114 protein-coding genes and 3 tRNA genes (2 of these 117 cut by a window edge) are annotated in these 112,278 nt (G+C 66.4%); 58 read left to right on the top strand and 59 right to left on the bottom strand.

Going from position 1 to position 112,278, the window contains the following annotated elements:
* Positions 1-396: the 5' portion of an alpha/beta fold hydrolase gene (locus V7Z82_RS03295; RefSeq protein WP_334147941.1), read on the bottom strand. The gene continues 504 nt to the left of window position 1, outside the view; only the first 396 of its 900 coding nucleotides appear in the window; its start codon is at positions 394-396; the stop codon falls past the left edge of the window.
* Between the two features lie 67 nt (positions 397-463).
* Between V7Z82_RS03295 and V7Z82_RS03290 the strand changes: the two genes are divergently transcribed.
* The gene (locus V7Z82_RS03290) at positions 464-1,192 is read left to right on the top strand and encodes an exonuclease domain-containing protein (RefSeq protein WP_334147939.1); all 729 of its coding nucleotides are present in this window, start codon (positions 464-466) and stop codon (positions 1,190-1,192) included.
* A gap of 22 nt (positions 1,193-1,214) precedes the next feature.
* Here the strand turns inward: V7Z82_RS03290 and V7Z82_RS03285 are convergent, their stop codons facing one another.
* Entirely contained in the window at positions 1,215-2,207 is a 993-nt protein-coding gene (locus V7Z82_RS03285) for a YihY/virulence factor BrkB family protein (protein ID WP_334147937.1), read from the bottom strand.
* A 164-nt stretch (positions 2,208-2,371) separates the two neighbouring features.
* On the opposite strand from V7Z82_RS03285, the gene V7Z82_RS03280 reads away from it, so the two are divergent.
* Positions 2,372-3,301 (top strand): AraC family transcriptional regulator, encoded by a 930-nt coding sequence (locus V7Z82_RS03280; protein ID WP_334147935.1) that lies wholly within the window; start codon positions 2,372-2,374, stop codon positions 3,299-3,301.
* A gap of 84 nt (positions 3,302-3,385) precedes the next feature.
* Positions 3,386-3,700, top strand: coding sequence for a DUF7882 family protein (locus tag V7Z82_RS03275; RefSeq protein ID WP_334147931.1), 315 nt, complete (start codon positions 3,386-3,388; stop codon positions 3,698-3,700).
* 10 nt (positions 3,701-3,710) lie between these two features.
* Here V7Z82_RS03275 and V7Z82_RS03270 read toward each other — a convergent pair whose 3' ends face one another.
* The 3 genes from V7Z82_RS03270 to V7Z82_RS03260 all read right to left on the bottom strand — a co-directional run bounded on the left by V7Z82_RS03270 (position 3,711) and on the right by V7Z82_RS03260 (position 5,886).
* Positions 3,711-5,057 (bottom strand): M23 family metallopeptidase, encoded by a 1,347-nt coding sequence (locus V7Z82_RS03270; protein ID WP_334147929.1) that lies wholly within the window; start codon positions 5,055-5,057, stop codon positions 3,711-3,713.
* 185 nt (positions 5,058-5,242) lie between these two features.
* Positions 5,243-5,319 (bottom strand) — tRNA-Ile (locus V7Z82_RS03265).
* A 30-nt stretch (positions 5,320-5,349) separates the two neighbouring features.
* The gene (locus V7Z82_RS03260; protein ID WP_334147927.1) at positions 5,350-5,886 is read right to left on the bottom strand and encodes a gamma carbonic anhydrase family protein; all 537 of its coding nucleotides are present in this window, start codon (positions 5,884-5,886) and stop codon (positions 5,350-5,352) included.
* A gap of 140 nt (positions 5,887-6,026) precedes the next feature.
* On the opposite strand from V7Z82_RS03260, the gene V7Z82_RS03255 reads away from it, so the two are divergent.
* Positions 6,027-6,512: a Dps family protein gene (locus tag V7Z82_RS03255; RefSeq protein ID WP_334147925.1), complete on the top strand. Its 486-nt coding sequence runs from the start codon at positions 6,027-6,029 to the stop codon at positions 6,510-6,512.
* 68 nt (positions 6,513-6,580) lie between these two features.
* On the opposite strand, the gene V7Z82_RS03250 is transcribed toward V7Z82_RS03255, so the two are convergent.
* From V7Z82_RS03250 to V7Z82_RS03230, 5 genes are read right to left on the bottom strand one after another with little or no spacing between them, the layout of a single operon-like run.
* Positions 6,581-8,050 carry an amidohydrolase gene (locus tag V7Z82_RS03250; RefSeq protein ID WP_334148329.1) on the bottom strand — a complete coding sequence of 490 codons (1,470 nt, stop codon included), beginning with the start codon at positions 8,048-8,050 and terminating at the stop codon, positions 6,581-6,583.
* Between the two features lie 23 nt (positions 8,051-8,073).
* Entirely contained in the window at positions 8,074-8,730 is a 657-nt protein-coding gene (locus tag V7Z82_RS03245) for an FMN-binding negative transcriptional regulator (protein WP_334147923.1), read from the bottom strand.
* Between the two features lie 47 nt (positions 8,731-8,777).
* Positions 8,778-9,779, bottom strand: a complete 1,002-nt coding sequence (locus V7Z82_RS03240) for an Fpg/Nei family DNA glycosylase (protein WP_334147921.1) — start codon at positions 9,777-9,779, stop codon at positions 8,778-8,780.
* A gap of 1 nt (position 9,780) precedes the next feature.
* Positions 9,781-10,266: a ribose-5-phosphate isomerase gene (locus tag V7Z82_RS03235; RefSeq protein ID WP_334147919.1), complete on the bottom strand. Its 486-nt coding sequence runs from the start codon at positions 10,264-10,266 to the stop codon at positions 9,781-9,783.
* A 37-nt stretch (positions 10,267-10,303) separates the two neighbouring features.
* A complete protein-coding gene (locus tag V7Z82_RS03230; protein ID WP_334147917.1) occupies positions 10,304-11,488 on the bottom strand; it encodes a ferrochelatase in 1,185 nt (394 codons plus the stop codon).
* Between the two features lie 124 nt (positions 11,489-11,612).
* Between V7Z82_RS03230 and pepN the strand changes: the two genes are divergently transcribed.
* The 4 genes from pepN to V7Z82_RS03210 all read left to right on the top strand — a co-directional run bounded on the left by pepN (position 11,613) and on the right by V7Z82_RS03210 (position 17,456).
* Entirely contained in the window at positions 11,613-14,165 is a 2,553-nt protein-coding gene (gene pepN / locus V7Z82_RS03225; RefSeq protein WP_334147915.1) for an aminopeptidase N, read from the top strand.
* A gap of 110 nt (positions 14,166-14,275) precedes the next feature.
* Positions 14,276-15,352: a mechanosensitive ion channel family protein gene (locus tag V7Z82_RS03220; RefSeq protein ID WP_334147913.1), complete on the top strand. Its 1,077-nt coding sequence runs from the start codon at positions 14,276-14,278 to the stop codon at positions 15,350-15,352.
* A complete protein-coding gene (locus V7Z82_RS03215) occupies positions 15,349-15,798 on the top strand; it encodes a globin (protein ID WP_334147911.1) in 450 nt (149 codons plus the stop codon). The genes V7Z82_RS03220 and V7Z82_RS03215 overlap by 4 nt, the downstream gene beginning before the upstream one ends.
* Positions 15,795-17,456, top strand: a complete 1,662-nt coding sequence (locus V7Z82_RS03210) for an FAD-binding dehydrogenase (RefSeq protein ID WP_334147909.1) — start codon at positions 15,795-15,797, stop codon at positions 17,454-17,456. The genes V7Z82_RS03215 and V7Z82_RS03210 overlap by 4 nt, the downstream gene beginning before the upstream one ends.
* A gap of 4 nt (positions 17,457-17,460) precedes the next feature.
* Here V7Z82_RS03210 and V7Z82_RS03205 read toward each other — a convergent pair whose 3' ends face one another.
* Complete coding sequence (locus tag V7Z82_RS03205) at positions 17,461-18,126, bottom strand: hypothetical protein (RefSeq protein WP_334147907.1); 666 nt, start codon at positions 18,124-18,126, stop codon at positions 17,461-17,463.
* Positions 18,127-18,176: 50 nt separating this feature from the next.
* Here V7Z82_RS03205 and V7Z82_RS03200 point away from each other — a divergent pair, with 50 nt between their 5' ends.
* The gene (locus tag V7Z82_RS03200) at positions 18,177-19,064 is read left to right on the top strand and encodes an acyl-CoA thioesterase (protein ID WP_334147905.1); all 888 of its coding nucleotides are present in this window, start codon (positions 18,177-18,179) and stop codon (positions 19,062-19,064) included.
* A 38-nt stretch (positions 19,065-19,102) separates the two neighbouring features.
* Here the strand turns inward: V7Z82_RS03200 and V7Z82_RS03195 are convergent, their stop codons facing one another.
* From V7Z82_RS03195 to V7Z82_RS03180, 4 genes are all read right to left on the bottom strand, one after another.
* Positions 19,103-19,591: an acyl-CoA thioesterase gene (locus tag V7Z82_RS03195; protein WP_334147903.1), complete on the bottom strand. Its 489-nt coding sequence runs from the start codon at positions 19,589-19,591 to the stop codon at positions 19,103-19,105.
* A 28-nt stretch (positions 19,592-19,619) separates the two neighbouring features.
* Positions 19,620-21,299: an energy-dependent translational throttle protein EttA gene (ettA, locus tag V7Z82_RS03190; protein ID WP_334147901.1), complete on the bottom strand. Its 1,680-nt coding sequence runs from the start codon at positions 21,297-21,299 to the stop codon at positions 19,620-19,622.
* A gap of 154 nt (positions 21,300-21,453) precedes the next feature.
* A complete protein-coding gene (locus V7Z82_RS03185; protein ID WP_334147899.1) occupies positions 21,454-21,948 on the bottom strand; it encodes a DUF6993 domain-containing protein in 495 nt (164 codons plus the stop codon).
* Positions 21,949-22,023: 75 nt separating this feature from the next.
* Positions 22,024-22,572: a single-stranded DNA-binding protein gene (locus V7Z82_RS03180; protein ID WP_334147897.1), complete on the bottom strand. Its 549-nt coding sequence runs from the start codon at positions 22,570-22,572 to the stop codon at positions 22,024-22,026.
* Between the two features lie 216 nt (positions 22,573-22,788).
* Between V7Z82_RS03180 and V7Z82_RS03175 the strand changes: the two genes are divergently transcribed.
* From V7Z82_RS03175 to V7Z82_RS03130, 10 genes are all read left to right on the top strand, one after another.
* Complete coding sequence (locus tag V7Z82_RS03175) at positions 22,789-23,058, top strand: hypothetical protein (protein ID WP_334147894.1); 270 nt, start codon at positions 22,789-22,791, stop codon at positions 23,056-23,058.
* Between the two features lie 103 nt (positions 23,059-23,161).
* Positions 23,162-23,237 (top strand) — tRNA-Arg (locus V7Z82_RS03170).
* A gap of 162 nt (positions 23,238-23,399) precedes the next feature.
* Complete coding sequence (locus V7Z82_RS03165) at positions 23,400-23,570, top strand: hypothetical protein (RefSeq protein ID WP_334147891.1); 171 nt, start codon at positions 23,400-23,402, stop codon at positions 23,568-23,570.
* 84 nt (positions 23,571-23,654) lie between these two features.
* Complete coding sequence (orn, locus tag V7Z82_RS03160; protein WP_334147889.1) at positions 23,655-24,281, top strand: oligoribonuclease; 627 nt, start codon at positions 23,655-23,657, stop codon at positions 24,279-24,281.
* A 36-nt stretch (positions 24,282-24,317) separates the two neighbouring features.
* Positions 24,318-24,393: transfer RNA gene (locus tag V7Z82_RS03155), tRNA-His, on the top strand.
* A 129-nt stretch (positions 24,394-24,522) separates the two neighbouring features.
* Positions 24,523-26,682, top strand: coding sequence for a heavy metal translocating P-type ATPase (locus V7Z82_RS03150; RefSeq protein ID WP_334147887.1), 2,160 nt, complete (start codon positions 24,523-24,525; stop codon positions 26,680-26,682).
* A gap of 36 nt (positions 26,683-26,718) precedes the next feature.
* Positions 26,719-27,348, top strand: a complete 630-nt coding sequence (locus V7Z82_RS03145) for a LysE family transporter (RefSeq protein WP_334147885.1) — start codon at positions 26,719-26,721, stop codon at positions 27,346-27,348.
* 36 nt (positions 27,349-27,384) lie between these two features.
* Positions 27,385-27,732, top strand: a complete 348-nt coding sequence (locus V7Z82_RS03140; RefSeq protein ID WP_334147883.1) for a metallopeptidase family protein — start codon at positions 27,385-27,387, stop codon at positions 27,730-27,732.
* Complete coding sequence (gene clpS, locus V7Z82_RS03135; protein WP_442927571.1) at positions 27,729-28,025, top strand: ATP-dependent Clp protease adapter ClpS; 297 nt, start codon at positions 27,729-27,731, stop codon at positions 28,023-28,025. The genes V7Z82_RS03140 and clpS overlap by 4 nt, the downstream gene beginning before the upstream one ends.
* The gene (locus V7Z82_RS03130) at positions 28,022-28,516 is read left to right on the top strand and encodes a DUF2017 family protein (protein WP_334147879.1); all 495 of its coding nucleotides are present in this window, start codon (positions 28,022-28,024) and stop codon (positions 28,514-28,516) included. Before clpS ends, V7Z82_RS03130 begins: the two co-directional genes overlap by 4 nt.
* A 55-nt stretch (positions 28,517-28,571) precedes the next feature.
* On the opposite strand, the gene V7Z82_RS03125 is transcribed toward V7Z82_RS03130, so the two are convergent.
* The 6 genes from V7Z82_RS03125 to gatC form a co-directional block, all read right to left on the bottom strand.
* The gene (locus V7Z82_RS03125; protein ID WP_334147877.1) at positions 28,572-29,153 is read right to left on the bottom strand and encodes a hypothetical protein; all 582 of its coding nucleotides are present in this window, start codon (positions 29,151-29,153) and stop codon (positions 28,572-28,574) included.
* Positions 29,137-29,454, bottom strand: a complete 318-nt coding sequence (locus V7Z82_RS03120) for a hypothetical protein (protein WP_334147875.1) — start codon at positions 29,452-29,454, stop codon at positions 29,137-29,139. Before V7Z82_RS03120 ends, V7Z82_RS03125 begins: the two co-directional genes overlap by 17 nt.
* 69 nt (positions 29,455-29,523) lie before the next feature.
* Positions 29,524-30,780: a DNA polymerase IV gene (dinB, locus tag V7Z82_RS03115; RefSeq protein ID WP_334147873.1), complete on the bottom strand. Its 1,257-nt coding sequence runs from the start codon at positions 30,778-30,780 to the stop codon at positions 29,524-29,526.
* Between the two features lie 76 nt (positions 30,781-30,856).
* Positions 30,857-32,371, bottom strand: a complete 1,515-nt coding sequence (gatB, locus tag V7Z82_RS03110; RefSeq protein WP_334147871.1) for an Asp-tRNA(Asn)/Glu-tRNA(Gln) amidotransferase subunit GatB — start codon at positions 32,369-32,371, stop codon at positions 30,857-30,859.
* Entirely contained in the window at positions 32,371-33,888 is a 1,518-nt protein-coding gene (gene gatA / locus V7Z82_RS03105) for an Asp-tRNA(Asn)/Glu-tRNA(Gln) amidotransferase subunit GatA (RefSeq protein ID WP_334147869.1), read from the bottom strand. Before gatA ends, gatB begins: the two co-directional genes overlap by 1 nt.
* Entirely contained in the window at positions 33,885-34,184 is a 300-nt protein-coding gene (gene gatC / locus V7Z82_RS03100; RefSeq protein ID WP_334147867.1) for an Asp-tRNA(Asn)/Glu-tRNA(Gln) amidotransferase subunit GatC, read from the bottom strand. The genes gatA and gatC overlap by 4 nt, the downstream gene beginning before the upstream one ends.
* A gap of 72 nt (positions 34,185-34,256) precedes the next feature.
* Here gatC and V7Z82_RS03095 point away from each other — a divergent pair, with 72 nt between their 5' ends.
* Together V7Z82_RS03095 and V7Z82_RS03090 are read left to right on the top strand one after the other, a co-directional pair.
* Entirely contained in the window at positions 34,257-35,957 is a 1,701-nt protein-coding gene (locus tag V7Z82_RS03095) for a long-chain-fatty-acid--CoA ligase (RefSeq protein WP_334147865.1), read from the top strand.
* A gap of 47 nt (positions 35,958-36,004) precedes the next feature.
* Positions 36,005-37,828, top strand: a complete 1,824-nt coding sequence (locus tag V7Z82_RS03090; RefSeq protein WP_442927570.1) for a DEAD/DEAH box helicase — start codon at positions 36,005-36,007, stop codon at positions 37,826-37,828.
* Between the two features lie 104 nt (positions 37,829-37,932).
* Here V7Z82_RS03090 and V7Z82_RS03085 read toward each other — a convergent pair whose 3' ends face one another.
* From V7Z82_RS03085 to V7Z82_RS03070, 4 genes are all read right to left on the bottom strand, one after another.
* The gene (locus V7Z82_RS03085; protein WP_334147863.1) at positions 37,933-38,400 is read right to left on the bottom strand and encodes a hypothetical protein; all 468 of its coding nucleotides are present in this window, start codon (positions 38,398-38,400) and stop codon (positions 37,933-37,935) included.
* Positions 38,397-40,733, bottom strand: coding sequence for an NAD-dependent DNA ligase LigA (gene ligA / locus V7Z82_RS03080; RefSeq protein ID WP_334147860.1), 2,337 nt, complete (start codon positions 40,731-40,733; stop codon positions 38,397-38,399). The genes V7Z82_RS03085 and ligA overlap by 4 nt, the downstream gene beginning before the upstream one ends.
* A 77-nt stretch (positions 40,734-40,810) precedes the next feature.
* Positions 40,811-41,908, bottom strand: coding sequence for a tRNA 2-thiouridine(34) synthase MnmA (gene mnmA, locus V7Z82_RS03075; protein ID WP_334147858.1), 1,098 nt, complete (start codon positions 41,906-41,908; stop codon positions 40,811-40,813).
* A gap of 9 nt (positions 41,909-41,917) precedes the next feature.
* Positions 41,918-43,093: a cysteine desulfurase family protein gene (locus V7Z82_RS03070; protein WP_334147856.1), complete on the bottom strand. Its 1,176-nt coding sequence runs from the start codon at positions 43,091-43,093 to the stop codon at positions 41,918-41,920.
* A gap of 92 nt (positions 43,094-43,185) precedes the next feature.
* On the opposite strand from V7Z82_RS03070, the gene glgX reads away from it, so the two are divergent.
* From glgX to glgB, 3 genes are all read left to right on the top strand, one after another.
* The gene (gene glgX, locus V7Z82_RS03065; protein WP_334147854.1) at positions 43,186-45,258 is read left to right on the top strand and encodes a glycogen debranching protein GlgX; all 2,073 of its coding nucleotides are present in this window, start codon (positions 43,186-43,188) and stop codon (positions 45,256-45,258) included.
* Between the two features lie 87 nt (positions 45,259-45,345).
* Positions 45,346-47,430: an alpha-1,4-glucan--maltose-1-phosphate maltosyltransferase gene (locus V7Z82_RS03060; protein ID WP_334147852.1), complete on the top strand. Its 2,085-nt coding sequence runs from the start codon at positions 45,346-45,348 to the stop codon at positions 47,428-47,430.
* On the top strand, positions 47,427-49,628 hold the full coding sequence (gene glgB / locus V7Z82_RS03055; protein WP_334147850.1) for a 1,4-alpha-glucan branching protein GlgB: 2,202 nt from the start codon (positions 47,427-47,429) through the stop codon (positions 49,626-49,628). The genes V7Z82_RS03060 and glgB overlap by 4 nt, the downstream gene beginning before the upstream one ends.
* 11 nt (positions 49,629-49,639) lie before the next feature.
* Here the strand turns inward: glgB and V7Z82_RS03050 are convergent, their stop codons facing one another.
* On the bottom strand, positions 49,640-50,578 hold the full coding sequence (locus V7Z82_RS03050; RefSeq protein WP_334147848.1) for a tetratricopeptide repeat protein: 939 nt from the start codon (positions 50,576-50,578) through the stop codon (positions 49,640-49,642).
* Positions 50,575-52,506, bottom strand: a complete 1,932-nt coding sequence (locus V7Z82_RS03045; protein WP_334147846.1) for a glycosyl transferase — start codon at positions 52,504-52,506, stop codon at positions 50,575-50,577. The genes V7Z82_RS03050 and V7Z82_RS03045 overlap by 4 nt, the downstream gene beginning before the upstream one ends.
* Before the next feature lie 178 nt (positions 52,507-52,684).
* On the opposite strand from V7Z82_RS03045, the gene V7Z82_RS03040 reads away from it, so the two are divergent.
* Complete coding sequence (locus V7Z82_RS03040; protein ID WP_334147843.1) at positions 52,685-53,746, top strand: AI-2E family transporter; 1,062 nt, start codon at positions 52,685-52,687, stop codon at positions 53,744-53,746.
* 9 nt (positions 53,747-53,755) lie between these two features.
* Here the strand turns inward: V7Z82_RS03040 and V7Z82_RS03035 are convergent, their stop codons facing one another.
* The 9 genes from V7Z82_RS03035 to rpsB all read right to left on the bottom strand — a co-directional run bounded on the left by V7Z82_RS03035 (position 53,756) and on the right by rpsB (position 60,501).
* The gene (locus V7Z82_RS03035) at positions 53,756-54,472 is read right to left on the bottom strand and encodes an alpha/beta hydrolase (RefSeq protein WP_334148325.1); all 717 of its coding nucleotides are present in this window, start codon (positions 54,470-54,472) and stop codon (positions 53,756-53,758) included.
* Positions 54,473-54,474: 2 nt separating this feature from the next.
* On the bottom strand, positions 54,475-54,762 hold the full coding sequence (locus V7Z82_RS03030) for a hypothetical protein (protein ID WP_334147841.1): 288 nt from the start codon (positions 54,760-54,762) through the stop codon (positions 54,475-54,477).
* A gap of 9 nt (positions 54,763-54,771) precedes the next feature.
* Positions 54,772-55,449: a transglycosylase SLT domain-containing protein gene (locus V7Z82_RS03025; RefSeq protein WP_334147839.1), complete on the bottom strand. Its 678-nt coding sequence runs from the start codon at positions 55,447-55,449 to the stop codon at positions 54,772-54,774.
* A gap of 66 nt (positions 55,450-55,515) precedes the next feature.
* Complete coding sequence (locus tag V7Z82_RS03020) at positions 55,516-56,094, bottom strand: DivIVA domain-containing protein (protein ID WP_334147835.1); 579 nt, start codon at positions 56,092-56,094, stop codon at positions 55,516-55,518.
* Positions 56,094-57,248, bottom strand: coding sequence for a phosphatidate cytidylyltransferase (locus tag V7Z82_RS03015; RefSeq protein WP_334147833.1), 1,155 nt, complete (start codon positions 57,246-57,248; stop codon positions 56,094-56,096). Before V7Z82_RS03015 ends, V7Z82_RS03020 begins: the two co-directional genes overlap by 1 nt.
* 5 nt (positions 57,249-57,253) lie before the next feature.
* The gene (gene frr / locus V7Z82_RS03010) at positions 57,254-57,808 is read right to left on the bottom strand and encodes a ribosome recycling factor (RefSeq protein WP_045280371.1); all 555 of its coding nucleotides are present in this window, start codon (positions 57,806-57,808) and stop codon (positions 57,254-57,256) included.
* Between the two features lie 68 nt (positions 57,809-57,876).
* Entirely contained in the window at positions 57,877-58,593 is a 717-nt protein-coding gene (pyrH, locus tag V7Z82_RS03005) for a UMP kinase (protein WP_017830711.1), read from the bottom strand.
* Between the two features lie 94 nt (positions 58,594-58,687).
* Complete coding sequence (tsf, locus tag V7Z82_RS03000; protein ID WP_045280372.1) at positions 58,688-59,515, bottom strand: translation elongation factor Ts; 828 nt, start codon at positions 59,513-59,515, stop codon at positions 58,688-58,690.
* A 44-nt stretch (positions 59,516-59,559) separates the two neighbouring features.
* Positions 59,560-60,501: a 30S ribosomal protein S2 gene (rpsB, locus tag V7Z82_RS02995; RefSeq protein WP_334147823.1), complete on the bottom strand. Its 942-nt coding sequence runs from the start codon at positions 60,499-60,501 to the stop codon at positions 59,560-59,562.
* A 323-nt stretch (positions 60,502-60,824) separates the two neighbouring features.
* Between rpsB and V7Z82_RS02990 the strand changes: the two genes are divergently transcribed.
* Positions 60,825-61,400, top strand: coding sequence for a murein hydrolase activator EnvC family protein (locus V7Z82_RS02990; RefSeq protein ID WP_334147821.1), 576 nt, complete (start codon positions 60,825-60,827; stop codon positions 61,398-61,400).
* Positions 61,401-61,415: 15 nt separating this feature from the next.
* Here the strand turns inward: V7Z82_RS02990 and V7Z82_RS02985 are convergent, their stop codons facing one another.
* From V7Z82_RS02985 to V7Z82_RS02975, 3 genes are all read right to left on the bottom strand, one after another.
* Positions 61,416-62,318 (bottom strand): tyrosine recombinase XerC, encoded by a 903-nt coding sequence (locus V7Z82_RS02985; RefSeq protein ID WP_334147819.1) that lies wholly within the window; start codon positions 62,316-62,318, stop codon positions 61,416-61,418.
* Positions 62,319-62,427: 109 nt separating this feature from the next.
* Positions 62,428-63,630 (bottom strand): DNA-processing protein DprA, encoded by a 1,203-nt coding sequence (dprA, locus tag V7Z82_RS02980; protein WP_334147817.1) that lies wholly within the window; start codon positions 63,628-63,630, stop codon positions 62,428-62,430.
* Positions 63,627-64,184, bottom strand: coding sequence for an ATP-binding protein (locus V7Z82_RS02975; RefSeq protein WP_334147815.1), 558 nt, complete (start codon positions 64,182-64,184; stop codon positions 63,627-63,629). Before V7Z82_RS02975 ends, dprA begins: the two co-directional genes overlap by 4 nt.
* Between V7Z82_RS02975 and V7Z82_RS02970 the strand changes: the two genes are divergently transcribed.
* From V7Z82_RS02970 to V7Z82_RS02960, 3 genes are all read left to right on the top strand, one after another.
* A complete protein-coding gene (locus V7Z82_RS02970) occupies positions 64,183-65,658 on the top strand; it encodes a tyrosine-type recombinase/integrase (RefSeq protein ID WP_136053610.1) in 1,476 nt (491 codons plus the stop codon). The two genes, V7Z82_RS02975 and V7Z82_RS02970, sit on opposite strands and share 2 nt — an antisense overlap.
* A gap of 389 nt (positions 65,659-66,047) precedes the next feature.
* Positions 66,048-67,493 carry a hypothetical protein gene (locus tag V7Z82_RS02965; RefSeq protein ID WP_136031800.1) on the top strand — a complete coding sequence of 482 codons (1,446 nt, stop codon included), beginning with the start codon at positions 66,048-66,050 and terminating at the stop codon, positions 67,491-67,493.
* Entirely contained in the window at positions 67,493-69,586 is a 2,094-nt protein-coding gene (locus tag V7Z82_RS02960) for a hypothetical protein (RefSeq protein ID WP_136037401.1), read from the top strand. Before V7Z82_RS02965 ends, V7Z82_RS02960 begins: the two co-directional genes overlap by 1 nt.
* A gap of 841 nt (positions 69,587-70,427) precedes the next feature.
* Here the strand turns inward: V7Z82_RS02960 and V7Z82_RS02955 are convergent.
* Positions 70,428-70,793, bottom strand: a complete 366-nt coding sequence (locus V7Z82_RS02955) for a hypothetical protein (RefSeq protein ID WP_029259156.1) — start codon at positions 70,791-70,793, stop codon at positions 70,428-70,430.
* A gap of 600 nt (positions 70,794-71,393) precedes the next feature.
* On the opposite strand from V7Z82_RS02955, the gene V7Z82_RS02950 reads away from it, so the two are divergent.
* Positions 71,394-71,678 (top strand): helix-turn-helix transcriptional regulator, encoded by a 285-nt coding sequence (locus V7Z82_RS02950; protein WP_081860109.1) that lies wholly within the window; start codon positions 71,394-71,396, stop codon positions 71,676-71,678.
* Between the two features lie 84 nt (positions 71,679-71,762).
* Here V7Z82_RS02950 and V7Z82_RS18100 read toward each other — a convergent pair whose 3' ends face one another.
* The 3 genes from V7Z82_RS18100 to V7Z82_RS02940 all read right to left on the bottom strand — a co-directional run bounded on the left by V7Z82_RS18100 (position 71,763) and on the right by V7Z82_RS02940 (position 74,963).
* A complete protein-coding gene (locus V7Z82_RS18100) occupies positions 71,763-72,233 on the bottom strand; it encodes a Mov34/MPN/PAD-1 family protein (protein ID WP_081860108.1) in 471 nt (156 codons plus the stop codon).
* Complete coding sequence (locus V7Z82_RS02945; protein WP_136053609.1) at positions 72,218-73,507, bottom strand: HesA/MoeB/ThiF family protein; 1,290 nt, start codon at positions 73,505-73,507, stop codon at positions 72,218-72,220. The genes V7Z82_RS18100 and V7Z82_RS02945 overlap by 16 nt, the downstream gene beginning before the upstream one ends.
* 502 nt (positions 73,508-74,009) lie before the next feature.
* Positions 74,010-74,963 carry an SMODS domain-containing nucleotidyltransferase gene (locus tag V7Z82_RS02940; protein ID WP_334147804.1) on the bottom strand — a complete coding sequence of 318 codons (954 nt, stop codon included), beginning with the start codon at positions 74,961-74,963 and terminating at the stop codon, positions 74,010-74,012.
* 171 nt (positions 74,964-75,134) lie between these two features.
* Here V7Z82_RS02940 and V7Z82_RS02935 point away from each other — a divergent pair, with 171 nt between their 5' ends.
* Positions 75,135-76,433 carry an SAVED domain-containing protein gene (locus tag V7Z82_RS02935; RefSeq protein ID WP_029259151.1) on the top strand — a complete coding sequence of 433 codons (1,299 nt, stop codon included), beginning with the start codon at positions 75,135-75,137 and terminating at the stop codon, positions 76,431-76,433.
* A gap of 484 nt (positions 76,434-76,917) precedes the next feature.
* Here V7Z82_RS02935 and V7Z82_RS02930 read toward each other — a convergent pair whose 3' ends face one another.
* Both V7Z82_RS02930 and V7Z82_RS02925 read right to left on the bottom strand, forming a co-directional pair.
* Positions 76,918-77,376, bottom strand: coding sequence for a uracil-DNA glycosylase family protein (locus V7Z82_RS02930; RefSeq protein ID WP_334147801.1), 459 nt, complete (start codon positions 77,374-77,376; stop codon positions 76,918-76,920).
* A 145-nt stretch (positions 77,377-77,521) separates the two neighbouring features.
* On the bottom strand, positions 77,522-78,442 hold the full coding sequence (locus V7Z82_RS02925; protein ID WP_055944839.1) for a LysR family transcriptional regulator: 921 nt from the start codon (positions 78,440-78,442) through the stop codon (positions 77,522-77,524).
* A gap of 86 nt (positions 78,443-78,528) precedes the next feature.
* Here V7Z82_RS02925 and V7Z82_RS02920 point away from each other — a divergent pair, with 86 nt between their 5' ends.
* The 6 genes from V7Z82_RS02920 (at position 78,529) to V7Z82_RS02895 (ending at position 83,678) form a co-directional block, all read left to right on the top strand.
* A complete protein-coding gene (locus V7Z82_RS02920) occupies positions 78,529-79,677 on the top strand; it encodes a TDT family transporter (protein WP_055944841.1) in 1,149 nt (382 codons plus the stop codon).
* A 45-nt stretch (positions 79,678-79,722) separates the two neighbouring features.
* Positions 79,723-80,229 (top strand): COG4315 family predicted lipoprotein, encoded by a 507-nt coding sequence (locus V7Z82_RS02915; RefSeq protein ID WP_055944843.1) that lies wholly within the window; start codon positions 79,723-79,725, stop codon positions 80,227-80,229.
* Between the two features lie 178 nt (positions 80,230-80,407).
* On the top strand, positions 80,408-81,004 hold the full coding sequence (locus V7Z82_RS02910) for a recombinase family protein (protein ID WP_085483873.1): 597 nt from the start codon (positions 80,408-80,410) through the stop codon (positions 81,002-81,004).
* Between the two features lie 7 nt (positions 81,005-81,011).
* A complete protein-coding gene (locus V7Z82_RS02905) occupies positions 81,012-82,397 on the top strand; it encodes a Mu transposase C-terminal domain-containing protein (RefSeq protein ID WP_085483875.1) in 1,386 nt (461 codons plus the stop codon).
* Complete coding sequence (locus tag V7Z82_RS02900; RefSeq protein WP_085483877.1) at positions 82,397-83,209, top strand: AAA family ATPase; 813 nt, start codon at positions 82,397-82,399, stop codon at positions 83,207-83,209. The genes V7Z82_RS02905 and V7Z82_RS02900 overlap by 1 nt, the downstream gene beginning before the upstream one ends.
* 157 nt (positions 83,210-83,366) lie before the next feature.
* Positions 83,367-83,678 (top strand): thioredoxin family protein, encoded by a 312-nt coding sequence (locus V7Z82_RS02895; RefSeq protein ID WP_081860107.1) that lies wholly within the window; start codon positions 83,367-83,369, stop codon positions 83,676-83,678.
* A gap of 175 nt (positions 83,679-83,853) precedes the next feature.
* On the opposite strand, the gene V7Z82_RS02890 is transcribed toward V7Z82_RS02895, so the two are convergent.
* Genes V7Z82_RS02890 through cmtR form a run of 5 tightly spaced genes read right to left on the bottom strand, consistent with a single transcriptional unit; the run spans position 83,854 to position 87,528 of the window.
* Complete coding sequence (locus V7Z82_RS02890) at positions 83,854-84,063, bottom strand: hypothetical protein (protein ID WP_029259149.1); 210 nt, start codon at positions 84,061-84,063, stop codon at positions 83,854-83,856.
* Between the two features lie 54 nt (positions 84,064-84,117).
* Positions 84,118-84,651 carry a signal peptidase II gene (locus V7Z82_RS02885; protein ID WP_231494440.1) on the bottom strand — a complete coding sequence of 178 codons (534 nt, stop codon included), beginning with the start codon at positions 84,649-84,651 and terminating at the stop codon, positions 84,118-84,120.
* Positions 84,648-85,256 (bottom strand): cadmium resistance transporter, encoded by a 609-nt coding sequence (locus V7Z82_RS02880; RefSeq protein ID WP_029259147.1) that lies wholly within the window; start codon positions 85,254-85,256, stop codon positions 84,648-84,650. The genes V7Z82_RS02885 and V7Z82_RS02880 overlap by 4 nt, the downstream gene beginning before the upstream one ends.
* Positions 85,256-87,172 carry a heavy metal translocating P-type ATPase gene (locus V7Z82_RS02875; RefSeq protein ID WP_036271584.1) on the bottom strand — a complete coding sequence of 639 codons (1,917 nt, stop codon included), beginning with the start codon at positions 87,170-87,172 and terminating at the stop codon, positions 85,256-85,258. Before V7Z82_RS02875 ends, V7Z82_RS02880 begins: the two co-directional genes overlap by 1 nt.
* On the bottom strand, positions 87,169-87,528 hold the full coding sequence (gene cmtR, locus V7Z82_RS02870; protein ID WP_029259145.1) for a Cd(II)/Pb(II)-sensing metalloregulatory transcriptional regulator CmtR: 360 nt from the start codon (positions 87,526-87,528) through the stop codon (positions 87,169-87,171). Before cmtR ends, V7Z82_RS02875 begins: the two co-directional genes overlap by 4 nt.
* Positions 87,529-87,762: 234 nt before the next feature.
* Here cmtR and V7Z82_RS02865 point away from each other — a divergent pair, with 234 nt between their 5' ends.
* The 20 genes from V7Z82_RS02865 (at position 87,763) to V7Z82_RS02765 (ending at position 105,135) form a co-directional block, all read left to right on the top strand.
* The gene (locus V7Z82_RS02865) at positions 87,763-88,044 is read left to right on the top strand and encodes a metal-sensitive transcriptional regulator (RefSeq protein ID WP_029259144.1); all 282 of its coding nucleotides are present in this window, start codon (positions 87,763-87,765) and stop codon (positions 88,042-88,044) included.
* 31 nt (positions 88,045-88,075) lie between these two features.
* The gene (locus V7Z82_RS02860; protein ID WP_029259143.1) at positions 88,076-88,399 is read left to right on the top strand and encodes a heavy-metal-associated domain-containing protein; all 324 of its coding nucleotides are present in this window, start codon (positions 88,076-88,078) and stop codon (positions 88,397-88,399) included.
* Positions 88,400-88,455: 56 nt separating this feature from the next.
* Positions 88,456-90,567 (top strand): heavy metal translocating P-type ATPase, encoded by a 2,112-nt coding sequence (locus tag V7Z82_RS02855; protein WP_200935185.1) that lies wholly within the window; start codon positions 88,456-88,458, stop codon positions 90,565-90,567.
* Between the two features lie 51 nt (positions 90,568-90,618).
* Entirely contained in the window at positions 90,619-91,080 is a 462-nt protein-coding gene (locus V7Z82_RS02850; protein ID WP_051671013.1) for a DUF6153 family protein, read from the top strand.
* A gap of 85 nt (positions 91,081-91,165) precedes the next feature.
* Positions 91,166-91,765 carry a DUF305 domain-containing protein gene (locus V7Z82_RS02845; RefSeq protein ID WP_029259139.1) on the top strand — a complete coding sequence of 200 codons (600 nt, stop codon included), beginning with the start codon at positions 91,166-91,168 and terminating at the stop codon, positions 91,763-91,765.
* A 60-nt stretch (positions 91,766-91,825) separates the two neighbouring features.
* Entirely contained in the window at positions 91,826-92,692 is an 867-nt protein-coding gene (locus V7Z82_RS02840) for a F510_1955 family glycosylhydrolase (protein ID WP_045278977.1), read from the top strand.
* A 210-nt stretch (positions 92,693-92,902) separates the two neighbouring features.
* Positions 92,903-93,238 carry a hypothetical protein gene (locus V7Z82_RS02830; RefSeq protein WP_168442832.1) on the top strand — a complete coding sequence of 112 codons (336 nt, stop codon included), beginning with the start codon at positions 92,903-92,905 and terminating at the stop codon, positions 93,236-93,238.
* A gap of 66 nt (positions 93,239-93,304) precedes the next feature.
* Complete coding sequence (locus V7Z82_RS02825) at positions 93,305-93,778, top strand: hypothetical protein (RefSeq protein ID WP_029259136.1); 474 nt, start codon at positions 93,305-93,307, stop codon at positions 93,776-93,778.
* 71 nt (positions 93,779-93,849) lie between these two features.
* Positions 93,850-94,515: a DsbA family protein gene (locus V7Z82_RS02820; protein WP_134352971.1), complete on the top strand. Its 666-nt coding sequence runs from the start codon at positions 93,850-93,852 to the stop codon at positions 94,513-94,515.
* Positions 94,512-95,501, top strand: a complete 990-nt coding sequence (locus V7Z82_RS02815; protein ID WP_331280342.1) for a flavin-containing monooxygenase — start codon at positions 94,512-94,514, stop codon at positions 95,499-95,501. The genes V7Z82_RS02820 and V7Z82_RS02815 overlap by 4 nt, the downstream gene beginning before the upstream one ends.
* A 9-nt stretch (positions 95,502-95,510) precedes the next feature.
* Positions 95,511-96,425: a cation diffusion facilitator family transporter gene (locus tag V7Z82_RS02810; RefSeq protein WP_029259133.1), complete on the top strand. Its 915-nt coding sequence runs from the start codon at positions 95,511-95,513 to the stop codon at positions 96,423-96,425.
* Positions 96,418-97,086: a copper resistance CopC family protein gene (locus tag V7Z82_RS02805; RefSeq protein WP_051671011.1), complete on the top strand. Its 669-nt coding sequence runs from the start codon at positions 96,418-96,420 to the stop codon at positions 97,084-97,086. Before V7Z82_RS02810 ends, V7Z82_RS02805 begins: the two co-directional genes overlap by 8 nt.
* Positions 97,079-97,612, top strand: coding sequence for a signal peptidase II (gene lspA / locus V7Z82_RS02800; RefSeq protein ID WP_029259131.1), 534 nt, complete (start codon positions 97,079-97,081; stop codon positions 97,610-97,612). Before V7Z82_RS02805 ends, lspA begins: the two co-directional genes overlap by 8 nt.
* A complete protein-coding gene (locus tag V7Z82_RS02795) occupies positions 97,609-97,944 on the top strand; it encodes a DUF6804 family protein (RefSeq protein ID WP_029259130.1) in 336 nt (111 codons plus the stop codon). Before lspA ends, V7Z82_RS02795 begins: the two co-directional genes overlap by 4 nt.
* 25 nt (positions 97,945-97,969) lie before the next feature.
* Entirely contained in the window at positions 97,970-98,920 is a 951-nt protein-coding gene (locus V7Z82_RS02790; RefSeq protein WP_029259129.1) for a cytochrome c oxidase assembly protein, read from the top strand.
* Positions 98,904-100,508: an apolipoprotein N-acyltransferase gene (lnt, locus tag V7Z82_RS02785; RefSeq protein WP_081860106.1), complete on the top strand. Its 1,605-nt coding sequence runs from the start codon at positions 98,904-98,906 to the stop codon at positions 100,506-100,508. The genes V7Z82_RS02790 and lnt overlap by 17 nt, the downstream gene beginning before the upstream one ends.
* Complete coding sequence (locus tag V7Z82_RS02780) at positions 100,493-101,008, top strand: DUF3515 family protein (protein ID WP_055876958.1); 516 nt, start codon at positions 100,493-100,495, stop codon at positions 101,006-101,008. Before lnt ends, V7Z82_RS02780 begins: the two co-directional genes overlap by 16 nt.
* Entirely contained in the window at positions 101,005-102,903 is a 1,899-nt protein-coding gene (locus V7Z82_RS02775) for a cytochrome c oxidase assembly protein (protein ID WP_334147766.1), read from the top strand. Before V7Z82_RS02780 ends, V7Z82_RS02775 begins: the two co-directional genes overlap by 4 nt.
* On the top strand, positions 102,900-103,583 hold the full coding sequence (locus V7Z82_RS02770) for a copper resistance CopC family protein (protein WP_051671007.1): 684 nt from the start codon (positions 102,900-102,902) through the stop codon (positions 103,581-103,583). Before V7Z82_RS02775 ends, V7Z82_RS02770 begins: the two co-directional genes overlap by 4 nt.
* 292 nt (positions 103,584-103,875) lie before the next feature.
* Positions 103,876-105,135 (top strand): M23 family metallopeptidase, encoded by a 1,260-nt coding sequence (locus V7Z82_RS02765; protein WP_442927569.1) that lies wholly within the window; start codon positions 103,876-103,878, stop codon positions 105,133-105,135.
* 97 nt (positions 105,136-105,232) lie between these two features.
* Here the strand turns inward: V7Z82_RS02765 and V7Z82_RS02760 are convergent, their stop codons facing one another.
* From V7Z82_RS02760 to trxB, 8 genes are all read right to left on the bottom strand, one after another.
* Complete coding sequence (locus tag V7Z82_RS02760) at positions 105,233-105,994, bottom strand: cytochrome c biogenesis CcdA family protein (RefSeq protein ID WP_029259124.1); 762 nt, start codon at positions 105,992-105,994, stop codon at positions 105,233-105,235.
* Positions 105,991-106,560: a TlpA family protein disulfide reductase gene (locus V7Z82_RS02755; RefSeq protein ID WP_036271563.1), complete on the bottom strand. Its 570-nt coding sequence runs from the start codon at positions 106,558-106,560 to the stop codon at positions 105,991-105,993. Before V7Z82_RS02755 ends, V7Z82_RS02760 begins: the two co-directional genes overlap by 4 nt.
* A 129-nt stretch (positions 106,561-106,689) precedes the next feature.
* On the bottom strand, positions 106,690-108,081 hold the full coding sequence (locus tag V7Z82_RS02750) for an FAD-dependent oxidoreductase (RefSeq protein ID WP_029259122.1): 1,392 nt from the start codon (positions 108,079-108,081) through the stop codon (positions 106,690-106,692).
* A gap of 29 nt (positions 108,082-108,110) precedes the next feature.
* Positions 108,111-108,515: an arsenate reductase ArsC gene (locus V7Z82_RS02745; RefSeq protein WP_029259121.1), complete on the bottom strand. Its 405-nt coding sequence runs from the start codon at positions 108,513-108,515 to the stop codon at positions 108,111-108,113.
* Between the two features lie 25 nt (positions 108,516-108,540).
* Positions 108,541-109,533: a metalloregulator ArsR/SmtB family transcription factor gene (locus V7Z82_RS02740; RefSeq protein WP_029259120.1), complete on the bottom strand. Its 993-nt coding sequence runs from the start codon at positions 109,531-109,533 to the stop codon at positions 108,541-108,543.
* Positions 109,534-109,535: 2 nt separating this feature from the next.
* Entirely contained in the window at positions 109,536-110,627 is a 1,092-nt protein-coding gene (gene arsB / locus V7Z82_RS02735) for an ACR3 family arsenite efflux transporter (RefSeq protein WP_029259119.1), read from the bottom strand.
* Positions 110,624-110,950 carry a thioredoxin gene (gene trxA, locus V7Z82_RS02730; protein WP_029259118.1) on the bottom strand — a complete coding sequence of 109 codons (327 nt, stop codon included), beginning with the start codon at positions 110,948-110,950 and terminating at the stop codon, positions 110,624-110,626. Before trxA ends, arsB begins: the two co-directional genes overlap by 4 nt.
* Positions 110,947-111,924 (bottom strand): thioredoxin-disulfide reductase, encoded by a 978-nt coding sequence (trxB, locus tag V7Z82_RS02725; protein WP_334147753.1) that lies wholly within the window; start codon positions 111,922-111,924, stop codon positions 110,947-110,949. The genes trxA and trxB overlap by 4 nt, the downstream gene beginning before the upstream one ends.
* Positions 111,925-112,049: 125 nt before the next feature.
* Between trxB and V7Z82_RS02720 the strand changes: the two genes are divergently transcribed.
* On the top strand, positions 112,050-112,235 hold the full coding sequence (locus V7Z82_RS02720; protein ID WP_051671005.1) for an arsenate-mycothiol transferase ArsC: 186 nt from the start codon (positions 112,050-112,052) through the stop codon (positions 112,233-112,235).
* 35 nt (positions 112,236-112,270) lie between these two features.
* Here V7Z82_RS02720 and V7Z82_RS02715 read toward each other — a convergent pair whose 3' ends face one another.
* Positions 112,271-112,278, bottom strand: partial view of a YifB family Mg chelatase-like AAA ATPase gene (locus V7Z82_RS02715; protein WP_334147748.1) — the final stretch only. It continues 1,210 nt past the right edge of the window; only the last 8 of its 1,218 coding nucleotides appear in the window; its start codon lies beyond the right edge, outside the window; the stop codon is at positions 112,271-112,273.

Here is a 112,278-nt window from a genome sequence, read left to right as displayed (position 1 = left end):
GATCAGCCTCGGCGTCTCCAGTCCACCGGCGACGGCGGCAGAGGTCACGATCGAGCCGAAGGAGTGGCCGAGGATGACCGCGCCTGGCGCGACGGCACCGGCGAACTCCGTGAGCCAGTCCGCATAGGCAGCCAGGTCGTGTGCACGGCCGGGCAGCGGCTCGGTCTCGCCGAACCCCGGAAGATCGGGCGCGATCACGCGTGCCTCCGGCAGGAACGCGAGCACCGGTTCGAGGCCGTGGTGGTCGCCGCGGAAGCCGTGCACCGCGATGACCGTGGTCTCGGCATCCTCCGGTCCGTACACCCAGTAGGCCGTGGTTCCGCCGCCGACCTCGACGTCGTCGCGCCTGACCGGCAGTCGACTCAGGCGTTCGGCATAGGGAGAGGGAACCGTCATGCTCCGAGTCTACGGAGTCGCCGTGCGCCTTCCTGGGGATGTCGGGGGTCCGACCTAGCGTGAGGGCATGCCACCAGCACCTGCACTCCCCGACTGGCTGACCCGCGTCGGAGTCTTCGACCTCGAGACGACCGGGGTCGATGTGACGATCGATCGAATCGTCACCGCCCATGTCGGGGTGCTGGACGCATCAGGTCGGCAGATCGCCGCCCGTTCCTGGATGGCGGATCCCGGCGTGCCGATCCCGGAGGGCGCGACGGCCGTGCATGGAATCACGACATCGTATGCGCGAGCGCACGGCAGGCCGGCGAGGGAAGTCGTGGCCGATGTGACCGGCGCACTCCGCTCGCTGCTCTCACAGGGCGTTCCGATCGTCGCGTACAACGCCGCCTACGACTTCTCGCTGCTCACGCATGAGGCCCACCGACACGGCATCGCGCCGCTGGTCGACCCCTCCCCGATCATCGACCCGCTCGTGATCGACAAGGCGTACGACCGGTACCGGCGCGGCAAGCGCACACTGGAGGTCGTGGCTGCGCACTACGCGGTGCCGCTCGAAGGAGCGCATGAGGCGGCCGCAGATGCGATCGCAGCCGGCCGCGTCGCCCAGGCACTCGCTCGACAGTTCGAGCTGCCGGCGTCGCTGGTCGAACTGCACACGCGACAGATCGGCTGGGCGCGGTCGCAGGCCGAGAGCCTCACCGAGTACTTCGTGAGCGTGGGACGACTCGACCCAGATGACACTCTCGACGGCACCTGGCCGGTACGGATCCCGCAGACCGGTCGCGGGGCCTGACACCGGGAACCCGCACGTCGAGTCAGTCGTCGGCATCCGGTCGCAGATTCCTCGCAGCCGCGACCTCGTGGCGCTCGCGCTTCGCCTTCTGCGGCAGCGTCACGGTATCGCGCAACGCGAGACGTGGCTTGTGCTCAGCGGGTTCGTCGCCCTTCAGCTCCCGCGCGCGCTCGACAGCGGCGTCGAACTCGACCCCGCCCAGCAGCGCCATGTTCGCGATCCACAGCCAGAGCAGGAAGACGATGACGCCCGCGAGCGAGCCGTAGATCCGCTCGTAGTTCGCGACGTTCGAGGTGTAGAGGCTGAACAGGAGACTGGCGATCAGGAGCGCAGCGAGCGTGGAGGTTGCGCCGAACGTCATCCATCGGAATCGCGGATGCCGCACGTTCGACGAGAAGTACGACAGGCAGGCCAGCGCGAGCACGACCGCGAACACGAGCAGGGGCCAGCGCACGATGCGCCAGGTGATGAGCACCGCATCTCCCCACCCGAGCTGGTCGTCGATCGCCTGCAGCACCCGGTCGGAGACGCCGACCACGACCACGGCGATGATCGCCGCGACGAGCAGCGCGAGTGCGATGGCCAGATGCGTCACCCGCATCTTCCAGAGCCGTCGCCCCTCGTCGGCGCGGTAGACGAGGTTCATCGCACGGCTGAACGCTGCCACGTATCGACTGCCGCTCCAGAGGGTGAGGGCGATGCCGCCGAGCAGGGCGATCCAGGCGATCGATGACGATGCCAGCTCGTCGATGACGTCCATCACGACGTCGGCGGCTCGTTCCGACGCGAGCGTCGACACGAGTCCGACGACGAGACGCAGCAGCTCGGAGTCGGTGCCGAGCAGGCTCACGAGCGAGACCACGACCATGACCGCAGGGATCAGTGTGAGGATCGCATAGAACGTGAGCCCGGCGGCCTTGTCAGGGCATTGGTCCGTGACGAAGCGACGGACGACGGACCGAGCGACGAACCTCCACGACTCGGCGTCGAGGTCGGTGACCGTCTTCCGTGCCATGTCAGCACCCTGCCTTCTGTTCGTGGACCCCGCAGATCATCCTCCCCTGTTTCGAGCCGCGCGCTCGACACGGAGCGGTCGACGCGCCTTCGGATGCGGAATGTCCGCGGCTACCGGTATCCTGCTGCGGCGCCCGTCAGCTGGGCAGTGGGAAAGGACCGCCAGTGCGTTTCAGTTCACGCGACGTCACCCGGGTCGAGACGACGTGGAAGGACTATGTGCCGTCCGCCGTGCTTCGACGGGTCGATCCGAGTCGGTTCCGGTTCGACTGGCACTCCGAGACGCTGGCAGGAGCGAGCCTGGTGCACTACGGACTCGCGGCGGAGATCCGATCCTCCGCCGAGCCGGAGGATCAGCTGCTCGCCTGTCGTGTCGAGGCTCCAGACGCCAGCGTGTGGTCAGGGCGCGATGACCTCGACCCGAGCGAGCCGTGGTTCACCGATGGCGCGCAGGTGAACGCTCGGTGGGATCACGACGCCGATGTTCGGGCTCTCGTGTTCGATCGTGCGGCAGTCCAGGCCTTCGCGCGACAGGTCACCGGAGACGATCGGATGGTCATGCGCGTGCAGAGCCTGCGTCCTCGCAGCGCAGCGGCAGCGGCCCAGTGGGAGCGTTCGTTCGGCTACCTGGAGCAGAGCGCCGCCGACCTGGGGGACGCGGATGCGCTGCTGCGGGCAGAGCTCGGTCGTCATGCGCTGGCGATGACGCTCAGCACGTTCGCCACCACACTGCACAGTGACGTCGAGCGGCCGGTGCAGACCGGACCGGCACCCGCCGCGGTCAGACGAGCGCTCGCCTACATCAGCGAGAACGCACATCGCGCGATCACGGTCGACGATGTCGCGGCAGCCGTGCACATGTCCACCCGGGGGCTGCAATATGCGTTCCGCCGCTCATTGGACGCGACACCGGCCGAGTCGCTTCGACGTGCGCGTCTGGAGGGGGCGCACCAAGAGCTCCGCGTCGACGTCCAGGACTCGGTCGCCACGATCGCCCGCCGCTGGGGCTTCGCGCATCCCTCCCGGTTCGCGGCCGCCTATCGCGCGGCCTACGGCGAGCACCCCTCACAGGCCCGCCGCCGCACGCGGTCATGACAGAACGCGCAATCTCTGTGCGCAGCGGCCGCGCGTCGCCCTCCGTGGTGCAGCACCCGCTCGCCGCGACCCTAGAGTGAGCCTGTGGGCAGTCTCTATTACGGCAACGACGATGAACCGATCCAGGTCGAGGATCGCGCTCTCGCGCACCTCAAGGTCGTGATCGCCACCAAACTTCGCCGGAACGAGAGCTTCACCCTCTCCTGGCGACACCTCGACGCCGACGCAGCAGGGCGGTCGACCATCTGGCTGCATCCGTCGATTCCGCTGCGATTCGTGTTCCAGGAATCCGAGACTCCCGAGCTCAGCCGTTCGTGGATCGAGGCGCTCGCGCACTCCGCCAACTCCAGTGGCGGAATCACCCTGATCGAGGAGCACCTCGAGGTCTCCCCCGAGTGATCCCACTCACTCAGACGTAGATGCCCCGGTCTTCCATGAAGCTCACCGGGTTCGTGTAGCGGCCGTTGATGTAGACCTCGAAGTGCAGATGGCAGCCGAACGAACGCCCGGTGTCACCTGCGTAGGCGATGACCTGGCCGGAGCTGACCCACTGGCCGTTGCGCACCGCGATGCCGCCGGGTTTGATGTGCGCGTATCCCGTGCTGACTCCGCCGCCGTGCTGGATGCGGATGTAATTGCCGTAGTTCCCGTTCCCGCCGGCGTAGTCGACCGTGCCGGAGTTCGCTGCATAGATCGGCGAACCGCACCCGTTGGCGAGATCCGCCCCGTAGTGGAAGCTCGACGAGCAGCCCTGTGAACCGCAGATCGGCGTGCGGGGACCGTAGCTCGAGCTGCGCGCGCCGCCGTGCGGGCGCACCCAGCCGCCGGTTCCGGGGTTCCCGCCCCCGCCGCCGCCTGCCGCGGCCGCCGCCGCCTCGGCGTCGCGTCGAGCCTTCTCCTCCGCGGCGCGCGCCGCGACACCTGCCTCGTAGCCGGCGACGGTCTGAGTGGTGGTGTCCTTCAGCGCCGCGAGCTGCGCCTGCATGGTCTCGAGATTCGCGGCCTGCTCATCGAGCGCGGCCTGCGCCGCATCGGCCGCCTGCTGCGCCACGACCATCTTCTGCTCCGCCACCTGCTGCAGGCGGTCACGCTCATCCCGCGCGACCGCGGCTTGATCCGTGAGCGACTGCGCGGTGTTGCGCGCCGCGACCGCCGTGTCGTAGACGGACTGGTTGTATTCGAGGAACTTGTCCATCGTCCCCAGGCGCGACAGGAGGTCGTCCGCGTTGTCCGCGGAGCCCGCGAACAGCAGCTTGAGCGACGTGTCGTCACCCCCGTTGCGATAGATCTGAGAGGCGACCTGGCCGGCCTTGCGGGCCGAAGCGTCGGCGATCCCGGTCTGCTCATCGGCCCGCGCCTGGAGCTCATCGGCCTTGGTGATCGCGGCGAAGAAGGCCTGCTGCGCGACGTAGAACTCGTTCGATGCCACTTCGGCCGCGGCCTGGGTCTCTGCGACCTTCTGCGTCAGGGACTGGATGAGCCCCTCGATACGAGTGACCTCGGCGGCCTTGGCCGCTTCATTGTTCTTGGCGCGCTGCACGTCGTCCCAGCTGGGGTACGAGGCGGCGTAGGCGACGGAGACACCGGAGCCGACACCGAAGGCGGCGAGAGCGGCGACACCGATGACGCCCAGCCCGAACGCACCGCGACGACTGACCTTCAGCTTCCAGAACGAGTCGCGCTCGTCCTGAGTCGGAGCGCACCCGCAGTCCTCGGATGCCGCAACCGCTGCATCCTTCGCGATCTGATCGTTCACACGGCCCCTTCGATGGTTCTGCGGATGCCGCGGCTCGACGCCCCAACATTCCTGCGGGAGCTGTCATCGCCAGCGGACACTTGCGGACCCATCGTCCCCCGGAACCGCAGCTGAATCGCCGCGGCTCGCCCTCGACCCTCGAAATCCGGCGAGCTCACGGCGATCGAGGACGGACGGAGAACGAATGGTAGGGCGGGTGGGACTTGAACCCACGATCGTCGGGTTATGAGCCCGCTGCCTTGACCAGCTTGGCCACCGCCCCCTGTGCTCCCAGCCTAGCGGGGAGAGGGCGTCAGACCGATGTCGCAGCGGAGTGCGTCCGCTGGTGTCCGAGGTAGATGTCGGCGTTGGCGATGAGTCCGGCTCGCTCCGAGTCATCGAGCGATCGGCGCACCTTCGCCGGCACCCCGGCCACGAGCGAGCCGTCCGGGATCAGGGTGCCGCCGAGCACGACCGCTCCCCCGGCGATCAGGCACCCAGCGCCGATCTCGGCGCCGCTCAGGATGACGGCGCCCATGCCGATCAATGAGCCGTCCCCGATCGTGCAGCCGTGCACGACGGCATTGTGCCCGATCGACACCTTCGAACCGATCACGACGGGGTGGCCGTCGTCGACGTGGACCGAGACGTTGTCCTGCACGTTGCTGTCGGCGCCGATCGTGATCGTGGCGGAATCCGCACGCAGCACGGCGTTGTACCAGACGCTGGATCCGGGTTCGAGGACCACCCCGCCGATCAGTCTGGCGCCGTCTGCGACGAACGATTCGTCGGCGATGCTCGGGGTCGCGTGCGGCAGGGCGAGGACGGATGCTCCCGGTGCGATGCTCATACGGCGAGCCTACCCTCAGAACCCCGAGATTCCGCGGAAAAACGGGGCGGTAAGTGGAGCCTCAGCTTGCTTGCGGAATGTCTGAAGCTGAGTAGCGTTGTGTTCAAGACATACGAATTGGCACCCTGGAGGAGCACATCATGAGCAAGGTACAGACCGTTTCCACCACCGCCAGCGACCCGACCGTGGCCGCGGCCGCAGCGCAGTTCCTCTCGCCCGTCGTCCTCGGGCTCGAGGCCCTCACGGTCAACGGCAAGCAGGCCCACTGGCACGTCCGCGGCGCCAACTTCATCGGCGTCCACGAGCTCCTCGACACCATCGTCGCCCACGCGGGTGACTTCGCAGACACCGCTGCAGAGCGCATCGTCGCTCTCGGCCTCCCGATCGACGCTCGCCTGAGCACGGTCGCCGCGAAGGCCGGCACCAGCGCCGTGCCCGCCGGCTTCACGCAGTCGGATGAGCTCGTCCGCGCCGTCATCTCCGACATCGACGCGATCCTGGTCGACGTGAAGGCAGCGATCGACGGACTCGACGAGGTCGATCTGACCAGCCAGGACGTCGCGATCGAGATCATGCGCGGACTCGAGAAGGACCGCTGGTTCCTCGTCGCGCACATCGCCGCATAACGACGCACCGCAGCAGAAGGGCCCCGGGATTCGTCCCGGGGCCCTTCGTCGTGTTCGGCAGTTCGCGGTCAGGAGGTGTGCGTGATCCGTCCGGCCAGCACCGTGGCCTCGACCGGCATCGCCCGCAGCTGCTCCCCCGTCGCGGTCTGCGGATCCGCTCCGCACACCACGATGTCCGCGACCTCGCCAGGTCGCAGCGACGACCGGATGCTCGCTGCCAACGCGTCATCGATGCGCAGCCGCTCTTCGGGATGCCATGGCTCTCGTTCGTCGTCGGTCCGTGAGACGGCCGCGGCGATCGCCTGCCACGGATCGAGAGGCGCGACCGGGGCATCAGAGCCGAACCGGATCTCCACGCCGGCGTCGCGCAGCGAGGCGAGCGGGTACCCGATCGACGTCTGGTCGCCCCAGAGCCTGCTCACCAGGTCTCGGTCGTCGAGCGCGTGCTGCGGCTGCACGCTGGCGATCGCGCCGAGGCGCGCGAACCGGGCGAGATCCGCGTGCCGTACGAGCTGGGCATGCTCGATCGTGCCGGTGGCTCCCGTGAGGGTGATCGCGTCGAGCGCAGCGGTCGTGGCGCGGTCGCCGATCGCGTGCAGCGCGACGCCGAGGCCGGCGCCGGTCGCAGTGAGCAGCAGGTCGAAGAGCTCGTCCGGTTGCACGTTGAGGAGGCCGTGGTTGTGCGGATCATCCGGGTAGGCGTGGGAGCACGCTGCGGTTCGGGTCCCGAGCGAGCCGTCGGTGATCACCTTGAGCGGGCCGACGCGGATGAGCCCCAGGGCGGTATCGGGTGCATCGGGGACCTCGCAGAGTTCCCCGGTGCGCAGCCCTGCGGCGATCGCCCGCTGCAGGTCGGCGGGATAGACCGCGAACTCCACTCGGTGCGCCGCGAAGCCATCCGCGACGCGGCGCGGCCAGGCGTCCGCGTTCCACGCCATGTCGAAATCGACGAGCCCCGTCACACCCCGCGTCGCGGCACGCTCCCCCGCCGTTCGGACAGCGCGGTCCCCGTGCTCCGGGTCCACCGCGTTGAGACGACGCGAGATCTCGAATGCGTCCTCTTCGCGGAGCATGCCGTCCACGCTGGCGAATCCCTCCCGACGCAGCGCCGCGCTGTTCAGCCAGACGCTGTGCACGTCGGCGTTGATCAGGTAGGTCGGGATGCTCCCGGTCGCCCGATCGAGCACCTCGAGCGACGGCGAATCCAGCCACAGCGCGTCCCGGAAACCGCTCCCGATCCGCCGGCCGTCCGGCAGGGGGGCGACTCGCGCCATGTGCGCCGCAGCCTCGGCGGCGGACGTCATGGCGTCCAGCGGCTCGCGCTCGGACGACAGCGCCCACTGCACGGTGTGCACGTGGTTGTCCCACAGCCCCGGGATCGCCCAGGCGCCCTCGGCATCCACCACCTCGCCGACCGCGCGGAGCGCTCCGGTCGGGGCGATGTCGACGATGATCCCGTCTGCGATCTGGATGTCGACCGGCTCGTCGTCGATCAGGAACTCCCGGCCGGGTCCCGCGATGCGCACGGCCCTGACCATCGACACCGAGCCACCGCTCGCGGTCACGAGGCGCCCTTCGTGCCGGCCGCGCTCGTGCGGGCATCCTGGGCGCGGCGCATCTCCGATGCGAGAGCCGGATTGGCGTAGGGGCCGTCGCCGTCGAGTTCGCCGATCACGGTCTCGATCGTCTCCGCCGGCTTGTTCTGACTGAGCTTCCGCTTCGCGACGACCCGGGTCGGCGTCAGCCGGAAGCCCACGGTGCCCGCCGCAAGCCGTTGCACGAAGGCCGGATCGTTCGGGCGCTCCCACATGCCCCGCGGATCCGGCATCCGTCCCTCGAAACGGTCGACCAGTCGGTCGAGCACCTGGAGGTTCTCCTCGGCGCTCAGGATCTCCGGCACACCCGCGAGATGCACCGCGGTGTAGTTCCAGGTGGGGACAGCCTGCACGTCGCCGTACCAGCCTGGCGAGATGTAGCCGTGCGGGCCCTGGAAGGCGACGAGCAGCTCACGCTCTCCCAACCCGTGGATCAGGTCGTCCGGCCGTCCGACATGCGCGACGATGGTGAGGTCGTCGCGGTCATCGTCGAGCAGCACCGCGTAGTGCGAGGCGACGAGTCCTTCGGTGCCGTCACTCACGATCGTGGCCCACGGATTCGCCTCGATCACGCGGCGGATCTCCGCGATGTCGGCGAGCGTGAAACTGGGGTTCTGGCGCATCCTCCCAGCCTAGAACGCGTGCACCCCGACCGGCGTGCACTGACCGCTCACGCCTGGCAGCGAGGGCACCAGTAGAGCTTGCGGGCGCCGATCTCCTCGAGGGCGATCTCCGTGCCGCAGACACGGCACGGCAGCCCTGCGCGGTGGTACACCCAGTGGCGATCGTCACGGCTGGCCATGGCTGCGCGGTACTGCTCCGACGACAGATCGTCCATGGTCATCATCTGCCCGGTCTCGACGCCGATCGCGAGGAGCCGCACCCAGTCCCGCCAGAGCTCGCGGACGATCTCCTCCGGCACATCGCGTCCTGGCGTGTGCGGGTTCAGGCGCTGGCGGAACAGCATCTCGGCCCGGTAGACGTTCCCGATCCCGCTGACGACAGCCTGGTCCATCAGCAGGAGCGCGATCACGGTCGGCTTCTTGCGCACGGCGCTGACGAAGCGCTCCTCGTTCTCGACCGGATCGCCGACCAGCGGGTCGGGCCCGAGACGCGCGACGGTCGCGAGCATCTCCTCCGGCGTCTGCAGCACGCAGGCGGTGGGGCCGCGGAGGTCAGCGGCGGTGATGTCCGTGAGGAGTCGGAGGCGCACCTGGCCGACGATCGGCGGCGGCCACTCGTCATCCTCCGGCGCGAGTCCTCTGGTCTGCTCGGACATGCGCACGTGCACACGCGTACGACGCGGCGCTCCGATGGAGGCGAGGGAGTTCTCGCCCGCGTCGTCGAGGATCGCGTCATCGACCAGATCGGTGCCGCGCTGATTCGTCTGGCCCATCCGGCCGTTCGCCGAGGCGATCGTGGGGTCGACGAGGATCTCGCCGGCGAAGTCCCATGCCCCGTAGAGACCGAGGTGCACGCGGAGCCACAGGTCGCCCTCGGTCTCGAGGAACATCTGCTTGCCGACGGCCTGCACGCTGACTGCCGTGCGGCCGTCGAGCTCGCCCGCTCCCTCGGCGAAACGTCCCTGGGGACTCGACGCACTGAGCGTCTTGCCGACGAAGTTGCGATCGAACTGTCGGGCGATGCGATGGACGGAGTGGCCCTCTGGCATCTCAGGCCCTCGGATCCGGGAGCAGCGAGCCGTCGCGCTCGAAGTCGGCGATCTGGGCGATCCGGCGCGCATGACGCTCTTCACCGGAGAACGGCGTGGCGATGAAGCGATCGATCAGTGCCGTGACCTCGTCGAAGGTGTGCTGGCGGGCGCCGATGGCGATGACGTTGGCGTCGTTGTGCTCTCGGGCGAGTTCGGCGGTCGACAGGTTCCAGACCAGAGCGGCACGGATCCCCTCGACTTTGTTGGCCGCGATCTGTTCGCCGTTGCCCGAGCCTCCGAACACGATGCCGAGGGTCTCGACGCCGGCCGCCTGATCGCGAACGACCGCTTGCGCTGCACGGATGCAGAACGCGGGATAGTCGTCCACCGCGTCGTACACGATCGGTCCGTGGTCGACGACCTCGTGCCCTGCGGCGCGGAGGTGATCCTGCAGCTGGGTGGAGAAGTCGAGACCGGCGTGATCGGTGGCGATGTGGATGCGCATGGCATCCATCCTAGAAGCGGCGGACCTCAGCGCGACGTCAGGGCGCGATGCCGGACGCTGCGGGCTTGAACCCTGCGCGGACGTTCTCGCAGCAGCCGGGGCGGCAGACGTCGAAGGCTCCGGGAAGATCGGTGACGTGCGGACGCTCGGAGTTCGGACGACCCTGCAGGCGCTCCTCGATCAGGTCGACGATGCCGGCGACGAAGGTCGGGGAGACTCCGGGGGTCGGTGTGCGGGTGAAGGCCAGTCCGGCCTCCTCCGCGGCTTCGGCCGCCTCGGTGTCGAGGTCCCAGAGCACTTCCATGTGGTCGCTCATGAACCCGACGGGGACGACAGCCACTGCCTTGCGTCCCTTGGCCGGGAGCTCGCCGATGACGTCGCAGACATCCGGTTCCAGCCACGGCTGCGAGGCGGGGCCGGAGCGCGACTGGTAGACCAGCTGCCACGCGACGTCCTCGGTTCCCGGCACCGTCTGACGAACGCGGTCCATGACCCAGGCGGCCACGGCCAGGTGCTGGGCAGCGTACGCGCCGCCCTCGCCCCAGTCGATGTCGCGGGCGCCGGAGCGCTCGGCGTCGGCGGTCGGGATGCTGTGGGTCGAGAAGAGGATCTCGATGTCGGCCGCTGCGATGCCGGCTGCGAGGAATGCCTCCACCGCCTCGCGCACGCCGGTCTCGAAGGCGTCGACGAAGCCGGGGTGGTCGTAGAACGGGCGGATCTTGTCGATCGTGACGGTGTCGCCGAGCTTCGTGTCCTCGAGCACGCGAGCGAAGTCCTCGCGGTACTGCCGGCAGCTGGAGAAGGAGCTGTAGGCGCTCGTCGCGAAGGCGAGCAGCGTGGTGTTGCCGTCGTCGGCGGCGGTCGTGACGACCTCCTCCAGGTACGGACTCCAGTTGCGATTGCCCCAGTAGACGGGGAGATCGATGCCACGACGGCGCAGTTCGTCCTCCAGCGCCGTCTTGAGGACGCGGTTCTGGCCGTTGATCGGGCTCACGCCGCCGAAGTGACGGTAGTGGTGCGCGACCTCCTCCAGACGTTCGTCCGGGATGCCGCGACCCCGCGTCACATTGCGGAGGAACGGGATGACGTCCTCCTGGCCCTCCGGTCCGCCGAATCCGGCGAGCAGGATGCCGTCGTAGGCGACCGGGGTCGTCACGTAGGGCTCGCCGCTCGCGGCGGCTGCAGAGGCGAAGGGGACGATGTTCGGGTCGATCGCGGTCACCTCCCTATCCTTTCACCTCCAGGAAGTGAAGGGGCACGTCCGGCTGGCGTAGGCTGTCATGGTTGCCGTCGGCGCCAACTGCGCCAACCCCCGGCGACATCCCCTCACCCCTGGGAGTACCGCTGTGCCTGGAGAGAACCTCACCCGTATCGAAGCGCAGGAGCGCCGCGACGTCGTCGACACGCAGTCGTACGAGGTCGCACTCGATCTGACGAAGGGTTCGGAAGTCTTCGGATCGCGGAGCGTCGTCCGCTTCACCGCGACCCCCGAGAGCTTCACGTTCATCGACCTCATCGCCCGCGACGTGCGCGAGATCTCGCTCAACGGAGAGCAGCTCGACCCGAGCGAGGTGTTCGCCGACTCGCGGATCGCGCTCACCGGCCTGCAGGCCGAGAACGTGCTCGTCGTCGACGCCGACTGCGAGTACACGAACACGGGCGAGGGCCTGCACCGCTTCGTCGACCCGGTCGACGACGAGGTCTACCTCTACTCGCAGTTCGAGGTGCCCGACTCCCGCCGCGTGTTCGCGGTGTTCGAGCAGCCCGATCTGAAGGCGACGTTCCAGTTCACGATCACGGCGCCGGCCGCGTGGAAGGTCGTCTCCAACTCCCCCACGCCCGAGCCGATCGTGCACGATGACGATTCGATCGCGACGTGGGGCTTCGAGCCGACGCCGCGCATCTCCTCGTACATCACCGCGCTCGTCGCCGGACCGTACGAGTCCACGTTCTCCGAGCTGACCAGCGCCTCCGGCGACGTCATCCCGCTCGGCGTCTACGGCCGCAAGAGCCTGTGGCAGCACCTCGACGCCGACTACATCTTCGACAAGACCCGTGAGGGCTTCGCCTACTACGAGTCGAAGTTCGGCGTGCCGTACCCGTTCGCGAAGTACGACCAGCTCTTCGTGCCGGAGTTCAACGCCGGTGCGATGGAGAACGCCGGCGCGGTGACCTTCACCGAGACCTACGTGTTCCGCAGCAAGGTGACGGATGCCGTCAAGGAGCGCCGCGTCGTCACGATCCTGCACGAGCTCGCCCACATGTGGTTCGGCGACCTCGTCACCATGAAGTGGTGGAACGATCTCTGGCTGAACGAGTCGTTCGCCGAGTGGGCGTCGACCATCGCCACCGCAGAGGCCACCGAGTGGACCGAGGCATGGACCACGTTCAACGCCATGGAGAAGACCTGGGCGTACCGCCAGGACCAGCTCCCGTCGACGCACCCGATCGTCGCCGAGATCAACGACCTCGAAGACGTGCAGGTGAACTTCGACGGCATCACCTACGCCAAGGGCGGATCGGTGCTGAAGCAGCTCGCCGCCTGGGTCGGCATCGAGGCGTTCTTCGGCGGCGTCTCGCAGTACTTCCAGAAGCACTCCTGGGGCAACACCGAGCTCAGCGACCTGCTCGTCGAGCTCGAGGCCACGAGCGGCCGCGACCTCAGCACCTGGTCGAAGAAGTGGCTCGAGACCGCCGGTGTGAACACGTTGGAGCCGGTCATCGCCGACGACGCGAACGGCGTCATCTCGCGCTTCGCCGTCACGCAGACGGCTCCGGCCGATTACCCGACGATCCGCCCGCACCGCCTCGGCATCGGCTTCTACACGCTTCGCGACGGAGCACTCACCCGCACGCACTATGTCGAGGTCGACGTCGACGGCGACCGCACGGAGGTGCCGGAGCTGCAGGGTATCCAGCGTCCCGACCTGGTGCTCCTGAACGACAACGATCTCGCGTACGCCAAGATCCGTCTCGACGAGCAGTCGCTCGCCACCGCGATCGCGCACCTCGCGGACATCAGCGACCCGCTGGCCCGCTCCCTCGTCTGGGGCGCGGCCTGGGACCAGACGCGCGACGCCGAGACGCCGGCATCCGACTACATCGACCTCGTGCTCGGGAACATCGGCCGCGAGACCGAGTCCACCACGGTTCGCACCACGCTCGCGCAGCTGCGCACCGCAGCGACCCTGTACGTCGACCCGGCGAACCGGCACGATGCACGCCTCAAGGTCGCCGACGGCCTCTGGTCGCTGGCGGAGTCCGCCGAGGCTGGTAGCGACAGCCAGCTGCAGTTCGTCACGGCGTTCGCGAACGCGCTGGTCACCCCGGAGCACGCCGGCGTCATCGGGCGTCTGCGCTCCGGCGAGGAGACCCTGCCCGGCCTCGAGATCGACGCGGACCTGAGCTGGCAGCTGCTGGTCGGCCTCGCCACGATCGGTGCGACGGATGCCTCGAAGATCGACGCGGCTCTCGCCGCTGACAACACCGCCAAGGGCGGCGAGTTCGCAGCCCAGGCGCGTGCGGCGCTTCCCGACTCGGCGTCGAAGCAGGCTGCGTGGGCCTCGCTGATCGAGCGCGACGATGCTCCGAACACGATCGTGCGTTCGGCTGCGCTCGGCTTCGTGCACCCCGCCGGTGTCGAGGTGCTCGCCGAGTTCGTGCCGGCGTACTTCGACATGCTGCTCCCGATCTGGGAGTCCCGCAGCTACCAGATCGCGCAGTACCTGGTGGTCGGCCTGTTCCCGACGGCGCTCGCGAACCTCGAGCTCCGCGACGCGACGCGCGCGTGGCTCTCCGCGAACCAGGATGCAGCGCCTGCACTCCGCCGCCTGGTGCTCGAGAACCTGGCAGACGTCGAGCGCTCGCTCGCAGCCCAGTCCCGCGACACCGAGGACTGATCCCTTCGGCGAGATGTCCTCCTGACGGGCTCGGCGACCCACCTCTGGGTTGCCGGGCCCGTCGAGGCATCCAGCCCGCGCAGAGGCCCGATCGCTAGGATCTGGTGGTGATGATGATCCCATTCGAAGTCGACCCAGAGGCCCCTGCGACAACCCTGCCGATCTGGTGGGAGAACACGCTCGGCGTCCTCGCGCAGGTCGGCGGTCGGGCGCTGACCATCGCGATCATCATCGTCAGCTGCTTCCTCATCGCGCTGGTGCTGCGGGTCGTCATCCGTCGCGTCGTGCACCGCATCGTCGACAGTGCGAAGAACAAGGCAGCGGTCGACGACACCCAGGCGCTCGAACGCTCGCCGCTCGCCGACATGCGCCTCGTGCAGCGCACGCGCACACTCGGCTCGATCCTGCAGAACATCGTGAACGTGATGCTCGTCGTCATCGCGCTCGTGCTGATCGTGAATGCGATCGACAACGCGCTGCTCGGGTCGCTGACGCTGCTCACCGCGGCGGTGGGCGCTGGCCTCGGTTTCGGTGCCCAGAACATCGTCAAGGACGTGCTGAACGGCATCTTCCTGGTGGCCGAGGATCAGATCGGCATCGGTGATGTCGTCGATCTCGGACTCGCGAGCGGCGTCGTGGAGTACGTGAGCGTCCGCATCACCCAGGTTCGCGATGTGAACGGCACCCTCTGGTACGTCCGCAACGGCGAGGTCACCCGCATCGGGAACATGTCGCAAGGCTGGGCGAGGGCGATCATCGACATCGGCGTGCCGCCGGACTCCGACCTCGAACAGGTCGAGGCCATCATGCTCGAGACCGCGATCGCGCTCTCGAAGGACCCGAAGTGGCGTACCCGCATCGTCGAGAAGCCCGAGCTCTGGGGACTGGAGTCCGTCGACGGCGACGCCCTCGTGGTGCGCATCGTGATCAAGGCACGAGCCAACGCGAAGGACGACGTCGCTCAGGAGCTGCGCAAGCGCCTGCGTGCAGCGCTGCTCGAGAAGGAGATCGGCCTGCCCAGCATGTCCACGGTCGTGCCGACGGGCCTCGAGGGCGCCCGACGCGTGCGCGGAGCGAACCCTCCGAAGACGCGGCCCAACGCCGTGACCGGCGTGCCGGTGATCCCCGACCGCGGGATCTGGCGCCGCAAGAAGCAGCAGACCGATGACGGGAGCACCCCCACGTGACGTTCTACGACGAGGTCGGCGGACGCGAGACGTTCTCCAGGATCGTCTCCGTGTTCTACCGCGAGGTCGCCCTCGACCCGGTCCTCAAGCCGATGTACCCGGAAGAGGATCTCGGACCGGCCGAAGAGCGTCTCCTGCTCTTCCTGGAGCAGTACTGGGGTGGCCCGACGACGTACGGCGAGACCCGTGGACACCCGAGGCTGCGGATGCGGCACATGCCGTTCCGCGTCGACCCCGACGCCCGCGATCGTTGGTTGCGACACATGCGCACCGCGATCGACGAGGCGCAGTTGTCGCCCTTGCACGAAGCCACGCTCTGGGACTACCTGGAGCGCGCGGCATATGCCATGGTGAACACACTCGAGGCTTCAGGCATCGGTGCCGCCGCAGACGGCCGTCCGACGCTCGAGGCCCGCTCACGTCAGGGATCAACGGAGAACACATGACGAACGCGCCCCTGTCCACGGATGTCCTGGTCATCGGATGGGGGCTGGCCGGCCTCGTCGCGGCCGTCGAAGCACTGGATGCCGGGAAACGCGTCGTCCTGATCGACCAGGAGCCGCGGACCAACCTCGGGGGCCAGGCGTGGTGGTCGTTCGGCGGGCTGTTCTTCGTCGACTCCCCCGAGCAGCGGCGCATGGGCATTCGCGACTCGCTCGAGCTCGCGACCGAGGACTGGTTCGGCAACGCAGGCTTCGACCGGCCGGAGGACGAGTGGCCGCGTCGTTGGGCTGAGGCGTATCTGCAGTTCGCCGCCGGCGAGAAGCGCGCCTGGCTGCGCGAGCGCGGTGTCGGGTTCTTCCCGGTCGTCGGCTGGGCGGAGCGCGGCGGCTACGGTGCGATCGGTCCTGGCAACTCCGTGCCACGCTTCCACATCACGTGGGGCACGGGGCCAGGCATCGTCGCGCCGTTCGCTGCGGCGCTGGAGCAGGCCGAGCGGGAGGGACGGGCGACCGTTCTCCCTCGGCATCGCGTCGCGGAGCTGATCACGACCGACGGTGTCGTCGGCGGTGCACGGGGCCGAGTGCTCGCATCGAGTGGTGCTCCGCGCGGCGTAGAATCGTCGCGCGAGGTCGTCGGCGAGTTCGAGATCAGGGCCGCCGCCACCGTCGTCGCGTCCGGGGGGATCGGCGGAAACCACGAACTCGTTCGAGCATCCTGGCCCGAGCGCCTCGGGACGCCTCCGGAGCACATGCTGACCGGTGTCCCTGCATACGTGGACGGCTCGATGCAGTCGGTCAGCGCGGATGCCGGTGCTCGACTGATCAACGGCGACCGCATGTGGCATTACGTCGAGGGCATCACCAATTGGAATCCGGTCTGGCCATCGCACGGCATCCGAATCCTGCCCGGCCCGTCGTCGCTGTGGCTCGATGCGACCGGCAGGCGACTCCCCGGACCGCTGTTCCCCGGTTTCGACACGCTCGGCACCCTCGCGCACCTTCGAGCCACGGGTCACGACCACTCCTGGTTCGTCACCTCGCGGCAGATCGTCGAGAAGGAGTTCGCGCTCTCCGGCAGCGAGCAGAACCCCGATCTGACCGGGAAGAACGTGGCGCTGCTGCTGAAGTCTCGTCTCGCGAAAGGGCCGACCGGACCCGTGCAGTCGTTCCTCGACGAGGGCGAGGACTTCATCGTCGAGAACGACCTCGAATCGCTGCTCGAGCAGATGCAGCGGCATCCGGGCGGGGACCTCCTCGACATCGACAACGTGCGCCGCGAGGTCGTGGCCCGCGATCGTGAGATGGACAACGAGTTCACGAAGGATGCCCAGATCGGCATGCTCCGCTCCATGCGCAGCTATCGCGGAGACAAGCTGATCCGCACCGCTCCCCCGCATCGGCTGCAGGACACCTCGGCCGGTCCGCTCGTCGCCGTGAAGCTGCATGTGCTGACCCGCAAGTCACTCGGCGGCATCAACACGGATCTCGATGGGCGCGCGCTGGCCGCGGACGGCACGCCGATCCCGGGGCTGTATGCGGCGGGCGAGGCGAGCGGTTTCGGCGGCGGCGGCGTGCACGGCTATCGCGCACTGGAGGGCACCTTCCTCGGCGGCTGCCTGTTCTCCGGGCGGCAGGCCGGCCGAGCCGCGGCGGCGGGCTGATCCGCTAGTCAGCGGACCCGGTTCCGCGCACCGCGGTGAGCCCGGAGGCGACGGGACCGCGCGACAGCACATGGCCTCGTCGGAACGCCAGACGCGTCCATCGGCCTGACTGCGTCACCGGCACCTGCTCTTCGCCCGAGATGAACCCGAGCGCGTCGGCGGCGAAGGCGACACCACGCGGAAGCCCGGCGAGATCCTCGTCCGGCTCTCCCCAGATCGCGGCGCGGAGTGCACGGACGGCTTCCTCCCCTGCCCCGGGCGTCGCTCCGCGTGCGACGGCAGAGATGCCCCACTGTGCGCGCTGGGCGATCATCGACGCCGGCAGGGTGGTGATCTGCGCCCAGTCGGCACGCGGCGGCGCGATGCCGGCCCAGGAGGGTGACAGGCCGGTGTCTGGCAGGGCGAGACTGCGCTCATCCTCGCCTGCCCCGAGCTCGGCGACGACGATGTCGCACTGGAGTTCCGGATCGGCGTGCACGATCCGCATCGCGAGGATGGTCGGCGTCTGGTCGAACAGCCCGTGCGGAGCGAGGGCCGCGGTGCTGAGCGCGAGCACCCCGTTGGCGGCCTGCAACCGCACGCCCTCATCGCCGATCCGCGATGCCCTCCCGACGAAGGTCAGGACGTCCTTGGACGTCTCGGCATCGGCGAGCAGAAGCTGGTGGGGCACGCGTTCTAAACTAGCAAGCGTGCCGTACCTGCGGTCGCGGAAGGGATGACATGAGCGCCGAGAACCACGCGGCCCGGACCGTCGAGCAGCTGCTGGACGTTCTCGATCTGGACACGACGCAGGCTCGGACGACGGAGGACATCTTCACCGGGGCCTCCCATCCGATGCCGAGTGGGCGCATCTACGGCGGCCAGGTGCTCGCGCAGAGCCTGATCGCGGCGGAACGGACGCTGCCCGAGGATCGGCCGGTGCACTCCATGCACGGGTACTTCCTCCGTGCTGGAGACGCCACGCAGGGCATCACGATCGCGGTCGACCGCATCCACGACGGCCGTTCGTTCTCGACACGGCGTTCGCAGGCCTATCAGAACGGTGTGCCGATCTTCTCGATGATCGCCTCGTTCCAGGATGAGGACCCTGGCGTCGAGCACGCGGAGGCGATGCCGAGCGGGATCCCCGACCCTGAGACCCTCATCCCCGACGAGGATCGCGTGGACGGGCTGCCCGAGGGGACGACCCGGATGCTGAGCGAGCGCGCCGCCGACATCCGGCACATCGATCATCCGCTGTATCTGCCGAGCTCCGACGAGAAGGTGCCGCGACAAGGCGTGTGGATGCGGATGCGCGCACCGATGCCGGATGATCCTCGGCTGCACCGCGCGGCGCTCGCCTACCTGAGCGACATGACGATCCAGGAGTCGATCCTGCGCGCGCACGGCGTGTTCTGGGCTCTACCGGGGCTGAAGGTCGCCAGCCTGGACCACGCGATGTGGTGGCACCGGCCGGTGCGGGTCGACGAGTGGCTGCTGTACATGCAGGAGTCCCCGAACGCCCGCGGCGGGCGCGGACTCGCCACCGGACGCATCTACTCGCGCGATGGCGCCCTGGTGGCGAGCGTCGCCCAGGAGATCATGATCCGGGTTCCGGACCGCGACTGACCTGCGCGTGCAGCGATCGCGCAACGGCTGCTGCGTGCTCAGCGGTGGGCGTACTCGATCGAGGCGCCGACGAAGGGCTCCCAGGCGTCGCGCATCTCCTGAGTCAACCGTGTCGGGCGGCCAGACGCGGCATCGACCAGGACGATCACAGCTGTCGACCGTGCGTAGATCTGGCGCGGTTCGGCGGTGGGATCGTTGTGCACCTCGTAGCAGACCTCGACGCTGGAGCCGCCGAGCTTGCCGAACCACATCTGCACCTCCAGCGGGCGCCGCTGATACGGCACCGGTGCGAGATACTCGATCTCCTGTCTGGCGATGAGGGTCAGGATGCCCTCGTCGAGCCCTGAGTCGAGCACTGCGGTCGACGGCGCGACCTCACCGGGACCGGCCCGCCAGAACGCTCGCACACGTGCTTCCTCGAGCAGCTTGAGCATCGAGGTGTTGTTGACGTGATTGAACGCATCCAGATCGCCCCAACGGAGCTGGATCGGGATGTGCAGGCGCGGCCCTGGTGTCGCTTCGGTCATCGTGGTGGTTCCGGAACCCGTCGAAGGATCAGTCGCGCGTGAGCTTGCGGTGCGTCGAACGGTGCGGCTTCGCGGCATCCGCTCCGAGGCGCTCGATCTTGTTCTCCTCGTAGGCCTCGAAGTTGCCCTCGAACCAGTACCACTGGCCGGGCTTCTCGTCGGTGCCCTCGTACGAGAGGATGTGCGTCGCGATACGGTCGAGGAACCACCGGTCGTGAGTGATGACCACGGCGCAGCCGGGGAACTCGAGCAGCGCGTTCTCGAGCGAGCTCAGGGTCTCGACGTCCAGGTCGTTCGTCGGCTCGTCGAGCAGCAGCAGGTTGCCGCCTTCCTTCAGCGTCAGAGCGAGGTTGAGACGGTTGCGCTCACCACCGGAGAGCACGCCCGCCTTCTTCTGCTGGTCGGGTCCCTTGAAGCCGAACTTCGAGACGTAGGCACGCGAGGGGATCTCGGTCTTGCCGACCGTGATGTAGTCGAGTCCGTCGGAGACGACCTCCCACAGCGTCTTGTTCGGGTCGATGTTCGAGCGCGACTGGTCGACGTAGCTGATCTTGACCGTCTCACCGATCTTCAGGTCTCCCCCGTCGAGCGGCTCGAGGCCGACGATCGTCTTGAACAGCGTGGTCTTTCCCACACCGTTCGGTCCGATCACGCCGACGATGCCGTTCGGCGGCAGGTTGAAGCTGAGTCCGTCGATCAGCACGCGGCCGTCGAAGCCCTTCTGGAGCTTCTTCGCGTCGATGACGATGCCACCGAGACGCGGACCTGCGGGGATCTGGATCTCGTCGAAGTCGAGCTTCCTGGTCCGCTCGGCCTCCGATGCCATCTCCTCGTAGCGGGCGAGACGAGCCTTGGACTTGGTCTGACGGCCCTTGGCGCTGGAGCGCACCCACTCCAGCTCCTCCTTGAGGCGCTTCGCGAGCTTGGCGTCCTTCTTGCCCTGGACCTCGAGGCGCTCGCCCTTCTTCTCCAGGTAGGTCGAGTAGTTGCCCTCGTAGCCGATGAGACGACCGCGGTCGACCTCGGCGATCCACTCGGCCACGTGATCGAGGAAGTACCGGTCGTGGGTGATCGCGATCACCGCACCCTTGTACGCCTGCAGATGCTGCTCGAGCCACAGCACGCTCTCGGCGTCGAGGTGGTTGGTGGGCTCATCGAGGAGCAGCAGGTCGGGCTTCTGCAGGAGCAGCTTCGCGAGCGCGACGCGACGCTTCTCACCACCGGAGAGCGGGGCGATGGCTGCGTCAGCCGGCGGCGTCCGCAGTGCGTCCATCGCCTGGTCGAGCTGCGAGTCGAGGTCCCAGCCGTCTGCGGCGTCGATCTCCTCCTGCAGCGTGCCCATCTCGGCGAGCAGCGCGTCGAAGTCGGCGTCCGGCTCGGCCATCAGCAGCGAGATCTCGTTGAAGCGGTCGACCTTCGGCTTGATCGCGATGCCGTCCTGGATGTTCTCGATCACGGTCTTCGACTCGTCGAGCTCCGGCTCCTGCATGAGGATGCCGACGCTGAATCCGGGCGAGAGCTTCGCCTCGCCGTTGGACGGCGTGTCGAGGCCGGCCATGATCTTGAGGATCGTCGACTTACCGGCACCGTTCGGGCCGACCATGCCGATCTTGGCTCCCGGGAGGAACGCCATGGTGACGTCATCGAGGATGAGCTTCTCACCAACCGCCTTGCGCGCACGAACCATCGAGTAGATGTACTCAGCCATACCGTTTCAACACCCTTTGCGAATCAGAATCGAACCTGCCGTCACGCCGCTGAGGCAGCGCGGAAATCTCCCCTAAGACTACCGCTGGTCCGCGGTGAGGCGAGCCGCGGGCACTCAGAATCGCCGCGTCGGCCCGCGTATAAGAGGCGGAACCTCACCAGTCGATCGGACGCGTCGTCCCGATCAGGCAGCGGCCTTCCGCGAGCTGCGGCATCACGGCGGTGACGACCTGTCCTGTCGACGGGCCCACCTGGCCGATCAGGCACTCCTTCTCGCCCCATCGCACCGAGAACTGCAGGCTTTCCGCCGCGTTGCCGACGGTCGACGTGTCCTGGGTCACCTGCATGTCCGCGCGATCGAAGCCGGCCGCGATCAATGCGTCGATGTATGACCGCCCGGCGCCCCGTGCATCCGTGGCCCACACGCCTTCTGCGGTGGCGGTGAAGAGCGGGAGGTTGTCCTCGGCGGTGCCGTCTGACACGTAGACCGGGCCGGACGGCGTCGGGCTCGTCGTCGCCGGCGCCGACTCGGTGGCCGTGGGCTGCGGCTCCGGCGTCGGCGCGCACGCGACGAGCGTCAGCACCAACGCCGCGGTTGCAAGGGTCGCGGCCGTCAGCCGCGAGGCGGAAGCGGTGGTTCGTCGGAGCACGAGCCGATTCTACGTGGCGGGCTGCATCGATCAGCTGACTGCAGCCCGCCGGCGCGGATCGTCCTCGATCGCGCCTCAGTAGGTGGCACCCGCCACCGGCTCGGCCTCCGTGTTCGAAGGCACGATCGACCACGACGTGTCGAGCGCCATGGCATCGTCATCGCGCGCGGTCGGATCGTCGGGTGTCTCGTGATCGTTCTCTTCCGCGCCGTGCTCCTGCTCGTGCTCCTCGTGCGTTCCGCGTGTCGCGCCGTCACTGCCAGAGGCACGGGATGCGCGCAGGAACGCCGTCGTGCCACGACGGAGGTCATGGCCGATCGCCTCCGCGTCGATGTCGATGCTCGTACCGCTCTTGCCGTTGCTCTCCCAGGTGCGGATCTTGAGCCTGCCTGTGACGATCACGCTGTCTCCGCAGCGCAGGGATGCCTTCGCATGCTCGCCGAGCTGACGGAAGGCTGCGACCGAATACCAGTTCGTGCTCGCGTCGACCCAGGTCTGCGTCGCAGGATCGATTCGCCGATGGGTGGTCGCGACGCGGAAGTTCGTGACAGGGATGCCGCTCGGCGTGCGGCTCTGGGTCGGGTCGGTAGCGACGTTGCCCAGGATGGTCAGGGTGTCAGACATGTTCTCTCCTCGGAAGCCGGGACAGGGCCCGGATGGATCGAGGATGCGCCGTGCGCCACGAGTCCGAGGGACGCGAACACGGCAACGGTGGAGAGGTCGCCGCATCGCCGCTGCGGTGCATGAAGAGCGCTTGCGGGCCGCTGTGCCGGGCGCCGGGAGCAGGCGGCGCCAATGTCGGTGGTCGGTCATATGTTCGAAGCACGAAAGGAGAACGACATGCACGACACCACGACCACATCGCTCCCTGATATCCCCTACGCCTCGCCACCACTGACCTCGTCGCGCGAACATCTCGTTCGTGCTTCCGATCACCTGTGGCGCGTGCTCGACAGATCAGATCGCGTGCTCGGACATCTCCGCATCGTCGCAGATCCTCTCGGCCTCAAGTACCGGGCTGAGCGGCTCCATCTCGCCACCGGCACGTTCCGTGTCGTCGGCGAGTTCTGGCGCGCAGACGACGCCGTGTCGACGCTTCGATACTCCTGACACGACGACCGAGCGCCGCCGCACGCTCCGCTCCCCCACCGAGGCGTGCGCCGGCAGTGGTCCGAATACCGCTGACGCACGGAGGCCGGTAGCCTTATGACGACCCCTCGTAGCTCAATGGATAGAGCAACGGCCTTCTAATCCGTCGGTTGCGCGTTCGAGTCGCGCCGAGGGGACCATCACCTCCTCCGGTGACGTTCGCGCGCGCCGCAGATCGTCGCGCTCCGGCCGCACTTCCCGCTGGTCGGGACGTCCTCCCCGACGGAACCGCGCCTGTCAAGGCGCTGGTCGAGTCCGTGGGCACGACGCACAGTGGAATTTACACCGACGAAGGGATTCGCATGAGCAGCGACGACAGGAACGACATCAGCACGGAGCCGTCCCCCGGCCCCGAGGAGAACGACAACCTCGGCGCTGAGGACGGCAAGGGCACCCCGCCGACCGTTCCGCCGAAGGACGGCGCTGACGCGGACGACCGCGACGTGGACGCCGAGAACCCCGATCAGGACTGACGCCCCCGACGCAGTCGAACGCCGCGGTATCGTCGGTGCGCCCCGCCAAGAACCCGATGTCGGCCGCGTCGATAGGATGACGGCATGGTATCTGCGTCGGAGAATGATCGTCTCGTCTGGATCGACTGTGAGATGACGGGACTCGATCTCTCGGTCGACGAACTCGTCGAGATCGCTGTGGTGATCACCGATTTCGAGCTCCGGCCGATCGATCCCGGTTTTCAGATCGTGATCCGTCCGAGCGATGCCGCGTTGTCGAACATGAACGACTTCGTCACGAAGATGCACGAGACCTCGGGACTGATCAACGAGATCCCCGAGGGCGTGTCGCTCGAGGACGCCCAGGCGCAGACGCTGGCGTACATCAAGCGGTTCGTGCCGCTGGAGCGCAGAGCCCCGCTCGCCGGCAACACGATCGGCACGGATCGCATGTTCCTCGCGAAGTACATGCCCGAGGTCGACCAGTGGCTGCACTACCGCAACGTCGACGTGTCCAGCATCAAGGAACTCTCCCGGCGCTGGTACCCGCGGGTGTTCTTCCAGGCCCCGAGTAAAGACGGCGGGCACCGCGCACTCGCCGACATCCTCGAGTCGATCCGCGAGCTCCGGTACTACCGTGCCGCGGTGTTCGTCGACGAGCCGGGACCATCGAGCGATGATGCCCGCGACATCGCCGCCCGCACCGTGTCAGAGTTCACCCCGAACATGTAATAGACTCGTGTGGTCGCCCGCTCCGGTGGGCGCATGGTGGGTATAGCTCAGCTGGTAGAGCGCTGGCTTGTGGTGCCGGATGTCGCGGGTTCGAGTCCCGTTACTCACCCCATCACGAAGAGGCCTGGATCGCACGATCCAGGCCTCTTCGCGTACCCGCTGGGTAATCTCGTCGCTGTTTCAGGAAATACCCCTAGGGGGTATGCTGTTGTCTTCGGTGAACCGCGAAGGGAACGTCATCATGACGCAGCACCACTCCGAACACGCCGACCACGCCGACCACGACACGCCGAGTACTCATGCCGAGCACTCGGGTCACGGCGAACACGCCGAGCACGCGGGTCACTCAGACCACGCGGGTCACTCAGACCACGCGGGTCACGCAGACCACGCGGGTCACGCGGGTCACGGCGGCCATGCAGGCCACAGCGGTCACGGCGACCACGTCGCTCAGTTCCGCCGTCTGTTCTGGATCATGCTCGTGATCGCCGTGCCCGTCGTCGCGGCTTCGCCGATGTTCGCGATGATCCTCGGTTACGACGTCCCTGGATGGATGCAGTGGATCGCGCCGGTGCTCGGCACCGTCATGTACGTGTGGGGCGGAAAGCCGTTCCTCGTCGGCGCGGTCGGCGAGATCCGTTCCAGGGCGCCCGGAATGATGCTGCTGATCGCGTTGGCGATCACGGTCGCGTTCCTCGCCTCATGGGGTGCGAGCCTCGGTGTCCTGCACCATGAGCTCGAGTTCTGGTGGGAGCTCGCGCTGCTGATCGTGATCATGCTGCTCGGCCACTGGATCGAGATGCGCTCGCTGGCGCAGACGACCTCGGCGCTGGACTCCCTCGCTGCGCTGCTGCCGGATGAGGCCGAGCGCGTCGAGGGCGCGGACATCGTGCCGGTGTCACCCGCAGACCTCGGCCTCGGCGATGTCGTCGTGATCCGCCCCGGTGGAAGACTCCCCGCCGACGGCACGGTGGTCCAGGGTGCCGCCAGCGTCGATGAATCCATGATCACCGGAGAATCCAGGCCCGTGCAGCGCGGCGTCGGCGATACGGTCGTCGCCGGCACTGTGGCCACCGACTCCGGTCTCCGCGTCGAGATCACCGCGATCGGTGACGACACCGCCCTCGCCGGCATCCAGAAGCTCGTCGCCGACGCCCAGGCATCCTCGTCCAGAGCGCAGCGCATCGCCGACAGGGCTGCTGCCTGGCTGTTCTGGTTCGCACTCGGCGCCGCCGCGATCACCGCGATCGTGTGGACGGTCATCGGCATGCCCGACGAAGGGGTGATCCGCACCGTCACGGTGCTCGTGATCGCGTGCCCGCACGCGCTCGGACTCGCGATCCCGCTCGTGGTCTCGATCGCGACCGAACGCGCTGCACGAGCCGGCGTCCTCGTGAAGGACCGGCTCGCGCTCGAGAGCATGCGCACCGTCGACACGATCCTCTTCGACAAGACCGGCACGCTCACGAAGGGCACACCCGCCGTCACCGGGATCGACGCGGTCGCACCGTTCGACGCAGATCAGCTACTCGCCCTCGCCGCGGCGGCCGAGCGCGACTCCGAGCACCCGCTCGCGAAGGCGATCGTCCAGGCGGCGCAGGATCGCGACGTCGACATCCCGCGAGCTGACGACTTCACATCCTCCCCCGCTGTCGGAGTCACCGCCGACGTCGACGGCCGACTCGTGCAGGTCGGCGGCCCGCACCTGCTGTCGGAGACGGGTGCAGCCGAGCTCCCGATCGCCGATGCCTGGCGGACCGAAGGCGCGATCATCCTGCATGTCCTGATCGATCACCAGGTCGCCGGCGCACTGCGGCTGGCGGATGAGATCCGTCCGGAGTCCCGGCAGACGGTCGATGCCCTCCGTGCGCGCGGCGTCGAGGTCGTCATGATCACGGGCGACGCGGAGGCCGTGGCCCAGCATGTCGCAGGACAGCTCGGCATCACGCGGGTGTTCGCGGGTGTCCGACCGGAGGACAAGGCCTCGAAGGTCCGAGAGCTGCAGGCCGAGGGACGCAAGGTCGCGATGGTGGGTGACGGGGTGAACGACGCTCCGGCACTCGCGCAGGCCGACGTCGGTCTGGCGATCGGCGCCGGGACCGATGTCGCGATCGCCTCTGCCGGGGTGATCCTCGCCGGCGACGATCCGCGCAGCGTCGTCTCGGTGATCGAGCTCTCCAGGGCGAGCTACCGCAAGATGAGGCAGAACCTGTGGTGGGCCGCCGGATACAACCTCCTCTCGGTGCCGCTCGCCGCCGGTATCCTCGCACCGATCGGCTTCGTGCTGTTGATGTCGGTGGGTGCAGTGCTGATGTCGCTCTCCACGATCGTGGTCGCCCTCAACGCGCAGCTGCTGCGCCGGATCGACCTCCGCCCGGCGTCGGTGCTCGGCAGGCACTGAGCGGAGTCGGTGGACGGCGAGCCCTAGACTGACGGAGTGTCACTCGCGGTCTGGTTCTCGCTGCTCACCGCGTCCGTGGTGATCAGCTTCACGCCCGGTGCCGGGGCGATCAACACGATGTCGAACGCCCTCAACCACGGGTGGCGGCGCTCGATCTGGGGCATCGTCGGCCAGCAGCTCGCACTGGTGGTGCACGTCGTGATCGTCGCGGCGGGCGTCGGGCTGCTCGTCTCACGGTCAGAGGTGCTCTTCAACGGCATCCGCTACGCCGGCGCGGCCTACCTCGTGTTCCTCGGCATCCGGTTGATCCTCGCGAAGCCCGCAGTCGCCGAGCCGGACGAGATGGACGCCGTCGAGACCCGCGAGGGCGCCTGGTCGATGGTCCGGCGAGGATTCTGGGTCAATCTGTTGAACCCGAAGGCGATCGTGTTCTTCCTCGCGTTCATCCCGCAGTTCATCCGCCTAGATCAGCCGCCGCTCCCCCAATACCTCGTGCTGATCGTGACGGTGATCGTGGTCGACGTCCTCGTGATGTGGGGATTCTTCGCCACCGCCGCTCGCCCGTTCCGGCGACTCACGCGATCCGCGCAGGGCCAACGCGCTCTCAACACGGTCTTCGGGGTCCTCTTCATCGCTGTCGCCGCCATCCTCGTCTTCCTGCACTGACTCGCGCAGGGCACCCCGCGTCTAGGCTGGAGAACGATGGAGATGGATGCCGCTGCCTTCGAGGCGCTCGTGATCGATGAACTCGACCGTCTACCTGACGACATGGTGGACGGCCTCGACAACGTCGTCTTCGTCGTGGAGGATCGACCGGAAGACGGCACGCTCGACCTGCTCGGCATGTACGACGGGCTCGCGCTCACGGAGCGCACCCAGTACGGGATGGGTGAGCTGCCGGATCGCATCGTGGTGTTCCGCGAGCCGCACCTCGCGCAGTGCGAGGACGAGGATGCACTCCGCGACGAGATCCACACCACCCTGGTGCACGAGATCGCGCATTTCTACGGCATCGACGACGAGCAGCTGCATGAGATGGGATGGGCATGAACGCGCCGCTCGCGACCCCTGAGCTCGACGAGACCATCCTGCTCGAGGCTGCACCGCTCGAGCCCTGGGAGGTCGTGGTCTGGAACGACCCGGTCAACCTCATGAGCTATGTGGTGCGGGTCTTCCGCACGTACTTCGGGTACTCGCTCGACCGAGCCACGACGCTGATGCTCGCAGTGCACCACGACGGACACGCGATCGTCGCGACCGGTCCACGAGAGACGATGGAGGTGCACGCGCAGGCGATGCACGACTACGGACTCTGGGCCACGGTCAGGAAGGCCACACCATGACCGCTCGAGAGATCGTCTCGACGCTCGCGCTCGTCGAAGGACTGCATCTGCTGCAACTCGTCGACGATTTCCGTGAGCTCGTCGGCTCCGAACGCGATGCCGCTGATCCCGCTGTGCAGCGACTGACGCCGAGCCCGTATCCGGATGACGTCGAGGCCTCGCGCGGCTTCTCGGAGAGCACTCGTGACGATCTGCTGGACCGCAGGCTTCTCGATGCCGACACGGTGCGGCTCTCGCTGAGGGACTTCGACATCGATCCGGACGCTGTGACCGAGGATGCCGCCCTCGAGCCCGTCGACGTCGTCATCGCGGAGACCCAGGTCGATGCCTGGCTCCGCACCCTGACGGCGATCCGTCTGGTGATCGCGCAGCGGCTCGACATCACCTCGGACGACCAGCACGATGAGGACGACGCGCGCTTCGGCATCTACGACTGGCTCGGCTATCGCCTCGAGGTGCTGATCCAAGCCGCGGACGAGCTCGACGGCTGAGAACGTTCGAACGTGTCGCGGACGGGATGCACGGCTGACCGCGTTCCAGGTCTCCCTATGGGATCTCGATCACGCGGGTCGCATGCGACCGCGGCGCATCCCGCTGCGCATGTCGCAGCTCCTGCGCCGCCCAGCGATCCCAATGCGGCCGGTAGGTGTCGCCGTCACGGGCGAGCGCACGCGACTTGCGGCCGGGCTCAGCCGACTCCAGCCAGACACGGATGTCGGCGAGCCCTGCTGTCTCCGGTCGGATCACGCCGCTGCCCTCGAGGATCACCCCGAGCGCCGGATCGACGGCGTGCGTCTCGGCCTCTTCGTCATTGATCCAGTCCCAGCGACGCCAGCTGCCGAGATAGCCGCGGCCGTGCGGCTTCAGGATGCCGTCGATCGCCTTGGCGACACCCGCGTCGAGTCCGTCCCAGCCGGGATACAGCGAATCGAGGGCGATGATCTGCACGCGACCGGTGAACGGCCATCTGGTGGCCAGCAGAGACGCGAGCGTCGACTTCCCGGCGCCGCTCCCACCGTCGATCAGCACGACGGGGTTGGCTGCAGCAAGGGCGCGGATGTCGGCTTCGATCAGTGCCGCGGCGCGTGCGAGCGCGATCGCGACCGGGTCGTCACTTCTTGAGCGCACGGATGATGCGAGAGAGTGCCCGACCGGCGACCCAGACGAACGGAATCCCGACGACGAGCAGCGTCACGATGTTCGGCTCGAAGCGGAGGCCCTCCTCGCGACGTACGTAGACGCCGACAGGGACGGAGACTCCCCCGCCACCGCCGCCCTCTGCGCCGTCGCCGCTGCCACCGCCGAAGCCCGAGTACGTGAACGCCACCGGGGTGATGCTCACGCCATCGACGTCCTGCGGCTCTCCATAGGCGCTCTTCACCCCGAAGGACGCGGCCTGCTTTCCGAGTTCGAGTGCAATGTTCGGCATGTGTCCACGCTAGCCGACCCGGAGCGGTCGTGTGCCATCAATCGAGGCGGGGTCGCTCGACACGTCAGCTCAGTCGAGACCGTGCGCCTTCGGATGCTGCGCCGCTCCACGCCCTTCACCGCGTCCGATGTGTCGAGCGCGCGTGATCGTGGAGCTGCCGAAGCGGGCGACGGCATCATCCATCGCGCCTTCGACCCGCCGCCAGTCCTCGTCGTCGTCCCAGAGCCCGATCCCGCCGCCACCGGCCGGTCGCAGCTTCTCGGCGCGCACACCGACGAGTCGCACCGGGTCGCGCCGCTCGATCTGCTCGAACAGCGCCTGCGCGGCCTCACCGATGCGCTGACCGACCGCGGTCGGCTCCGCCAGCGTCTGCGAGCGACTGAGCGTGCGGAAGTCATCGAAGCGGATCTTGATCGACACGGTGCCGGCCTCCCACTGTGCGCGCCGCAATCGTGCCGCCACCCGGTCCGCGAGCCGCAGCAGCTCGGCGCGCAGGAACACGCGATCGGCGGTGTCCTGCTCGAATGTCTCCTCGTGCCCGACGCTCTTCTCGATGCGCTCGGTCTCGATCGCCCTGGCGTCTTCCCCGTGCGCGAGCTGCCGCAGCCGCGCGCTGAGCGCCGGCCCGACCGCGCGCTCGAGCATCGCCGTCGAGGACTCCCGGATGTCGCGGATCGTGCGGATGCCCCGCGCCTCGAGCGACTCGGCAGCCTTGGGCCCGACACCCCACATCGCCCTGACCGGTCGCGGCGAGAGGAAATCGATGGTGTCTGCCGCCGCGACGACGAGCATCCCGTCGGGCTTCGAGATCGTCGATGCCATCTTCGCGACATGCTTGGTCGCGGCGACGCCGACGCTGCAGCTGATCCCGACCTCCGCCTGGACGCGTTCGCGGATCAGCACCGCGATCTGTGCCGGACTCCCCCACAGGCGGCGCACCCCCTGCACGTCGAGGAACGCCTCATCGACGGACAGCGGCTCGACGAGCGGGGTGAACGACTCGAAGATCGCCATCACCTGCCGCGAGACCTCCCGGTACCGCTGGAAGTTCGGCAGCACGATGCGCGCGGACGGACACAGCCTGATGGCCTGCGCCACGGGCATCGCGGCACGCACACCGTATCGACGCGCCTCGTAGGAAGCGCTCGACACGACGGACCGCCCGTCCGGCGCGCCGATGATCAGCGGGAGGCCGCGCAGGCTCGGATCATCGAGCACCGCGACGGCAGCGTAGAACGCGTCCATGTCGACATGCAGGATGCGGGTACCGGTGTCGTCGGCGTCGGCTGCGGAGACGATCCGCCCACTGCCATCACCACGACCCATGACACCATTCTCTCTCGGACCACGGACACAGCGAGGGGCCCGACGATCGATGATCGCCGAGCCCCTCGCCGATGCCTTACTGCGCTGCGCGCTCCAGGATCAGCTCGCGCACGCGTGCGGCATCTGCCTGGCCCTTCATGGCCTTCATGACCGCGCCGATCACGGCGCCGGCCGCCTGGACCTTGCCGTCCTTGATCTTCGCAAGCACGTCGGGCTGGGCAGCGAAGGCGTCGTCGATCGCGGCGATCAGCGCGCCGTCGTCCGACACGACGGCGAGACCGCGGGAGGCAACGACCTCTTCCGGGGTGCCCTCGCCGGCGATGACGCCCTCGAGCACCTGACGTGCCAGCTTGTCCGTCAGCGTGCCGGCATCGACGAGCTTCTGCAGTGCTGCGACGTTGGCGGGAGAGATCAGTTCTGCGGCTTCCTTCTCCTGAGCGTTCGCCTGGCGTGCGATCTCACCCGTCCACCACTTGCGGGCGGCGGCGGGAGCCGCACCTGCCGCGATGGTCGCCTCGACCTCGTCGAGGATGCCGCCGTTGCGGACGTCCTGGAACTCGAGGTCGGTGAAGCCCCACTCGGTCATCAGGCGACGACGACGAGCCACCGGCTGCTCGGGCAGCGCCGCACGCAGCTCTTCGATCAGCTCGCGCGCCGGCTCCACGGGGAGCAGGTCGGGCTCGGGGAAGTAGCGGTAGTCATCGGCATCCGACTTCGGACGCCCCGGCGACGTCGTGCCGGTGTCCTCGTGCCAGTGCCGCGTCTCCTGCGTGATGGTGCCGCCGTCGGCGAGGATCTGCGCCTGGCGCTGGATCTCGTACTTCACGGCCCGCTCGACAGACCGCATCGAGTTGACGTTCTTCGTCTCTGTGCGGGTGCCGAGCTTCTCGGTGCCGCGAGGACGCAGCGAGACGTTCGCGTCGCAGCGCAGGTTGCCCCGCTCGAGTCGTGCCTCCGAGATGCCGAGACCGCGGACGATGTCACGGATCGCCTGCACGTAGGCCTTCGCGACCTCGGGTGCGCGGTGCTCGGTGCCGTAGATGATGTTGGTCACGATCTCGACGAGTGGCACGCCGGCACGGTTGTAGTCGACGAGCGAGTACTCGGCGCCCTGAATGCGGCCGGTGGCGCCACCCAAGTGGGTGAGCTTGCCTGCGTCCTCCTCCATGTGCGCGCGCTCGATCGGGATCGTCACGACCGTGCCGTCCTCGAGCTCGACCTCGACCGAGCCGTCGAAGGCGATCGGCTCGTCGAACTGCGAGATCTGATAGTTCTTGCCGAGGTCGGGGTAGAAGTAGTTCTTCCGCGCGAACCGGCTCGACTCGGCGATCGAGCAGCCGAGAGCGAGGCCGAGGCTGATCGACGAGCGAATCGCCGTCTCGTTCACGACCGGGAGCGAGCCGGGCAGCCCGAGGTCGACCGGAGCGATCAGCGTGTTCGGCGCGGCAGCGTGATACGCCTCGTTCGCCGGGTTCGGGGCATCCGAGAACATCTTCGTGTTCGTGTTGAGCTCGACGTGCACCTCGAAACCGAGGACCGGTTCGAAGAGCTCGAGCGCCGTGTCGAAGTCCATGAGCTTGGCGGTGGCCATCAGCGGTTCCCTCCTGCGAGCTGGGGTGCGCGGGTGAGCAGCGGAGCACCCCATGAATCGACGAGCAGCGTCTCGAGTGCGGCACCCACCCGGTAGAGACGTGCATCCTCCCGCGCAGGGGCGAGGAACTGGATCCCGACCGGCAGGCCGTCCTCCGCCGCCAGGCCGCTCGGGATCGAGATGCCGGGCACACCGGCGAGGTTCGCCGGGATCGTGGTGATGTCGTTGAGGTACATCTGCAGCGGATCGTCGATCTTCTCGCCGATCTTGAACGCCGTGGTCGGCGCTGTCGGGGTCGCGATCACGTCGACGTTCGCGAAGGCAGCTGCGAAGTCCTGCTGGATCAGCGTGCGGACCTTCTGCGCGCTGCCGTAGTAGGCGTCGTAGTATCCGGCCGAGAGCGCATAGGTTCCGAGGATGATGCGGCGCTTGACCTCGTCGCCGAATCCGGCGTCGCGGGTCGCCGACATCACGTCCTCGACCGTCGGGTTGCCGTCAGGCGTGACCCGCAGGCCGAAGCGCACGGAGTCGAACTTCGCCAGGTTGCTGGAGGCCTCAGCGGGGAGGATCAGGTAGTACGCCGCGACGCCGTACTCGAAGTGCGGTGCGTCGATCTCGACGATCTCGGCTCCCTGTGCCTCCATGAGTGCGAGCGAGGCGCGGAACGACTCTGCGACGCCGGCCTGGAAGCCGCTGTCCGGCAGTTCTCGGATGACACCGACCTTCAGCCCCTTGAGCACGTCACCGTGGGCACCCTCTCGGGCAGCCTCGGCGAATGACGGCCACTCGTCGCGGAGCGAGGTGGAGTCCTTGGGGTCGTGGCCGCCGATCGCGTCGTGCAGCAGACCTGCGTCGAGCACCGTGCGTGTGACGGGTCCGACCTGATCGAGGCTCGATGCCAGGGCGATCGCACCGTAACGGCTGACGCCGCCGTACGTGGGCTTCACGCCGACCGTGCCGGTGACGTGTGCGGGCTGACGGATCGAGCCTCCCGTGTCGGAGCCGAGCGCGAGCGGCGCCTCGAAGGCGGCGACGGCTGCGGCAGAGCCACCGCCGGAGCCGCCGGGGATCCGGTCGAGGTCCCAGGGGTTGCGGGTCGGACCGTAGGCGGAGTGCTCCGTGGAGGAGCCCATCGCGAACTCGTCCATGTTCGTCTTACCGAGCGGGATCAGTCCGGCCGCGCGGGAACGGGCGACGACGGTCGCGTCGTAGGGCGAGCGGTAGCCCTCGAGGATGCGGGAGCCGCTGGTGGTCGGCTGGTCGTTCGTGACCAGCACATCCTTGATCGCGAGCGGGACGCCGGCGATGGGGCCGAGCTGTTCGCCGGCGGCGCGCTGCGCGTCGACGGCCGCTGCCGCCTCGAGCGCGTGCTCGTTGACGTGCAGGAACGCGTGCACGGAGCCGTCGACCGTCGCGATGCGGTCGAGGTGCGCCTGCGTCGCCTCGACGCTGGAGATCTCACGGGCCTGGAGCTTCGCTGCGAGCTCCGCCGCGGTCAGTCGGATGATGTCGCTCACTGCTCTTCTCCCAGGATCGCGGTCACGCGGAAGCGGCCATCAGCGGCATCCGGTGCGTTCTGCAGCACCTGCTCGTGCGTGAGGGTCTCGCCGACGACGTCGGGACGGAAGACGTTGCTCAGCGGAATCGGATGGCTCGTCGCGGCGACGTCGTCGGTTGCGACCTCGGACACCTTCGCGATGTTGTCGACGATCGCGTCGAGCTGGCCGGTGAGCCGCGACACCTCTTCGTCGTTGAGCTGGATGCGCGCGAGCACGCCGAGATGACGTACTAGATCAGGGGTGATTTCAGACACACCCCAAGTCTAGTTGGCGCGTCCCCTCGGACCGGCCCAGCCCGCGTCCCGGCCGCGGCCTATGCTGAGCGGGTGAGCACGTTCCAGCCTCCTCGCCCGTGGGTCGCCAGCTACGCCGCCGGTGTCCCGGAAGACCTCGACCCCGTCTCGGGCTCGCTGATCGACATCGTCGCCGCGTCAGCCAGGGACTATCCGGATGCGCCCGCGCTGCAGTTCTTCGAGAAGGAGACGAGCTACGCGCAGCTGCAGGAGGCGATCGACCGTGCGGCGTCCGGTCTCCGTGACCTCGGCGTCCGTGCCGGCGATCCGGTCGCGATCGTGCTGCCGAACTGCCCGCAGCACATCATCGCCTTCTACGCAGTGCTGCGCCTCGGCGCCGTCGTGGTCGAGCACAACCCCCTCTACACCCCGCGCGAGCTGCGCAAGCAGTTCGAGGACCACGGCGCGAAGCATGCGATCGTCTGGAACAAGGTCGTTGCGACCGTGCAGGAGTTCCCAGCAGATCTGGCCGTGTCGTCGCTCGTCTCCGTCGATGTCACGCGCGCGATGCCGTTCCTCACGAGGGTCGCACTACGACTGCCCGTCGCGAAGGCCAGAGAGTCCCGTGCGGCGCTGACCGAGAAGGTCCGCGGCACCGTCACCTGGGATTCGCTGGTGGCATCCGCTCCGCTGCCCGCCTCGCACCCCTCTCCGTCGACCGACGACCTCGCGATCATCCAGTACACGTCCGGCACCACCGGCACTCCGAAGGGCGCGGCGCTCACGCACAGGAATCTGCTCGCGAACGCCGCGCAGGCGAGGGCCTGGGTGCCGTCGATCCAGCGAGGCAAGGGCTGCGTGGTCTACGCCGTGCTGCCGATGTTCCACGCCTACGGCCTCACGCTGTGCCTGACGTTCGCGATGTCGATGGGCGCGCGGCTCGTGCTGTTCCCGAAGTTCGACCCCGACCTCGTGCTCGCCGTGATGAAGAAGCATCCGGCCACGTTCCTGCCGCTGGTCCCGCCGATCGCGGATCGGCTGCTCGCAGCGGCGACCGCGAAGGGCGTCTCCCTGGACGGCGTCGAGGTCGCGATCTCCGGGGCCATGGCGCTGCCGCACGAGCTCGTCGTGCCGTTCGAGGCCGCGACACACGGGTATCTGGTCGAGGGCTACGGCTTGAGCGAATGCTCGCCGGTGCTCATGGCCAATCCGGTCGCAGCGCATCGCGTGCCGGGCACGGTCGGACTCCCGATCCCCGGCACCGAGTGCCGCGTGGTCGATCCGGAGAATCCGACGCAGGATGTGGCGCAGGGGGCTCCTGGCGAGCTTCTGGTGCGGGGCCCGCAGGTGTTCGCCGGCTATTACGGGAAGCCCGAGGAGACCGAGGCGGTCTTCGTCGGCGACTGGTTCCGCACCGGCGACATCGTGACGATCGACGAGGCAGGGTTCGTCCGCATCGTCGACCGCATCAAGGAACTCATCATCACGGGCGGCTTCAACGTCGCCCCGACCGAGGTCGAGAACGCGCTCCGCCAGCATCCGCTGGTCTCGGACGCGGCGGTCGTCGGTCTTCCCAGCGAGCACTCCGGCGAGGAGGTCGTGGCGGCGATCGTCGTGGACGGTGCGAGCGACCTCGACGTGGAGCAGATCCGTGAGTTCACCCGCACGATTCTCACGCCGTACAAGGTGCCGCGCCGCATCTTCGTGGTCGACGAGCTGCCGAAGTCGCTCATCGGGAAGGTGCTGCGTCGTCAGGTCAGGGACAAGCTCCTGTCGCTGACGACCGGTGCGTGAGGACGCCCTCACAGGCGCGAGCGGCCCGAGGGCGCTACCCTTGGGTAGTGACTCCTGAAGATGCAGTGCTGACCGACGCCCCCGAGGACTCCCCCGCGACCCCCGGATTCGAGGAACTCGGCATCACCGGGCCCGTCCTCAAGGCGATCCGTGATCTCGGATACGAGACTCCCTCCCCCATCCAGGCTGCGACGATCCCGACGCTCCTGTCCGGCCGCGACGTCGTGGGCCAGGCCCAGACCGGAACGGGAAAGACCGCGGCGTTCGCGCTTCCCGTGCTCGAGCGCCTCGATGTGGGGCAGAAGATCCCGCAGGCCCTCGTGCTCGCACCGACCCGTGAGCTCGCGCTCCAGGTGTGCGAGGCATTCGAGTCCTACGCGTCGAAGATGAAGGGCGTGCACGTGCTGCCCGTCTACGGCGGCCAGGGATACGGTGTGCAGCTCTCCGCGCTGCGTCGTGGCGTGCATGTGATCGTCGGCACCCCCGGTCGCATCATGGACCACCTCGCCAAGGGCACCCTCGATCTCTCCGAACTCAAGTACCTGGTGCTCGACGAGGCCGACGAGATGCTGAAGATGGGCTTCGCGGAAGACGTCGAGCAGATCCTCGCGCAGACGCCCGAGGAGAAGCAGGTCGCCCTGTTCTCGGCGACCATGCCGCCGCAGATCCGCCGCCTCGCGCAGAAGTACCTGCGCGACCCGGAGGAGATCAGCATCAAGTCGAAGACCGCCACCGGCACGAACATCACGCAGCGCTACCTCGTGGTGTCGTACCAGCAGAAGGTCGACGCGCTCACGCGAATCCTCGAGGTCGAGAACTTCGACGGCATGATCGTCTTCGTCCGCACGAAGAACGAGACCGAGACGCTCGCCGAGAAGCTGCGCGCCCGTGGCTACTCAGCCGCCGCGATCAACGGCGATGTGGCGCAGGTGCAGCGCGAGCGCAGTGTCAATCAGCTGAAGGCCGGCAAGCTCGACATCCTCGTCGCGACCGACGTCGCCGCACGTGGTCTCGACGTCGAGCGCATCAGCCACGTCATCAACTTCGACATCCCGACCGACACCGAGTCGTACGTGCACCGCATCGGTCGCACTGGCCGTGCCGGCCGCAGCGGTGACGCGATCAGCTTCATCACGCCGCGCGAGCGCTACCTGCTCAAGCACATCGAGAAGGCCACGCGTCAGCAGCCGACCCAGATGCAGCTGCCGACCACGGACGACGTGAACACGACGCGCCTCGCGCGATTCGACGATGCGATCACCGCCGCCCTCGGGGATGCAGGCCGCGTCGAGAAGTTCCGCGATGTGATCGCCCACTACGTACGCAACCACGATGTGCCGGAGGCCGACGTGGCAGCCGCGCTCGCGATCGTGGTGCAGGGTGACACGCCTCTGCTCCTCGACCCGTCGGACGACCCGCTCGCGAAGGCACTCGAGGCCGACAACCGTCCGCAGAAGGAGCGCGGTGCACGCGAGCCCCGCGAACCGCGCGCCGAGCGTCGTGGACGCGGCGACTACACCGCGTACCGCATCGAGGTCGGCCGCCGTCACCGTGTCGAGCCGCGCCAGATCGTCGGCGCGCTCGCCAACGAGGGTGGACTCGGACGGGATGACTTCGGCGTCATCAACATCCGTCCCGACTTCTCGACGGTCGAGCTGCCGTCGAACCTGAGCCCCTCGGTGCTGGAGAAGCTGCGCGACACGCGCATCTCCGGTCGACTGATCGAGATCAAGCCGGACCGCGGCCCGGTCGGACGCCGTCCGCGCGACACCGACGGCGGCGACCGTTTCGAGCGCCGCGATCGGGATGACCGTCCTGCCCGCTCAGATCGGGACGAGAAGCCGTTCCGCAAGCCCCGTCACAAGGGCTGAGTGGCGGACGACATTCGATGAGCGGGGCCGGTTCGCCGGCCCCGCTCAGTCGTGTTCTCCGAAGAGTCCGCCGTCGAGCCTGTGGCGGTCACTCTCCTCGCGGGCTACGCCGTACCTCGCGCGAGCTGTGCGGCGACATCGACCAGCTGCTCCGGGTGCACCAGGAGCGCGCGCTGCTCGGGGTTCTCGATGAGATGCGCGAGCAGGCGATGCGCACCGGTGACCGTCGGCGCCCAGTACCCGCCGACGTGGTGACGACTCAGCGGCACGGTCATCGGCTCGCCATCGACCGTGAGAGTCACGGCACCGTCGTCGGGATCCACGCCGAGGTCCGACAGCGCGACCGCCGTCAGCGCACCCAGCACGATGGTCCCCAGGAGCCCGGGCAACCGGAACCTGGTCGTCGGCACATCCATGGCGATCCGCTCGACGCTCGCCCACGACAGGATGCCGCGGCTCTCCGCACCCTCGCGGAGGATCACGGCGTCCGGTGTCAGGCGCAGGTGATTCCTGCCGGGATCCCCGACCGCAAGCGCCTCGGGGACGGCGATCAGCGGTCCGTAGCGCTTCACGATCCGTCTGATGCGACCGGCGGCAGGGCATCCGGGCCCTCGGTCACCAGAAGACGGAACTGCGCTGCATCGAGAATACGCAGACCGAGCTCCTCCGCCTTCGCGAGCTTGGAACCGGCGCCAGGCCCCGCAGCCACGAAGTCGGTCTTCTTGGACACACTCGACGCGGCCTTGCCCCCGGCCTGGATGATGGCCTCCTGGGCGCCATCGCGGGTGTATCCGTCCAGCGAACCCGTCGCGACGACGGTCAGTCCATCGAGCACACCGCCGGCGGCCACGGCGGCGCCAGGACCAGGGTGCCCCGGCGTCGACCACTGCACACCGGCATCCGCCCACGCCTGCACGATCTCCTGATGCCAGTCCACGTCGAACCAGTCCAGCAGCGAATCGGCGATGATGCCGCCGACGCCCTCGACAGCCGCCAATTCCTCGCGGGACGCCGCGCGGATGGCATCGAGCGAGCCGAACCATTGGGCCAGTGCACGGGCGGCGACAGGACCGACATGCCGGATGTTCAATGACACCAGCAGCCGCCACAGCTCCTTGGTCTTCGCCTTCTCGAGCTCGGCGAGCAGGGTCAGCGCCTGCGACGACGGCTGAGCTGCGTGCATGCCCGACTTCTTCTCGGCAGCGGTCGCGTTGCGGCGGAACGGCGCCCGCGTCTTGACGACACCGTCTTCGTCCTCCTTCGGCAGTCCTGTCTCGGCATCACGCACGAACAGCTCGATCGGCACCAGCTGTTCCAGCGTGAGGGCGAACAGCCCGGCCTCGGTGACCAACGGCGGCACCTCCGGCGTCGTCGGCTGCGTGAGCGCCGCCGCGGTGACCTCGCCGAGCGCCTCGACGTCGAGCGCACCGCGGGATCCGATGTGCTCGACGCGTCCGCGAACCTGTGCGGGACACGACCGGGCGTTCGGGCAGCGGAGGTCGATGTCGCCCTCCTTCATCGCCCGCAGCGGTGTGCCGCACTCGGGGCACTCCACCGGCATCACGAACTCGCGCTCGGTGCCATCACGACGCTCGACGACCGGACCGAGAACCTCCGGGATCACATCGCCGGCCTTCCGGAGCACCACCGTGTCGCCGATCAGCACGCCCTTCGCCTTCACGACGTCCTTGTTGTGCAGTGTCGCCTGACGCACGACCGAACCAGCGACCTGGGCCGGCGCCATCACGGCGAACGGCGTCGCACGTCCGGTGCGACCGACCGACACCACGATGTCGAGCAGCTTCGTCTGCACCTCTTCCGGCGGGTACTTGTACGCGATCGCCCAGCGCGGTGCCCGGCTGGTCGCGCCCAGCTCGTCGTGCAGCTCGAGCTCGTCGACCTTCACCACGATGCCGTCGAGCTCATGCTCGATGTCGTGCCGGTGCTCACCGAAGTACTCGACGAAGTCCGTGACCTCGTCGATCGTCGAGCAGACCTTCGTATGCGGGCTCGTCGGCAACCCCCACTCGGAGAGCAGGTCGTAGACCTCGCTCTGCGACGCGACCGGCGGGTTCTGCCACGCACCGACGCCATGGACGTACAGCGCGAGCGACTCGATGCGCAGCATCCCTGCCTCGAGCTCGAGGCCGTCCTTCTTGTCGATCTGCTGACGCAGTCCACCGCTCGCCGCGTTCCGCGGATTCGCGAAGGACGGGAACCGTCGAGCCGCTGCGGTGCGAGCCTTCTCCTCGTCGAACGGCCGCTTCGCACCACCTCTGGCTTCCCAGCGCGCGAGCGCGTCGGCATAGGCGCGCTCACGGAAGTCCGCCTGCGCAGCGTTGAGACGCTCGAACGCGGCGACCGGGATGAAGACCTCGCCGCGGACCTCGACGATCGACGGATGCCCCTCGCCGACCAGTCGCTCAGGGATCTCCGGCAGCCGCAGCGCGTTCTCGGTCACGATCTCGCCGACGCGGCCGTCGCCGCGGGTCGCCGCCGAGGTCAGGCGGCCGTTCTCGTAGCGGAGGTTGATCGCGAGCCCGTCGATCTTCAGCTCCGTCAGCCAGGCGACGTCCCGGCCGGCCGAGGCGCGCGTCTTCGCAGCCCACTCCCGGAGCTCCTCGATCGAGAAGACGTTGTCGAGGCTCAGCATCCGCTCGGCGTGCTCGATCGTGGCGAGGCCGGTCGCCTCTGCGGCACCGACCATCTGCGTCGGCGAGTCCTGCCCCTGCAACTCCGGGTGCAACCGCTCGAGCTCCTCGAGCCGATGCATCCAGCCGTCGTAGGTGAAGTCGTCGACGAGCGAGGTGTCACGCCCGTAGTAGGCGTCCTTCGCCTCGAGGATGCGCGTCGTCAGCGCCTCTGCTTCGGTTCGGGCGTCTTCCAGCGAGATGTTCTCCGGCACCCGGTCAGTCTACGAGCGGTCGCCGACATCAGACCGTCGCGACGCCGTCGACGCAGCAAGCCCGGTAGCGGCCAGGCTCAGACCCCGGCGGGAACCGCCGACACGGTGCGGTCGATCGTGAACTGACCGAGCACACGGGTCGACACGTAGAGCACAGCCGTCTGACCGGGGGCGACGCCGTCGAGCGGCTGATCCGGCACGACCCGCACTCCCTCGGCCGAGACGTACGCGGTCGCCGGCACTGGCTCGGCGTGCGCGCGGATCTGCACCTCGCAGGCGAACTCCGCAGCGGTCGGCGCAGCTCCTGCCCAGCTGAACCGCGCCCCCGAGATCTCCCCGATCGCGAGCGCTTCCTTCGGTCCGACGACGACCGTGTTCGAGACCGGACGCACCTCGAGCACGAACCGCGGCTTCCCATCGGCTGCCGGCACCCCGAGCTTGAGCCCGCGACGCTGGCCCACCGTGAACGCGTGCGCCCCCTCGTGCGAGCCGACGACCTCGCCTGCGCGGTCGACGATCTCTCCGGTGGCTGTGCCGACCTTGTCGGCGAGCCATCCTCGGGTGTCGCCGTCGGGGATGAAGCAGATGTCGTGGCTGTCCGGCTTCTGCGCGACGGTGAGACCGCGCTCGGCGGCCTCGGCGCGCACGACGGCCTTCGACGGCGTCGTGCCGAGCGGGAAGTAGGTGTGCGCGAGCTGCTCAGCGGTCAGCACGCCGAGGACGTAGGACTGATCCTTCGCGTTGTCGGCGGCTCGATGCAGCTCGAGCCCCTGCTCGCCGTCGATGAGCGTCGCGTAGTGACCGGTGCACACGGCATCGAAGCCGAGCTCGATCGCGCGCTCCAGCAACGCTGCGAACTTGATCTTCTCGTTGCATCGCATGCACGGGTTCGGTGTTCGACCGGCCTGGTACTCGGCGATGAAGTCGTCGATCACGTCATCGCGGAACCGCTCCGAGAAGTCCCAGACGTAGAAGGGGATGCCGAGGAGATCGGATGCCCTCCGGGCGTCCATGGCGTCCTCGATCGTGCAGCAGCCGCGGCTGCCGGTGCGGAGCGTCCCGCCGGCACGCGAGAGCGCGAGGTGCACGCCGACCACATCATGACCGGCATCCACGGCACGGGCAGCGGCGACGGCGGAGTCCACTCCCCCGCTCATGGCCGCAAGAATACGCATGGGACCAGTCTACGAGCGCGAAGCTGGACCGGACCCGGATGCCCTGAGGTACGCCTCCCCGATCGCGGCGAGCACGGCGTCCACATCGGCATCCGTCGAAGTGCGGCCCAGCGTGAAACGCAGCACGCTCCTGGCATCGGCATCGTCGCGCCCCATCGCGATCACGACGTGCGAGGGCTCTGCGACACCCGCCTGGCAGGCGGACCCGGTCGAGGCTGCGACGCCTGCGACGTCGAGCAGGAACAGCAGGCTCTCCCCGACCGCCCCGGGAAACAGCACGTGGACATTGCCCGGCAGACGATCGACCGGATCGCCGAGCAACACAGCGGTCGGGACTCGTGTTCGGATGCCGTCGGCGAGCCGATCCCGCAGCACGCGGAGCCTGACACTCTCCGCCTCCCGTTCGGCCTCCGCGAGTTCGAGCGCCGTCGCGAACGCCACCGCACCGGGAACGTCCTGCGTCCCGGCGCGCAATCCGCGCTGCTGCGCACCACCGCGAAGCAGCGCCTCGAGACGAGCGGTTCGAGCCACCACGAGCGCACCGATGCCGACAGGCGCCGCGATCTTGTGCCCGGCCACGCTCAGCGCGACCAGCCCGACGCCCGCTCCCGCATGACCACGCAGTCGACGGAACGACACCGGCACGTGACCCAGTGCCGACACCGCATCCAGGTGCAACGGCACCCCCGCCGCCGCGGCAGCCGCGGAAAGCGCAGCGGCGTCGTTGATCGTGCCGACCTCGTTGTTCGCGATCAGTGCGGTCGCCAGCGCGGCCCCTGGGAGTCGCTCGGCGAACACGACCGGATCGATCCTCGCTTCAGCAGACACCGGCACTGCGCGCACGACGGCGCCGCGGGCCGCGAGGGCGGCGACCGTGTCCATGGTCGCGTGATGCTCGGCATCCGGCAGCACGATCGAGTCGGCACCGTCCCTGCGGGCACTCCAGAGGCCCTGCAGTGCGAGGTTGATCGATTCCGTCCCGCCGGAGGTGAACACGACCTCGATCGGGTCGGAATCGAGCACGGCGGCGACGCGTTCGCGCGCCTCTTCCAGCACCCGGCGAGCATCCTGTCCTGCGCCATGCGTCGACGACGCGTTCCCGACCGTCTCCGAGGCCGCGAGCCACGCGTCCCGCGCTTCGGGGCGCAGCGGAGTCGTCGCCGCGTGATCGAGGTAATGCCGCATGCCTCCATGCTCCCTCATTTCGCGACGCCCGAGGCGTGCACGTCTGTGCACCGCTGTCCGGACAGGCAGCTCACGCCCTCTAGGGTGTATTCATGCCCGCGACCCGAGACTTCACCGCGCCCGGCGGAACCGCGCTCGACAACCTCGGCGTGCGTCTGCACGACGGTGTCGGCACGCTCCGCGTCTGGTCGCAGAACGCCGCATCGGTCGAGCTCGTCGTGTTCGACGCCACCGATCTCGATTGGGCAACGGATCAGATCGCGCTCGATCGCCTGCCCGGCGGCATCTGGGAGGTCACCACCCCCCTGCTGCAGGCCGGCACCAGATACGCGATCCGTGTGGGCGGCCCGCACGGACCGGGCAACACCTTCAACCCGGAGACGATGCTCCTCGACCCGTACGCCCGCGGCCTGGCACAGGGCGACGGCTACGAGGAGTGGCGCAGCGTCGTCATCGTGGACGGTTTCGACTGGGGCGACTCGCAGAAGCCTCGGGTGCCGCTCGACCGAACGATCATCTACGAGGGTCATCTGAAGGGCCTCACCAAGCGGCACCCCGGCGTCCCGCCGGCGCTGCACGGAACCTACGCAGGGCTCGCGCATCCCGCGATGATCGAGCACTTCCACTCCATCGGCATCACCTCGGTCGAACTGCTCCCAGTGCATGCCTTCGTGCCGGAGCCGCGGCTCCTCGAGCGCGGGCTCACCAACTACTGGGGTTACAACACCCTCAACTTCTTCACACCGCACACGGCATACGCGACCGACGAGGCCCGCAAAGAAGGCCCCGAGGCGGTGCTCGCCGAGTTCAAGGGCATGGTGCGGCTGCTGCACGAGGCCGGGCTCGAGGTCATCCTCGATGTGGTCTACAACCACACCTCCGAGGAGGGCATCGGCGGACCGCGCTCGAGCCTTCGGGGCATCGACAATGCGAGCTACTACCGGCAGGACGACTCCGGCATCTACATCGACACCACCGGCTGCGGCAACACGCTGAACACCGCGACGGATGCCGGCGCGAGGCTCGTGCTGGACTCGCTGCGCTACTGGGCGCAGGAGATGCAGATCGACGGCTTCCGGTTCGACCTGGCCACCGCGATCGCCCGCGACGGGGCGCACACCTACACACCGGAGCACCCGCTGCTCACCGCGATCGCGAACGATCCGGTGCTGCGCGACACGAAGCTCATCGCCGAGCCGTGGGACGTCGGCCTCGGCGGCTGGCACACCGGAAACTTCCCTGCAGGATGGCACGAGTGGAACGACCGCTACCGCGATCGCGTTCGCAACTTCTGGCTGAGCGACATCGACTACGCGCGGCGAGCATCCGCACCGGTGGGTATCGGCGGCTTCGCCACCAGGCTCGCCGGATCATCGAACACATTCAGCGACGAACGAGGTCCGCTGGCGAGCGTGAACTTCGTCACGGCGCACGACGGCTTCACGCTGCACGACCTGGTGTCCTACGACGTCAAGCACAACGAGGCCAATGGCGAGCAGAACCGCGACGGCGCCGATATGAACCGCGCGTTCAACCACGGCGTCGAGGGCCCGACCGACGACCCGGCGATCCTGTCCGCGCGCCGCAAGGCCATGCGCAACCTGCTCGGCACGCTGCTGCTCTCCGCCGGCATCCCGATGCTGACGGCGGGCGACGAGGTCGGACGCACGCAGCGAGGGAACAACAACGCCTACGCACAGGACTCCGCGCTCACCTGGCTCGGCTGGGAGTTCGAGCCGTGGCAGGACGACCTCAGAGCCCACGTGACACGGCTGATCCAGCTGCGCGCGGAGAATCCGGCCCTGCGACCCAGTCGATACGCGCGCCTGGGAGAGCACATCCCCAACGCCTCGGTGATGGACTGGTTCGACCAGAACGGCGAGACGATGGAGAGCAGCCACTGGAACGATCCGCGAAATCGGACGCTGCAGTACGTGGCCGCCTCCACGCCGGAGAACGAGGAGTACAACCGCATCCTCCTGATCGTCCACGGCACGGAGTCGCCGATCGACGTCACGCTGCCGGAGGAGATCGAGGACGCGACCCGATTCGTGTCGCTCTGGTCGAGCGCCGATGATCGCCCGTCCGAGAACGGCGAGGTCTTCGCACCCGGCGACGTCCTGCCGATCCCCGGCACCTCGATGCGCCTGTTCCGGGTGGAGTGACGCCTCTGCAGCCGAATCGACGTAAGGGGTGCCGACGCACCCTGTCAAGTCGTTTCCGCAGGTCGCCACGGGCGGTACATTCGGGGTGTGGCTGCACGTAGTGGTACCCGGTCCTCAGTTCTTCGGAGCTCCGCCCAGATCCCGACGCGCCCCCTGGGCAGCGCCGGCAACCTCGACACCGACGGCATCGACACGAGAGCGGGCCGCATCCCGCTGCTCGACGGCACTCCGGCGGTGCCAGGCGGCTATCCCGCCAAGGCATTCGTCGGCGAAGTCGTCCCGTTCACCGTCGTCTCGTTCCGCGAGGGGCACGACGCGATCGGCGTGCATCTGCGTCTGACATCGCCGGACGGCGAGCAGTCCCTGCACCGACTCGCGCCGCTCGCAGATGGCACGGATCGCTGGGCCGCAGAGGTCCTGATCGACCAGCAGGGAACCTGGACATTTCGCTTCGAGGGCTTCGCCGACGACTTCGCCACGTGGGCGCATGCCGCCTCGCTGAAGGTCGCGGCCGGCGTGGACGTGCCGGTGATGGGCGCACTCGGCGCAGAGATCCTGACCCGCGCGGCGGCCGAGACGGATCGACCGGCAGCGCAGCGCAGACGCCTGAAGGCGGATGCCGAGACGCTCAGCCTCGGCGAAGCGGAGACGACTCTCGCCCTCTCCCTCGACGCGAGCCTGGCCGCCGTCTTCGCGGAACGCCCGGTGACGTCGCTGCGCGCCGCGAGCGCCGAACAGCGGCTGCTCGTCGACCGGACTGCCGCAGGCGTCGCGGCCTGGTACGAGTTCTTCCCGCGGTCGGAGGGTGCCAAGCGCCTCAAGGACGGCACCGTGAAGAGCGGCACGTTCCGCACTGCGGCCAAGCGACTGCCCGGCGTCGCGGCGATGGGCTTCGACGTCCTCTACCTCGTGCCGATCCATCCGATCGGCCTCAGCAATCGCAAGGGACGCAACAACACGCTGACCACCGAGCCCGGTGATCCCGGCTCGCCCTACGCGATCGGTGCTGCCGACGGCGGGCACGACGCGATCCATGCCGAGCTCGGCACGGCGCAGGACTTCCGCGCGTTCGTGCGCGCGGCGCAGAAGGTCGGCCTCGAGGTCGCACTCGACCTCGCGCTGCAGGCATCGCCGGATCACCCGTGGGTCGCCGAGCACCCGGAGTGGTTCACGACGCTGCCGGACGGCTCGATCGCCTACGCCGAGAACCCGCCCAAGAAATACCAGGACATCTACCCGCTGAACTTCGACAACGATCCGGCGGGCATCTACGCCGAGATGCTGCGCATCGTGCAGCACTGGGTCGCTCAGGGGGTCAAGACCTTCCGCGTCGACAATCCGCACACGAAACCGCTGCAGTTCTGGGAGTGGCTGATCGCGACCGTCAACGCGCAGGATCCCGACGTGATCTTCCTCGCCGAGGCCTTCACGCGCCCTGCCGTGATGCGCTCGCTCGCAGCAGTGGGATTCCAGCAGAGCTACAGCTACTTCACGTGGCGCAACACCAAGGACGAGCTGGAGGAGTTCCTCACCTCGGTGTCGCAGGAGACGAGCGACTACATGCGCCCGAACCTCTTCGTGAACACGCACGACATCCTCACCGAGTACCTGCAGTTCGGGGGCCGCGCCGCCTACCGGATCCGAGCGTGCATCGCGGCCACCGCTGCTCCGCTGTGGGGCGTGTACGCCGGCTACGAGCTCATCGAGAACGTCGCCCGTCCTGGCTCGGAAGAGAACATCGACAACGAGAAGTACGAGTTCAAGTTCCGAGATTGGGAGGGCGCAGAGGAACGCGGCGAATCGCTCGCTCCCCTCCTGCGGCGGCTCAATGCCATCCGCCACGAGCATCCGGCCCTCCGACAGCTGCGCAACTTCCGCGCGCACTGGAGCGACGACGACGCAGTGCTGGTCTACAGCAAGCATCTCGATGCGGCGTTCACCGGTACCGGCACGCACGACACCATCATCGTCGTCGCGAATGTCGATCCGCACTCCGTGCGGGAGACCACTGTCCACCTCGACACGACCGTCTGGGGCGTGCCCAACGGAACCCCGTTCGAGGTCGAGGATCTGCTCACCGGCGAAGTCTGGACCTGGGCGGATCACAACTACGTACGGCTCGACGCATTCGCCGAACCCGTGCACATCCTGAAGGTGAGGGAACGAGCATGAGTTCCATCGAGGACATCACTGCATCCGCCGAGTGGGAGGCCGTCGCAGGCGGATCCCACCACGAACCGCATGCGGTGCTCGGCGCCCATCCGGTGACGGATGCCGCTGACCGCAAGGCCACCGTCATCCGTGCTCGTCGACCGCTGGCAGCATCCGTCGCGGCGGTGTTCTCCGACGGGAGCCGCCTTGAGCTCGAGCACGCCGCGCACGGGATCTGGGAGGCGCGCCACGACGGTCCGCCCGTCCCGTACCGTCTGGCGACCGCCTACGGCGATGACGAGGAGACGATCGCAGGAGACCCGTATCGGCATCTCCCGACGCTGGGAGAGCTCGACGTCCACCTGATCGCCGAGGGACGCCATGAGCGCCTCTGGGAGGCGCTGGGAGCCCACCGGCGCACCGTCGGGGGCGAAGACGGCGTCGCGTTCGCCGTCTGGGCCCCCAACGCCACCGCCGTGCGCGTGGTGGGCGATCACAACGGCTGGAACGGCGAAGCCCACGCCATGCGCTCGATGGGCGTGAGCGGCCTCTGGGAGCTGTTCATCCCGGGGCTCGCTGCCGGCAGCAAGTACAAGTTCCAGATCCGCACCCGAGACGGCCACTGGATCCTGAAGGCGGATCCGATGGCCCTGAGCGCAGAAGTGCCGCCGTCGACAGCCTCGGTCGTGGCGACGTCGACGCACGACTGGTCGGACGGCGCCTGGATGACACGCCGGGCCGCGACCCACGCGGTCGCGCAGCCGCTGTCGATCTACGAGATCCACCTCGGGTCGTGGCGCGGCGGACTCGGATACCGCGACGCCGCCGAGCCGCTGATCGAGCATGTGCTCGAGACCGGCTTCACCCACGTCGAGTTCATGCCGCTCGCCGAGCACCCCTTCGGCGGATCCTGGGGCTACCAGGTGAGCGGGTACTACGCGCCGACGAGCCGTTTCGGAAGCCCGGACGACCTGCGCTACCTGATCGACCGTCTGCACCAGGCAGGCATCGGCGTGATCATGGACTGGGTCCCGGGTCATTTCCCGAAGGATGCGTTCGCGCTCGCGCGCTTCGACGGCCAGCCGCTGTACGAGCACCCGGACCCGCGGCGCGGAGAGCACCAGGACTGGGGCACGCTGATCTTCGACTACGGCCGCTCGGAAGTGCGCAACTTCCTGGTGGCGAACGCGCTGTACTGGTTCAGCGAGTTCCACGTCGACGGGCTCCGCGTCGACGCCGTCGCGTCGATGCTCTACCTCGACTACTCCCGCAACGCCGGCGAGTGGGAACCGAACATCCACGGCGGTCGCGAGAACCTCGAAGCGATCCGCTTCCTGCAGGAGGTCAACGCAACGGCCTATCGGCTGCACCCCGGCATCATGATGATCGCCGAGGAGTCGACGAGCTTCCCAGGGGTCACGGCACCGACCGACCACGCCGGGCTCGGCTTCGGCTTCAAATGGAACATGGGGTGGATGAACGACTCGCTCCAGTACATCGAGCGCGACCCCATGTACCGCGCGCACCACGAGGGCGAGATGACCTTCTCGTTCGTGTACGCGTTCGGCGAGAACTACCTGCTGCCGATCAGCCACGACGAGGTGGTGCACGGCAAAGGCAGTCTGATCTCGAAGATGCCGGGCGACCACTGGCACCAGCTCGCCAACGTGCGCTCGTACCTGGCGTACATGTGGGGCCACCCCGGCAAGAAGCTGCTCTTCATGGGGCAGGAGTTCGGCCAGCTCGCCGAATGGTCCGAGGGACGTGAGATCGACTGGTGGCTGCTCGACCAGCCGTCGCACCGCCAGCTGCAGAGCTTCGTGGGGGCGCTGAACCAGACGTACCGCGCGCAGGCGCCGCTCTGGGTTCGCGACAACGACGCGTCCTCGTTCACCCGACTCGGCGCACCGAGCTGGAACCCGACCGTCATCGCGTTCGAGCGTCGCGACGCCCACGGCGGGCGCCTCGTCGTCATCAGCAACTTCGCGGGCGTCGAGCACGCCGGCTATCGTCTGGCACTCCCCCGCGAGGGCGTGTGGGAAGAGATCCTCAACTCCGACGCCGGCGAGTACGGCGGACGCGGTTCAGGCAACCTCGGCATGGTGATCGCACACCAGGAGGGGGACGCCGCGGTCGCCACGCTGACCCTGCCTGCGCTGTCGACGCTGTGGCTGCGCTACCAGGGCGATCCGCACGTGCCGACGATCAGCCACGGCTGATCAGCACGCCCTCAGAACAGCAGCGAGGTGAGGCGGTTCCGCGCGGCGATGACGCGCGGGTCCGCTGCACCGATCAGCCCGAAGAGCTCGACCAGTCGCTCTCGTACCGGGGTGCGCTCATCGACGGGGAGCTGCGGGAACAGGTCGAGCAGCCTGCCGAACGCGTCGTCGACGTGGCCACCGGCGAGGTCGAGGTCTGCGACGTCGAACTGCGCCTGCACGTCGAGCGGCGCGGCGGCCGCGGCAGCTCGCGCTGCCTGGAGCTCGAGCCCCTGCACACGGTGCAGCAGCCGAACCTGACCGAGACCGGCGATCGCATCCTCATCGCGCGGGTTCTCTGCGAGTGCCTTCTCGTAGGCAGCGATCGCGGCAGCGTAGTCGCCACTCTCGATCGCAGCGAACGCCTCGGCGTGCAGCGGCGGCAGCTCCGGCTCTGCGGGTGCCTCGTCGACAGCGGCATCAGCGCCGCCGACCGGAAGCGTCCCGGAGACGCCGTTCTGCGCCGCGACCTGCAGCAGCTGGGCGAAGACCTCGCGCACCTGCTCCTCCGGCACTGCCCCGGTGAACATCGGGACCGGCTGACCGGCGATCAGCGCGACGACCATCGGGATGGACTGCGCACGGAAGCTCTGCGACAGCTGCGGGTTCGCATCGACGTCGACTTTCGCGAGCAGCACGCGTCCGCCGTACTCGCGCGTGACCTTCTCGATGATCGGACTCAGCTGCTTGCACGGACCGCACCATTCGGCCCACAGGTCCACGACGACCGGAACCGTCCGGGATATCTCCAGGATCTGACCGAAGGTCGCATCCGTGGCATCGACGACGACGTCGCCGACCGGCTGCTGCGGTGCGCCGACGCCCGCCACCGGAGCCCCGGGGGCCGGACGGTTGCGGAGGCTCGAGAGGTCGACAGCCCCACGGAGGGCTGCTGGGGAAATATCGGTCACTTGATCACCTTCACGGAGACGAGGTCCTGACGGACGGCGAGGAGTCGGATCTGCTCGGATGAGCCCTGGGCCGGCACCGAGAAGAAGAGCTGGAATTCGTAGGTGGTCTCGACGCCCTTGGCGGACTCGGAGACACCGGTCAGCGCCTTCGCCTGCGCGTTGTCGCCGAATCGGATCACGGCATCTGCGGAGGTCGGGGCGATCGTCTCGGCATCGGTGAGCGCCACGCTGACGATCGCACCACTGTCGAGCGTGGTCATCGAGACAGGCGCGTCAGCGGTCGGTGCCATGTCGAATGCAGCGGACGACGTCTCGGCGGCTCCGTTGTCTGCGAGCGTCTGCACCACGGCCTGACGGCTGTCACGGATCGACGTCGCGAGCGCGAGTGCCTGCTCGTCGAAGAGCCCGTAGGAGGCGCTGGTCTCACCGGTGTCCACGACATCGGCGAACGCAGCGGCGAGGTCGGCAGGCGGCACGCTGAGGAACGCGGAGTCAGCGGGAACAAGCGAGGTGCCGAGCCAGGAGGCCGCGACCTCGGGAAGCGCGACATCGGCGGACATCTCGGCGATGTTCGACACCTTGTACTTCGACCACGGGTCCTGCTGGGTGGCGGTGAGGATCACCGGCGGGACGGTGTCATCGCTCGTGCTCTTCGAGAGCAGCAGCACCGTGCGCGGCCAGCGATCTGTGGCCTCAGGCAGCACGACCTCGACCTTGTCGGTCGGGATCGCGGCCGGCGGCGTGGTCTCGGGAAGTGCCGTGCGCAGGGCGTACTCGGTCGTGCGCGCCGTCAGCGCCGGGCCGTCGAGACGAGTCGACGCGAGGTCGATGTCCAGCGTCGTGTCGGCCTCGACGAGCGTCGCTGAGATGTCGTTCAGGATGCGCGTCGCCTGCGACTCGGTCACGGCCGGCGGCTTCTGGTTGTCGGGCGCGATCACAGTCGGCGTCGGCGAGGGAGTCGCCGCAGGGTCCGTCAGCTGCGGCCAGGATTCGGCGGAGCATCCGGCCGCGAGCAGCACGGTGACGCCGAGGGCGGGAAGCGCGAGCAGACGCAGACGTCGACGCTTCGGGCGCCGTGCGCGCACCGAGCGCTGTGTGCCTGCATCCTTCTCCTCGTCCACGATCTCCGCGTCCTCCACGTCGTCCGGCGCCTTCGCGGGCGCGTCGTTCTTCGGGGCATCGAGTGCGGCACGCTCGCTCGGCGGCAGTGCGGCGACGTCGATGGGTTCCGTGACCGGCAGCGGACCAGGGCCCTTGCGCCGCGGACCACGGCCACGACGCTGGTGCCGGATGCCGAGGATGTAGAGGATCAGGCCGACCAGCAGCACCGCGCCACCGGCCGCCATGAGCGGTCCTGCGAGCGGCGTGGTGGTGTCGAGCGGCCAGGAGACCACGACGTCGTCGGGAGCGCTCTTCGTGCCGTCGTAGGCGACCAGGACGCTGACGCCCTCCGGGAGCTGCATGTTGTCGGCGATCAACCTGTCCGTGTCGCTGAACGAGTCGAGCCAGAGGTCGGAGCCGATGGGGTTCCGCGCGACGGGGTCATCCGCCGGCGCCTCGGTACCGTCGGTCGGCTCCTCGGTCTCGGTCGCGGCAGGCTCCTGCTGGGCGGCGACGTGCTCGACATCGAGTTCGTCATCATCGCCGACCGTCACGTGGTTGTAGTCGGAATCGGCGAGCCACGCCTGCATGTCGGCCGTCCGACCGTACGCGGCGAAGATCTCGCCGTCGCCGCGGATCAGCAGGTTCTGAGCACCGGGATGGCTGCGCAGCACATCGCCGTCCATGAGCAGGAATGGCGCCGGCTCCGCGACCTCGACCCTCGTCTGCTCGGAGGACGGACCCATGAAGATGGTTCGCTGAGCGATACCGGCTCCGATGAGCACTGCAGCCAGCACGAAGGCCACAACGGCCCATACGAAACGCACGAATAGTCTCCTCACGCGTCACGGACTGCCGTCCAGACGCAACACTCGACATTCCAGACTAGCGAAAACCAGCTGTGTGTTGCCCACAAGCTGGTTCGCGTGCGCCGCGCACGGCACGTCGCGGGGTGCCGTGGCCACCTCCTCGGTAGCCTGGCAGCAGCCGTACCGAGGAGCTCAGATGAAGATTCACAACCCCTTCCGCACCGCCCTCGTGGCGACGCTCGGCGTTGGTCTGGGCATCCTGCTCATCGGCAGCGTCGAGAACCTGTCGACGGTGCTCCTGTATGTCGGCACCGCGCTGTTCCTCAGCCTCGGGCTCGACCCGCTGGTCACGTTCCTCGAGCGACGCAGGCTTCCGCGCTGGCTCGCAGTGCTGGTCACCATCCTCGGCGTGCTCGCCGTCTTCGTCGGCATCATCCTGATCGTCATCCCGGTCCTCGTGGAACAGATCTCGCAGCTGGTGACCGAGATCACGGCGATCGTGCAACGGCAGACCCTGCTCGACGACATCCGGGACTGGATGGTCGGCACCTTCCCCAATCTCAAGGTGGATGACGTCTTCGCGTACGTCTCCGACTGGCTGACCACGAACATCGCCTCGATCGGCGGGTCGATCGGTCAGGGAGTGCTGGCTGCGAGTGGCGCGGTGCTCGCCGGCATGTTCGGCGCATTCATCGTGTTGATCCTCACGATCTACCTGACCGCCTCCACGCCCTCGCTCAAGCGCGCCGTCTACCAGCTCGCACCGGCATCCAAGCGCGAGCGCTTCATCGACCTCGCGGACCAGATCACGGACTCCGTCGGTTACTACGTGATGGGGCAGGTCTCGCTCGGCGTCATCAACGGCATCCTCAGCGCGATCTACCTGTCGATCATCCAGGCGCCGTTCCCCGCCGTGCTCGCCGTGATCGCGTTCTTCTTCTCGCTGATCCCACTCGTCGGCACCCTGACCGGGTCGACGTTGATCGTGCTGATCTGCCTGATCCCAGGCCTCGGGTCGCCGCAGACCGCACTGGCTGCAGCGATCTACTACCTGATCTACATGCAGATCGAGGCGTACGTGATCTCGCCGCGCATCATGAGCCGAGCGGTGTCCGTACCCGGAGCGGTCGTCGTCGTGGCAGCCCTCGCCGGTGGCAGCCTGCTCGGACTCCTCGGCGCACTGATCGCCATCCCGGTGGCAGCCAGCATCCTGATCATCTACCGCCAGGTGCTCATCCCGCGGATGAACGAACTCTGACAGCGATGCTCAATCCGCCGCCGGCCAGTGCGTGGCGAGCGGCAGTGCAGCGGGGTTCACGGCCGCGACGATCTCCGTGAGCACCCGACGCGTCTGGGTCTCGCCGACCCAGAGGTGCTTCCCGCCCTCGACCGCGATCAGCGTGGCCTGCGGAATCGAGGCGAATCGTGCGGTCGCCTCCGCCGGACGCAGATAGTCGTCGAACTCCGGCACGAGCACCACGACGGGCACGTGGGTCTCAGCCCAGGCGGCCACCTCCGCGTCCGTCGCTCGATGCAACGGCGGCGACAGCAGGATCACTCCCTCGATGTCGTGCTGCCGTCCGTACTTCAGCGCGAGTTCGGTGCCGAAGGACCAGCCGAGCAGCCAGGGCCGAGGAAGGGACCGCTCCGTGACGAACGCCATTGCGGCCGCGACGTCGAACTGCTCGGCCGCGCCCCCGTCGAAGGCGCCGTCGCTGGTGCCTCGCGGGGAAGTCGTGCCACGGGTGTTGAAGCGGAGGACCGCGAGGTCGGCCAGCGCGGGGAGACGGCCGGCGGCCTTGCGCAGGATGTGCGAGTCCATGAATCCGCCGGCGGTGGGGAGCGGATGCAGGGTGACCAGCGTCGCCACCGGCGCACCGCTCTCCGGCTGCGCCAGCTCGCCGACAAGGCTCAGCCCGTCCGCCGTCTCCAGGACGATGTCCTCACGTCGAGCGGGAAGCTCGATCGGTCCGCGGATCTCGATGCTCACGCCATCCTCCAACAGTGTGTGTGCCAGTGTCTGCGAGCTGCCAGGTCGGCGGCGTCGCCCAGCACGCCGTCCGCCCTCCACGCGACCAGATGAGCGGTGCCCTCGACGATCTGCCTGCCGCAGCCAGGGCAGAGGTATTCCTTCTGCGCCTGCGCGGCAGAGACCGGCTGCACGGTCCATTCCGTGCCACGACGGGTCTCGGAGCGCTTCCAGCCGGCGATCAGCCGATCGAGCGAGTCTTCAGTGTCAGGGCGCGCCTGAGGCCGGCGTCGGGAGCGGGGCATGGCACCGGCTCACCACCAGTGGTTGTTGGTCCAGAAGTTGTACGCGCCGGCCCAGCTGCCGTATCGCCCGGTGGCGTAGCCGGTCGCCCAGCGAAGGTTGTCGACCGGGTCGTAGCCATTCCCAGGCACCTTGCTGCACGGAAGCGCCTGGACCAGACCGCACGCACCGGAGGACTTGTTGGTGGCGTTCGGGTTCCAGCCGCTCTCACGCGACACGATGTAGTCGACGTATCCCTGATCCGCGGCCGCGATGCCGGCTGCAGACATCCACTCGGCGGGCGCGCCTCCGCCCGTGTAGAAGAGCGGTCCGCCTCCGCCGGTGCTGGTGCCCGAGTTCGACTTCTTCGTGGTCGAAGCGGGCTCGGGCGGCGGCGTCGGCTTCGGGGTCACATAGACCTCGAAGGTGCCTCGCGCGATGGGCGCGATGTCGGCGCCCTCCACGGTCACGGTCAGATTCTGCGTGTCCTCGAGCGCGGCGGAGTACGCGGACTCCGGTGAATCGGGCGAGACCGGATCTGCCAGCGCGATACCGGTCGGAGCGACGATCGCGCCGGCGAATCCGACGACGGCGAGAGACGCGAAGACGCCGACCACGCCGCGCCGGCGTGACCAGCGGCGGGTGCCGGAGCGCGACGGACGAGCCATCGCTGTCGGCACCAGCGCGGCATCGCTTCGTTCAGGAGTCATGTCGTTTCGGGAGTTCACGATGAAGGACAGTCTACGCACTGCCGCCTGAGACGGCCATGGGAGCGGTCAACGCACTGCCAGGATGACGTCGATGGTCGCGTCGAGCAGGGCATCCACCTGCTCCTCACGGTACCCACCGCGCTGCATTCGGAAGGCCGCTGAGCGCAGCTGCTCGGCGGAGAGCGGCTCGCCGTCGCGCAGGTAGCGAAGGATCCTCGTGGTCACGTGGTCGACCTCGTCGATCCGGTACCCGAAGGTCAGCACCCCGGTTCGCGCGAACCGGTGGCGACGCGGGCGGGTCAGGTGATCGAGGATCACCTGCGCATCCTCGCGCGCCTCCTCGACCCATGCACCGGCACCACGGGTGCGGACGACTCGTTCCCGTTCGCGGGCGGCGAAAGCGTCCTCCACGCGGCCGAGCGCCGCATCGACATCGCTGACGACGTAGCCGTTCTTCACGAGAGGGAACGATGCCGTCCTGACGTCGGCGGCGTCGAGCTGCTCTCCCCCGGTCTCGAACTCCCGTCGTGCAGACGCGAGGAACGTGTCCACCGCGGCGCGGTGGTATCCCAGCGTCCGTCCGCTCGTGAGCGCGAACGCCGGAGGCGCCTGCGGTTCGGTCTCGTCGAGTGATCGTTCGGTCATCACAACACCACCCAGGGTGAGAAGAGGAAATAGAGAGCCAGGGCGGGAATCGTCGACGGCAGGATGCTGTCCAGCCGGTCGAGCAGGCCGCCGTGGCCGGGGAGCCAGGAGCTCATGTCCTTGATGCCGATGTCGCGCTTCAGCATCGACTCGCCGAGGTCGCCGAGCGTCGCCGTCAGCAGGATCGATGCCCCGAACACGAGCCCCATCCACCACGGCAGATCGAGCAGGAACAGGGCGAGCAGGACGCCGGCGATCAAGGATGCTGCGACCGCGCCGGCGAAGCCCTCCCAGGTCTTCTTGGGGCTGATCTTCGGAGCCATCGGATGACGACCGAACGCCAGACCTGCCGCGTATGCACCGGTGTCAGCCGCGACGGCGACGGCGATGAATCCGAGCACCCACCACTGGCCGCCCTCCTGCTTCAGCAGGATCAGCGCCACGCCGGCGAGGAACGGGACGTAGATCTGCACGAATCCGCCGACGATCGCATCCGCCAGGACGTCGCCGTACGTGCGGCCGTCCTTCTCGATCATCTGCGACATCAGACGCCAGACGATCACGAACGCGACGGCCAGGAACAGCATGATCCAACACAGCCAGATCTCGGCGAAGTACGCCGAGAGCACGAGCAGTGTGGCAGCGATCAGCTGCGGGACGACGTCGACGCGACGACCAGCGGATCGCAGCGCGCGGGACAGTTCCCACACGCCGAGCAGCGCAGCCGCGAGGGCGAAGGGAACGAACAGGATCTTGATGAACAGGAGCGAGCCGAGCAGCGCTGCCCCGAAGGCCAGGCCGATCAGGATGGCGAGGATGAGGTCGCGTCCGGTCCGCTCCTTGATCCGCTCGTTCGCCTGATCGAGCTGATCCCGGGCATACGACACGTGCGTTCCGAGCTCGTCACGGGCAGCCCGCCATTGCTCGCGGATCGCGTTGTGATCCGCTGTGTCGAGCAGGTCGATCGCGGGTCCTTCGACGCCACCGCCGTTCACGGCGCTCGCCGGCATCGGAGGACGCGGCGGGATGCTGGTGGTGTCGAACCCAGGGAACGCCGCGTCAGCCAGCGGCGCACCCGCGTCGGGGACGGCCTGCTGGCGCGAGTCTCCTCGCGCCGGCTTGCCCTCCTCGGCGTCTCGCGTGTCGTCGGACATCGCCATTACACCTCGAGGAGTTCGGCCTCTTTGCGCTTGAGCGCGTCGTCGATGAGGTCGACGTGCTGGCGGGTCAGAGCATCGAGCTCCTTCTCGCCACGGGCGATCTCGTCTTCGCCCAGCTCGCTCTTCAGCGCGTCCAGCTCGTCCTTGGACTTGCGGCGGATGCCACGCACGTGCACCTTCGCGTCCTCTGCTTTGGTCTTGACGAGCTTCACGTACTCCTTGCGACGATCGGCCGTGAGTTCGGGCATCGTCACGCGCACCAGATTGCCGTCGTTGGTCGGGTTCGCCCCGAGGTTCGGCATGTCGCGGATGGCCTGCTCGATGGCCTTCAGCGCCGACTTGTCGTAGGGCGTGATGATGAGCGTACGGGCTTCCTGGTTCGCCATGGAGGCGAGCTGCCCGATCGGCGTCGGCGTGCCGTAGTAGTCGACGAGCACCTTCTGGAAGAGCTGCGGGTTCGCACGACCGGTGCGCACCGTGGAGAAGTCCTCCTTGGCAGCTTCGACCGCCCGGTTCATACGAGTGGTGGTTTCAGCGAGGACGTCCGCGATCACGGTGACTCCTATCGTCGGGGTGTTCTGCAAATTCTATCGGGCGAAGTCATCTCCGCCGTGTCACACGCTCAGGCGGTGACGAGTGTGCCGATCGGCTCGCCGAGGAGCGCACGGGTGACATTGCCCGCCGGTTCCATGCCGAAGACGCGCATGTCCATGCTGTTGTCCATGCACAGGCTGAAAGCGGTGGAGTCGACGACCTTGAGACCGCGCTGCAGCGCATCGCGGTAGGTGACCCGCTCGATGCGCTCAGCGTCGGCGTGCTTGTTCGGGTCGGCGGTGTAGATCGCATCGACGCCGTTCTTGGCGACGAGCACCTCATCCGCGCCGATCTCGAGTGCACGCTGCGCGGCGACCGTGTCGGTGGAGAAGTACGGGAGACCTGCGCCCGCACCGAAGATCACGACGCGACCCTTCTCGAGGTGACGCTCGGCCCGGCGCGGGATGTACGGCTCGGCGACCTGAGTCATCGAGATGGCAGACTGCACGCGGGTGGCGGCGCCGGCCTGCTCGAGGAAGTCCTGCAGGGCGAGGGCGTTCATGACGGTGCCCAGCATGCCCATGTAGTCGGCGCGTCCGCGGTCCATGCCGCGCTGGCTGAGCTCGGCCCCGCGGAAGAAGTTGCCGCCGCCGACGACGATGGCGACCTCGACGCGGTCGACCGCTGCTGCGATGTCACGTGCGATCTGGGAGACGACGTCGGGGCTGACCCCCAGCTGACCGGCTCCGAAAGCCTCACCGGAGAGCTTGAGAAGGACGCGGCGGCGTCCGGTTCGTTCAGTCATATCAGGGGGTGTCCTCTCGTCCCGATTCAAGATAGTGCCTTGTGGGCATGAAGAAGGGGTTCGGATCTCGACGATCCGAACCCCTTCGACTCTGCTACGCGCCGACCTTGAAGCGCGCGAAGTCCGTCACGGTGATACCGGCGTCCTTCGCCACCTGGGCGACAGAGAGCTTGTTGTCCTTCGCATAGTCCTGCTCGAGCAGGGCGACCTGCTTGATGAACGCGGACACGCGACCTTCGACGATCTTCGGGAGAGCCGCTTCCGGCTTGCCCTCGTTGCGGGAGATCTCGGTGACGATCTCGCGCTCCTTCTCGACAGCCTCGGTCGGCACGTCCTCACGGGACAGGTACGACGGGTTGGCGAACGAGATGTGCTGCGCGATGCTGCGAGCGGTCTCGGCGTCGTCACCCGTGTAGGCGACGACGACACCGATCTGCGGCGGCAGGTCCTTGCTCGTGCGGTGCAGGTAGACCTCGACCTTGTCGCCGGTCACCGTGCGCACACGACGCAGTTCGACCTTCTCGCCGATGATGGCTGCCTCTTCCGAGATCAGCTGCTCGACGGTCTGGCTGCCTGCCTCGGCGGCAAGGCCTGCTTCGACGGAGTCGGCCTTGATGGCGGACACCGCGTCGGCGACCTTCTCGGCCAGCGTGATGAAGCGGTCGTTCTTGGCGACGAAGTCCGTCTCGCAGGCGAGCTCGATCAGCGTCACAGCGCCGTCCTGCTCACGAGCGACGATCAGTCCCTCGCTGGTGGAACGGTCGGCACGCTTCGCGTTGCCCTTGGCACCCTTGAGACGCAGGATCTCGGTGGCCTTCTGGACGTCGCCGTCAGCCTCCTCGAGCGCCTTCTTGGTGTCGACCATTCCGGTTCCGAGCTGCTCACGCAGCGCCTTGAGGTCGGCGATGGTGAAGTTGGCCATGTGTGGTGGCTCCTTGCTTGGTTCTAAATGTGTGTACGAGGGGATTACTTGGCGTCTGCGGCCTCGGCTGCGGCGACCTCAGCGGTCTCCTGACCGGAAGCAGCGGCGATGGCCTCGTCGTGCGCCTCGGCACCGGCCTCGTCAGCAGCGGTCTCGTCGGCGGCGGGCGTCTCGACGACAGCAGCCTCGTCGGCGGCCGGCTCGACAGCGGCGGCGTCAGCGGACTCCTGGACGGGGGTCTCGAGAAGCTCCTTCTCCCACTCGGCCAGCGGCTCTGCGTCGCCCGACTCCGGGTTGTGCTTCTGCTGCAGGCCCTCGGCAGCGGCGTCGGCGATGATGCGCGTCAGCAGCGAGACGGAGCGGATCGCGTCGTCGTTGCCGGGGATCGGGTACTGGAAGTCGTCCGGGTCGGCGTTCGTGTCGAGGATGCCGATCACGGGGATGCCGAGCTTCTTGGCCTCGTCGATCGCGAGGTGCTCACGCTTGGCGTCGACGACCCAGATGGCCGAAGGCGTCTTCGTGAGGTTGCGGATACCGCCGAGCGACTTGTGCAGCTTGTCGAGCTCGCGCTTCTTGAGCAGGAGCTCCTTCTTCGTGAAGCCGCTGTTCGCGGGGACCTCGTAGTCGAGCTCCTCGAGCTCCTTCATGCGTGCGAGACGCTTGGAGATCGTCTGGAAGTTGGTGAGGAGTCCACCGAGCCAGCGCTGGTTCACGAAGGGCTGGCCGACGCGCGTCGCCTGCTCGGCGAGGATCTCCTGCGCCTGCTTCTTGGTGCCGACGAAGAGGATCGTGCCACCGTGGGCGACGGTCTCCTTGACGAAGTCGTAGGCCTTGTCGATGTAGCCGAGCGACTGCTGCAGGTCGATGATGTGGATGCCGCTGCGCTCGGTGAGGATGAAGCGCTTCACCTTCGGGTTCCACCGGCGAGTCTGGTGTCCGAAGTGCACGCCGCTGTCGAGCAGCTGGCGGATGGTGACCACAGCCATGGTCGTCTCCTTGTTCTGGCGCGTCATGCGCCGTTGAGGTTGTCAAGCCGATCGGAGGATCGGACTTCCTGGTGCCCGGCGCACACCCGCCTTCTCACGAAGGACCTGAGGGAGTGGATGCCGCGACCGGAGTCGCTCTGGGCACGCGTAGTCACCCCGAATTCGAGGTGCTCCTCCAGCATACAGGATGCGGCGGCCCGCACTGCCTGCATGCGGCGGCACTCTGCCTGCACATGGCCGCTGTCTCAGAGGCTCTCCCCCGCTTCCTGCGCGCGATCTCGCTCCGAGCGCCCGATGCCTGCGTGGACGGTCAGGATGCCCGAATGACGATTCCTCTGCGCGTGCTCGGCGTCCTCGGGCTGCTCCTGATCGCCTTCGCCGCTTCGTCGTCGGCCGACGCGGCTGCTGCCCCCGCGCATGTGCGTGCGCCCACCGATGCGCCTGAGCCTGCCGATTCGCCTGAGCCTGCCGATGCCGATGCTCCCTCCGCGCGCTGGACATGGCCGACGCCGGGCACCCGGGTGGTGCTCGAACCCTTCCGTGCACCGGCACACGCGTACGGCGCCGGTCACCGCGGCATCGACATCGAGGCGGCGATCGGTTCGGTCGTCGTCGCGCCTGCGCCGGGCATCGTCGCGTTCCGCGGCACCGTCGTCGATCGTCCGTTGCTCACGATCGAGCACGATGGTGGCCTGGTCACGACGTTCGAGCCCGTGGATTCCTCATTGCAACCCGGGGACTCAGTCGTCGCGGGCGATGCGATCGGCGCCGTCGCGACCGGCAGCCACACCGAACCGGCAGCGATGCACCTCGGCGTGCGTCTGGATGGGGTGTACATCAATCCGCTGCTGCTGTTCGGCGACGTTCCCCGAGCCGTCCTGCTGCCCTGCTGTCGGTGAGTCGGGCGCGAAAGCTCACGCCCTCGGGTGCGCCAGCCGGTAGGTGGCGGTGAGGCGCTCCGCCGACACGTGCGTGTAGATCTGGGTGGTGCCGAGGCTCGCGTGGCCCAGGATCTCCTGCACCGCCCGAAGATCGGCTCCACCGTCAAGGAGATGCGTGGCCGCGGTATGCCGCAGCGCGTGCGGACCGACGGTGTCCTCGCCGACCAGGGGCGAGAGCACGCGCGCCACGAGCTCGTAGACGGCGCGGGGTCCGATCCGGGCGCCGCGTGCGCCGAGGAACAGGCCGGGCGTCGCTGACACCGCGCGAGCGATGAGCGCGGTCCGTCCGCGGGTGAGATAGGCCGACACGGCGTCCCGGGCTGGTGCACCGAAGGGAACGACCCGTTCCTTCGCGCCCTTGCCGAGCACTCGCGCTGTACCGCGGTCGAGGTCGAGATCGTCGACGTCGAGTCCGCACAGTTCCGAGACTCGGATGCCTGAGCCGTACAGCAGCTCGAGTATCGCGTGGTCGCGGAGCGCGATGGGATCGCCGGACGCGGCGGCATCCCGGTGCGCGTCGAGCAACCCGGCCATCGCATCGCGCGAGGCGACCGTCGGCAGGGATCGGCCGCGCTTCGGAGCGATCAGCCGAAGGCTCGGGTCGTGCTCGATGAGCTCGTTCTCGTGCGCCCAGCTGAAGAACGAGCGTGCGGCCGCGGCCCGCCTTGCGAGCGTGGATCGTGCATCACCGCGTTGCGTGGCCCTCCAGAGCCAGTCCCGCAGCGTCTCGAGATCGACCGCATCGAGATCGATGTCACCGGCTGCGGCGTGCAGGTCACGCAGATCCGAACGATACGCTCGTGCGGTCGCCGGAGACAGCCGACGCACCTGCTCCAAGTGCTCGACGAATGCCTGTGCGGCGTGCCCGAGGTCCATTGCTTCAGCATGCCGCCGATCGTCTGTCCTGGCAGGATGCCTCGCCGCCGCCGCCGATCGAGCAGCTCGCAGATCTCTCCTCGTGGTCGACCACTGTGGGCAACGCGCTCTATCCACTCGAGTGCTTCGCGCCGACGCGCCGCCACCCTTCCCCCGCCCGCTCCACGACGCCGTCCAGTTCGAGGAGACCGAGCATCGAGCTGACTGTGTCCTTCGCGAGACCAGATCGTCGCGAGAGCTCAGCGGATGTCACGGCGGTGCGAGCACTCATCGCGTCGAGCAGCCTCACCTGTCGCGGGTCGTCAGCTCGAGCGGTCGCACCGGAGGCGTCCCCGTGCCCGCACAGCTCGCGGACATCGGCGGAGGACGTCACACACACCGCATCGTACTCACGGAGCAACCGATGGCAGCCGGCTGAAGCGGCAGACGTCACAGGCCCCGGCACCGCACCGAGTGGACGCCCGAGCGTCGACGCGTGCCCTGCGGTGTTGAGCGATCCGCTCCGCCATCCGGCCTCGACCACGACCGTGGCGTCCCCGAGCGCAGCGATCAGCCGATTCCTCGCCAGGAACCGCCACTTCGTCGGCGCCGCACCGCAGGGCAGCTCACTCACGACCGCTCCCTGCTCGGCGATGCGGCGGAACAACGACGCGTGCCCAGCGGGATATGCCCGATCGACCCCGCCTGCCAGAAAGGCGACCGTCGAGCCGTCGACGCCCAGCGCCGCGCGATGGACCGCTCCGTCGATGCCGTACGCTCCCCCGGACACGATCACCGTTCCGGAATCCGCGAGGTCACCGCTGATCTCGGCGGCGATCAGCTCGCCGTAGCTGCTCGATGCCCGCGCGCCGACGATCGAGAGATGCGGGCCTGGTGCGAGCAGCCTCGCATCGCCCCGCACCCAGAGGGCGCTCGGCGCGTTCGCGCCGAGATCGTCGAGCGACGTCGGCCAGCTCACGTCGCCGGGCAGCAGCAGCGTCGCGCCCACGTCGCGCGCACCCTCGAGTGCATCGCGGACGCCGTGTGTCGATGCGCGAAGACGCCATCGATCCCTGGCCTCCTTGAGCGCACGATCCGCGCGCGGGAACGACACACCGCCGGCGGACCCGCTCCGCAGACGATCGTCGAGCGCGAAGCGCATCGCCTCCACGGCCCCGACCTGGCTGATGAGCGTCCCGGCGACGCCGTCGCCAGGTTCAGCGATCACGCTCCACGCTGCCCTGGCGATCGCGTCGGCCGGTTCGGAGCCGTCGGCGCGCACGCTGGACGCAGCCGCGACGACAGCAGCATCCTGCAACAGTTCGTCGATCACGGTGTCCACCCCCGGCGCAGGTGCAGGGCACGACCGACCTCCTCGAGTCCCGGCCGCTCGCGCTCCGCAAGATCCGCCATGGTCCATGCCAAGCGCAGCACTCGGTCGTACCCGCGGAGCGTGAGCAGTCCGCGTTCGAGGGCTCGATCCAGGGGCGCGCGGTCTGCGGCGCTGAGCCGGAGCGCGCCCTGGCGCATCCACGTGCCGGGGATCTCCGCGTTCCGACGCCACGGCGTCCCACTCCAGCGTTCGGCGGCCCGTGCGCGCGCCGCCAGCACCCGAGTCGCGGCATCAGCGGTCGACGTGCGAGCCGCACTCCCCGCCGTGGCCGTCCGAGCGGCCACTCGGGCGACCTGGAGGTCGATGTCCACTCGGTCACGCAGCGGCCCGGACAGTCGGGTCGCGTAGCGGCGGATCGCCATCGGCGGACACATGCACTCGGCACCTCGCACTCCGTGGTTCCCGCACGGACAGGGGTTCATCGCGAGCTTTTGAACGTACTTTGCCGCGTGTCTAGTGTCCTGGCGTTGCCCCGAAGGTTTGGCTGGGGGCATGGACGATCCCCCGCTCACCGCGAGCACTAGACGCTGGCGACAGTTCAAGCAGGTCCGCACCGAGGGCGGCACAGACTCAGATGCTGAGGACATGATTGCGCGTCTATTGCAACGTGCCCTACCTCACATCCCAGTGGGTACGCCTTACCTGGTGAGCCCGGATTTCGAGTACGACGCGGAACTGAACGACTTCTTCCACTCCGCAAATATGCTTGGCTCGAGGATGTCGACACGGGTTGGCTACGCAAGCAACCTGGCGGCATTCTTGAACTTCCTTCATGTGAACCGCGGCGGAAAGAACTGGCGTGATGCGACGCCGGAGGATCACGAAGCCTATTTCGGGTGGCGACGGGAGGATCCGGACGGACCACGTGTTGGAGCATCTACGTGGGACCGAGAGGTCGCCGCGGTCAATCGCTACTACGCCTGGCAGGTTGCCCGAGGCTCGATACTGGAAAACCCGATTCCGCAACGTCAGCGTCGAGCGTTCCGCCAACGCGCCGGGCACCTCCTAGATGGGGGAACAGCCCCTGCGACGCGGTCTCATGGCGCGCGCCGCGACAGGCTGGATTGGCTCCCGTCTTCGTCGTATCGCCGCTGGCGGGACATTGGCCTCCGCGGTTACAGACCTGATGGTCAACGAGATCAGGAGTTCCGAGGCCGCTGGGCCACGCGTAACGCCACCTTCGCTGACATGTTGGTCCGCACTGGGTTGCGGCTGGCGGAACAAGCGAGCCTGTTTACGTTTGAGTTGCCCGCCGTAGCGCGGGCGAGCGGTTACCACCGGTATTTTTTACCGGCGTCTGTGGCCAAAGGCGGATCCTCGCGGTGGATCTACATTCCATCGAGTGTTTTGCGTTCGCTCCACGAGTACGTCGAGACGGATCGAAGCGAGGCTCTCGAGCGCTTTCGAGCCTCTGGTGGACATCGCATACCGCCGGACAGTTTCATCCTGGACGCCGACAGACGGCACGCGCGAGCGGTCGGATCAGGGCATCGCATTGGTACAAACCTGCTGACCCCAGAGGAACGCCGACGCACATTTGTCGATCGCGGCGACGCGCTAGAACCAGCCTTGCTGTGGCTTTCGGAATCCGGAGACCCGATGTCGGTTTCGAGTTGGAAACACATCTTCAGCCAGGCCAACGCCCGTTGCGCGAGGAACCGGGTCGCTCTGCATGCGAGCGCGCATACGCTCCGCCACTCCTTCGCGGTCATCACTCTGGAACACCTCCAGCGGGGGCACATAGCGGCGCTTCGGTCCTTGAACTTGGACCAACGTGGAGAGTACGTGCGCGTATTCGGAGACCCCTTAGATTGGGTGCGCCGCAGACTTGGCCACCGGAGCATCGAGACCACTCAGATCTACTTGCACACTCTCGCAGACCTCGAGATGACGACGCGGATGAAGCTCATCCCAGATGAATGGGAAGACTCGAGCAATCCAGTTCTTATTGCTCAGGAAAACGCATGAACGGCCCGACGAGTCGCCGCGGATCGACTGGCGTGGGTCGTCCAGCCTCACTGCCGTCTAGCCACTACAGCCGCGAGGATCCCCGCTCCGCCACGGAGTCACCGATCGTCCGCTTCGTTGGCGAGGACGGACGACGGTGGGAGTTCGACATCGGCGCCCTGCCATTGCCGGGATGGCATCCTGCTTTGGCGGAGAGTTGGGCCCAACGAGTGGGGCCAGCGGGAGGTCTCCGTACTCTTTCTTCAGCCATGGGAGGTTGGACGATACTGTCGCGATTCGTGCATTTCCTGAGCTGCTCCGTCGACCCGCCCTTGACTCCCAAGCGGCTACGTCCGAGGCACTTCGACGGGTTCCGTGAAAGCCTTGAGGCGACATCAAATCGTCAGACCGTGACGAAGCACCTTCATGCCGTCGGAACGCTGCTCGATCTGCCCCCTTTCGCCGTGGATATAGGAGAAGACCTTCGCGAGAAATTCCGGCCGCGAACGCGCAACACGCGCTCGTTCGCTCCGGGATACTCGGACCGCGAACTACGGTCGATTATCGCCGCCGCTCGTCAGGACGTCGCATCTTTGCGCGATCGGTTGGATCGACGTGTCTCCGACGACGACGCTCCAGCCATTGCGCAAGCCTTGGCGACAGGCAGCATATCGGCCGACGGGGTTCCCTTCCTCGATCGGATGGCTCACCGTCGACGGTTGGGCGAACAGGTCTTCGTCACCAGGCGAGACTTGATCCCTCTGCTGACGTTGTTCGTGAGTACGACAGGATGGAACGTCGAGACGATCAAAGAACTGACCACCAGTCACCGCGTCATCGAAGACGTCGCAGTAGAGGTCAGCTTGCTCAAGCGCCGACGAGGCCCCGGCAGATGGCACAACTCGGCCACCTGGGAAATCGGAAAGCCAGGCCAGGAACTCCGCACACCTGGCGGGCTGTACCTCCTTATGCTCCGCCTTATGGAGCCAGCTAGATCGCTCGTGGCTGACAGCCCCTACTGGGCCGTATGGCTTGGGGCCGGTCGCTCTGGACCTGATCGTGTCGGCAACCCTTTCGGGGCCGCCCTGAACACGGAGGTGAGCAATCGGGACTGGGTCAGGAAACACGGCCTACACGCAGACAAGAGTTCGGACCAAATCCGCAACGACGAGCCGCGTGGCACCGGAGACTCTCCTCATTTTCCAGGGCATGACCTGCCCCTGAGCTTTCCGAGGCTCAAGAAGAGCGTCGACGTTCGTCGCACGCGTGCAGTAGGTGGGCATCTGCCGTCTGCTACGCGCTCGAACACAGTTCCTGTGCTGTTTCGCAACTATCTATCAGGCGACCCGTCGACCATTGACTGGGCCCGCGGTGTCATGGCCGATGCCGTCGCAGACGCAGAACGGTCAGCCTGGTCTGCCCACCTGAAGGCTCTTCAGGCGAGCGGACGTCAACGCCTCGACGTGCGCCCAACTTCGATGCCTGTCGCCGCGGTTTCGTCGAGCGCCGGCTCTTCCGTACTAGACGAGGGGCCGTGGTCGGCGTGTCGAGATCATGCCCACCATCCCTTGACCGGACGCCGCTGCTCTCAATCCTTCCTTGACTGCTTCAGCTGCGCGAACAGCGTGATTACGGGCGACCACCTCCCGAACTTGCTCTCACTCCTTGAAGGACTCGAATCTCGTCGCGCACACATGACGAGCGATGCTTGGTGGCGACGCTACGGTCCAAGCTGGACGGCGATCCGTCACGATGTCCTTCCCCGATTCACCGAGGGCGAGGTTCAAGAAGCGACAGACCACAAGCAAGGCGATCGCCTCCTAGATCTCGTTGATCCACGATGGGAGCATTCGTGATGTCCAACGCCCACGCACTACCTTCAGAGGTGGCCGACGACCCGTACGTTCTCCACGGGCGCCCACTGATTCAGGGTGCGGCACTCGCGCAGACTGCAAGGTTCAGTGACGACGTCTGGCCCGTAGGTGTCGCCGTATTGCAACGAAGCGGACGCTCTCAAAGCCTGCACTTCGGAACTATCCCTGCGGAGCACCGACTTGAGATCAAGCTGGTCTGCTACGCAGCCCTCTCTGGTGAGATCCCGACCCACGAGGATCGGCCGGGCATCCAGACGATTCTGTCAATGCAGAATCGCATCCGTCACCTCAGCGACTGGCTCAGCACGTTCCGCCCCGGGATGATGATTTCCGACCTGCGGCCCCACGACCTCGACGACTATCAGACTTACCTCATCGCAAACGTTCGGTCACCGTGGCAGCGGCACGCGTTGCGCACTGCCGTGGCCTATCTCTGGCGTTACCGATCCACGCTCGGAGCCAGGGCGCTGGGATTCGATCCGCGCCTCACCGCGTTCTGGTCGATCGAGCCCTATCCCGGAAAGCGCACCGAGAACGCCACTTCGCGGATCCCCGAAGCCGTCCACGCGCCGTTGTTGGTTTGGGCAACTCGCTTCGTCGACGACTTCTCGCAGGACATCATCGACGCCACCGCTCTCTGGCACGCCCGGAAAGCGAGGTCGAGAGTGGGCGAGGACCCGCATCGACGTCAGAAAGTTGCTTGGGGACAGGCTCCGAGCCTCGTTCGCGCCTACCTTGCAGCAGCAGAAGCCGCTCGACGTCCACTTCCCGGAAGCGCAGGCCGACCCAACATGTCCGCGATCGCGCGCGCCGCCGGTTGCAACCCCCTCGCGTTGAGCCCCTTCGCAACCAAAATCGCTGAACTCGCCGCAACCCTAGGTGTTTCCGAATATGCGGACTTGGACCAACGGATCAATGGTCGACTAGACGGCCGGCCATGGATCCTGGGGTTTCGAACCAACCCGCACGAGGTCGACTCGCTATCAAGGATGTCCAGCCTGCTGCAGACGGCTTGCTACATCGTGATTGCTTTCCTGTCCGGGATGCGTGACAGCGAGATCAAGCACTTGCAAACCGATGCCGCTGAGTGCGTCACCGACTCGCAGGGCACTCCGATGCGCTGGTTCGCCCACAGCCTCGCATTCAAGGGCGAGGAAGAGGTCGCGGGAGTGCCCGCGATGTGGACTATCGGAGAACCCGCCGCTCGTGCGATTAGGGTTCTCGGGCGTTTAACTGAAGCATCTGGGTCGCCGGGCCCATGGCTGTTCATCCCACTTGGGACAGGGCCGGGTCGAGGATCCGGCGCACGCAACTCCAACGAAGTTCTAACAGTCGCCGGGACGAACCTCGCCCTGAATCGCTTTCGAGACTGGGTGAACGGTTACTGCCGAGTGCACAACCGCGAGGACGGCATTCCCAACCACAACGACGAACCGTGGCGTCTCACCACACGTCAGTTTCGGCGGACCCTCGCCTGGTACATCGCGCGCCGTCCTGGAGGCGCAATCGCCGGCGCAATCGCCTACCGGCACCACAGCATCCAAATGTTCGAGGGGTACGCGGGCACGAGCGACTCTGGCTTTCGGGCGGAAGTCGAAGCCGAACAGGCACTCGCACGCGGCGAGCACCTCTTGGCGATGATCGAGCGAACTGATCATCTCCAACTCGCCGGACCGGCAGCCGACGAAGCTCACGCAAGGCTGTCAGAGTTCAGCTCGAACGGTGTATACGCAGGCACTGTGCAAACGGATCCCCGCCGTTTTCTCCGACTTCTAAAGTCGAGAGGACCACAGGTCTACCCGGGCCATTACGTGACATGCATCTTCGATGCATCGAAGGCACAATGTCAGATGACACCGGACGGCCCGGACCTGGAGACGTGCCAGCCACTCACCTGTCAAAACGTGGCGTTGACCGAAGACAACCTCTCCGCCTGGCGATTGGAGATCCTCCAAATCGACGCCGACCTCATGCAGCGCCCTGCTTTGCCTCCACTACTCATCGACCGCCTACGGCAACGACGAGCACGTATCCTCAGCCGCCTGAACGGAGATCCCGATGACTCGACGAGTTAACCTTCCAACGATTGAACAGGTCCAAACGGCCATTCAGGAACTCTCAGGACACGAGTCCGATTCGCCCCTCACGGTTCGCCGACTCGCGCAACATGTCGGCCTGGCCAACAGCACCTTTTGGCGCCACTTCCCTGAGATAGCTCAGTCCGTCGCAGACAAGCGCCGTCAGCGCACGCGAACAGGAACTGCGCCCCGCCCCGCCGATCAAGAAAGACGCAATGAAACTGAGGCCCGCCTTCGTGAACGCGTCTCAGAGCTGGCCTCCCTGGTCGCCGCGTCAGCCGCGCAAGTGCAGCGGCTCACGCTTGAGAATCGCGTACTTCGCGAGCGTCTCCAAACCGAGAGCTCAATCGTTCACATAAGGGAGAGATGAGATAACGGCGAACGTCCGCCCACGCGAGCGCAATGTTGGTCGCCTCCGCGTCGCAGTCATGGCAAATCGCCTTGAGAGGACCATCGTCGCGGCAACGTCGTCCCACACTCGCTGGAATCCTGAGACTTATAGGGATGTATAGCGTTTCCGTATACATCCCTATAAACCCCTAGATCTGGCTATGTCTGACCAGAATCTGTGTCGACCTGATCTCATGCGGCAGCCGTCCAACCTCGAGACCGTCCGAGGCGAGCACGCATCGCGGAACTCGGACTCACTTCCCGGGCCAAAGTTCGCCGATCGACCATCCGAGTATTGCCACTGCCCCCGCTGACTTCGAACCTCGGCGATCGCCCGGCGCTCGGCTGCGATCAATCGTGGCGGCTGAGGTCGATGAACAGCCTGAGTCGCGGTGACGAAGTCGGAGATGTTCTTGACTCATGCTGCAGCAACCGTTGCGGGACACATTCAACGGGCCTTTTCGGCCGCGTGCTCAGCGCACAACGTCCACGTCCATAGGTGAATCGCGTACTGGCGAGCGGGTGCCCCGCACTCCTCACAAGTCACGATGCTCTCCCACTCCGCGGCTCGAATCGTCTCGTTGAACTCCTCGTCGTACTCTTCTGGGTCCTCAGAGGCGGCCGCGAAAAAGCTGAGGGAGCCGAATTTCGACTTCACCTGGAAGACGGAGTACGCGGGGGCAATAGCCGCGAGGCGGGAGTCGAGCGCGGCAATCAGCGGATACCACCCAGGGTTCACATCGATGATCGCGGGCCAGTCCGCTGCGAAGCGGTCGACGACGCTCTCAAGGCTCGGCGGGAAGTTCGCGGTCATTGTTGCTCCAGACGTGCGAGTTGTCGGCGTCGCGAGTGGACCCGAAACTCGCGTCCGACACGTAGGCTCCGCATCACCCCTTTGTCAAAGCTAATCATCCCTCGCCGTCGCCATTCGATCGCAGCGAGCCCACGGAATCCTGCGACAACGCGTCGCCTCTCCATGAACTCCAGCCCAGCGGGCAGAGGGCCCGGTATCCCGTCCGTATCGGGCAGCAGATGCACGAACAACTCAGCAAACGTAGGTCCGGCAGCAGTGCGTCGGCGGGTTTGCGCCACGAAGATCGCAGCAGCGAGTGCCCACTCCTCGGCGCTCTCAGCCCCAGTGAATTCCTCAAAGATGTACACCCACTCGACGGGCGGAGGGGCCTCAATGTCTTTCCACCAGACCGGGTACGACGTATGCATGCTCAGGCCACCACCTCTGCGGTCGTATGCACGGGCCTCTCCCGCGGCACGACCGCCTGTCATCGGGATGGGCAGCACACGTGCAAGGAACAGCGGAGCAATCCGACGGAGACATGATTGTTTCGTATGGCCTCCGAAATTATGCCATACAGAATAGGCCGTACGGGAGTGCGCCACTCAGCAGTCTGAGTAAGTGTCAAGGCGAAATGAGCAGGTCGAAGCTGCCTGGCGAATCTACGCCCAGCGTCTGGCCACATCGCTTCGCTCCGCTCGGGACCGCGCGAACCTCAGTCAAGAAGACGTGGCCTATCGCGCTGGCCTGACCCGGTACACGTATCAGAAGTATGAGAAGGGCGAGTCTCGCCCCGGCGCTCCGATCAACCCCACGCTTCGGACCCTGCTCGCATTATCTCAAGTACTCGAGGTACCTCTTGATCGTCTCCTCCCCGACTCAGTCCCCGATCTTCGGAGCCGATGAGACCGATCCGCGGTCATAACCAGCGGCACCGAACTCGAAGCTTGATGTCCCGCCCCGAAGCACAGTTTTGCGGCTGCGTCGCCGTCAGAGAACGATCGGCCGTGCCCCGCCTGCCACCAAGAAAATGTGAGCTCCTCGGTGCTCCACTGACCACGTGGCAAGCGTCGGAACTGTGCCGCTGAGTGAAACGATGAGTGCTACGAAACGGCCGAATTGCAGGTCAGGATCGGTGACGTGCCTCACGTAGGTTTCGAGGTCGACCTCGCTGGGTACTGGTGGAACGTCTACGTGGGTGTGCCATTCACCAATCCAATGTGACCCATCAGATCGATATAGCTGCTCCGCAATCTCCTGCGTGTGCGCGAGATCGCGACGGAAAAGCCGAGCGCCGTGGAGAGCCTTTGGACCTGGACCGGCGGCGTGCAGGACGCGACTGCCGTCAGATGGACCGAATAGCGCTCCGCCCGTTTCATACCGAGGATCGCCTGCTCGGATCGTCCGTCCGATGAACTCGATCGCTGCTGCCTCGATCTCGATTGTCACGTCGGACTGCATGCTGGGCAATCATCGTAGGGTCGCCCAGCGGGATACCAGGTCTGATCGAGCATTCGCGTCGCGTTGAACGGGCTGGGATACTCGGGGGCCGGTCGTAGTGCGATCACAAGGTTGTCGTCGACGAGCGTCTGATCGAGTTCACCTTGCCGCCGCAGTAGGGTGGCGACCGCGATCTTCGCCGCAAGTTGACCGATGAGGTGGAGATCACCGCCGACGGCGGTCATGGGGTTGTGGCGAGTGCCGGTGCCGTACCCACGGTCGAGCGTGGTCTCAAGATCTATGCGTCCCGCCTCTTGGAGGCGTCGTCTCTGGCATTCAAGGCACCCAACCTCTGGTAGGGGACGGATCCGGAGGATCTCGCCGTATCGCCCGTCGCCCAGTACGCAAGCGAGAACGATCGGCTTCCCAGCTCTGCGGGCAAGGTAGTTCGCAACGCGTCTCGGCTCCACGCCGTCAACGGTGCAGATGACTATGTCCGCGGCATCGAGCAATGGTCGGACGACGTCGGCGTTGACGACGAGGTCGATTGGCCACGCAACGAATCCGCATTCCGGCCAGTTGGCTCCAATCGTCTGCGCGAGTGCATCCACCTTGTTCATGCCCACGCGAGCGGTCGTGAGGACGTGTCGCGGCACGTTGTGGAACAGGAACCGATCTGGATCGACAGCGTCGATCTGACCAACGCCGTAGCTGGCAAGTGCCTCCGCAACGGCGCCACCGATACTTCCTGCGCCCAGTAGCAAGACCCGCGTCTGCGAGAGCTGTCGGATCGGCCAGTACCCGTCAAGCGCACTGAGGAGTTCTTGCCCGTTGTGGATGTCTAGCGCAATCGGACGCACGACGGATTCGGAAACCATCCAGGCTGACCAAGCCGGTCGCGGTTGCCCGTCCACGATCTCCGGGGGTTCGGGGCAATAAGTTACGGCGATCGACCACTTTCCGGGGGAAGGCTCGAGGGCCCTGGGCACAATGCGCTTGAACTCTTCGAACGTCAGGCTGCCGGATTGCCTCGTCAGGAAATACTCCACGACCACGATTTCTTGCGTGACCGAGTACCAGTGGCCGGCTGGGTGGAAGTCGGCACTCATCAGGAAATGCCCGGGGTCGGTGATGACCGGGACGCGATCTGATCCTTCGTTTGAGAGCGCGACGACCAACGCCGCTCGATCGGGACCAGAAAGCCGACACGTCAGATTGCCCCACCCATGCCCGTTCTCGATGACTTCTTGCGCTTCCGAGGGCAGGAGAACCAGCCAGTCTTCTCCGATCGTCAACGAGACTCCTCGACGGCCTTCTCGATGATCGAGTCTAGGCAATCGTCATGCGCGATCCCGCTGGTCGTCATCTCTGCGATCGTTCGCTTCTCCAAGAGTGCGAATTCGATTGCCCACCCGGAAGCCTTCCGCAGCAGTTCGCTGGTCTGAGACCAGGGGTACCACTGATCAGCGTCGCGAATCAGGCATAGTCGCCCGCTCGGGAGCACATGAAATTGCGTGAAGCCTCGGAGGTTCTGAGCTGGCTGCGGAATGAGCGGAACAACCTGGGGCGGCGCCGCCGGGAACGCGTGAGTGTACTCGACCCGCACAACGAATGGATCGACCAGATCACTTATCTCGGCGGGCGCAGGCCTCGCGAAGGGCCAGAGAGGCAACGGGCCTTCGAAGTATCCGGGTCCTTCCGGTGTCCATTGGAGCAGAGGTGCGACGCCTCGCACATCCATCTTCTCCTGCTCGAGTCGGAGCGGGTCATCTTCCCACCAGGTGCGTGTAGCGAGCATCATCCCTGGGGAGAGTCCTTGATCGGACGCGGGCCTGGGTCGGGTTCACCGGTCGGGGGCAGCACGAGCGGGAAAGCCTCGCCGAAAATACTCTGCCAAAGTCGCGTGGCGGTGGGTTGATCGTTGTTCGCGACCGCTTTCACCGCTGCAGACGCTGACGCAGCCGAGTCTTCGAGGGCGCGGCGCAGGCCAGCAGTATCGAGATCCGGTTGAATCAAGCCAGATAGCTCCGCCGGGTCTTCGATCACGAGATCATGATTCGAGGCCTCGATGAAGAAATTCTTGAGGGCTTCTGGGCGGTTCGCTTGAGAAAGACATTCGAGAGCGAGAACCTCCATCACGAGCGATTTCACCCGACCGGTGTCCTGTTTGTGCTGCCTTGCCCAGTACTTCAGTACCCGCACCAGTGGCCGGAACTGAGGCCACTCACGTTGGCGCGCCGCGACTTCGTTGATGAGGTACTCGGGGTCAGCCAGAGACCATCGCTCTTCTCTCTTGAAAGGGATAAGTATCCCATCCGAACGACGTAGGGCCGGCATTACATCGACGGTGAACGCATCGTCTGATCCGGGCGGGTCGATGAAGCATTTTGCTGCTCGATTGCGGTTTGCGGTGTTGACCTGCCGTACGAGCTGCGCGTGTGATCCGCTCTCGCTAGACAGCAGCTCGTGGACGAGATCGCGGCATCGTTCGATTGCATCTTCGGCCGACTTCCCAGGCTGGCCCCACTCTGGATGCTGATCGGGGTCGAACTCGACGACCAGGTCGACATCGTGCACTGGTTGCAGCTGCGTGCTCCGGGCCAGAGATCCAGACCCCCAGACCAGCTTCACATCAGGCGCTGTGCTGAGAGCGGTCTTGAAAACGTCTCGACGCTCTCTTGCGAGCTGCACAATCTCCACGTCCGCGTCGATCTCAGCCTGCAACGAGTCGAACGAATCCAGCACTGCCATGAAGCCTCCCAGTGACCTTGGGCAGATGCGACGACTCCGTCCGGTCTGCGTAGTCATCAGGATAGTCCGGGCCTCCGACACGCGGCCGTCCGGGCGGATTGCGGCGCGGGCGTCGGACTTCCGTTGCATACTCGTCACATACCCGGAGCAGAGGCGATCAGGAGTATCAAAATGAGCACGAGTGTCGACGTACTCGGTCCGTTGTTTCTTTCCTATCGACACAACGACGGGGCTGAGATCGTGGCGAATCTCGCCTGGCTGCTACGCGCCGCTGGCATTCCAGTCTGGCGGGACAAGGATGACCTCCCCCCTGGGGACACTGCGGAGAGGCTGGCCGAAGCAATCGGCGATGGCCTGTCGGGCGCGGTGTTTGTCATCACCGAGGACATCGCGAACAGTGCGATCGTTCGAGGCATCGAAGCGCCGAAGCTGATCGACCTCCATCGGTCTGACGCCCGATTCCAACTCCTGATCGCCAACGACGTCGCAAAGGAATCATCTGCGTCGCTTGACTACAGCGCTCCCGATCGGCTCTTGGGCCGAGTGAAGGATGACCTGAAGGGTGTAGATCAAAGTGGTACAAGCCCGGAGGGACTGCTTTCACTCGTCGGAAAGGCAGTTGCACATCGCATGGCGCAACATCGCCCTTTGGTGGAAAACAATGGGCGATTCGACCTCTCGATTCAGACTCGAAACATCGGCCAGGTCTACGACCGTACTGGCGCCCAGCTCGACATACGTGTACGCCGGTCGAGTCACGAAACGCTTCCGGACTCGGCCGGACTGGAGGACCTCCGTCGCAGCCTCACACTGTTGCCAGATGCGATCACCAGGACAGGCGCTCGGGCAGTACGCATAACGGGTGGCGCACACCTGTCGATCGCTTTCGCGCTAGGAATCGCCCTGCCTTCGGCAAGGATTGGCCATCTCGAGGTCGTCGATCAACGCGATGCAATCTGGGCCAGCGGAGAAGAAGCGGCTGTCCCGTCAGCGCCAACGCTCCAGTTCACTGCCACGAAATCAGAGGAGCCAGCCCCACAGGGCACACGTCCAACTGTCGCGGTGTATGTCGATCTTCTCCCCACGCAAAGTGACGCGGCGTTCGACCGCTACCTCGCCGAGCACGGAGAAGAACTTGATGCCTACGCGGTCATCCGACTCCACGAGCGTGGCCTCATCGACCCGGCTCGCGCAGGAGCAATAGCTTCCGAAGTCGCTGGTCTGATCCGCCAGCTTTCGGCGACATACGGCAACGCTCAAGTAGACCTGCTCCTCGCTCTGCCTTTTGGGCTCGCCGTACTCATCGGTCGACTCTGCAACACCCTGCGGCTCCGCGTGTTCGAATGGGACAACAGTGACGACGAGGCGAGCAGCGACGCTCGGCCGCGATACGTTCCGTGCGTCGCGGTGCGCGCAAATTCCTCATCTGGCCCCATCACTGCTGTGCTGCTCGAAGCATGCACGGCGTGACCTCGCCCTCGGCCTGACTCTCTTTCACTGCCGGGCAGTCATCCCACGGGCCGTGACCGGGTCTGGAACCGAGACTTTTGGCGAAGCGGCCCGATGGCACTACTGCCAGCTACACAGAGACACCGCGGCTCAGCTCAGCGTGCATGGAGCAGCCGGCTGTCTCACGAAACGTCGGTAACCGAATTTCAGTCTCACCCTGCCTAAAACGTCGGGCGGACCGTTTCGGCGCAACAGGTTCCGGCAGGGGGTTTCGGCAGGCGCGAGACCGGCGTGTCGTGCCGTCGGCTGTGGAGTTGATCGGTACAGGGCGGTGTTCTGTGGTCGCTCGGTGGCGGGGATCAGGAGTCGGGCTGTTTTGGATCGCATGCGTTTTGACACGCATTGGTTGAAGACATCTCGAGCGGGCGAGGGCGTCCGCGTTGGGTATCTCCGCGCGCCGCGCGACGACAGAAACCGAATCGTCAGCAGACCCGATGGCGTCGACTCAGCGAAGTGATCGGCGCAGCGCGTTGACCGCGCGCACGTGGTTCTCGGCCCGCCGGTGCCCGTTCGCGGGTGATGGGTGCGGCGCCGCCAACACGGGCACGATGACCGGTTGAGCATGCAGGGTGTAGTACCGCATGATCCCGGTCAGCGCTGTCGCACCAAACGTCACGATCGAGGTCAGGCTCGGCATCAAAGCGATGATGGCAGCAAGAGCAGGTTGCGCGTCGTTGAGGTCGTCGGCGTTGGGTACGCGGCGCCCGCCGGCTGCGTCGAACAGTGGCCAAGGGACCACGTTCCACCGCACGTAGTCGCCACGCGACATTCCAGCCTCTAGACGCGCGGCTTTGAATGACCGCGACGTAGGGTTCACGTTGTCTTCTGAACTGAAAGCCGAAGAGTTGGCGCTCGCCGTCAGATTCGCCGGGCTCTCGAAGAGCACCAGCACTCGTGCTTGCACTCCACCACTGTCGGGGTCGACCCATGGCACTACCCGGGAGCCGTGGTCGGCTGTGCGCAGCCGTCGAACGAGTGCGTTCAGGGCTGCCACATGCGGTTCTTCCAGGCGATCAAGCTTCGATGCTCTCCCCGCGACCCCTGTCGTTTCAGCGTGCATGCGTCCGGGCGATCAGAAGCAGTCGCTCGGCGTTCTCCGGCAGGCCGGTTGTGCTGCGCGCCCACACCGCCGTGAGCGGACGCTTCAGCGCCAGTCCCGCAATACGAACCCGAACGAGGCGACCGAGCGTCACGTCGTCGCGGATGGCGAGTGAGCTCAGCACCGCGGGCGCACTACCCGAGGCGGCGGTGGAACGGATCGCGGTCGTTGTTGGCAACACCAAAGCGGGAGCATCCGGAACCAGCGGTGACTCGAGCGCTCCGAGGGCGAGTTCGAGCGTGCGCCTCGTGCCGGAACCCTCTTCACGGACCACCAGGGCGGTCGAGGCGAGCTCTGCTGCGCTGACCGCGCGTCGACGCCGCGCCCATGGATGGTTCACCCCGACCACGACAACAAGCTCGTCGAACCCGATGACCCGCGATTCGAGGTCGGAAGGCACGTCGGGGGTCTCGATGAACCCGATGTCGCGGGCACCCGCGCGCACCTGCTCAACAACACTACGACTATTCGCCACGGCCAGATCGACGGCAGCCGGATGCCCGCTCCCCGCCTGGAACGCAACCAACCACTCCGGCATGAGGTGCTCGGCGACCGTCAGACTCGCGCCGACCCGCAGCTGCAAATGACGTGCGTCTCGGAGAGCTCTGACCGCCACCTCGAACCGGTCGGCAGCATCCAGCACATCCTGCGCCCAACCGGCCACCAGCATGCCCGCCTCGGTCAACTGGGAACCACGGGCCGACCGGGTCACGAGCTCGGATCCGGTGCGGACTTCCAGGGCGCGGATGCGCGAGGAGACCGCCTGCTGGGTCACCCCGAGGTTCGTGCTAGCAGACGTGAGACTGCCGAACTCTGCCACGGCCGCGAGAGTCTGCAGACTTTTCAGATCAGGCAGTTCGAAGTCGCTCACGATCGTCCCGTTCCCACAAGCTCTGCTTGTGACCCCACAAGCCTAACGGTCTTCTGCGGTCGCCCCGCGAAGAGGAGGGTTGAAGCATGTCAACCGCCCAGGCCGTCCGACCCGCCACCCCGTCACGGATGCTTATGCGCGAGCTCGAACACCCGATGCACATGTTCCGGAACATCACGCCGAACTGGTACGCGTCGGTCATGGGCACAGGAATCGTAGCCAACGCCGCCGCCACCCTCCCCCTGCAGTTCGCCGGCCTTCGCGCTGCGGCGACAGTGGTGTGGGTCATCGCCAGCGTGCTGCTCGTCGCGCTCACCGCCGCGACGGTCATGCACTGGGTCACGAACAGGGAGACGGCCCGCACCCACCACTTGAACCCCGTCATGGCCCACTTCTACGGGGCGCCCGCGATGGCCCTCCTCACCGTCGGGGCCGGAACCATCCTCCTCGGCCGGGACGTTCTCGGCGAACAGACCGCCGTCGCCATCGACGCCGTGCTCTGGGCCCTCGGCACGATCATGGGCCTGGCAACCGCTGTCGCGGTGCCGTACCTGACCTTCACGAAGTTCACGGTCTCGGCCGACAGCGCGTTTGGCGGCTGGCTGATGCCCATCGTGCCGCCCATGGTCTCTGCGTCGACAGGCGCCCTGCTCATCCCGTACCTGCCCGAGGGCCAGGCCAGGCTCACCATGCTGCTGGCCTGCTACGGGATGTTCGGCCTCAGCCTCCTCGCTTCTCTCATCGTCATCACCCTCATCTGGTCGCGCCTCACCACGCACAAGATCGGTGCGGCCGCGATGGTTCCGACGCTCTGGATCGTGCTTGGCCCGCTCGGCCAATCCGTCACCGCCGTGAACCTGCTCGGCGGCAACGCCCACCTCGCTACCACCACATCCCTCGCCGACGCCCTTCAGGCCTTCGGCGTGATCTACGGGGTACCCGTACTCGGTTTCGCAGCCCTCTGGGCAGCACTCGCCCTAGCGATCACCGTGCGAACCGCACGCGAACACCTCCCGTTCTCGTTGACATGGTGGTCGTTCACCTTTCCCGTCGGTACCTGCGTCACCGGCCTCACCGGGGTAGCCCTGCACACCGGATCAGTCGCGTTCCAGGTCGCCGCCGTATTCGCCTTCGCCGCACTTCTCACCGCCTGGGCAGTCGTGGCCGTCCGCACATTCCACGGCAGCGCCCTCACCGGCGTTCTCTTCATGCCCCCTGCAGCGAAGACCGTCTGAACCACCCCGCACCACACCTCACCTCACTCTGAAAGAGACCTCCCGATGAAATCGAAGATTGCCCTCACCCTTGCGGCAGCCACATTCGCCACGCTTGCACTGGCAGGTTGCTCGGCCAGCAATACCTCCGCGGCCTCAGGCTCGGCACCATCGAGCATCCCCACTTCATCTGTGCCGACAGTGGCGGAGTCGGACGCTGCAACCGCGACAAGCAGCCTCGGCACGATCATCGTCAACGGCGAAGGACTCACCGCCTACGCCTTCGACACCGATGTACCCAATTCCGGAACCAGCAGCTGCACCGACGTGTGCGCAACTACCTGGCCCGCCATCACCACCACCTCAGCTACCCCGACCGTCACCGGCATCACCGGCACCATAAGCACGATCACCGGCGTGAACGGTGCCAAACAGATCACCGTCAATGGCATGCCGATCTACACCTTCTCTAAAGACGCCGCCCCCGGCGACGTCGAAGGACAAGGTGTCAAAGGCACCTGGCACGCGCTCACACCCGCGGGCGAAAAGGTAATCACACCCGCTGCAGGCTGATATTCAGGCTTTGGCTTTGTGCCTCATCTAACTAAAGCTTTCCGAGGCACGCGAAACCTCTCCCGAGCCGCGGGAAGAAGTGGCGGAGTTCCGGGGCACCATCTGTCCCGGAAACATGTCTTACCGCAAAGTGTCTTTCTTCCACCGCTTCTAGCAGTTTCTGAGGCACAATGGCCTAGTGAGACATCTCGGATACACACGGGTTAGCACCAAGAGCCAAGACGCGAAGCTGCAGGTCGACGCCCTCGTCAAATCCGGCGTGCAGGAGCGGGACATTTTCGCCGACGTCACCTCGGGCAGTCGGACCGCGATCTCGCGCCCCGGGATGAAGAAGCTCCTGGAGTACGCCAAGCCAGGTGACACGGTCGTGGTGTGGCGGGTCGATCGTCTTGGACGATCCCTCATCGATGTTCTCAACACGGTGAAGTTGCTTCGAGAGCGGGACGTGCAGGTGAAGAGCATCTCGGATGGCATCGACCCGTCGACGACCTCGGGCCGGCTGATGTTGAACATGCTCGCCACATTGGCCGAGTACGAACGTGAGCTGATCACGGAACGCGTGAACGCCGGGATCACGGCTGCCCGGAAAGGCGGAACCAGGTTCGGGAGGCCGCTGTCGGACCCCGTCGTAGTTGCCGACAAGCTCAAGCTTGTTTCCGAAGCTCGAGCGAAGGGACGGACCGCTGAGGACGCGGCGAAACTCGTCGGGTGGAGCCGGGCCACTTTGTACCGCCACCAGCAGGCCTTCGCGGCTCGCGAGAGCGCGACCGTGTAGGTGACTCGTGGACGCAGCCGAGCGTTGGCGTGTTCTTCGGCTGCATGTCGAAGACCAGATCTCGCTAGTTGACCTCGCCCGAGAGACCGGGATTTCCGCACGGACACTGCAACGCTGGCACCAGCTCTACCGAGTAGGCGGCGTCGCAGCCCTCGATCCTCATCCACGCACAGACAAGGGTGTCCGCCGAACCTCGGCCGAGACAGTCCAGCTTGTCGAACGGTTGGCGCTCACCCGACCTCGCCCGAGTATCGCCACGCTGCATCGCCTTGCCGTCATCGATGCGCGGGCACGAGAGCTGCCGGCGCCGAGCTATGCGACCGTCAGGCAGATCGTCCAAGCCCTCGATCCGGCGCTGGTCGCACTCGCTCTCGAGGGACCGGTCTCGTACCGGGACAAGCACGAGCTCGTGTTCCGCCGCCGTGCGGAACACCCCAACCAGACCTGGCAGTCCGACCACACCGAACTCGACATCCTCATCGCCGGCGCCGATGGGAAACCCGACCGGCCCTGGCTGACCACAGTGATGGACGACTACTCCCGCGCGATCTGCGGGTACATGGTCTTCACCGGCGCCCCCTCAGCAATCAACACTGCCCTGGCCCTTCGGCAGGCGATCTGGCGAAAAACAGACCCGGCGTGGGCGATGTGCGGCATCCCGGACATCCTGCACGTCGACCACGGCTCCGACTTCATCAGCCACCACCTCGAGCGGACCGCCATTGCCCTGCACGTCAGGATCATCCACTCGACCGTCGGACGACCCCAGGGGCGGGGCAAGATCGAACGGTTTTTCGGCACTATCAACACCGAACTCCTCAGCACCCTCCCCGGACATCTCGGACCCGGCAGCCGGACACCACAACCAGTTCTCGACCTGGCAGGGCTCGATCGCGCGATCGGTGAATTCATCGGCACCTATAACGACAGAATCCATAGCGAGTTGGGGATCTCACCGAGGGACGCCTGGGTTGGCGACGGCTGGTTACCCCGAATGCCAGAGAGTCTCGAAGAACTCGACGGGCTGCTCCTTACTGTTCCGAAGAGCCGGGTGGTGCAACGTGATGGCATCCACTTCCAAGGCCAGCGTTACCTCGCCCCGACTCTTGCGCCTTTTGTTGGGCACACCATCACGATCCGGTACGATCCACGCGACATCTCCGAGATCCGCGTTTACGACCGTGACACGTTCATCTGCACCGCCATCGACGAAGCCCACCCCAACCTCCGACTCAGCCTCCGCGACATTGAAACGGCCCGCCGCGCCCGCCGCAAGCAGCTGCGTCGCGTCATCAACGATCGCATCCCAACAGTTGCTACCCGCGAGGAACCGCGCACCCCCGAACCCACGAAGCAGCGGCCGCGGCTTCGCACCTACGAAGAGGACGAGTGATGAATCAAGCATTCATCGTCACCAAGGAACACCGGCGCTTCACCGAATTCGCCAACGCTGTCCGGAAGGAGAAGACCATCGGGATCTGCCACGGGGCCGCCGGCGTCGGCAAAACCAACTCCGCCCGCCGCTACGCGAACTGGGACGCCCTCGAGGCCTACATCAATGATTGGGGACCCCGCGGCGACCAAGACGCTCCGCACTACGCTCTGGCGAACCGATCCCGAACCGTCTTCTACACACCCGAAGTGCTCTGCAGTCCCAAATCGCTGATGAACGAGATCATGCACTGGCAGATCAAAGTCGGGATCTGCGCCGACGAGCACCTCCGATCCCTGACCCCAGGGGCCGCGGCCGCAAAGCAGAAAGACGTCACTCGTTTTGTGGAGCTGCTGATCATCGACGAAGCCGAACGGCTCACTCCCACCGCCCTGGAACTGCTCCGCGACAAACACGACCGCACCCACCTTGCGATGATCCTGATCGGCATGCCCGGCATCGACGAACGATTTCGCCACTACCCCCAGCTCTACAGCCGGCTCGGGTTCTCACACCATTACCGCACCCTCGGACGCGACGAGCTCCTCTTCGTTCTCGACCGCCATTGGAAGCGACTGGGCAGGACTCTCGACCCTGACGACTTCACCGACTCGCAAGCAATCGCCGCCATCGAACGCATCACCCGCGGCAACTTCCGCCTCCTCGAAAGACTCTTCCCCCAAATCAACCGGGTACTCAAGATCAACCAGCTCGACACCATCACCGACGACGTCGTCGAAGCCGCAGCCAGCATCCTCGTCATCGGCAACTAGCGACACGAAGCGATCACAGAACACCGCCATGAAGCGCTAACAGTCACAGCCGTCGGCAGTCGACCTCGGTGCACCCGCCAGAAACGATCGTTTTCGGTGATAGCCCTCCACCACAAATGGGTCACGACATCAGCAGAGAATCGAGGATGATTGAGTCGTGGAGATTGAGCTGCTGCATATCGCTGATTGCCCTAGCTGGGTTGAGGCCAGTCGTCGTGTTGCCGAGGCGCTTAGCGAAACAGGCCACGACGGATTGAGCCTGCGTTATCGACTCATCCGAACAGAGGAAGACGCCGCCGGGGTTCAATTTGCGGGCTCCCCGACGATCACGGTGGACGGAAACGATCTCTTCCCGGGGTCGGATCGTAGTAGTGAGTTGGCTTGCCGCATCTACAGCACACCTGCTGGGTTGGCCGGGATGCCAACGGTTGAACAGATCCGAGAGGCAATGAGGGCCTATGGAGACTGAGCTCGATGTCGCCTGCACGTGCTGCGGCCGGCATCTACCACGAAGGAAGCTGCACGCCCTCGGAGACGACGGTGCGTTCATCTGTCGACGATGCGGTTTGTGGGTCGCGCTTCGCTTACGACGTGACCGCCCGCCTACGTAGTCCCCACACTCAGAAGCCGCACGCACGGGCGAGCTACACCACGGCGATTGTCCGGACTTCGCGCTCCCATGCCTGTGTTGCGACCTGCACGGCATCCCAGGGGGAGCCGAGCGGGGGCGTGTAGGAGAGGTCGAGGTCGCTCATTGCGGCGATCGTCATGCTGTGGTGCAGCGCTGCCGCGTAGGTGTCGATGCGCTTGGAAATTTCCGCACCGCGGGTGCCGACGAGCTGCGCGCCGAGCAATAGCGCCGATGTAGAGGGCGAGTTGATGGGTTGTCCCCGCTTCTCAAAGCGGTTTCACTTTGTGGCCTCATCGCCGGCGCGGATCATGAGGAGCGCTCCGGTGACCGCTGCGGCGAAGATCACGATGTCGGCGATGTTCCCGATGAACCAATTTCCGTAGGCGAGAAAGTCCACGACGTGTCCGCGGGCGAATCCCGGATCGCGGAAAAGGCGGTCGCCTGCGTGTGAGGCGGCAGCTCCTCCGAGCGCGCCGATGACGATTGCCCATCCCAGGCGTTGTACTCGGAACGCGAACACGATTGCTGTGACGGTGGCGGCGACGGCTAGCAGCGCGAACACCCAGGTGAAGCCTTCCCCGAAGGAGAATGCCGCTCCGGGGTTGTAGGCGAGCTGCAAACCCAACAGGTCACCGATTAGGGGGACGCGCTCACGCTCAGTGAGGGCCGCTTCAGCCCACACCTTCGTTCCCTGATCAATCAACACGACAATCACGGCGATCAGGAGCGCTCCACCAGTGAGCTGCCACCGCCGCGCCGACGACCGCTCGCGCACAGCGGGCGGGTGAGCTTCTGTTTCGGAAGGGATCATGCGAGGACCTCGATCAGACGGACGATGACCCCGGATTCGATCAGGATGAACAGGCCCAGACCGATGAAAACTGCCGGTACAAGCCAGTGCTCGACGCGCTCCAACCCCTCGGTGACTGCCTTGTTAGTGCCGATGAGCCGGCCCGCCGCGCACCAGACGGCAACGAGGATGAGGAACACGACGATCATGATCGCGACGTCGCCGGGCGTGCTGGTGCGGAAGATCGGCGTGTAGAGGGAGATGTTGTCCGCCCCGTTGGCGATCGTGATACCAGCGACGCCCCACAGTCCGACCGCGGTGATCTTGGAGTCGTCGTCATCGTCATCGCCGTTGCGGCGCAGGCCGCGAATGAGCGTCCAGATGCCGATGCCGAGCGGGATCAGGCCAAGGAAGCCGACCCATTCGTCCGGGACGATGGTGAGGCCGAGCGCGGCGATCACGCTGATGACGACGAGGGTGATGAACCCGAGGTACTGGCCTGCGACGATCTGCCACGGCCGGGGTTTCCCTCGGCTGGAGGCGAGGAAAAGCACGGTGAGCACGACGATGTCGTCGATGTTGGTTGCCGCGAACAGGCCGATCGCTGATCCAATGGTGGCGAGCATCAGCGTCCCAGTCGTGGCGTGCGGGTGCGGGCGGCCCGCAGGCCGTTGAGGATCACGATGACCTCGGCGACCTCGTGGACCAGGACGACAGCCGCGAGCCCCAGGACGCCGAAGAGCGCGAGCGGGAGCAGGGCGGTGATGATCAGCAGCGACAGGATGATGTTCTGGTTGATGATCCGTCGACCGCGCCGGGCGTGATCGAACGCCCGCGGGATGAGGCGTAGATCATGGCCGGTGAAGGCCACGTCCGCGGATTCGATCGCTGCGTCGGAGCCGGTCGCGCCCATCGCGATGCCGACGTCTGCGCCCGCGAGGGCGGGGGCATCGTTGATGCCATCGCCGATCATCGCGACCGGTCCCGCCTTCGACAGTTCCCCGATCGCGGTCGCCTTGTCCTCCGGGCGCAGCTCCGCGCGCACATCGCTGATCCCGGCCTGCGCAGCCAGGGCACGAGCGGTCCGGGCGTTGTCGCCGGTGAGCATCGTCACCCCGACGCCCTGGCCGGTGAGTGTCCGGACTACCTGGGGGACTTCAGGGCGCAGCTCGTCGCGGACGCCGATCGCGGCGACCGGTGACCCGTCTCGGTGCACGATGACGACGGTCATGCCCTGCTCTTCCAGCGTTGCGACCCGCTCAACGAGGTCGCCGGCGTCCAGCCAGCGGGGACTGCCGACGGTGATTCTCGATCCGTCGACGGTGCCGTCAATACCGTGGCCGGCCTGCTCGGTCACATCTGCAGCTGCCGGTGTCCCCGGAGCTGCGGCGGTGATCGCTGAGGCAAGAGGATGTGTGCTGTGCTGCTCCAGCGCAGCCGCCCACGCCAACGCCTGGACCTCGGTTACACCGTTCGCGGTGAGTACGGCGGTGACCACGGGTTCGTTGCGGGTAAGGGTTCCGGTCTTGTCGACGGCGACGTGCCGGACCGTACCGAAGCGCTCGAAAACGGCGCCGGACTTGATGATCACACCGAACTTGCTCGCGGCGCCGATCGCAGCGACGACCGTCAGCGGGACCGAGATCGCCAGCGCACACGGAGACGCCGCGACCAGCACGACGAGCGCGCGGGTGATCCACACCTCCGGGTCACCCAGCAGCGAACCGATGATCGCGACGAGCGCCGCGAGGATCAGAACGCCGGGCACCAGTGGGCGGGCGATCCTGTCCGCCAGACGGGCACGCTCGCCCTTGTCGGTCTGCGCTTTCTCGACCAGCTCCACGATCGTCGTGAGCGAGTTATCGGTGCCCGCAGCCGTCGCCTCAACCTCCAGCGCGCCGGCACTGTTGATCGCACCGGCCGACACAACATCGCCAGGCTCGACCTCGACCGGGATCGACTCCCCGGTGATCGCCGATGTGTCCAGGCTGGAGCGCCCGGATCGGACGATCCCATCGGTCGCGATCCGCTCACCCGGGCGGACCACCATGACCTGGCCAACCGTCAACTCTCTCGCCGGTACCTGCGCGGAGACACCGCCCTGCAGCACCGTCGCTGTCTCCGGCACGAGCTTCAGCAGTGCCCTTAGCCCGCCGCGGGCGCGGTCCATCGCCTTGTCCTCGAGCGCCTCAGCGATCGAGTACAAGAACGCCAGAGCTGCAGCCTCCTCCACGTACCCGAGGATGACTGCGCCGATCGCGCTGATCGTCATCAGCAACCCGATGCCGAGCTTGCCCTTGAATAGTTTCCGGATCGCGCCCGGCGTGAACGTCGACGCGCCCAGCAGTAGTCCGACCCAGAACAGCACCAACGCCGGGATCTCTAAGCCGGACCACTCGAGGATCAGACCCCCCAGGAACGCGACACCCGAGAAGATCGGCACCATGATCCCGCGGTCTTTCCACCAGGGCCGCTCAGCCTCTTCGTGTTCCTCTCCCGCCGTGGCGGCAGGCTCATGCTCGCAACCACACGCCTCGCTCACGCGCCAGCCCCCGCTCCGCAGCAGCCCGCCACCGTGCACGCCGAGTCCACGCACGGGGCGTGCACGTCGACAGCCAGCGTCACGTCCACCAGTGCGACGAGGGCAGCAGCTAGGTGCGGGTCGGCGATTTCGTATCGGGTCTGACGGCCCTCCGGCTCGGCAACGACGATGCCGCAATCGCGCAGGCAGGTGAGGTGGTTCGACACGTTCGAGCGCGTCAGCTCCAGTTCGCGCGAGAGCACAGCGGGATAGCTCGGTCCGTCGAGCAACGTCATTAAGATCCGGGAACGGGTCGGATCAGCCATGGCCCGGCCGAGTCGGTTCATCACATCAAGACGGGAAGCAATGGTCAGCATGCACTGAACTATACAGTGACCGCTGACTGGTTATCAATTCGATCGAATGTTATGGCGTTCTGTTCGTCGCCGCGTCAACCAGTCGTGAGGTGCGCGATCCTGCTGTGGTGGACGACGCCGCATGCCGCCGGGCGCTCGATAGCGATCGTCCCGCGAAACTGCAGCCGGAGGCTGTCGTTCGGGAATAGGCCGGTGCCTGTTGAGTTACATACCCCCAGGGGGTATGTTGTGGGTATGAACGGTTACACCGACAACAAGGCGGATCTGCGCAAGCGATTGAGTCGGGTTGAGGGTCAGGTGCGAGGTATCTCGCGGATGGTCGATGAGGACAAGTACTGCATCGACATCCTGACGCAGGTCGCTGCGGCCACGAAGGCGCTCGAAACGGTGGCCTTGTCGCTCCTGGGTGACCATCTGAGCCATTGCGTCGCTCAGGCAAGCGCTGAGGGTGGCGAGGTTGCGGCGGAGAAGGTCCGCGAAGCTAACGACGCCATCGCTCGCCTGGTCCGTTCATAACCACACGTCTAACGATCTGGAGAAATTCACTATGACTGACCGCATCGAACTCGGACTGAAGGACGCAAACGCTGGTTGCGCATGCTGCGCAGCCCCATCGAACATCGAGGCATCCGCTCCTGTGGCGGCCCCGGTCTCGGAAGAGGTACTGGTCACGGGAATGACGTGCTCGCACTGTGTGTCGAGCGTCAGTGAGGAACTGAGCGCGCTTGACGGTGTCGCGTTCGTCGCTGTCGACCTGAACGCCGGCGGCTCGTCCCGCGTGACGATCCACAGCGCAGCCCCTGTCGATCCCGCTGCCGTGAGGGCTGCGGTCGAAGAGGCCGGTTACAGCCTCGCGACCAGCCAGGCCTGATTCACTTATCCGTCCGCACCCGGCTCGACCCCGGGCGCATCGAACAAGGAGTTCTGATGAGCCAGCACGACGAGCACACCCATCACATCGCACACGAGAATCCCGGCACCGCGCCGACGGCGCAGCATGACCACGCGGCGATGAGCCACGACCACGGCGCTCCTCAAGGTCACGCGGGCCACGGCGGTCACGCGGGCCACGGCGATCACGTGGGCCAGTTCCGGCGGTTGTTCTGGATCATGCTGGTCCTTGCGGTCCCGGTTGTCGGGTTCTCGGGGATGTTCTCGATGCTGCTCGGGTACCCGTTGCCGGAAGCCGCCTGGGTTGGGTGGGTGTCCCCGGTTCTCGGGACGGTCATGTACATCTGGGGTGGGGCCCCGTTCCTCACCGGCGCGGTGAGTGAACTTCGTGCCCGCAAGCCCGGAATGATGCTCCTGATCGCCCTCGCGATCACGGTCGCGTTCCTCGCATCCTGGGGCGCGAGCCTCGGCCTCCTCCATCATGAGCTGGACTTCTGGTGGGAGCTGGCGCTGCTGATCGTGATCATGCTGCTCGGCCACTGGATCGAGATGCGCTCCCTCGCACAGACCACCTCAGCACTGGATTCCCTCGCTGCACTGCTGCCCGACGAGGCGGAAAAGATCGAAGGCGACACGACCGTGACGGTCGCCCCGTCCGATCTGCTGGTGGGTGACGTGGTGGTGGTGCGCCCAGGCGGGCGGGTGCCCGCTGACGGGCGGATCGTGCAGGGCTCGGCCAGCATGGACGAGTCGATGATCACCGGCGAGTCCCGGCCCGTGCGCCGCAGCGACGGCGACCAGGTCATCGCCGGCACCGTCGCCACCGATTCCGGGGTGCGGGTCGAGATCACCGCGATCGGCGACGACACCGCTCTCGCGGGGATCCAAAAGCTGGTGACCGAAGCGCAGAATTCATCCTCGCGCGCGCAGCGGCTCGCAGACAAGGCCGCCGGGTGGCTGTTCTGGTTCGCGCTCGGCGCCGCCGCGATCACCGCCATCGTCTGGACGATCGTCGGCATGCCCGACGCCGCCGTGATCCGCACGATCACCGTGCTGGTGATCGCCTGCCCGCACGCGCTCGGTCTGGCGATCCCGCTCGTCGTGTCGATCGCCACCGAGCGTGCCGCTCGCGGAGGCGTGCTGATCAAGGACCGTCTCGCGCTGGAGAGCATGCGCACCGTCGACACCGTCCTGTTCGACAAGACCGGCACGCTCACCAAGGGCACCCCCGCCGTGACCGCGATCGACCCCGTCTCCGGGACCGACCCTGACCAGCTGCTGGCCTGGGCCGCGGCCGCGGAAGCAGACTCCGAACACCCCCTCGCCCGCGCGATCGTCAACGCGGCGAAAGAGAAGACCCTCACGGTCCCCTCGTCAGCCGATTTCGAATCGTCCCCGGCGGTCGGGGTCCGTGCACGTGTCGATGGGCGCGTGGTGCAGGTCGGTGGCCCGTACATGCTCGAGCAGGAACACGCCTCCGAGCTACCGGTCGCCGACGAGTGGCGCCGTGAGGGTGCGATCATCCTCCACGTGCTCGTCGACGGACAGGTCGCGGGTGCCCTGCGCTTGGCGGATGAGATCCGCTCGGAGTCGCGTCACGCCGTCGAGGCCCTCCACGAGCGTGGCGTGCAGGTGGTCATGATCACCGGTGACGCCGACGCGGTCGCAGCCTCCGTCGCGGGCGAGCTCGGCATCGACCGGTACTTCGCCGGGGTCCGACCCGAAGACAAGGCCTCGAAGGTGAAAGAGCTGCAAGGCGAAGGGCGCAAGGTCGCGATGGTCGGAGACGGTGTCAACGACGCCCCCGCGCTCGCGCAGGCCGACGTCGGCATCGCCATCGGCGCCGGGACGGATGTTGCGATCGCGTCCGCGGGCGTCATCCTCGCCAGCGACGACCCCCGGTCGGTGCTCTCGGTGATCGAACTGTCGCGGGCCAGCTACCGGAAGATGAAGCAGAACCTCTGGTGGGCCGCCGGCTACAACCTGCTCTCCGTCCCCCTCGCCGCCGGAGTGCTCGCCCCGATCGGGTTCGTGCTCCCGATGTCCGTGGGCGCGCTGCTGATGTCCCTGTCAACCATCGTCGTCGCGCTCAACGCGCAGCTGCTGCGCCGACTGGATCTGCGCCCGGACGCCGTGGCCGGTAAGTAGCGAGAAACAGTTAGGTCGACGGACGTAGGCTGGGGCGAACGGGAGGTGAGTATGTCGCTGATCAAGGTCTCACAACAGGTGCGCGGACCGCGCACGCTCACCCACACCGTCCTGGCCGTCCTCGCGATCGCCGTGGGCATTATCGCCGGCCTACTGGCGATGCACTCCTTCAACTCGCATGCGACGGCCGCCGGTCACCATGACACCGTCACCGTCAGCACTCAGGCCGAAGTATCCGCCCATCACCCCGACGCCTCCGCGACCGCCCTCGTGCCAGCCGCGCCGACACAGGAGGCGGGATGCGCGACGTGTGGGGCCGGAGATTCGATGACGTGGATGGCGTGCGTCCTCGCGCTCCTGGTGGCCACCATCCTTCTCAGGCGGATCGGGCTCGGCTGGCGGCACACCCTCTTGGTTGCGACCCGCGCGCCCGCGACAACACGCGGGCCCGCCCGCGCTCACGCCCTTCCCCCGCCTCCATCTCTCACGGTTCTCTGCATCAGTCGCACGTGATCACGCGCTAGCCCGCTCTGGCGGGCAACGCACCCTCGGGCACCGGCAGCCGCCGGGCCCCATCACTGACCCTTGGAGAACCCTCATGAAGATTCGACCCGCGGCGATCGCCGCACTCACCCTCACCGCACTGCTCGCCCTCGCCGGCTGCGCGGGAACCACCGGATCCGACAACGGCATGGAAGGCATGGACCACGGCGGCAGCTCGTCCGCGCCCGCAGAGACAGCAGATGCGAATGACGCCGACATCATGTTCGCCAGCATGATGAAGGAACACCACGCACAGGCCATCGAGATGTCCGACGTCCTCCTCAGCAAGGACGGCGTTGACGAGCGCGTCGTCTCTCTCGCCGAAGAAATCAAAGCCGCTCAGGAGCCCGAGATCCAGCAGATGGACCAGTGGCTCGAAGACTGGGGCGCGGAGATGGACAGCATGGAGGGCATGGATCACGGCAGCGGCATGATGTCCGAAGAGGACATGCAGGCCCTCGAAGATGCCGCCGGTCCCGATGCGGGGCGTCTGTTCCTCGAGCAGATGATCCAGCACCACGAGGGTGCCGTCGACATGGCGCAAGACGAAGTCGACAACGGTCAGAACAGCGACGCCGTCGCACTGGCCGAGACCATCATCGACACGCAAACGGAAGAGATCGCCACCATGAAGGAGATCCTCGCAACTCCGTGATCCACGGGTGGGGTGCGGGACTCCCGCACCCCACCCATAGATCTGTTTGCGGACACCATCATGCGAACCCTCAAGAACTTCACCCTGCCTACTTCCCGCCTGCGACGTCGCGGAGCACTCACGATCGCTACGACAATCGCGGCCAGCATCGTGCTCGCCGGGTGCACAGCACCTGCCGAGCCGACCACCGGACACGACCACGCCACCACCATCGAACACGTCCACGCGATCGTGCCTGACCCCTCAGGAGACGGCTACCTACTGGGCGCCCACGACGGGATCTACACGGCCACGCTTGACGGCGAAATTGGCGACCGCGTCCAGAACACCGACTTTGACGCGATGGGCCTCACCGCCATCGGGGATACCCTCATCGCGTCTGGACACCCCGGGCGAACGACTGCCCCCGAACTCGGTTCCCCCAATCTCGGAATCATCCGAAGCGACGACAGCGCCCGATCCTGGTCACCGGTCTCGCTCACCGGAGAGAAGGACTTCCACGCTCTCGCCGCCGGCCCGGACGAGAGCCTGTACGGGCTTGCGTCAGACTCCATCGAACTGCTCCGCAGCGACGACACCGGACAGACATGGTCGCCCGCCGGGGAAGTCGTCGCGGTCAACCTCGCCATCGACGCCGCAGGGCAACTGTTCGCCGCCACACCCGACGGGCTGCAAGTCAGCGCGGATGAGGGCGCCACGTTCACCACCGTGAACGATGCACCGCTGCTCTACCTCCTCGCCGCTTCACCCGATAGCAAGCGCCTCGTCGGTGTCGGCAACGGCGGACAGATCTGGGTCAGACCCGCATCAGGCGCGGAGTGGGTTCCCGCCGGCACAACCCACGGCTCCGCACAAGCGATCACCATCACGAACGGCGGCGACATCTTGGTCTTCGATCAGAGCGGACTCACTGCGCTGCCCCGCTAGGCCGCCCCGAACAGTCACAATCTTTCCCGGGTTCGGATCGCAGCAACGACTTGGGCTGAGGTAGCCGATCCCAGGGGTTACTTACACCAAAGTGCTCGTCCGAGTTTGGCGCTCCCATGCCTGCGTTGCGAGCTGCACGGCGTCCCATGGGGAGCCGAGCGGGGGCGTGCAGGAGAGGTCGAGGTCACTCATCGTTGCGACGGTCATGCCGTGGTGCAGAGCCGTGGCGTAGGTGTCGACGCGCTTGGAGATCTCCGCACCGCGGGTGCCGACGAGCTGCGCGCCGAGCAGCAGACCCCTTTTGTTCCCCTGTGCGCGTGCGGTCGGGTGGCGTTGTCCCTGTACTTGCTGCATGGCGGCCTCATCGCGCTCTGGAGTAACGCGTATGGCCGCTCTGCAGAGAACTTCTACTTGGGCTGGCTGGTGATCGTTCCGGGCATGATCGTGGTGGGTTGGCTGTGGTGGCGCTTCGCCGGAACTGGCCCAGTTGAATGGGCGATGGGCTGGCTCAGCGGACGTCCCAAGACTTCCTCGTTTCGCCGGTAGAACCAGCGCGTGGCTCACGAGTTCGCAAGGAATCTTGATTGGTGGGGCTGGTAGCATCCTGAGGTCATGGTCGTCTACGGTCGCACTCGCAACTGCGCCAGCCGCGCCGACGATTTCCTGATAACGAAGATCATTACAGCCCTCGGGCTGGCGCTTCTTCTCGTTGTCGGAGCATGGCCGGGCGGCCACCGTGACGCGACGGACGCGACTCCGTATCTGAGCACGACATCCTCGTCGTCACTAGGAACGCCTTCCGCCGGCCATGTCTCGGCGGGTTCGGGTGAAAGCGTTGCCGGCGCGACCGCCGAACAATTCGTGACCGGGGACACAGCAAACGACATCATGATCGGTGTTGCCGGGTGCCTCTTGGGTATCATCTGCTGCTTCTTGGTGCTCATCGTCACGCGGACCTTCCTCCGTCACGTCCCCTCTTCTCGCATTCGCGAACGTTTGCCGCGCGCACCATCACTGGCGGCCATGACGGGGCGCCTGTTCGCATTGCCTCCTTCTCTCACACAGCTTTCTCTGTCGCGGACCTGACCCTGGCGGCGCCATCTTTTCGATGGCGCTCCACTGGTCGTCCTCGTTCGTTGTGTGTGTTTGGAGTGTCTATGAAATCTTCCGTGAAAGCGGTACTTGTCACCGTGGCTTTTGCCGTGGTGTTGCTGGTCGTCGCGCTGGTCTTCGTCCTCATCAATCAGAATCAAGCTGCCGCACCCGAGACGGGGCCCGCTGATGGTCCACAGGTCGTCCGTGAGAACTCGCATGTCCTCGATGACGGAGGGGAAGGGGCGGTGACGGTTGTCGAGTTCCTCGATTTCGAGTGCGAGGCCTGCGGTGCTTTCTATCCCCTCGTCGAGGATCTCCGCGGCAAGTTCGATGGCGAGATCACTTACGTGATCCGCTACTTCCCGCTGCCGGGTCACCTCAACTCGAAGAACGCCGCGATCGCTGCCGAAGCCGCAGCGCAGCAGGGCCGCCTCGAAGACATGTATCACCGCCTGTTCGAGACGCAGCCTCAATGGGGTGAGGCTCAAGAGTCGCGGGCGGACCTGTTCCGGGGGTTTGCGGAGGAACTCGGATTGGACATGGCCGCGTTCGATGAGGCTGTCGCTGATCCTGCGACAGCAGAACGGGTTCAATTTGATCTAGACGAGGGTGAGCAGCTCGGTGTCAGCAGTACCCCCTCGTTCTTCATCGATGGGGAGCCTGTCGTACTGGAGACGTGGACCGATCTGGAGGACAGCATTGAAGCCGCGGTGAACGGTGCTGAATGATGGCGCATTCGCTATCGCACCGTCGCGTCATCATCGTTGGCGCCGGGCACTCCGGATTGGCGACAGCCGCCGCGCTCAGGTCCTCCGGGTTTGAGCCACAGAAAGACTTCGTGATCATCGATTCTGCACCCCCCGGTCAACGAAGCTGGGTCACACGGCGGCAGTCGATGAAACTACGCAGTGCGGCACGCCACAGTGTCGTCCGCGGGTTCCCTTTCCCGGGCGATGAAGACCGTCATCCGAGTGCGGATGAGATGTCCGACTACCTGTCTTCGGTGGAGAAAGCCATCGGTGTGAAAACCGTGTGGAGCACACGAGCTCTTGGAGTCAACCGGTTGGGCGACGGATCCACGCTGCATCTGTCGACCTCCGCCGGGGAAGTGCAAACCCGAAATGTGGTCTGCGCAACGGGAGCTGCCGCCGTGCCGCGCATACCGGGGTGGCGCCAGGAACTAGCAGTACCCGGTTTTGTGCTGCATTCCAGCCAGTACCTCTACCCCGCGCAGGTACCCCCCGGCCCCGTGTTGGTTGTTGGCGGCGGATACAGCGGAGTGGAGATTGCTGAGGAACTCGCGTCCTCCCACGACGTCACCCTCTCCACTCGAGCGGAACCCTCACGAGTATCAGAGCGGCCCATCTGGTCAAGGCTGCGGCGTAAGGGTCCGATGTCCGAGGCACGCCCCCGCGTAGCTTCGACAGACGTCACTCATGCCGCCGCCGTAACGGAGATTCGCGGAGACACCGTGATGTTCGCCGATGGGGCGTCCATGAAGCCGTATTCCGTGGTCCTTGCGACCGGATACAGGCCGGCAGACACATGGCTGCCCGATTCGGAGCCGCCCGGGCAGCCATTGCACGTCAGTGCACGCATCCCCGGACTGTTCACTGTTGGCATGCCGCGATACTCCCGCGCGGACGCTGACACCCTCGCTGGGGCGAGTCGCGATGCGGCGACCGTCGCCCGGCTCATCGTTGGACGGCCGTAAAGGAGCACCATGACAGAAACAGGGCACAGTCACGGTATTGGTGACGCCACTCCCCGCAATCGCCTGGTCATCGCGTTCGCGATCACCTCCTCGGTCTTCATCGTCGAAGTGATCGGCGCGATCATCACAGGTAGCCTCGCACTGCTCGTTGATGCTGCACACATGCTCACCGATGTCATCGGGTTGGCGATGGCCGTCACCGCTGCGCATCTGATGAACCGTCCCCCGACTCCCAAATACACCTTCGGTCTTCAACGCACGGAGGTGCTCGGTGCGCTCGCTCAAGCAGCTCTGCTGCTCGGAGTGGGCATCTTCGCGCTCGTGGAAGGCGTACGGCGGCTGTTCGAGCCCCCTGAGATCGCTTCGGGAAGTCTGCTGTTCTTCGGCATCGTCGGTCTCGTCGCCAACATCGCCTCCATGCTCGTATTGTTCAGCGGCCGCGGACGCAATCTCAACATGCGCGCCGCGTTCCTCGAGGTCGTCAATGATGCCCTCGGTTCCGTCGGCGTCATCGCCAGCGCCATCCTCATCGCCGTTTTCGGTTGGTATCAGGCGGACGCCGTCGCGGGCGTCTTGATCGCGCTGCTCATCATTCCCCGCACCCTCATCCTGTTGCGAGCATCCGGCCGGGTGTTGATGGAGTCCACACCCGCCGGCCTCGACCTCGAGGACGTCCGCCGCCACATCCTTGCCCTTCCGCACGTGGTCGCTGTGCACGACCTCCACGCGACCCAGGTCTCGACCGACCTCCCCACGCTCACCGCCCACGTCGTGGTCGATGACACCGTCACGATGGAAGCTTCCGCCGCACTGCTGACATCACTTCAGCAATGCGTCAGCGAACATTTCGCCGTGAGCATCGAACACTCCACCTTCCAGATCGAACCCGAATCCCACCCCGGAGAGCACGACACCCATGCATAAACGCCTCTCGGCACGCACCACTGCCGTCCTCACCACCCTGTTGTTGTCGGCATCCGTCGTACTTGGGACTGCATCTCCGGCCGCCGCTCATGACGACTTCGTTTCGTCGTACCCCACCGCCGACTCGACCATCAACGGCTCCCCCGACGAGATCTCTCTGATGTTCAACGGAACCCTCACCGGTGGTGACGACGCAACGGTCGTCGAGGTTATCGATGACAGCGGAGCAAACGTCGCCGTCGACCCGCCAACGGTGAGCGGTGACTCGATCACCCAACATCTCTCCCCCGACGCCGCAACCGGCATCTTCACCGTCCGCTGGAAGACCGTCTCCGCCGACGGACACCCGATCAGCGGAGAGTATGTGTACACCGTCACGCCCGCGACGGACACGGAACCCAGCACTGCGACCACAAGCCCCACCCCTGAAACCTCCCCAACCGAGGAGCCGGAACCGGCCCGACCCGCGCAAACATACGGTGGCACGGCATCCGGCGGCGGTGCTTTCGAACTGCTGCCCCTGTTCTTCCTCTCGGGTCTGGCACTGATTCTGGGGATCGGCGTCGTGGGAGTAGTTATGGCCGGGCGCCGGCGTCACCAGCGCGACCGCGCACAGGCCGCCAAGGATGCCGCAGCTACGGAGAAAGACGCCGATGCGTGATCGAGTCCGCCGGTCGGCCGTGATGCTCATCGTCGCCGCCATCGTCATCCTGATCGATCAAGGCACCAAGACTCTTGCTCTGAACACGTTGCGGCAAGATGCGCGTATACCGCTGATCGGTGACTGGCTCGGTCTTCAACTGGCCTTCAACCCCGGGGCGATCTTCTCGCTCGGGGAAGGCTCCACATGGGTCATCACCGTCATCGGGGTCGCTGTCACCGCAGTCCTCATCGGTGCCGCCACCCGAGCCCGGAACGTGTGGTCGGCGGTTGGTTTCGGTTTCATCGTGGGCGGTGCGATCGGAAACCTCATCGATCGCTTATTCTCGCCGCCCGCGTTCGGGATCGGGCACGTCACCGACTTCCTCGCCTACGGAAACCTGTTCATCGGCAACCTCGCCGATGTAGCTCTCGGCATAGGTGCCGTATTCCTCATCGTCGCGGGTCTGCGCACAAGCCGTCGCCGACCAGACCCCGATCCCGATCCCGTCGACCCTGTACCCGCCGAAGAAACGGTTCACCCATGAGTCCCAAAGAACGCGTTCCCTCCACTTACCAGCGGAACGCCCTCGCCCCCAGCCTCGTCGCGGCCGCGATCCTGTTCCTTGCCCCGGCGCTCTTTGAGGCGAACTGGGCACCGCTCGTCCTCTTCATCGCCTCAATTTTCGGGCTGATCGTCGCGTGGTTTGCGCTGCAGGCACGCCACTGGTGGTGGATCCCGGTCTTCTTTGCGATCGCCGTGCTCTGGAATCCGGTGATGCCATTCCCCTTCTCCGGAGTTGTGTGGACCACAGCACAGCCCATCGCGGCCGTGGTGTTCCTGGCAGCGGGTGCGACGATCAAGGTGATCCGGAAGTGAGCGGCGTGAGCTTCGTGTCACGACTATGCGTGTGAGCAACGAGATCCCCGACAGTTCCCCGTCTCTGCAGACATTCCTCGCACCGGCCGACATTCCGCTTCCGGTGCTACCCATCGTCGCGGGGATTCTCGCTGCGCTGTATCTCGTCGGAGCGATCCGATTGTGGACGCACGGGCGTCGTTGGCCTGTGTGGCGGACGGTCAGCTTTCTGCTCGGGTGCATTCTCCTCGCGGCGGTCACCGGTCTGGGCGTTGAAACGTATGGCCAGGCGCTGGTGTCCGTTTTCATGTTCCAGCAGCTCACTCTGATGATGATGGTGCCGCCGCTGCTGGTCCTCGGCTCACCCGGAACCCTTCTTCTGCGAGCAACACCGCATCACGGAGCGGGACGGGTAGTCCTGAAAACAGCGCACGGCGCTCTTCGAAACCCCGCCGCGAAGTGGGTGCTCAGTCCGTGGGCCACTGTCCCGCTCTACCTGTTCGCGTTCTACGGCATCTACCTTGCGGGTGCTGCCGATGTCATCCTCACCGCGCCCGGAGGTCACGTCGCGCTCGAGGTCGGATTCCTTCTCGCCGGCATGCTGTTCACCATCCCCATCCTGTCCTCCGATCCTCTGCCGGTCAGGTTGGGTCATGGTGCGCGTGCACTGGACGTGTTTGCTGAAGCCGCGCTGCACGCGTTCTTCGGGGTGTTCCTCATGATGGCCAGTACGATCCTGGTCGGCTCATTCGTCGCCCCCACAGAGGCGCTGGGCATCGATCCCCTCGCCGACCAGCAGCTAGCCGGCGCTCTGGCATGGTCCTACGGTGAAGCCCCGACCGTGCTGATGCTGATCTACGTGATGCATCGTTGGTTCCGCAGCGACACCGCTCGTGCTGCCGCGGACGACCGGTACGCCGACGTGCACGGGAACACCGACCTCGACACGTACAACGCCTACCTCAAAAAACTGAGCTCTCATGACCGTGACCGCTGACCCGTTAGTGAGAAACGCCCTCTCCGGCCGAACAAGGCGCGGCAACCCCAGAGAGCACGATGCGCGCCTGTCAGCTGCGGTGCCCTTCCCCGTAGCGATTGTCGCGTCCGCCATCGCAGGAGGAATGCTGGATCTCGGCTACCCCGCATACGGGTGGTGGCCTGCAACGTTCGTGAGCGTAACCATCGGGCTGTGGACGCTCCGCGGACGTTCTCTCCCCAGGGCGTTCCTGATCTCCCTCGTCTACGGCGCGGCCTTCTACTTCACCCACTTGGTATGGGTGTCACGGTTTCTGGGCCCCATCCCGTGGGTCGCGCTGGCTGGCTTGGAATCCCTGCTGTTCGGTGCCGGCGGCGCGCTGATCGCACTCGCCTATCGTGTCGCCACCACCCGGGCGCGACACGGGTATCGCGCGATCACTCCCGTGCCCGTCGCCGGGGTGTGGGTGCTGCGAGAAACGCTGATGGGGAGTACGCCGTACACCGGTTTCCCGTGGGCGCGCGTCGGTTTCAGCCTCGCCGAGAGCCCGCTCGCGGAGGCCGCTTCATGGGTGGGGACCACCGGGCTGTCCTTCCTGACGGTTCTCGTCTGCGCGAGCGTCGTGGAGGCCCTCATCCTCCGCCGATGTGAGCCAGCAGCAGCAGCGGCGGTCATCGTCGTTGCCGCGACAGCCGTCCCTCTGTTCCCCACCGAGCAAGCGGGAATGATGCGCGTCGGATGGGTGCAGGGCAACGGCCCTAGCGGCTACTTCGACACCAGGACAACAGGTGACATCATGCGCGCGCAGGAAGAAGCGACCGCTCCTCTTCTGGACCGTGAGATGGACCTTCTCGTCTGGCCAGAAGGGGCCGTTGACGCAGATCCCCTGCGCGATGTCGCCGTCGCAGGCCGCCTTGATCGACTCGTGCAGGGTGCTGGCGCTCCGGCACTGGTGAATGCGGCGACCACTCGTGGAGCCGATACGTTCAACACCTCGATGCTGTGGACCAGCGCCGGGCCGCAGCAGCTCCACGACAAGGCCAACCCCGTCCCTTTCGGCGAATACGTTCCGGACCGTTGGTTTTACGAAGCGATCGCCCCCGACCTCATCGGATTGATACAACGCGAGTACACGCCCGGCTCCAACACACCCCTCGTGAACGTTGGCGATGTGCCTATCGGTCTGGCGATCTGTTTCGACGTCATCTACGACGACGTCATCCACCAAAGCGCGGCCTCTGGCGCGCAGATGTTCGTGTTTCAAACCAACAACGCGGACTTCAGAGGCACCGACGAGAACCTCCAACAGCTGGCCATCGCCCGCATGCGCGCGATCGAAACAGGGAGAACTGCCGTGAACGTCTCCACCACCGGGACCAGTCAAGTCATCGGCCGCGATGGACAGGTGTTGGCTCAGGTTGCGGTGGACACGACCGCGGCGAAGATCACCGAGGTCCCTCTCCGCACCGGCACGACCCTCGCCGTCGTGCTGATGCCGTGGCTCGACTGGACACTCAGTATCGGAACCGTACTAGCGCTGCTCATCATGTCGATCCGACAGCGGCGGTCGCATGCTGACGCCCAAGAAGACGGATGGATGAAGTTGTGAAGCTCAAGATTCTGACCTCTGTCGCGGCACTGTGCGCACTGCTTCTACTCAGCAGCTGCGCACCCACCGTCCACCTCGAGCCCGCAGCAAACGCGAATGACCCGCTGTGCGCAGAGGTCACCGTGCGACTACCGGACTCGATTGGCGACCAGGCTCGCGTGTGGACGGACGCTCAGGCCACCGCAGCATGGGGCACCCCCAGTAGCGTGCTCCTCACCTGCGGGTTGGAACCCCCGGCCCCCACCACGCTGCAATGTGTCAGCTTGGGGGGCGTCGACTGGATCGTCGACGAGGAGGAGACCCCGAATCTGCGGCTCACAACCTACGGCCGGGAGCCGGCTGCCCAGGTGTACGTAGACACGACCACCCTGTCGGCGGACGCGGTTCTTGAATCTCTCGCCGGGGCGATCCAGCAGCTCCCCAAGACCGGTGAATGCACGGCACCTGTGACGGAAGACCCGGACGCTCCTGGCACTGGGACGGGAGATACCACTCCATGAATCCCGTCGTTCTCCGGATCGTTGGACCAACGATTCTCGTTGTCGCCGCACTCATCGCTGTGGTGGTCGGGCTCGCAATCGGTGGAGGAGCTGCACCGAGACTCACCAGTGACCCTGGAGCGCTCGTGCGATGGGGACTCCCAGCCGCGAAGCTGTTCGTCAATCTTTCCGGTGCGGCGATGCTCGGGCCCCTGGTGCTGGCGGTGTTCGCTCTCCCCTCAGGGGGGAAACCCTTCATCGTCGCGCTAAATATTGCCTCTGCCGGCGCCGCGACCCTCACCATCACCAGCGGGGTGGTGGCTTTTCTCACCTTCCTGTCGTCATTCAATCCGCAAGTGAGCTTGGGCGCCGAGTTCGGTGCGCAGCTCGGTCGCTTTCTCCTCGACACGGAGCTGGGACGATCATGGCTTATCACCGCGATCCTCGCCTCAGTCGTGACAGTCCTCGCATTCGCTGTGCGCAGCTATGGGGCGGTGCTGTTCACGACCGTGCTTGCGGTCATCAGCCTGATACCCATGGCCACCCAGGGCCATTCGGGTGAGCTCGCCAACCACGATCCCGCGGTCATGTCCCTCGTCCTGCATGTCATTTCAGCGGCAATATGGCTCGGGGGTCTCATCCTGCTCGTCGTCGTGCGACCGATTAGCTCTCCGCACGAACTCGAAAGTGTGCTCCGCCGGTACTCTACGGTGGCGCTCATCGCGTTCCTCGGCGTCGCCATCTCGGGATACGCGCGGACGCTCACTGCCCTCGGACGGTGGGAGGACCTGGCCTCACCGTACGGCCTCATCCTCTGCACAAAGATCGGCGCGCTTCTGATCATGGGCATCCTGGGTGCCGCCTACCGCCGTCGACTCATCGCTAAAGCCAGCGAGGGCCGTGGCGCCTTCTGGATGATCGTGTGTGTCGAACTTGGTTTCATGGGTATCGCGAGCGGGGCCGCCGCAGCTCTCGCCCGCACCGCCGCCCCCGCCGATACGGTCACACTCCCGCAGACCACCGCCGCGGAGATCCTCACCGACGCACCTGTCCCGATCGAAATCACCCTGCAGAGATGGTTCACGGCGTGGAGCCCCGACCTCCTCTGGGTGCTCGTCGCGGGTTTCGGAATCTTCTTCTACCTCGTCGGCGTCCAACGCGCACGGCGCCGCGGGTATCCGTGGCCAGCCAGGCGGACGATCAGCTGGATTGCGGGGATGGGGGTGCTTCTGTGGACGACCAGTGGACCGCTCGCCGCCTACGACGACGCGCTCATCAGTCTGCGATTCCTCTCCTTCGCTCTCCTCAGTCTCGCAATCCCCCTGCTCCTTGTCTTCGCGGCGCCCGTCACCCTCGCAACCTTGGTCATCCATCCACGGGACGATGGAAGCCGAGGACCGCGGGAATGGCTTCTCTGGGCCGCCCACAGCCCGCTGGCACGGTTTACTCTGCGCCCCGTCGTCGCGGCGTCTCTTTTCGCCACATCGCTGTGGTTGATCCACTACTCCGACCTGTTCCGATGGTCGCTCTACGACCAGCTCGGAGCGGAATGGATGATCAGCCAGCTCCTCGTCACCGGGTGCCTCTTCGCACGATCGATCGCCCTAGATGCGTCCACGACCCCCGAGGGGCGGTGGCGTTTCGCCTCACTCATTGCGCTCACAGGCGTGGCCGCCTTCTTCGGCATCGCCACGATCACCCGCGCCGACCTCATCGTCGCGGAGTGGTTTGGCGCCATGGGGCGGACGTGGGGACCCACCCCCCTCCAGGACCAGGCCCTCGCCGGAGGCGCCACCTTGATGATCGCGGGAACGCTCGCAATCCTCACCGGCATCTCCGTTCTCCACACGAAACGCAACAACCGACCTACCGGTAGCACCCCCGTGCCCGCCGTACGAAAGGACCCACACCTGTGACCTCCACCCACCGCACCCGCTGGCTCGCCAGCACACTTCTTGCCCTCATCACACTGGGAATCTTGGCTACACCTGCCCCCGCTGCTCTCGCGCACGACAACCTCCTGGACACCGTGCCCGGGGCAGACGAAACCGTCGCCCAACTTGACGACGTCGCTCTCACGTTCAGCGGGGAACTCATTGACTTCAGCCAGGCCAGCTTCGCCCAAGTGCAAGGACCCGACGGCCTCTTCTACGAATCCAGCTGCTCCACCATCGACCGCAATATCCTCACCACCCCGGTCGCACTCGGAGAACCGGGCGTCTACACCGTGCTGTGGAACGCCGTCTCCAGCGACGGTCACCCCATCTCCGAGAGCTTCACGTTCACATACGCTCCCACCGGCATCGAGCCGGGACTTGGATGGGACACACCCGCATGCGGGAACGAACAATCACGGATCCAACCGGCAAAGGCGTCGCCCTCCGCCGCGCCAACCACCGAACCTCCAGCAGCGGACACCCCTCCCCCGGCGGCATCTGCAGGCGAGAACGAGGTGGATTCAATCGCGATCCCGCTCATCATCGCCGTTGCTGTCATAGGTGCCGCGGTGATCACCGCCACCGTTGTCGTACGGCAAGTAAAGAAGAAGAAACGCAACGGGTTGAGCGCCGACGCCCACACGGACCCGAAAGAGTGAGCTTCGTGTCAGAGCAGTCGAACTCAAGCCCGGTGCGTCAGATATGGGGCACAGATCAGAGATCACGGGCGAGTCGGCGCGACTTCGGCCCCCACGAACGGACGATAGACCAGACAGCGGGCAACGCGAGCATCGCCAATCTATGCGCCCCTGGCAGCAGAATCCACGAAGCCGAGCTCGAGGAGAGGGCACAGTGAACGGACGAAGCGTCTCCGCGGCTGCTACGGAGGCGGCTGAAGAATGCGGGTGTGCACCCACGCCCGCCGAACGCGACTCATTCTGGAAGCTGAGTGTGACTCGACGTGGCGCTTTCGGACTCGGCGCCCTCGGCGTCGCTGCATTCGCTGCCTTCGGTATCGGCTCCGGCGTCTCAGCCGCGTACGCTGCGTCGTACCCGAGCTGGGACGATGTCCAACGCGCCAAGAACAACGAAGCTGCCAAGGCTGCCGAGATCACCCGGATCGAAGGGCTGATCCAGTCCTTGACGCAGAAGGTCGCTGAGACTCAGGCGGCCGCCGATACAGCCTCCGACGAGTTCTACGCAGCACAACAGGAATACTTCGCTGCGATCACGGAAGCCGAGAGCCTGCAGGCGCAGGCCGACGAACAATCAGCGATTGCCGAAACCTCTGCGCGAAGGGCCGGTCAAGTTGCGGCACAGCTGTACCGCAACGGTGGAGACGATTCAGCACTGCAACTGTTCTTCTCCGGTTCCGCGGCCAACGCCGATGAGCTCCTGTCCCGGCTGGGCACCATGGACAAGCTACTCGAGTACAACCGATCGGTCTACGATGACGCAATCTCGGCGCGCAACACCGCCCAATCGCTGACCGATCAGGCGAAGGTCGCCCGCGACGAACGGGACCGACTACAGCAGGTCGCAGAGCAGAAGATGATTGCCGCACAAGAAGCGGCCGACGCCGCGCAAGCCGCTCTCGACGAGCAAGCCGCGAACCTCGAGACGATGCAGGCGCAGCTCGCCGCGCTGAAAGACACCACCACGCAGACTGTCGCTGGCTACCAGGCGGGTGTAGCCGCACGCGAGGCCGAAGAGCGAGCCCGTCGCGAACGCGAAGCCGCCGAAGCCGCAGCCAACGGAGGCGGCAACGGTGGCGGCGGAGGCTCCGCCGGGAGCGGCGGTTGGGTTCGTCCCCACGGGGGCGGCCGGAGTTCAAGCTACGGCCCGCGGACCCCCATCTGCGGATCGCAGGGCTGCTCCTCGAGCTACCACTACGGCGCGGACATGGCCAACGGCTGCGGAGCGGCGATCTACGCCGCCAACTCCGGAACAGTGGACTACGCCGGCGCCAACGGCAACTACGGCAATTACGTCCGCATCCAACACGGCGGGGGCGTCAGCACCGGTTACGCCCACATCAAACCCGGTGGCATCGCCGTTGGCCGGGGGCAGTGGGTCAATTCCGGCCAGGTCATCGCCTACGCGGGTGACACCGGCCGATCCTTCGGGTGCCATCTGCATTTCGAGGTCTATATCAACGGTGGTTACACCAACCCCGTCCGATTCATGGAAGATCGCGGCGTCTACATCTAAGGCTCCGACACGGGATCACGAACTGGCGCCGTCGACATGAGCAGTTGGGTAGAGAGGACTGCTCCAGTCGGCACTCGCGACGTCCCTGCTAGGGATCTCAGAGAGGAAGGATGACGCTGCCCATCACCGCCGTCAGCCGCGACATGATGTCGGTCCACAGCCCCGTCACCATCAGGAGGCCGAGGACGATAAGCAGGATGCCGCCGCAGACGTTCACCACCCGGATGTGACGACGGAGAAACTCGACCGTCTTCGCCGCCCAACCGAACCCGAGTGCGACCAGCAGGAACGGGATGCCGAGGCCAAGCGAATACGCGAGGCCAAGGAAGCCGGCCCGGACAGGGTTGCCGGCGTTGAACGAAAGCGCGATGATCGCGGCAAGCGTCGGACCCATGCACGGCGCCCAGCCGATGCCGAGTGCTACTCCGAGGAGCGGAGCCCCGACGACCCCGGCCCGGGAGCCAACGTGGAAGCGGACCTCTCGCTGGGCGAAACTGAACAACCCGAGGAAGACGAGCCCCATCAGGATGACGACGACGCCGAGGATGCGTGTGACCAGGTCTCCCCAGCGTAGGAAGAACACGCCGGCCGTCCCGCCTAGCGCAGTGATGAGAACGAAGACGACACTGAAGCCGAGGATGAACAGAAGCACGCCGACCACGAGCTGACGGCGCTCAGGCGCGACTGCGTTCGTCGCGTCACCCTTCGAGCGCGGCGCGACCGCTCCGCCGAGGAAGCCGAGGTAGCCGGGGACCAGCGGGAGCACGCAGGGCGACAGGAACGACACGAGGCCGGCGAGCATCGCGATGGGGACTGCGAGCCAGAGCGCGCCGGACCCGATGATGATGTCGGTGTTCATGGTGTTTCTGCTAGAGCGTCTTTGACGAGCGTCGAGAGGATCGAGGTGCCGTCGATGGGTCCGATGATGCGGGCGGCGACACGGCCCTGTCTGTCGAGCACGAGAGTCGTCGGCGTCGCCTGGATCGGCACGGCCTCGGAGAATGCGAGTTTCGCCTCGGCCGTGGTCACGTCGATCAGGCTTGGGTAGGTGATGCCAAACTCGTCAGCGAAAGCCTGGGCAGTGTCGGCCTGATCGCGGGTGTTGATGCCGATGAAAGCTACATCCTCGCCGCCGTATTCCTGCCAGACGCTTTCGAGATCCTTCGCCTCGATGCGGCATGGCGCGCACCCGGCGTACCAGAAGTTCACCACCGTGACCTTGCCGGCGTTGTCCGCACTGTCGAAATCATCACCAGTTTCAGTGGTACCGCTGAAGGCGACCGGTTCGCTCCGCTCGGTGATCGGGATCTCGACGATCGCGCCGTCGGCGGCCACATACCCGGTGTTCTCACCCTTGAGGAAGGAATCGCTGACCGGATCCGGCGCACAACCGCTCAGACCGATCGCGAACACTGCGGCGAGCATGACTCCGACCGCACCACGAACGGTACGGAATTGCGAGTTTCGGGACACATTTCGCACTCTATGCAGATCACCTATGCCTCCGCCGAGCCCCAACTATGTCGCGATCTCGAGACCGCAATCCAAGCGCCGCTAGGACACTTTGAACGCCGCCGCTAGGCGCGTTTCGCGCTCCCATGCTTGTGTTGCGACCTGCACGGCATCCCAGGGGGAGCCGAGTGGGGGCGTGTAGGAGAGGTCGAGGTCGCTCATCGCTGCGACGGTCATGTCGTGGTGCAGGGACGTGGCGTAGGTGTCGATGCGCTTGGAGATCTCGGCGCCGCGGGTGCCGACGAGTTGCGCGCCGAGCAGACGGCCGTCGTTGGTGTCTCCGGTGATGCGGATGCTGATGGGCGTAGCGCCCGGGTAGTACCGCTTGTGGTCGTCCGCGATCGCGGTGTGGCTGTGCGGGGCGAAGCCGGCGGCTGTCGCTTCGTGGTCACGGAGCCCTGTGCGTGCGGCTACGACGTCGAACACCTTCACAACCTGCGTGCCGAGGCTCCCTGCGAATCGGGTGTCACCGCCGATCGCGTTCTCTCCCGCGACGCGTCCTTGCTTATGCGCCGTGGTGCCGAGAGGAAGGTATGTGACGCCGAGCAGGCGGTGGTGGGTGACCACCCCATCGCCGGCCGCCCACACGCTCGGCAGGCCGGTATGCATCTGTTCGTCGACGACGACAGCGCCGCCCGCGCCCGTGGTGGCTCCGGCTGCGGTGAGGAGCCTGGTGTTGGGTCGCACTCCGACGACGACGAGCACCACGTCCGCGGTGCGGGAGAACGGTTCACCGTCATGGGTACCAACAGCAGAAATTCGCCCTGCGTCGCGTGTGACAGCTTCGACGCGGGTGCGGGTGACGACGTCGACGCCGTGTCGGGTGAGTTCATCGTGGACAAGGGAGCCGAGTTCGGGGTCGAGGGTGGAGAGCGCTTCGGGTCCGCGCTGCAGTTGAGTGACCTGGAGGCCGCGCACGGTGAGAGCTTCGGCCATTTCGAGGCCGACGTAACCGGCTCCGACGATGATCGCCGTCTCGGGCTGATGCTCGTCGAGGTACTTCTCGAGCGCGAAGGTGTCGCCCATCGAGTGCAATAGGTGCACGCCGTCGTCGGGGCCGAGCTGGTCAAGACCTGCGATTCCGGCGGTTGAAGGGGATGCTCCGGTGCCGACCATGAGTTCGTCGTAGGCGATCGTTGATTCGCTGCCGTTCGCGTCGCGGACCGTGAGTCGTCGGCCTTTGACGTCGATACCTGTGGCGAGGGTGTCCAGGCGGAGGTTCATGCCGGTGGCTTCGAGGTCTGCGTGGGTGCGGTGGGCGAGCGACTGCCAGGGCTGTACCTCGCGGGAGAAGTAGTACGGGATGCCGCAGATGGAGAAGTTTGGGTAGGCGTCGGCCACGACGACGGTGACATCGACGGACGGGTCGAGTTCGCGGGCCCGGAGGGCGGTGGAGATTCCGGCGTCGCTTCCACCGATCGCTACAAGATGCATGACTACCCTTCAGTGCTTGCCATGACAGGTCAGACGAGTTCGCTGACCAGCTGCTCGATGCGCGCACGGATGTCGTCGCGGATCGGGCGGACGGCGTCGATGCCCTGGCCGGCCGGGTCGTCGAGCTTCCAATCCTCGTAGCGCTTGCCTGGGAAGAACGGGCAGGCGTCGCCGCAGCCCATCGTGATGACGACGTCGGAGGCCTGCACGGCCTCCGTGGTGAGCACCTTGGGCTGCTCGGCGGTGATGTCAATCCCGAGCTCGCTCATCGCTTCGACCGCGGTCGGGTTGATCTGGTCTGCGGGCATGGAGCCGGCGGACCGGACTTCGATGCGATCGCCGGCGATGTCGCGGAGGAAGCCTGCGGCCATCTGCGAGCGTCCGGCGTTGTGCACGCAGACGAAGAGGACGGAGGGCTTGGTGGTGTCAGTCATGGTTGCTCCTGGTGAGAGTGGTTGGTCAGGTGAGGAGCTCGTCGACGAGTGCGCGCACCCGTCCGGCGATGTCGTCGCGGATGGCCTCGACCCCGTCGCGGGAGGCGAGGGCGGGGTCGCCGACTGCCCAGTCGTCGTAGCGAACGCCGGGGATGATCGGGCAGACGTCGCCGCAACCCATCGTGATGACAACATCGGCCGCGCGGACGGCATCGTCGGTGAGCGGCTTCGGGAAGCGCTCGGGGGCCAGGTCGCCTTCAATCTCGGCGAGGATCGAGCGGACGTGCGGATGAATGACGTCGGCGGGAGCAGACCCTGCCGAGCGGGCGACGACCTTGCCGCCCGCGAGTTTGTTGACGAGGGCGGCGGCGAGCTGGGAGCGGCCGGCGTTCGCGACGCAGACGAACAGCACCTGGGGTACAGCGGAGTCGCGGTTGCGGGTGAGGTCGGCGAGTCGTTGCCGGGCGAAGCGCTCGGTCAAAGGCACCAGCGCGGAGGTGACTCTGGCGGTGCGCGCGAGGGCGGTGTAGGACTCTCGGACGATGGTGAGAACGACGTTGGGGTCCAGCTCGGGGACTTCCGCGGCGAGCTCGTCGGCGAGATGAGTGACACGGGCGTCGAAGTCGGGTCGTGGCTCATCGTGGCCGTCGGCAACACTCCATGGTGCGAGCGTGGCGGGCGCGAACGATTCCAGCAGGGCCGTGACGGCGCTGCGCCGGTTCGGGTTGATCCGATACCAAACCCAGGTTCCCCTTCGCTCGGAGGTGAGCACATCCACATCCTTGAGCACCTTGAGGTGGTGCGACACGGTCGGCTGGGCGACGTCTGCAAGTTCGGCGAGGTCGCAGACGCACGACTCCCCGCGTGGGTCGGAGGCGATGGCCGACAGCATCCGAAGACGGAGCGGATCCGACAGCGCCTTCAGTGTCGACGCGACCGAAGTGGCCGCATCCACGCCTATGGCGTGGCTGGCGACGGGACTGCAGGTGTCGCCCTGGGGGGTCAGCACGGCGTTCATGTCTACATCCTTTCAGCGGTGAAGGGATCGGTGTGGAACCAGCGGCGGGCTGCCCAGAGCGAGACGTAGACGAGGCCGACCAGGACCGGCACCTCGATCAGCGGGCCTACGACGCCGGCGAGAGCCTGGCCCGACGTCGCGCCGAAGGTGCCGATGGCCACGGCGATGGCGAGTTCGAAGTTGTTGCCGGCAGCGGTGAACGCCAGCGTGGTCGATCGGGCGTAGCCGAGGCCGAGGGCCTTGCCGGTGAAGAGGCCGATGAACCACATGATCGCGAAGTACGCCAGCAACGGGAGTGCGATCCGGGCGACGTCCCACGGGCGGCTCGTGACCTGCTCGCCCTGCAGCGCGAAGAGCAGCACGATGGTGAACAGGAGGCCGTAGAGCGCCCAGGGGCCGATCTTCGGCAGGAAGCGGTCCTCGTACCAGTCGCGTCCCTTCGTGCGCTCTCCGATGAAGCGGGAGGCGAATCCTGCGACGAGGGGGATGCCGAGGAAGATCAGGACGTTCAGTGCGATCTGTCCGATCGAGATATCCAGGCCCTGGGAGTCAAGGCCGAGCCAGCCGGGCAGGACGGTGAGGTAGAACCAGCCGAGGAGTGAGAAGGCGATGACTTGGAAGACGGAGTTGATGGCGACGAGCACTGCGGCGGCTTCGCGGTCGCCGCAGGCGAGGTCGTTCCAGATGACGACCATGGCGATGCAGCGTGCGAGACCGACGATGATGAGTCCCGTGCGGTATTCGGGCAGGTCGGGCAGGAACGCCCAGGCGAGGGCGAACATCAGCGCCGGGCCGATCAGCCAGTTGAGAGCCAAGGATGAGATCAGGAGCCTCTTGTCGCCCGTGACGGCGGCTACCTTGTCGTAGCGAACCTTCGCGAGGACCGGGTACATCATAACCAGCAGCCCGAGGGCGATCGGGATCGAGATTCCACCGACCTCGAGGCCGGCCAGGAGGTCGGAGACGCCCGGGATGAAGCGGCCGATGACGATTCCGCCGACCATGGCGAGACCGATCCAGAGCGGCAGCCACCGGTCGAGGGTCGACAGTCGGCGGGTGGCCGGTGCGGTGGTGGGTACGGTTGCGGTGCTCATGCGAGGAGCGCCTCCATCTTCTCTGCGATGACGAGCTTCGGGTGGGCGCCGATGAGCATGTCAACGCGTTGGCCTCCCGTGTAGAAGCCGAGGGTGGGGATGGATGTGACGCCGACCGCGGTCACGGTCTCGGGGTTTTGGTCGGCATCGAGTTTGACGATCTTCACGCGGCCGTCGTATTCGGCGGCGAGTTGATCCAGAAGGGGTGCGACCTGCTTGCAGGGCCCACACCAGGTGGCCCAGATGTCGACGACGACGGGGATCTCGGAGTCGAGGACATCTGCCTGGAATGTCGCGTCTGTGACGGGGATGGGCGCGCTCATGCGAAGACCTCCTCGGCCGCAGTCAATGCTGGTGCGGCCTCGTCGAGTGCGGCGAGGTAGTGCTGGGCGTCTTGTGCGGCGGCGCATCCCGTGCCGGCGGCGGTGATCGCCTGGCGGTAGGTGTGGTCGACGAGATCGCCCGCGGCGAAGACTCCAGAGAGGTTCGTGCGGGTGGAGGGGTGGTCGACGAGCACGTATCCATCGGCATCGGTATCGACGAGTCCCGTGACGATCTCGGAGCGCGGATCGTGGCCGATCGCAACGAAGACTCCAGCGACCGGCAGTTGCCGCTCAGCGCCGGTAACGGTGTCGCGCAGCGTGACTGCTTCGACCTTCTCAGCGCCGATGAGGCCAGCGACCGCGCTGTTCCAGGCGATCTGGATCTTCGGGTGATCGAGCACCCGCTGCGCCATGATCTTCGACGCCCGGAACTCACCGCGACGGTGCACGACGGTGACTTTCGACGCGAACCTGGTCAGGAACAGTGCCTCCTCCATCGCAGAGTCTCCGCCGCCGACGACGACGATCTCCTGCTCACGGAAGAAGAAACCGTCGCATGTCGCGCACCAGGAGACACCGTGGCCGGTAAGTCGCTCCTCGTCGGCGATCCCGAGCTTGCGGTATGCCGAGCCCATGGTCAGGATGACGGCACGAGCCCGGAACGTCTCGCCCGCGCCCGTCTCGACCGTCTTGATGGGACCGTCGAGGTCAACGAGGACGGCGTCATCGAGGAGGATACGGGCCCCAAAGCGCTCCGCCTGAGCGCGCATAGACTCCATCAGCTCCGGGCCCTGCACACCGTCGACGAACCCGGGGAAGTTCTCGACCTCGGTCGTGGTCATCAGCGCGCCACCCGCAGTCACGGAACCGGCAAGCACCACAGGTGCGAGACCCGCACGCGCTGCATACACGGCCGCGGTGTAGCCCGCGGGGCCGGACCCGATGATGACCAACTCAACTTCTTGAATCGACATGCGTCTATATTGACATCTGTCGATACCGAATGCAACTGTTGCTGACGGAGTTCACGTGCTCTTCACCTGGCGAACAGATCATGCAGGTGGAGTAATCGAGACAGTCAAGAAACAGAGGACCACAGATGACCCAGCCCAAGACGGCTCTGTTCATATGCAAGCACAATGCGGGGCGCTCCCAACTCGGCGCCCATCTCCTGACACACATCGGCGATGAGCGACTCGTCGCGACGAGCGCGGGAATCAGCCCAGCCGAGGGGATCAACCCGGCTGTCGCAGCATCGCTGCACGAGATGATTCACCTGCCCTAAACGATCGTTTTCGGCTGGGAGACGACTCAGCCATCTCACCTGA

The sequence above is a fragment of the Microbacterium sp. genome (genome assembly GCF_036823965.1).
Taxonomy (GTDB): domain Bacteria; phylum Actinomycetota; class Actinomycetes; order Actinomycetales; family Microbacteriaceae; genus Microbacterium.
This window is presented reverse-complemented; position numbering and strand designations above follow the sequence as displayed.

What these genes read in the sequence shown, in the direction of transcription:
- V7Z82_RS03025 (WP_334147839.1), bottom strand. Translation starts at nt 55,449, where the DNA reads ATGACTCCTGAACGAAGCGATGCCGCGCTGGTGCCGACAGCGATGGCT.
- V7Z82_RS03245 (WP_334147923.1), bottom strand. Translation starts at nt 8,730, where the DNA reads ATGCGCCAGAACCCCAGTTTCACGCTCGCCGACATCGCGGAGATCCGC.
- lspA (WP_029259131.1), top strand. Translation starts at nt 97,079, where the DNA reads ATGCGTGATCGAGTCCGCCGGTCGGCCGTGATGCTCATCGTCGCCGCC.
- V7Z82_RS02825 (WP_029259136.1), top strand. Translation starts at nt 93,305, where the DNA reads ATGGTCGTCTACGGTCGCACTCGCAACTGCGCCAGCCGCGCCGACGAT.
- mnmA (WP_334147858.1), bottom strand. Translation starts at nt 41,908, where the DNA reads ATGCGTATTCTTGCGGCCATGAGCGGGGGAGTGGACTCCGCCGTCGCC.
- V7Z82_RS03070 (WP_334147856.1), bottom strand. Translation starts at nt 43,093, where the DNA reads ATGCGGCATTACCTCGATCACGCGGCGACGACTCCGCTGCGCCCCGAA.
- arsB (WP_029259119.1), bottom strand. Translation starts at nt 110,627, where the DNA reads ATGAGCACCGCAACCGTACCCACCACCGCACCGGCCACCCGCCGACTG.
- V7Z82_RS03140 (WP_334147883.1), top strand. Translation starts at nt 27,385, where the DNA reads ATGGAGATGGATGCCGCTGCCTTCGAGGCGCTCGTGATCGATGAACTC.
- V7Z82_RS02745 (WP_029259121.1), bottom strand. Translation starts at nt 108,515, where the DNA reads ATGACTGACACCACCAAGCCCTCCGTCCTCTTCGTCTGCGTGCACAAC.
- V7Z82_RS03220 (WP_334147913.1), top strand. Translation starts at nt 14,276, where the DNA reads ATGATGATCCCATTCGAAGTCGACCCAGAGGCCCCTGCGACAACCCTG.
- V7Z82_RS02850 (WP_051671013.1), top strand. Translation starts at nt 90,619, where the DNA reads ATGTCGCTGATCAAGGTCTCACAACAGGTGCGCGGACCGCGCACGCTC.
- V7Z82_RS03240 (WP_334147921.1), bottom strand. Translation starts at nt 9,779, where the DNA reads ATGCCAGAGGGCCACTCCGTCCATCGCATCGCCCGACAGTTCGATCGC.
- V7Z82_RS03180 (WP_334147897.1), bottom strand. Translation starts at nt 22,572, where the DNA reads ATGTCTGACACCCTGACCATCCTGGGCAACGTCGCTACCGACCCGACC.
- glgX (WP_334147854.1), top strand. Translation starts at nt 43,186, where the DNA reads ATGCCCGCGACCCGAGACTTCACCGCGCCCGGCGGAACCGCGCTCGAC.
- V7Z82_RS02795 (WP_029259130.1), top strand. Translation starts at nt 97,609, where the DNA reads ATGAGTCCCAAAGAACGCGTTCCCTCCACTTACCAGCGGAACGCCCTC.
- V7Z82_RS03040 (WP_334147843.1), top strand. Translation starts at nt 52,685, where the DNA reads ATGAAGATTCACAACCCCTTCCGCACCGCCCTCGTGGCGACGCTCGGC.
- V7Z82_RS02755 (WP_036271563.1), bottom strand. Translation starts at nt 106,560, where the DNA reads ATGCTCGCCGCAGTGTTCGCGATCGGTCTGAGCGGTTGTGCGCCGGAT.
- V7Z82_RS02855 (WP_200935185.1), top strand. Translation starts at nt 88,456, where the DNA reads ATGAGCCAGCACGACGAGCACACCCATCACATCGCACACGAGAATCCC.
- ettA (WP_334147901.1), bottom strand. Translation starts at nt 21,299, where the DNA reads ATGGCTGAGTACATCTACTCGATGGTTCGTGCGCGCAAGGCGGTTGGT.
- V7Z82_RS02985 (WP_334147819.1), bottom strand. Translation starts at nt 62,318, where the DNA reads ATGGACCTCGGGCACGCCGCACAGGCATTCGTCGAGCACTTGGAGCAG.
- glgB (WP_334147850.1), top strand. Translation starts at nt 47,427, where the DNA reads ATGAGTTCCATCGAGGACATCACTGCATCCGCCGAGTGGGAGGCCGTC.
- V7Z82_RS02960 (WP_136037401.1), top strand. Translation starts at nt 67,493, where the DNA reads ATGTCCAACGCCCACGCACTACCTTCAGAGGTGGCCGACGACCCGTAC.
- V7Z82_RS03255 (WP_334147925.1), top strand. Translation starts at nt 6,027, where the DNA reads ATGAGCAAGGTACAGACCGTTTCCACCACCGCCAGCGACCCGACCGTG.
- V7Z82_RS02915 (WP_055944843.1), top strand. Translation starts at nt 79,723, where the DNA reads ATGAAATCGAAGATTGCCCTCACCCTTGCGGCAGCCACATTCGCCACG.
- V7Z82_RS03120 (WP_334147875.1), bottom strand. Translation starts at nt 29,454, where the DNA reads ATGCCGAACATTGCACTCGAACTCGGAAAGCAGGCCGCGTCCTTCGGG.
- V7Z82_RS02860 (WP_029259143.1), top strand. Translation starts at nt 88,076, where the DNA reads ATGACTGACCGCATCGAACTCGGACTGAAGGACGCAAACGCTGGTTGC.
- trxB (WP_334147753.1), bottom strand. Translation starts at nt 111,924, where the DNA reads ATGTCGATTCAAGAAGTTGAGTTGGTCATCATCGGGTCCGGCCCCGCG.
- V7Z82_RS03130 (WP_334147879.1), top strand. Translation starts at nt 28,022, where the DNA reads ATGACCGCTCGAGAGATCGTCTCGACGCTCGCGCTCGTCGAAGGACTG.
- V7Z82_RS02840 (WP_045278977.1), top strand. Translation starts at nt 91,826, where the DNA reads ATGCGAACCCTCAAGAACTTCACCCTGCCTACTTCCCGCCTGCGACGT.
- V7Z82_RS03165 (WP_334147891.1), top strand. Translation starts at nt 23,400, where the DNA reads ATGAGCAGCGACGACAGGAACGACATCAGCACGGAGCCGTCCCCCGGC.
- V7Z82_RS03015 (WP_334147833.1), bottom strand. Translation starts at nt 57,248, where the DNA reads ATGTCCGACGACACGCGAGACGCCGAGGAGGGCAAGCCGGCGCGAGGA.
- V7Z82_RS02805 (WP_051671011.1), top strand. Translation starts at nt 96,418, where the DNA reads ATGCATAAACGCCTCTCGGCACGCACCACTGCCGTCCTCACCACCCTG.
- V7Z82_RS02885 (WP_231494440.1), bottom strand. Translation starts at nt 84,651, where the DNA reads ATGATCCCTTCCGAAACAGAAGCTCACCCGCCCGCTGTGCGCGAGCGG.
- V7Z82_RS03200 (WP_334147905.1), top strand. Translation starts at nt 18,177, where the DNA reads ATGAGCGCCGAGAACCACGCGGCCCGGACCGTCGAGCAGCTGCTGGAC.
- V7Z82_RS02920 (WP_055944841.1), top strand. Translation starts at nt 78,529, where the DNA reads ATGTCAACCGCCCAGGCCGTCCGACCCGCCACCCCGTCACGGATGCTT.
- V7Z82_RS03195 (WP_334147903.1), bottom strand. Translation starts at nt 19,591, where the DNA reads ATGACCGAAGCGACACCAGGGCCGCGCCTGCACATCCCGATCCAGCTC.
- dinB (WP_334147873.1), bottom strand. Translation starts at nt 30,780, where the DNA reads ATGGGTCGTGGTGATGGCAGTGGGCGGATCGTCTCCGCAGCCGACGCC.
- V7Z82_RS02790 (WP_029259129.1), top strand. Translation starts at nt 97,970, where the DNA reads ATGCGTGTGAGCAACGAGATCCCCGACAGTTCCCCGTCTCTGCAGACA.
- V7Z82_RS02865 (WP_029259144.1), top strand. Translation starts at nt 87,763, where the DNA reads ATGAACGGTTACACCGACAACAAGGCGGATCTGCGCAAGCGATTGAGT.
- V7Z82_RS02935 (WP_029259151.1), top strand. Translation starts at nt 75,135, where the DNA reads ATGAGCACGAGTGTCGACGTACTCGGTCCGTTGTTTCTTTCCTATCGA.
- V7Z82_RS03210 (WP_334147909.1), top strand. Translation starts at nt 15,795, where the DNA reads ATGACGAACGCGCCCCTGTCCACGGATGTCCTGGTCATCGGATGGGGG.
- lnt (WP_081860106.1), top strand. Translation starts at nt 98,904, where the DNA reads ATGACCGTGACCGCTGACCCGTTAGTGAGAAACGCCCTCTCCGGCCGA.
- V7Z82_RS03250 (WP_334148329.1), bottom strand. Translation starts at nt 8,050, where the DNA reads ATGGTCAGGGCCGTGCGCATCGCGGGACCCGGCCGGGAGTTCCTGATC.
- trxA (WP_029259118.1), bottom strand. Translation starts at nt 110,950, where the DNA reads ATGAGCGCGCCCATCCCCGTCACAGACGCGACATTCCAGGCAGATGTC.
- V7Z82_RS02780 (WP_055876958.1), top strand. Translation starts at nt 100,493, where the DNA reads ATGGATGAAGTTGTGAAGCTCAAGATTCTGACCTCTGTCGCGGCACTG.
- V7Z82_RS18100 (WP_081860108.1), bottom strand. Translation starts at nt 72,233, where the DNA reads ATGCAGTCCGACGTGACAATCGAGATCGAGGCAGCAGCGATCGAGTTC.
- V7Z82_RS02815 (WP_331280342.1), top strand. Translation starts at nt 94,512, where the DNA reads ATGATGGCGCATTCGCTATCGCACCGTCGCGTCATCATCGTTGGCGCC.
- V7Z82_RS02775 (WP_334147766.1), top strand. Translation starts at nt 101,005, where the DNA reads ATGAATCCCGTCGTTCTCCGGATCGTTGGACCAACGATTCTCGTTGTC.
- pyrH (WP_017830711.1), bottom strand. Translation starts at nt 58,593, where the DNA reads ATGACTGAACGAACCGGACGCCGCCGCGTCCTTCTCAAGCTCTCCGGT.
- V7Z82_RS03260 (WP_334147927.1), bottom strand. Translation starts at nt 5,886, where the DNA reads ATGAGCATCGCACCGGGAGCATCCGTCCTCGCCCTGCCGCACGCGACC.
- V7Z82_RS03030 (WP_334147841.1), bottom strand. Translation starts at nt 54,762, where the DNA reads ATGCCCCGCTCCCGACGCCGGCCTCAGGCGCGCCCTGACACTGAAGAC.
- V7Z82_RS03175 (WP_334147894.1), top strand. Translation starts at nt 22,789, where the DNA reads ATGCACGACACCACGACCACATCGCTCCCTGATATCCCCTACGCCTCG.
- V7Z82_RS02880 (WP_029259147.1), bottom strand. Translation starts at nt 85,256, where the DNA reads ATGCTCGCCACCATTGGATCAGCGATCGGCCTGTTCGCGGCAACCAAC.
- cmtR (WP_029259145.1), bottom strand. Translation starts at nt 87,528, where the DNA reads ATGCTGACCATTGCTTCCCGTCTTGATGTGATGAACCGACTCGGCCGG.
- V7Z82_RS03235 (WP_334147919.1), bottom strand. Translation starts at nt 10,266, where the DNA reads ATGCGCATCCACATCGCCACCGATCACGCCGGTCTCGACTTCTCCACC.
- V7Z82_RS02750 (WP_029259122.1), bottom strand. Translation starts at nt 108,081, where the DNA reads ATGCATCTTGTAGCGATCGGTGGAAGCGACGCCGGAATCTCCACCGCC.
- V7Z82_RS03150 (WP_334147887.1), top strand. Translation starts at nt 24,523, where the DNA reads ATGACGCAGCACCACTCCGAACACGCCGACCACGCCGACCACGACACG.
- V7Z82_RS02740 (WP_029259120.1), bottom strand. Translation starts at nt 109,533, where the DNA reads ATGAACGCCGTGCTGACCCCCCAGGGCGACACCTGCAGTCCCGTCGCC.
- V7Z82_RS02970 (WP_136053610.1), top strand. Translation starts at nt 64,183, where the DNA reads ATGGACGATCCCCCGCTCACCGCGAGCACTAGACGCTGGCGACAGTTC.
- V7Z82_RS02940 (WP_334147804.1), bottom strand. Translation starts at nt 74,963, where the DNA reads ATGGCAGTGCTGGATTCGTTCGACTCGTTGCAGGCTGAGATCGACGCG.
- V7Z82_RS03020 (WP_334147835.1), bottom strand. Translation starts at nt 56,094, where the DNA reads ATGACCGAACGATCACTCGACGAGACCGAACCGCAGGCGCCTCCGGCG.
- orn (WP_334147889.1), top strand. Translation starts at nt 23,655, where the DNA reads ATGGTATCTGCGTCGGAGAATGATCGTCTCGTCTGGATCGACTGTGAG.
- tsf (WP_045280372.1), bottom strand. Translation starts at nt 59,515, where the DNA reads ATGGCCAACTTCACCATCGCCGACCTCAAGGCGCTGCGTGAGCAGCTC.
- V7Z82_RS02760 (WP_029259124.1), bottom strand. Translation starts at nt 105,994, where the DNA reads ATGAACACCGACATCATCATCGGGTCCGGCGCGCTCTGGCTCGCAGTC.
- V7Z82_RS02845 (WP_029259139.1), top strand. Translation starts at nt 91,166, where the DNA reads ATGAAGATTCGACCCGCGGCGATCGCCGCACTCACCCTCACCGCACTG.
- V7Z82_RS03290 (WP_334147939.1), top strand. Translation starts at nt 464, where the DNA reads ATGCCACCAGCACCTGCACTCCCCGACTGGCTGACCCGCGTCGGAGTC.
- V7Z82_RS02720 (WP_051671005.1), top strand. Translation starts at nt 112,050, where the DNA reads ATGACCCAGCCCAAGACGGCTCTGTTCATATGCAAGCACAATGCGGGG.
- V7Z82_RS02900 (WP_085483877.1), top strand. Translation starts at nt 82,397, where the DNA reads ATGAATCAAGCATTCATCGTCACCAAGGAACACCGGCGCTTCACCGAA.
- V7Z82_RS02990 (WP_334147821.1), top strand. Translation starts at nt 60,825, where the DNA reads ATGACGATTCCTCTGCGCGTGCTCGGCGTCCTCGGGCTGCTCCTGATC.
- V7Z82_RS02975 (WP_334147815.1), bottom strand. Translation starts at nt 64,184, where the DNA reads ATGCCCCCAGCCAAACCTTCGGGGCAACGCCAGGACACTAGACACGCG.
- V7Z82_RS02810 (WP_029259133.1), top strand. Translation starts at nt 95,511, where the DNA reads ATGACAGAAACAGGGCACAGTCACGGTATTGGTGACGCCACTCCCCGC.
- gatB (WP_334147871.1), bottom strand. Translation starts at nt 32,371, where the DNA reads ATGGCCACCGCCAAGCTCATGGACTTCGACACGGCGCTCGAGCTCTTC.
- V7Z82_RS02955 (WP_029259156.1), bottom strand. Translation starts at nt 70,793, where the DNA reads ATGACCGCGAACTTCCCGCCGAGCCTTGAGAGCGTCGTCGACCGCTTC.
- V7Z82_RS02820 (WP_134352971.1), top strand. Translation starts at nt 93,850, where the DNA reads ATGAAATCTTCCGTGAAAGCGGTACTTGTCACCGTGGCTTTTGCCGTG.
- rpsB (WP_334147823.1), bottom strand. Translation starts at nt 60,501, where the DNA reads ATGGCTGTGGTCACCATCCGCCAGCTGCTCGACAGCGGCGTGCACTTC.
- V7Z82_RS03285 (WP_334147937.1), bottom strand. Translation starts at nt 2,207, where the DNA reads ATGGCACGGAAGACGGTCACCGACCTCGACGCCGAGTCGTGGAGGTTC.
- clpS (WP_442927571.1), top strand. Translation starts at nt 27,729, where the DNA reads ATGAACGCGCCGCTCGCGACCCCTGAGCTCGACGAGACCATCCTGCTC.